Below are 112,768 nucleotides of genomic sequence, written 5' to 3'. Positions count from 1 at the left end.
CCACCGGGCGGAAAGCCCCCGGCTGCGGCATTGCGCTGGTCGTCGGGGCTCGGATAGGAAATGTGCAGGCTGAGATGCGCCATCGACTTCGGATTGCGCCAGTCGATTTCATAACGCCCTTCCGGTGTTTTTTCGTCGCCTTCCCGTTGCTTGGGGCCGGCGTCGGCAGCCTGCCCAAGGGAAATCCGATAGGTCGAGATCGCAACATCCCCTTTGAGAAGCACCATGCGCCGTTCGGATTTATAAACGCGGATGAGGTCGGCCTGTTGCGCGAGCGGGGCGTCCGGAGGCGGTGAGCCCGAGCCGATCCTGGCCATCAATTTGGTATAGGCGAACAGGCTGACGACCACCATAGCCAGGACGATAAGTTTGGTTTTCAACGCGAGCCCCGATCTTCAAACCAGTGGAATGACCATATCGTCTCATCGCGCTTTCATCCAGAAGGTGCGCGCTGGAGATTGAACACAATTTTGCTTTGCCGGCTTTCTCATTAGGAATTTATCAACGTTAACAATATCTTAATTCTAGAAAATTCGTTCCACCGCGGAACATATCGTCAGGTTGCCCGTTACGACCAGGAGTTTCGCGCAGGGACAGCTGCCGGAGCGGATCCCTCTTTCGAAGTATGGCGCAAACAAGGGGACGTATCATGGCCACCAATGTCGTGCGGCGCTGGCAACGAGATGATCTCATGAGACAGAGAGTATTGATCGTCGAAGATGAATTCCTGATCGCCCTGGATCTCGGGGCGACGGTGGAAGGCATGGGCATGCAGGTGGCAGGCCTTGCGAGCGATCGCGAACAGGCGCTGCGGCTGGCGCCGCTTGCCGATATCGCCTTCGTCGACGTCAATCTGGCCGACGGCCCGACCGGGCCCGAGATCGGCCGGCGGCTGGCTAGAGAATACGGCATTGCGGTGGTCTTCATGACCGGCAATCCCGAGGTCGTCGCCGATGGCGTCAAGGGCGCGGTCGGCGTGGTGCAGAAGCCGGTCATGCCGTCTGTCGTCCAGCAACTGGTGAACTATCTTGCCGCGCGCCGCGTCGGCATGTTCGCGGTCGTGCCCTCGCAGATGACGGTCTTTGCCTGATGGGAAGGGCCTGACCGCGACGCTGGTCAGCCTGATATGGCTGCAAGCTGCGGTGCACGGCCGGCACCATCGGCCCCCGGCCTGCCATAAGCCTTGAGAAAGGTGCGGACGGCGTCGCGCGCCGCCTTCTCAAGCTCTTCGTCGGTTGGCGTACCTCCGAAAAGCGTCATCATTTGCAGGTCGGCATTGGCGAGCGCCACGAACTGCCGGGCGGCGACGTCGAAATCGTCGATGACGAGCGCGCCGGTATGAGCAAGCCGCGCGAGAAGCGCGGACAGGGCGGTGGTCAGCTTGCCCGGGCCCTGCTGGCGCCAGCTTTCGAAGAGGTGCGGATAGCGCTCGCCCTCGGTCTGCACCAGCTTGCGCAGGAATTTTCCGTCATGATTGCAGATGCAGTTCTTGTTGAGGCGCACGGCAAAGGCCGTCAGCCCGTCCTCCAGATTGTCGGTCTTCTCGGGGAAGCTAGACAGCACCGAGAAGAGCATGGCATTGGCGCGGTTCATGACGTCCTCGACGACGGCGACGAACAGCGTCTCTTTTTCGCGGTAGTGATTGTAGATCGTCTGACGCGAGACGCAGGCGACCGCGGCGATCTCGTCGATGCTGGCGCCGGCAAAACCCTGGCGGCAGAAGACGTCGGCGGCGGCATCGAGGATCGACATGCGCTTGGCGCATTGCCCACGCTGCGTATGCCCTCCCATCCGGATTGCCGGTGTCATGCGATCTTTCATGGAAACGAGGATAAGGCGTCTTGACGTTTTAGACAATGGCGTCTAATTTTACATCAGTGTCCAAATTTGTTGACACGCCTGGTTCCGCTGAAGATATGAGCTCCCAACTTCGTCTTCGCGCGCGAACAATCATCATCGAACCCTTAAGAGCAATGCGGCGGAACGACGATCCAACGCTTCCGCTCGCGCTTTTGTGAAAGACCACCATTATGACGGCTCCCTTCTTTCGCATCGCCCTCATTCTCGGCCTTCTATCGGCCATCGGGCCTTTCGCCATCGACATGTATCTGCCCGCGCTGCCATCCATCGGCCAGGATCTGCATGCCGATAACAACGTCACCCAGCTGACCCTTCTCGCCTTCTTCATTTCCTTTGCGCTCGCCCAGCTCGTCTACGGGCCGCTGTCGGATATGTGGGGCCGCAAGCTGCCGCTCTATCTCGGCATCGGCGTCTTCGCTGTCGCCTCGATCGGCTGTGCGCTTTCGACCGACATCGAAACGCTGATCGCCTTCCGTTTCGTCCAGGGCATCGGCGGTGCGGCCGGCATGGTCATCCCGCGCGCCATCGTCCGCGACATGCATACCGGCGTGCAGGCCGCGCGCCTGATGTCGCTGCTGATGCTGGTCTTCTCGATCTCGCCGATCCTGGCGCCGCTGACCGGCAGCGCCGTCATCGAATTCTACGGGTGGCGCGGCGTGTTCTGGGCGGTGATGATCGCCGCTTTCATCGGCCTCGTCCTGCTCGCCACCCAGCTCGAGGAAACCCGGCCGGCCAAGGAGCGTAGCGGCAGCGGCCTGAAAAGCGCCATGGCGGCCTACCGGCTGCTGCTTGCCGACCGCAATTTCCTGACACTGACCTTCATCGGCGGTCTCGGCATTTCGAGCTTCCTCGTCTATCTCGCCAACTCGCCCTTCGTGCTGATCCAGCATTACGGGCTGACGCCGACGCAATACAGCTTCGCCTTCTCGATCAATGCCGTCTCCTTCTTCGCGGTGTCGCAGGCGACCGGCTGGCTCGGCGAACGGTTCGGTCTGGTGCGCGTCATGCGCATTGCCGTCAGCGCCTTCGCGCTGGCGATGGTGGCCATGGCGGTGGTGATGGCCTCAGGCTTCAACCAGCTGCCCGTCTTGGCGAGCTTCCTGTTCATCGGCTACGGCTTTCTTGGCCTCGTCATCCCGACGAGCGCGGTGCTCGCCCTTGAGGATCACGGCGCCATCGCCGGCACCGCCTCGTCGCTGATGGGCACGCTGCATTTCGTCATCGCCGCCGTCGCCATGGTGATCTCGAGCCTGTTCTTCGACGGCACCGCCGCTCCGATGGCCGCCGGCATCGCCGTCTGCGCCTTCGCGGCCTTCGTGCTGACCCAGGCAACGATCGGCCGCCGTGCCGCCGTCGCAGCTGCCGAATAGCCAAACACCGGCCGCACCCGAACCCCGGGTGCGGCCACCAATCTGGGTTGCGGCACCAGAGAAAATACCGCGCGCAATTGAATATTGACGGGCGGCGCTATCTACGTTCCGACGTAGCATAGTCATTCCGGAGAATACGCATGGTTGATGAGAAGCGGCTGATCTCGAAAATCACCTGGAAGCTGATGCCGTTTCTCGGCGTCCTTTATCTCATCGCCTATATCGACCGGCAGAATGTCAGCTTCGCCAAGCTGCAGATGGTCGACGCGCTCGGGATGAGCGAATATGCCTATGGCCTTGGCGCCTCGCTGTTCTTCATCGGCTATTTTCTCTTCGAGGTGCCGAGCAACTTGTTCCTCGAAAGACTCGGCGCCCGCGTCTGGTTCGCCCGCATCCTGGTCTCCTGGGGCATCGTCACTGTTGCGCTCGCCTTCACCCAGAACGCCACGATGTTCTATATCCTGCGCTTCCTGCTCGGGGTGTGCGAGGCCGGCTTCTTTCCGGGCGTGCTCTATCTGCTGACGCTGTGGTTTCCCGCCGCCTATCGCGGCAGGATGGTCGGGTTGTTCATGATCTTCAGCGCCATCGCCAATGCCGTCGGCGCGCCGCTCGGCGGTCTGCTGCTCGATCTCGATGGCCTTTACGGTTTTGCCGGCTGGGAATGGGTGTTCCTGGCGACCGGCATTCCGGCCGTCCTCGCCGGTATCGTCACCTTCTTTTATCTTCCCGGCCGGCCGGAGAATGCGAGCTTCCTGAGCGGCGAGGAAAAGGCCTGGCTCGAACGCCGGCTCGCCTCGGAAAATGCCGGCATGGGCGAAAATGCCGGAGATGGTTTCAAGGCGCTCATCGACCCGCGTGTGCTGCTGATGGCGCTTTGCTATGTCGCCTTTCCGCTGTCGGCCTACGGGCTCAGCTACTGGCTGCCGACCATCGTCAAGGCCTTCGGCGTCACCAACACGGTCAATGGATTTCTCAACGTCATTCCCTGGCTGCTCGTGGCGGTGGCGCTTTATGTCGTGCCCGCCATGGCCGACAAGGCGCAATCGAAGACGCCCTATATCGTCATTCCCGCCTTCATCGGCGCCGCCTGCCTGCTGCTTTCGGCGCTGATCCCGAACCACGCCCTGCAATTCGCCTTCCTCTGCGTTGCCGCGGCCGGCATCTTCGCGCCGCAACCGGTGTTCTGGAGCCTGCCTTCGCGTTTCCTGAAGGGCGCGGGGGCGGCCGCCGGCCTTGCCGCCATCAATTCGGTCGGAAATCTCGGCGGCTTCGTTGCTCAGAACGTCGTGCCCTGGATCAAGGATGAGAGCGGCAGCACGATCGCGCCGATGTTCTTCCTGGCCGCCTGCCTTGCCGCCGGCGCCCTCCTGGTCTTCTTCGTCACGCGTCAGCTGTCGAGCCGGGAGCCTCCGGTGGCGCCGAGCCGGGTCTGAGGGCTTCAGCCGGTCAGCGTGAAAGCGTCGCTTTCGCCGGGAACGAGTTCCAGCGGCCAGATGCGGTTGCGGGCGCCCTGCGGATAGTGCTCGGCATAGGCCGGCATGCTGGCGAGCAGGGTTTCGCCGAGCTGGGCGCCGAGATCGCGCAGCGACATGCGGAAGGAGGTCAGCGACGGCTGCAGGAAATGGGTGCGCGGCTCCTCGCGGAAGCCGACGACGGCAAGGTCGCGGCCGGGAACGATGCCGGCTTCGGCCAGCCGGCGGTAAAGCCCGATCGCCATCAGTTCATGGATCAGGATGATCGCGGTCGGCCGCTCTTCGATCATCAGCAGTTCGTGGCCGGCCTGATAGCCGCCCTGTTCGCTCGACTTGACCCGGATGACCAGCGCCGGGTCGAAGGCAAGGCCATGGCGCTGCAGCGCCTGGCGGTAACTGTCGAGGAAGATATAGCCGAGGTTGATGTCGGAGGAGGGGGCGGCCACCGCGATCCGCCGATGGCCCTTGGCGACCAGCCGGTCGACGCCGCGCGCCGCCACGCCTTCGAAATCGAGGTCCATCCAGGTATAGCTGCCGCCCGACGCGCTGCGGCCGAGCGCCACGAAGGGGATGCGGGCCTTTTCCAGAAGCTCGATGCGCCGGTCGGTGCGCCGCGTCGCCGAGATGATCAGCGCGTCGACCAGGCGGCGCGCCACCATGCGCTTCAGATATTCGTGCGGATCCTCGTCGTCGGGGCAGGGCAGCATGACCAGATCGAGCTTGTGGCGGGAAAAAACGCTCTGCAGCCCGTCGGTGACGCCGAGGAAGAAGTCGTCGCTGTTTTCGACCGTCTCGCGGCTCACTTCCAGCATCAGCCCGATGACGTTGGTCATGCCCTGGCGCAGGCTGCGGCCCGACTGGTTGGCGACGTATCCGAGTTCCTCGGCGGCGGCGAGCACGCGCCGGCGCGTTTCGTCATTGACGTCGGGCTTGCCGTTCAGCGCTCGGGACACGGTGCCGATCGAAATGTCGAGATGCTCGGCGAGCTGGCGAATTCCCTTCATCTCTGGCGATCTTCCTCCCTTTGCGGCGCCTGGTGTCATGACCCTTCTTGCCACAGGACGACGCCTGCGAAAAGCCATGGGGGAAGCGGTTACGCGAGGGACGGAGAAGTCCCGGCTTGGTCCCTTCGCCCGGTTTATGGGGAGAAAGGTGGCGGCAGCCGGATGAGGGGCCGCTCTCCTGGTCGGCATGCCGTTGATATGAACTAAAAAAACCGAGGCTGCGCAACGCAGCCTCGGCTGAGGGTCGAGCGGCACTGCCGAATTCAGCACCACTTCAAAACTTCAGGTCTACTCGCAGACCCGCACGGTTTCGGCGTGGTAGCCGCCGTCGTAGCGGTTGCGGACGTCGCGGTCCTCATACCAGCATCTCGGCTGCTCGACATAGCGCGGGCTCTCCACATAACGCGGGCCTTCATCGACGTAACGGGGGCCGCCATTGGCAAGTGCGCCGCCGATCAGGCCGCCGACGACGCCTGCGGCAACGCCGCCGGCGATGATGCGGCCGGTATTGTCGTGATGGCGATGGTGGTCGCGTGCGGCAGCAGGCTGAATGGCCGATCCAACAAGGGCCGTCGCGATCAACAGGCTGCTGATGATTCTTTTCATAATTTTCTCCTCAGTGGCATTCGCACTCCGGATAAAAGAGAAATGCGGCAGCAAATCGTTGGTTCGTTCAATCTTTGCAACATGCGTTAACGCATGTCATCCGGCTTTAGTCTTAGGTCGCCGATTGCGTCGCCGTCGTCTCTTCCAGCACGTCTTCGGGAATATCGTCGAAGGAGGCGTAGTTGAGGTTATAGAGCCTGGAATAGAGCTTGCCGTTCTTCATCAATTGCCGGTGGTCGCCGCTTTCGATGATCTCGCCGTTCTGCAGCACGATGATGCGGTCGGCCTCGCGGATCGTGGCGAGGCGATGGGCGATGACGAGGCCGGTGCGCTTTTCGAGCAGCTTCACCAAAGCCTTCTGGATCAGCATCTCGGTGTAGCTGTCGATATTGGCCGTCGCCTCGTCGAGCACCAGGATCTTCGCATCCGCCACCAGCGCGCGGGCAAAGCTCAAAAGTTGGCGCTGGCCGAGCGAAAGATTGCCGCCGCGCTCGCCGAGAACGCTGTCGTAACCATCGGGCAGGCGCATGACGAATTCATGGGCGCCGACGGCCTTGGCCGCCTCGATCACCTGTTCACGCGTCGCTTCCGCCTTGTGGTAGCGGATGTTTTCGAAGACGGTGCCGGTGAAGAGGAAGGGTTCCTGCAGCACCATGGCGATCTGCGCGCCGAGCGAATCCTGCGTCAGGTCGCGCACGTCGTGGCCACCGACCAGCACTTGGCCCTGCTGCACGTCGTAGAAGCGGTGAATCAGTGACATGCAGCTCGATTTGCCCGAGCCCGTCGGCCCGACGAGCGCCACCGTCTCGCCGGGATTGACCTTGAAGCTCACATGTTTCAGCACCGGATGCTTCGGGTTGTAGCCGAAGACGACGTCCTTGAATTCGACCGAGCCGTCCATGTCGCGCGATAGCGCCTTGGCATTGGGCGCGTCCTTGATGTCGACCGGCACGTCGAGCACCTCGGTCAGCCGCTGGCCCGACGCCATGGCGCGCTGCATCACCGAATATTGCAGCGTCAGTGACCGGATCGGGTCGAAGAAGCGCTGGATATAGAACAGGAAGGCGACGAGCACGCCGACATCGAGCGCCTGGTTGAGAACGCGGGCGCCGCCGACGACGATGACCAGCGCCATGGCGACGCCCGTCAGGCTGTCGACGATCGGCACCATCACCTGTGCATAACGCGCCGCCGTCAGATGCGTTTGCAAGTTGGCATGCGCCTTGTCGTCGTAAAGGGTGAAGTTGACGCCCTGCCGGTCCATGCTCTGGACGGCGCGCACGCCGTGGATGGCTTCGGCAAGGGCGCCGGCTGCAACCGAATTGGTCTCGTGGGCGGCCATGAAGGATTTGCGGGCGAGCGGCAGCCAGAACAGCCGGACGATGAACAGCACCGGCAACACCGAAAGCGTCAGCAGCCCCAGCTTGAAATCGAGATAGAGCATCACGAAAACGATGCCGAAGAGCAGCACGATGTCGCCGACCGAGAGAACCGAGGTTTCGAGGAATTCCTGCATCGAATTGACGTCGCCTTGCAGGCGCGACATCAGGCGCCCCACTTCGGTCTTGTCCATGAAGGAGAGCGAGACACGCTGCAGATGCGAGAACATCGCCCTGCGGATATCGAAGAGCACGTCCTCCGCCACGCCGCCGACCAGCGTCTCCTGCGCGTAGCTTGCCGCAAAGTTGATAAGGATGGCGATGGCGAAGGCGGCGATCGACCAGATCAGCGCCGACTGGCTGCCGCCCGGCGACATGCCGTGGTCGATGGCGTAACGGATGATCAGCGGGATCAGCAATTGCATCATCGTGAAGGTGAGGACGGCGACGACCGACCAGGCGACCTGGCGGCGATAGGGATGAACGAAAGCCCAAATGCGCTTGACGATGTTGCCGTCGAAGGCCTTGCCGAACATCTCCTCCTCGACGCGATGCGAACCGACCACCGCCCGCGGCGGGCGGCGCCCATCCTCGCGAACGTCGGGACGCTCGGTTTCCAGTTCCTCGGCCATCACACTCCTCCTGCGGCCATTGATCCCCTGGCCCGCACATTCATTGCTTGTCTTCTTCTTCCTGGTGGGAAGAGAAGGGAGTTACGCGCTCAACACCTCGTCGCCCGGCCGCACCTGCAGCTCATAGAGCGCCTTGTAGCGTCCGCCGAGTCCCAGCAGCGCCGCATGGGTTCCGCGCTCGACGATCCTTCCGTCTTCGACGAACAGGATCTGGTCGGCATGCATCAGCGAACTCAGGCGATGGGCGACGATGATCGTCACGCGGTCGGCGGCATAGCGGCGCATGGCGCTGCGGATGCGCTGCTCGGTGGCCGCGTCGATCGCCGCGGTGGAATCGTCGAACACCATCACCGCCGGCTTCAGCATCAGTGCGCGGGCGATCGAAAGACGCTGCCGCTGGCCGCCGGACAGCGAAACGCCGCGCTCGCCGACGACGGTGCCGTAGCCGGTGGGCAGGCCGAGCACGTAATTGTGCAGCTGGGCGCTTTCGCTGGCGCGTTCGATGCGGCCTTCCTTCGCCCAGGGGTCGCCATAGGCGATATTGTTTTCGATCGTCGTGGTGAACAGGAAGGAATCCTGCTGGACGACGGCAACGGCCCGGCGCAGCGATTGCAGCGTCGCCTTGCGGATATCCTGGCCGTCGATGGTGATCTTGCCGCCGGTGACGTCGTAGAAGCGCGGGATCAGATGGGCGATGGTCGACTTGCCGCTGCCGGGAGGCCCGACGATGCCGATCGTCTGGCCGCGCCGGGCTTCGAAGGAGACATCGTGGAGCACGGTGCGCTTTTCCGAGCCCGGATAGGCGAAGCTGACATTCTCGAAGCGCAGCACGCCCTCCGTCACCGCCAAGTCCCTGGCATCCGGCGCGTCCTTGATCGATATGTCGAGATCGAGCAGGTTGAAGAGGCGCGAGCCGCAGGTGGAGGCGCGGGCAAAAGCATTGACCATCAGCCCGAGTTGGCGCACCGGCATCTGCAATATGGTCATGAAGGTCAGGAACGAGGCGAGCGTGCCGACAGTGATCTCGCCCGACATCACCTTGCCGCCGCCGACGAAAAGCACCAGGCCCATCGCCGCGAAGAAGGAAAAGGTCATGGCGCTGGTATTGATCACGCGGATGCCGACGCGCTGATGGGCGAGCGCCAATGCGTTTTTCGACGCCGCCTCGAATTTCGACATTTCATGGTCCTGCGCGGCAAAGGCGCGCACGACGCGGATACCGCCGAGATTCTCCTCCATGATGCGGGTCAGCACCGACAGCCGCTCCTGCAGGTCGAGCCAGGTGGCGCGCAGCCTGAGCTGCGTCACCGAGGAGCGCCAGCCGACGAAGGGCACGAAGGAGAGCGCGAGAAGGCCGAGCACCATGTCGGTCGACAGCAGCATATAGGCGCCGATGCCGATCAGCACCGTGAGCAGGATCATCCGGACGAGCGCGGTGGAAAAATACATGCGCACGCCCTCGAGATCGAGCAGGCCGATGGTGATCAGATCGCCGGAGTGTACGGTGTCGTGAAAGCTGAAGGACAGCCGCTGGATCTTTTCATAGCAGGCCAGCCGCAATTCGTAGCCGATGTGGTGGCCGACGGCTTCGCTGTAATAGTTCTGCACCATGGTAAAGAGGCCGCGCAGCACGCTGGCGCCGAGCAGCAGCAGCGCCGTGGTCAGAAGGGCGTCCTGCGCCGCCTGGCCGGCTGCGCCGCCGCTCATCGCCATCTGCGTGTGGTCGACGGCCTGGCCGAGGAGGCGCGGGATCATCAGCTGGAAGGTGGAGGCGACAAGCGTGGCGCCGATCGCAAAGCCCGATTGCCAGGGGTGGCGGAAGGCCATCATGGTGATGCGCACCAATGTGAAGAGGCCTCGGCCCCAGCCTGCCGCAGTTGCAAGCGCCATCGAAGCCGAAGGCTTCGTCGCGCGTATTAACGCATCGCTGCTCACGGTGTTTTTTCCAATAGATGTGTGGTCGGACGCTGGCCCGAAAAGACGGCAAATCCATGAAAGGATTGATAGCCTCGTCACTTTTGCCGATTCCATTTGGGGGTTCAAGTAAAGAATTCACCAACTGGTTATTTTTACGTGAGGTCGCCTCGCATCCTTACGGGAACAATCGGCGCGCGGGTGGGTTGCAGCAGGCAAACCCTGTCAGGCAGCCGTTACCGGGGAGAGATCCATGCCGCTGAAAGCCCTCGCTCTCAATGCAACACTGAAGACCAGCGACGCCAAGGAGCCGTCCTCCACCGACCGGATGATCGGTCTCATCGACAAGGCACTGTCCGAATATGACGTCACGACCGACGTGCTGCGGCTTGCCGATTTCAACGTCAAGCCCGGCGTCACATCCGACGAAGGCGCAGGCGACGACTGGCCCGATATTCGCGCCAAGCTGCTCGCCGCCGACATCCTGATCATGGCGACGCCGATCTGGCTCGGCCAGCCGTCGAGCGTCTGCAAGCGGGCGCTGGAGCGCATGGACGCCTTCCTCGACGAGACCGACGACCAGGGCCGCATGGTCTCCTATGGCAGGGTCGCGGCCGTCGCCGTCGTCGGCAACGAGGACGGCGCCCATCATGTGTCGGCCGAGCTTTTCCAGGCGCTGAACGATGTCGGCTTCACCATTGCGGCCAATGCCGTCGCCTACTGGGTCGGCGAGGCGATGGGTTCCAAGAATTTCGTCGACCTCGACAAGGTGCCGAAGGTCGTGACGACATCAGTCGACATGCTGGCGCGCAACACGGCGCATCTGGCGAGCCTGCTGAAGGCCAAGCCATATCCAGGCGAGGACGGCTGAAGTCGGCACGTCTAAATCGTTGATCTTTCAAAGACTTGAACCCCCGTGGCAACAAAGCTCTTGCCACGGGCGCCATTTGGCGCTTTCATACACGACTAGTTTGATAGACTATAGACGGGCGTGATTGCTCCGCCCGTGCACTTCCGGGGCCTCCGGCTCGGACTTCATCCTGCGGCAGATGTTCGTGAATGGCCGCATGAACCTCATCAACGCATGACCCGCTATCTATGCGTTGAAACCTCGATCGACACACGGTGCGGATGAAGCCGCCAAGGAGTTGCGATGACGGTTCAAGGACTTTTTTCCGCCAGGGCCAATGCGGCGGCGCAGATCTCAGCCGTGCCGCGGATTGCCATCGTCGGGCGCGGTTTTTCCGGGATGATGACGGCGATTGCGCTGATGAAGACGGTGCGTGCGCCCTTCCATCTGCAGCTGTTCGATCCGAATTCCTCGGTCAGCGGCGGGCAGGCGCTGGCCTCGGTGCGCGCCTCGACGATCCTCAACACCCGTGTGCGCGATCTCTCGGTCGCAGTCGGCGACAGCGACGACTTCAACGACTGGCTCTGCAGCAATACGGCCTTCCGCGCCGCCGTGCCGGCCGCCATCCCTGGTTTCCGGCAGATCTTCGTGCCGAAGGAAATCTTCAGCGATTATGTCTATCAGCGTTTCTCCGAAGCACTGGCCGCGCGCCGGGACATCACCGTCCAGGTCTGCAACGATCCGGTGGTGGCGATCCGCAGGAGCCACGGCAACCGCTTCCTGCTCGAAAGCGCCAATCCGGCCAATCCGCTGTTCGATACCGTGATGCTGGCCACCGGCTATGGCCTGAACGGTGAGGGCGCCGGCGGCGAGGAGGCTTCGCCGGTCAGGGCGCAGCGGCTCGTCGCGCGGCCGCATGCGGTGCTGCTCGGCAGCGGCATCCGCGTCGTCGACCAGTTGCTGCAACTGCGCGATGCCGGTTACGCCGGCCAGGTGACGATCATTTCCCGGCGCGGTTTCCTGCCGCAGAGCCATACGCCGAATTCCGCCGATCCGGTCTTTCCGGCCGAAACGTTGCCGCAGAGCCTGCCCGACATCGTGCGCTTCATCCGCCAGGCCTGCCGCGAGGCTGAGGAGGAGGAGGGCCGAAGCTGGCAATCGGTGATGAACGGCCTGAGAAAACACGCCCGCTCACTCTGGCGTTCGCTGCCGGCGCGCCACAAACACCAGTTCAACCGGCATTTGCGGGCAATCTACGACAGCCATCGCAACCGCCTGCCGGAGGCGATGCATCTGCGCCTGAAACGCGAGCTCGCCGAAGGCCGCACCGTTTTGCGCCGCGGCCGGGCCGGCCGCCGGGGCCTCAGCGGCCTGTTCTTCACGCCGGCCGGTTCCATGGTCGAGGAGGTCATCCATGCCGAGCGCGTCATCGATTGCCGTTGTCAGGCGCCGGATCTATCCGCGCCGCTGATCGGGAGCCTGTTTTCCGCCGGTCTCGCCATGCCCGACGAACTCTCGCTCGGGCTGGCGGTCAATGCGCGCGGCGAGCCCTTCCTGGAGGACGGCTCGACCGTCGCCGGCCTTTTTGCCATCGGCCCGCTCGGCCTCGGCAGCCTGCCGGATATCGATCTGGTGCCGGAGATCGTCCAGCAGGCCTATGCCGCTGCCGAGCGGGTCGGCGCGCAGTTCTATCCGCAGGTCAAGGCGGTCTGAAATTTTGAGGCCGCTTCGGAACCATCCGCCCTGCCGCCGCGTTATAAAGCGCTGGTGAGTAAGAGGGGCCGATGGAAGTGCTGAATCGACAAGATACGTCCCTTAACGAAGAGGGGCGCTTTCGCCTTTTAGTCGATGCCATCACCGACTACGCCATCTATATGCTCAGCCCCGAAGGCATCGTCACCAGCTGGAACACCGGTGCTCAGCGGTTCAAAGGTTACAAGCCCTCGGAAATTCTCGGCGAGCATTTTTCCCGCTTCTATCTGGAAGAGGACCGCGCCGCGGGAATTCCGGAGCGCGCGCTCGCAACCGCCAAGGAGCACGGCCGGTTCGAGGGGGAGGGCTGGCGCCAGCGCAAGGACGGAACCCGCTTCTGGGCGCATGTGATCATCGACCCGATCCGCCGTCCCTCCGGCGAACTCATCGGCTATGCCAAGATCACCCGGGACCTGACCGAACGCAGAGAGGCCGAAAAGGCGATCCGCCAGAGCGAGGAGCAATTCCGCCGGCTGGTCCAGGGCGTTTCGGATTATGCGATCTATATGCTCGATCCCGACGGCAATGTCAGCAGCTGGAATTTCGGCGCCGAGCGCATCAAGGGCTATCGGCCCGATGAAATCATCGGCCGGCATTTCTCGACCTTCTATACACCGGAGGACCGCGAAGCCGGCGTGCCGCAGATGGCGCTCGGCATCGCGCGCGCCGAAGGCCGGTTCGAGCGGGAAGGCTGGCGCGTCCGCAAGGACGGCACCCGCTTCTGGGCCAGCGTCGTTATCGACGTCATCCGCGACGATGAAGGCGGTGTGCTGGGGTTTGCCAAGATCACCCGCGATATCACCGAGAAGATGGAGACCCAGCGGGCGCTGGAGCAGGCCCGCGAAGAGCTGTTTCAGTCGCAGAAGATGGAGGCGATCGGCCAATTGACCGGCGGTATCGCCCATGATTTCAACAATCTGCTGATGGCGGTGCTCGGCAGTCTGGAAATCCTGAAGAAACGCATGCCGCAGGATCTGTCGCTGACATCGCTTGTCGACAATGCCATGCAGGGGGCGCAGCGCGGCGCGGCGCTGACGCAGCGTATGCTGGCCTTTTCCCGCCGGCAGGAACTGCATATGGAGCCGATCGACGTCTCCGGCCTGGTGCGCGGCATGATGGACATGCTGAGCCGTTCGCTGGGGCCGCTGACGAGGATCGAGACCTCTTTTCCCGTCCGGCTGCCGACGATCGTCACCGATCCGAACCAGCTGGAGATGGCGATCCTCAACCTCGTGGTCAACGCCCGCGACGCAATGCCTTCCGGCGGCCGGATCGCGCTGCGCGCCTCCGAGGAGACCGTGCCGTCGGGCAAGGGTCCGCTGCCGCATGGCCGCTATGTGAGGATCGCGGTGATCGATGAAGGCGAGGGCATGGATGCAAAGACGATGGAGCAGGCCGTCACGCCGTTCTTCACCACCAAGGGTGTCGGCAAGGGCACCGGTCTCGGCCTTTCCATGGTGCAGGGCCTTGCATCCCAGTCCGGCGGCCGCCTGATGCTGAAGAGCCGCGTCGGCGAAGGCACGACGGCCGAATTGTGGTTCCCGGTCGTCCATGCCGAGCAGGTGACCGAGGTCGCGGCCGAGCCGCCGCAACGCGCGGCAAATGCGCCGCGCCGGCTGCGCATCGTCGCCGTCGATGACGATGGCCTGGTGCTGATGAATACCACGCTGATGCTGGAGGATCTCGGTCATACCGTGTTCGAGGCAATGGCGGGTCCCGAAGCGCTTGAGATCCTGCGCCGGCAGCCGGTCGATCTTGTGATCTGCGATCATGCCATGCCGCGCATGACCGGCGCCGAGCTCGCCGAGGCGATCCGCGGGGAATGGCCGGAGATGCCGATCATTCTCGCAACCGGTTACGCCGAGCTCCCCGAAGGAACGGGCATGGCCAACCTGCCTCGCCTCGGCAAACCCTTCTCGCAGGCGCAGCTCGCCGATGCGATCAGCCGGGTCGCTTCTTAGAGCAATGCCAGGAAAAATGTGACGCGGCTTTCCGTACGGAATTGCGCAAAATTAACAAGCTGGAGCGGCTGTGCTAGAACAGGATTAGGCTCGGTTGGCCTAAAATCTGAATCCTGTTCTCAATTAAAGAGTTAGAGCATGATGTCGTCCGAAAACCGCTCACACTTTTCGGCATCATGCTCTAGGCGCGACGCTTCTCGTCGCCATCATCCTGGATAACATCGCCACCTGTTCCCTCCCGCAGTTCGCCCGCCGTGACTGAAGCTGCGCCGCTCAGGAGGCGCTTTTCGGTCTCCTGCAGGTCAAGGATGGCCCGTTCGACTTGCTCAGCCGGAGTTTTGCGCGCGGTAACGCGCCACCGGTGATGCTGCCAGAAGCCGACGAGCAGGCGTCGGCTCGGGACTTCGATCGTCTCATGCAGGAACCATGCGCCTCCCACCGCAACGAACAGCGCCACCGCGATGAGCGCCGGTTCCGGCATCACAGTCTCAAAACTCCGATGCACCAGGAACATGATGGGGACGTGGAAAAGATAGAGGGAGAAGCTGATCGTCCCGAGGAACCTCACCGGTGCGGCTGCCAGGACATGGGCGGCAATGGGAGGTTGTCGAGCGACGAGCGCCACGATGACGGCTGCGGCAGCCGCGCTTTGCAGGCTCCAGAATTCAGGGGAAAAATCGGGCGCGAGATTCCGGTAGGTGAAGAACACCACCAAAAGGAACAGCGTCAAAATTCCCGTGAGCGCGGATGGCGTCCATCTATCCCAGTAGGAATGCATCCGCCCGGCAAGTGCGCCGAAAAGAAAGTAGGGGAGTTTGGAAACGAGCAATATTCCAGGACCAGGCAATTCCAGCAGACCATCGACGACGACGATGACTGCGAAACCGACGATCACGCCGCTGTAGCGCTGCGGGCGGGCCAGGCAAAGCCATAGGATCGGGAAGAGCAGATAGAATTGAATTTCGGGTGGAATCGACCAGAAGACACCACTCGAGCCGAGAAGAAGGACATGGCGCAGAAAGTCCGTGGCGCCGGTGATGGGCTGGACGAAGTCCAGATTCTGTATGCCGGACAGCATCGCCACGAGCAGAACGGCAGCCAGATAAACCGGATAGATGCGGGCAAAGCGGCTGACCAGAAAATCCAGGACGCTTTCTCTGGTCACCGGCCGCGAACCGTAGAGATGGGCCATCAGAAAACCGCTGAGGGCAAAAAACAAGCCGACGGCTTCGCTGCCCATGGTCGTTACATGCGCCGATGTGCCGGCAAAGATAAGTCCGACATGGGCTTGAACGACCAGCAGCGCGGCGATACCGCGCAGGCCATCGAGACTGGGAATGTAATCCGGCCGGTTCATGTGCAGCTTTATCTATTCTGTTCCGGTCAGAAATATCGGACATCGCTTTACACGATATTAATCCGGTTGCGCTGAAGCCAACCGGCGCAACCAATCGCCGGGCCGAACTACTCCCGGCGGCCTCTTCCGATCTCGCCGCGAAGGATGAACGCCAGCAGGGCGAGCGCCATCGCCGCCAGCCCGTACCAGGTGAGTGCATAGACGAGATGGTTGTTAGGGAAGTGGATGATTGTCAGGCCGCCGACCGGCAGGCCGCCCGGATTGGCGGTCGCATCGGCATCGATGAAATAGGGCGCGACCGCGCCGATGCCGCGCTTTTCAGCGATTGCCGCGATATCGCGCGAATACCAGCGGTCGGCGGCGAGGTCATTGGATTGCAGCAGCGATCCCTTCGGCTCGGTCATCCGCATGAGGCCGGTGATCTCGACCGGGCCCGACAATTCGCCTTCGCGGCGGGTGGCCGGATCGCGTCTGTCGATCGGCACGAAGCCGCGATTGACGAGAATGACAGCGCCGTCGGCAAGGGTCAGCGGCGTCATCACCCAATAACCCGGACCGAGCACCGTGGAGGCATAGACCAGGGTCTCCTTGTCGTTCGCCAGCGTCCCGGTCGCGGTCACCCGGCGATATTCGTCGTCGGCGGCATCGACCTTGCCCCAATCGGCCTGCGCCGGCGCGGGCGCCGGTGCGGCATGCACACGCTGATCGACACGGACGATGAGATCGCGCTTCCAGGCGAGGCGCTGCACCTGCCAGGTGCCGAGCGCCGCAAGGGCTGCGGCAAGCAGCGCCAGGCAGACGCAGAAAATCATGCGTTTTGCCTGATAAGGCCGCCGTTCCGATTTGTCCGGGAAAGACTCGCTCATCGGCTGACCCGATGCCGGCGGCACTGCCGCCGGCGCTCGGTGATGATCACGGCATGTTCTTCATCATCTCGGGGCTCATCGGCATCATGTTGCTGTTGAGATGATGCATGACCCAGAGCGAACCGGAGAGCGCGATGGCGACGATGATGATGGTGAAGATCAGCGCCATCATCGTCCAGCCGCCCTCGCTGCGCGGGTTCATATGCAGGAAGAAGACCATATGGACGACGATCTGGATGGCGCCGATGCCCATTACCAGCACCGCCGTCACCGCCGGGCTGGCGAACACGCCTGCCATGACGAGCCAGAAGGGAATGGCGGTCAGGACGACGGAGAGCGCGAAGCCCATCATGTAGCTGCGGAAGGTGCCGTGGCCGGCCTGATGACCGTGGCTGTGGCCGTGATGGGCCTCGTGGGCATCCTCATGCGCGGGTGCTTGCGAACTCATCCGAGAACTCCCAGGAGATAGACGAAGGAAAAGACGCCGATCCAGACGACGTCGAGGAAGTGCCAGAACATCGACAGGCACATCAGGCGGCGGCGGTTGGCTTCGACCAGCCCGTGCATCGACACCTGCACCATCAGCGTGATCAGCCAGATGATGCCGAAGGTGACGTGCAGACCGTGCGTGCCGACCAGCGTGAAGAAGGAGGAGAGGAAGGCGCTGCGCGTCGGCCCGGCGCCTTCGTGGATCAGATGGATGAACTCGTAGAGCTCGAGCCCGATGAAGGCGGCGCCGAACAGGCCGGTGACGCCGAGCCAGAACAGCGTTTCCGCCTTGGCGTTGCGCTCCATCTGCAGCATCGCGAAGCCGTAGGTGATCGACGAGAACAGCAGCATCGAGGTGTTGAGGGCGACGATCGGCAGATCGAAGAGATCGGCCGGCGACGGACCGGCGGCATAGTTGCGGCCGAGCACGCCGTGGGTGGCAAACAGCACTGCGAAGATCAGGCAGTCGCTCATCAGGTAGAGCCAGAAGCCGAGATTGGTGCTGTTCTCCGGATGATGATCTTCCGTCAGGTAGAATTCAGGCTTTGCGGCCGTGTCGATGGTCTGATCGCTCATGGTTACACCTGCTCGGCAAGCAGCGCGGTGCGCTTGCCTTCCGTTTCGGTCACCTCTTCGGCGGGGATGTGGAAGTCGCGCCGGTAGTTGAAGGTATGGCCGATCGCCACGACCAGCAGGGCGACGAAGGAGACGACGACCAGCCACCACATGTACCAGATCAGGCCGAAGGCCAGCGCGACGCTGATGCCTGAGAGGATGGCCCCGGTGCCGGTGTTCTTCGGCATATGGATCGGCCGGAAGCCCTCCAGCGGACGCGCATAACCACGGTTCTTCATGTCGTACCAGCTGTCATGGTCGTGGACGACGGGCGTGAAGGCGAAGTTGTAGTCCGGCGGCGGCGAGGCGGTCGACCATTCCAGCGTGCGGCCGTCCCACGGATCGCCGCTGTCGTCGCGCAGTTCCTCGCGCTTCATGAAGCTGACGACGATCTGGATCAGGAAGGCGGCAATGCCGAGCGCGATCAGACCGACGCCGAAGGCGGCGATGATGAACCAGATCTGCAGCGACGGGTCCTCGAACTGGCTCATGCGCCGGGTGACGCCCATCAGGCCGAGCACATAGAGCGGCATGAAGGCGAACCAGAAGCCGATCTGCCAGAACCAGAAGCTCAGCTTGCCCCAGAAGGGATCGAGCTTGAAGCCGAAGGCCTTCGGGAACCAGTAGTTCACGCCGGCGAACATGCCGAAGAGAACGCCGCCGATGATGACGTTGTGGAAGTGGGCGATAAGGAACAGCGAATTGTGCAGCACGAAATCGGCCGGCGGCACGGCAAGCATGACGCCGGTCATGCCGCCGATAACAAAGGTCACCATGAAGCCGACCGTCCACAGCATCGGCACCTCAAAGCGGATGCGGCCGCGATACATGGTGAACAGCCAGTTGAAGATCTTCGCCCCAGTCGGGATCGAGATGATCATCGTGGTGATGCCGAAGAAGGAGTTGACGGAAGCACCCGATCCCATCGTGAAGAAGTGGTGCAGCCAGACGATGTAGGACAGGATCATGATCACGCAGGTGGCGTAGACCATCGAGGCGTAGCCGAACAGGCGTTTGCCCGAGAAGGTGGCGACGACTTCCGAGAAGATGCCGAAAGCCGGCAGCACCAGGATGTAGACCTCCGGATGGCCCCAGATCCAGATGAGGTTGATATACATCATCGGGTTGCCGCCGAGGTCGTTGGTGAAGAAGTTGGTGCCGGCATAGCGGTCGAGCGACAGCAGGGCGAGCGTTGCCGTCAGGATCGGGAAGGAGGCGACGATCAAAACGTTGGTGCAGAGCGCCGTCCAGGTGAAGACCGGCATCTTCATGAAGGTCATGCCCGGCGCGCGCATCTTGACGATGGTGGCGATCAGGTTGATGCCCGACAGCGTCGTTCCGACACCGGCCACCTGCAGGCCCCAGATATAATAGTCGACGCCGACGCCCGGACTATAGGCGGCGCCCGACAGCGGCGGATAGGCAAGCCAGCCGGTCTGGGCGAATTCGCCGATGAACAGCGACAGCATGATGATGATCGCGCCGGCGGTGGTCATCCAGAAGGAGAAGTTGTTGAGGAAGGGGAAGGAGACGTCGCGCGCGCCGATCTGCAGCGGCACGACGAAGTTCATCAGGCCGGTGACGAAGGGCATCGCCACGAAGAAGATCATGATGACGCCGTGGGCGGTGAACACCTGGTCGTAATGGTGCGGCGGCAAGTAGCCCTCCGACCCGTTGAAGGCGATCGCCTGCTGGATGCGCATCAGGATGGCGTCGGAGAAGCCGCGCAGGAGCATGATGACGGCGAGGATCACATACATGATGCCGATCTTCTTGTGATCGACGCTGCAGATCCAGTCGTTCCAGAGCGGGCCCCAGAACTTGAAATAGGTGATGAGGCCGAGCACCGCGATGGCGCCGATGACGACGCCGATGAAGGTCACGACCAGGATCGGCTCGTGATAGGGGATGGCATCGAGGGTCAACCGGCCGAAGACGAACTTCAGGAGGTCAGGATTGGAAAACATGGAACAACCCGTTCATTATGTCTTGCGACGCAAAGCGCCAGGTTAATTGTTGTTGTTGAGCTGCGCCGGCGCAGGATCGGCGCCGTTGGTCATGCCGGGCATGGAATGGCCGTCATGCCGCATGTCCGTGCCGGGCGTGCTGTCCATGCCGGGCATGTCGTGCTGCATGCTGCTGCCATTGGTGTTTGCCGGTTCGCTGCGCGCCGGGGCGCCCGTTGCCGGCACGGTGGCGGCAGGCGCCACGATGCCTTCGTCGGCATGGCGGTTGTCATATTGCAGCTTCTCGCGGTTCTCCACGCTCTCCTTGCCGCCGCCGCCCATCATGTCGATGTGCATCATCTCGTTCATGCACATCTTGCCGGGTGTGGCGCACATGTTGAGGATGGCGTTGTAAAGGTCGGCATCGGCACCGGCATAGTAGCGCACCGGCTCCTTCTCGCTCGGCTTTTCGAGCTTCAGATAGGCGTCGCGGTTCAGCATCGTGCCCTGCTGCTTGACCTTGGCCACCCAGGCGTCGAAGCCTTCGCGGGGAAGGCCGTGAAACTTGAAGCGCATATGCGAGAAGCCCGATCCGCTGTAATTGGCGGAGAAGCCCTCATACTCGCCTTCTTTGTTGATGACGGCGTGCAGCTTCGTCTCCATGCCCGGCATGGCGTAGATCTGGCCGGCAAGGGCGGGGATATAGAATGAGTTCATCACCGAGGAGGCGGTGATCTTGAAATTGATCGGCTGGTCCACCGGCGCGGCAAGCTCGTTGACGGTGGCGATGCCGAGTTCGGGATAGAAGAACAGCCACTTCCAGTCGAGCGCCACGACCTCGACGGTCAGCGGCTTGGTATCGGCCGGGATGGCGCGCGCCGCATCGAGGCGGTCGAGCGGCCGGTAGGGATCGAGCTTATGGGTGGAAATCCAGGTCACGGCGCCGAGCGCGATGATGATCGCCAGGGGTGCAGCCCAGATGATGATTTCGAGGCGGGTCGAATGGTGCCATTCCGGCGCATAGGTTGCGGCCGTGTTGGAGTGGCGGTAGCGCCAGGCGAAGAGCAGCGTCAGGAAGATCACCGGGATGATGATCAGAAGCATCAGCACCGTCGAGATGACGATGAGATCGCGCTGTTGCACGGCGATGTCGCCTGAGGGCGCCATGACCACCATGTTGCATCCTGCCAGGAAAAGCAGCGGCAAGACGGATAGAAGGCGGGAAAACTTCATGAGTTTTGGCACGTCTCTAAGCTCTTGTTGTTTCGTTTGTCTCGCGACTAAAGCACTGAACCTGATCGCGACATGAGGCCTTTGGTCGCAGTGCAGCAAGCATGCCGCACTGCGGCGTAAATCATGGTGTGCTATAGCGTTGAAATCCTGATGAAATCCAGAAGGATTTGTCGCCGACGCATGTTTCAGTCCAATATATCCCCAAGAACCGGCCGGGCCAGCATTTGCAGGGGAAAATCACCATTCGGGTCATGCAATTTTTCCTATCTGCGCTTCATTTGCGCCGCGATGATCAACTATTTCAGTCTTACGGACTTGATAAGCCTGCGGGTTTGATCAAGATCACGCTTGGGGCGCCTTGCCGGAAGCGCCTTAACGAGGAGGCGTTTATGGCAACAACATCGCATTACGGGCCGTCATCATCGTCGCTGGAACGCGACGCGCGGCGTATTCACGACGACAAACCGGTTTCGCCTGGCAGCATCGCCGTCGGCGTGGTGATCGGCCGTATGTCGGAATTCTTCGATTTCTTCGTCTATGGCCTCGCCTCGGTCCTGGTCTTTCCACAGCTGGTCTTCCCCTTCGCGCCGGACAGGCTGACGGCGACGCTCTATTCCTTCGCCATCTTCTCGCTGGCCTTCCTTGCCCGCCCGGTCGGCTCCGTCGTCTTCATGACCATCGACCGGATGTATGGGCGCGGCACCAAGCTGACGATCGCACTCTTCCTGCTCGGCGGCTCCACCGCCTCGATCGCCTTCCTGCCGGGTTATGAGGAGATCGGCGTCTGGTCGATCGCGCTGTTGGCGCTCTTCCGTCTGGGCCAGGGCTTTGCCCTCGGCGGCGCCTGGGACGGGCTTGCCTCGCTGCTGGCGCTCAACGCGCCGGCCAATCGCCGCGGCTGGTATGCGATGATCCCGCAGCTCGGCGCGCCGATCGGCTTTGCGCTGGCAAGCACGCTGTTCGGCTATTTCGTCGCCAATCTTTCCAGTGAGGATTTCCTCTCCTGGGGCTGGCGTTATCCCTTCTTCGTCGCTTTCGCGATCAACGTCGTGGCGTTGTTTGCGCGTCTGCGCCTGGTGATGACCAAGGAATTCGGCACGCTGCTCGAGCAGCACGAGCTGGAGGCCGCACCGATCCTCGACGTGCTGCGCGTTCACGGCCGCGACATTCTGATCGGCGCCTTCGTGCCGCTCGCCAGTTTTGCCATGTTCCACCTCGTCACCATCTTCCCGCTCGGCTGGATGAGCCTTTACGGCAACCAGCCGATCGGCGCCTTCATGGTGGTGCAGGTGGTCGGCGCCATGGTCGGCATCGTCGCCATCATCGCCTCGGGCCTGATCGCCGACCGCATCGGCCGGCGCGCCCAGCTTGCGATCTGCGCCGTCCTGATCGCCGTCTTCAGCTTCGTCGGGCCGATCCTGATCGCCTCCGGCAATAACGGCCACGACGCCTTCGTCATCATCGGCTTCGGCGTGCTCGGCCTGTCCTTCGGCCAGGCGACCGGCTCGATCTCGTCGCGCTTCGGCCGCGGCTATCGCTATACCGGGGCTGCCTTCACCTCGGACCTCGCCTGGCTGATCGGCGCCGGCTTCGCGCCGCTGGTGGCGCTCAGCCTCTCCAGCCGCTTCGGCCTGACCTTCGTCGGCTACTACCTGCTCTCCGGCGCCATCTGCACACTGGCGGCGCTCGCCTTCAGCAAGGCACTGGAACAGCGCGAATAGTGTAAACCCGCAGCAGTACGCCGGAAAGTCCGGCGTGCTGCCTCATTCTCTATGGTATCCAGAGCGGCGCCGCCAAATTGATGCAGCACTTGTTGGTCGTGAGCGATATCCACGGCTTTCCCGAAACTTTCGCCGAACTCTTGGATGTTGGGTGCTCTGAGCACCGCTTACTACAGCTGGCCGACCTGAGCGGTCGCCCCGGTCTGCGCGGAGACGAGCTTCACCACCATCTTTTCAACGAAGACGGCATCCTACATGCGGTTCGGGCACTTCGCGAGATGGATGGACGCACGTGCTTGGGGATCGGTTTTAGCGCCGGTGGAACTGCTTTGTGGAATGCGGTCAAAGAGGGGCTGGAGCTTCAGGCCCTGATCTGCGTGTCATCAACCAGATTGCGCTTCGAAACGTCTCCACTGAATATACCCACAATGGTAGTCTGGGGAGAACTCGATCCATATCGCCCGCCTCAAAGCTGGAACAACCTTGTTCCCAAGCGTTGGAAAACCTATGCTGGCAAACAGCACGATTTTTACCGCACCGATGCGCTTGCATCCGAATCGCCATTACGGGCCGATATTACAGCGTTCATTGAAGGCCGTTTCCTCTTCGCATAGCATATATCTGCGTTGCATCGGCTATTCGCCGGGACGCCTGCCCCTCATCCGCCTGCCGGCACCTTCTCCCCGTTTTACGGGGAGAAGGGGATATGCCGCGACCTCTCCGTCCCTCGCTAACGTCTCGTGGGGCAAGTCCCCTCTCCCCGTTTTTTACGGGGAGAGGGTTAGGGTGAGGGGCAGTCGGCCCGGGCTGGAAAGTGGAGGTCTTGGGAAACCACGCAGCCTTTCATCTTCGGCTGCGCAATTCCAATTATTGAACGCATTGCAATCTATAATTAAATGCATATCCTTGTCGGCCTGAAAGAGGATATGCCATGACCGCAGAAACCATCGATCATTCGACCCTTTCCCGCCTTGTCGAAGCAGGCGCGGTCGATGCCGCGCATGTCGTCGGCAAAACCGGCGGCTGGTCCGTCGTCATCCGCTACGGCAAATCAGAGCGTCCGCTCGCCGCCCAGCGCAGCCGGCAGGTGCGTGTGTTCAAGCGCATGGATACGCTGGTGTCCTATCTCAAGGATATCGGCATCTCGCAATTCGACGTCGATGCGGCCGATTACGTTCCCGAGACGGCATCGCGGCCGGATCGGGCCGCCGCTCTGCGTCGGACCCATGAGGCGGCGGAATACGACAAATGGTTCCGCGAACAGGTCGAGGAAGCGATTCGGGAAGCCGATGATCCGAATGCCGTCTGGATCCCGCACGAAGTCGTCAAGGAAGAGATGGCGCGCGAGCGGGCTGAGCTGCTGGCGCGGCTGAAGGGCGAGGCCAAGTGAAGCTCGTCTGGCGTGCGAAAGCTCAATCAGATGGCAAAGAAGCAATTCAGTTTATCGCCGACCAGAATGTCGTCGCCGCGATAAGCCAGCTTGATGAAATCGAGCGTCAGACCGATTTGCTTATCGATCAGCCGGAGATCGGTCGGCCCGGCCGAATCAATGGAACGCGCGAACTGGTCATTTCACGCACATCTTTTGTCGTGATCTATCGTATTCGCCAGAACGTCAGCCAAGTGGAAATACTGCGCCTTCTTCACGGCGCCCGGCAATGGCCGCCGCAACGCTAAATGCGTTTTACTGCGCCATCTGCGGCTGCTTTGCCGCCCGGGCCGCGGTCAGTTCCGCCGTCGTGTGGTTCAGGCGGTCGGCGAGCACGCGCATGATTTCCACGGCCATTTCGGGGAAGTCGCTGAGCAGCTTGAGGAAGTGCTCCTTGCTGATGCGCAGCACTTCGAGCGGCGAGGTGGCGCGCACCGTGGCCGTGCGCGAGACATCGCAGAGGATGGCGATTTCGCCGACGATGGAATTGAGCTCGACATCGGCGACCTTGATCTCGCCGGCCGGCGAGGAGACGATGATGTCGGCGCTGCCGGAGAGGATGACATAGGCGGCGTCGCCGACATCGCCCTGATGGAAGAGATCCTGGCCGGCCTTGTAGGTCATGCGGTCGGAGGTGAAGGCCAAAAGCTTGAGCTTGGCCGGTGCAATCCTCGAAAAGATCGGCACCCGGCGCAGCATTTCGACTTCGTCTCTCAACAGCATGAGCGTTTCAATCCCCTGACGCAGGGTTCTTGGAACCAGGCGCCTTCAATTCCGGGCGTCCCCCCGGGAACGCCTACCATCGCCGCCGCAATAGAATATTACGATAACAGTTCCTTGAACATCCCGTTTTTCTCGGAAAGTTCCGGATAGTTTCCGGCTTCCGCCAGCCCGCCGCGGTCGAAGAGCAGGATCCGGTCGAACATCTCGGCGAGCCGCGCATTGGAGAGCACCCAGATGATCGCCGGCCGCTTGCCTTCTTCGTGCAGGTCTTCGACGATGTTGCGGGCGATCTGATCCTGAACGCGCTGGTCGAGCGCCGACAGCGGCCGGTTGAAGATGAAATAGTCCGAGCGTTTCAACAATGCACGCGCCAGATTCAGCTTCTGCCGCTGCACCATGGTCAGCCGCTTGCCGCCGGAGCCGACGTCGAATTCCAGCCCGATCGACAGGACATCGTCATAAAGATCGAGCGCGTCGAAAAGCTCGCCCATGATGGCGCGGATGCGGTCGGAGGCATCGGCCTGCTGATAGGCGATGCGGCCGAAGAGCACATTGTCCATCAGGCTGGCCGACGGGGTGAAACGCTCGGCGTCATAGCGCTCGATCAACTCGGCGAGATCGGCCGGGATATGCTCGTGGAACTGCTTGCGGGCGCTGACGATCTTGTCCATCAGCTCGTCGGTCAGCAGGCCGAAGCGGTGGCGCGGCTCGATATAGGCGAAGCTCAGCCGGATGATGGCCGAGCGTTCCTCGGGCGTCGCATCCTCGAAGCGGCGGCTTTGCAGCTTCTGCAGCAGCGCCTGGTAGGTGGGAATGTCGTCCGCCGTCATGAAGGTCAGCTGCTGGAAGAACGGATGGTCCGGCGGCAGGTCGTGGAAGAGTTCGACGGCGTTCTCAGCGATCTCGAGGCCCATGGCGTAGAGATCGGTGCTGAGCCCCGTCTCGCGGAACAGCTGCTGGAAATAGGGATGGGCAGCCAGCCGGCGGTTGGTCATCAGCGGCCGCTTCATGGTGCCGAACAGCAGGTTTTCGCCGACCGTCGCCTGGGCGTTATAGGCGTCGAAATCGAAGGGCACGACGATGCCGTCGAGCCCTTCGTCGCGCAGCCGGTCCCGGAGCGAGGCGCGCAGGGCGACGACGTGGTCGCTGACTGCCACATGTACGTCGGTATTGACGTTCGAGCGCAGCGCCAGATCGAGGATGTCCTGCGAGATCAGCACGGCGTCGAGCACCGGGCGGATGGCCTTCAGCAGATCTTCCGGCCCGCTGGCACCGGCCGCCTGGTAGTCCACCCAGTCGCTGTTGAGATCGAGCGTCGGATTGCCGGCCTTCACCGCCTCGACGGAATGCCATTTATATTCGAGCGCTTCCTTCTCGTCGTAGACGGGATCGGTCATCGGCGCGTGTTTGAGGCCGTAGAGCAGATTGCTGGCGAGCGAGCCGTGGAAGAAGAAAGTGTCGGCCGAGGCATAGGAGATGCGCCGGCCGGTGATCGATTCCGGCAGGTCCAGCAGGTCGCGCCCGTCGATGGTGATGCGGCCGGAGTCCGGCCAGACCATACGGCCGAGCGCTTCCGCGAAGGCTTCGGCGCCGCTGCCGTTCGGGCCGACGATCGCCACCGTCTCGTTCGGCTTGATCTCGACGGAGACGTGGTCGACGAGGCGGGCGCCGCTGTCGTCGGAGAGTGAGAGATTGGTGACGACGAGCGCGCTGGTCAGCGCGCCGACGGGTGCGGTCGCCAGTTCCTGGATGCGGCTGTCGATCAGCGGCTCGACATTGAACTGCTCGTAGACCTGCTGGTACTTCACCTGCACGTCCTGGCGCATCTGATCCCAATCGATCAGTTCCTTTAGCGGCCCGGGCAGGTCCTTATAGGCTGATATGACGGCGACGAGCTGACCGATGTCGAGCCGGCCCTGCAGCGCCAGGTAGCCGCCGATCGCATAGAACAGGAAGGGCGTGACCTGGGCAAGGAAGTTGTTGATGAACTTCACCAGGAATTTCCACTGGTAAAGGTCGTAGCGGATCGAAAAGATCCGGCCGAGCCGCGAGGCGATGTCGGCGCGCTCGAGGTTTGATGTGTCGTTGCCGTGGATCGTGCCGATGCCGTCGACGATTTCGCCGACGCGGCCGGAAAGTTCGCGGGCCGTCAGCTGGCGCTGGCGGCCGAGGTCCAGCAGGCGCTTGCGCATGCGGGGGATGACGACGGCCTGGACGCCGACGATGCCGGCTGCGATCATGCCGAGCCAGAAATTCTGGACGATGATGAAGGCGAGGGCGGTGATCGCCTGGCCGCCGAGAAGGGCAGGCGAGACGAAGGCATCGCCGGTGAAGCCGCCCATCGGCTCCACCTCGTCCTTGATCATCGTGGCGATCTCGGCCGATTTCACCCGCTTGAAGTGGATGGGCGGAAAACGTAGGACCCGGTCGATCAGTTCGAAGCGGATACGGCGCAGCATGCGCTCGCCGAGCCGGCCCTTATAGGTGTTGATATAGAACTTGAAGAGGCCGTTCAGCACCACCAGCGCCAGAAACACCAGGCTGAGCGCCATCAGCATCTGGAACCGGTTGAGCTGCAAGCCTTGAAAGAATTCGACATGGCCGATCAGCGGAATGTCGTAGGCGATGTGCATGAAGGTCTGTCTTGCGCCCGGACCTTCGAAACCGTCGCCCTGGATCGGTCCGTTGACGATCTGCTTCGGCAGATCGAAGGACAGGAAATAGGGCACCATCGAGGCGGCGACGACAGCCAGAATCCACAGCTGCTGCAGCCGCGTGTTCTTCCAGATGTAGCGGGCGAGGCTTTTTTCCATGGCTTAACCGTCAGCGTGCTGGGAAATTCCGGGGGCCGGGATGGGGAGGAAGTCTGAGAACAGGACCATGCAGCCGGACCGCCGATATCGCAATGAATACAAGGCGAAGCGACCGGCTGCAGACGTGCCGATTCTCGCCGGAACATTGCTTATATCACAGGATTTTTGGATTACAGCGCCGCGCGTCTGAAAAGACGCGCAAAGGAGGCGGTAAGGCTTGCAATTGCTGGATAATTTTATCCCCGAGCCGGTCCGCAATCTTGCCGGGATCGGCGCTGCGCGCAAAGAAGCCCCCGGAAAAATCCGGGGGCCGGTCATGGGTCCGGGCGGTCGGGTTCACGCCGCGACGTCGCGAAGCATGCTATTCGGATCGGCATGGCTCATCGCTTCCGCGATCATATCGGCATCCTCGTCGCCGATGCCGAACAAACCGAAGCGGAGCTGATAGCCCCAATTGGGGCCGACCCTGGTGAAGGCGAGCCGGCCGAGCAGCGACCGGATCGGGGTTTCCTGCGCAGGCTGCCAATCGACATCCCGCCGCCAGGGCCTGAAACCGCTTTCCATCTCCACCTGGTAAGGCGCGTCGTCGCGGGCCATGCCGATCGCAGTGAAAGCCTGAAGGCGGTCCTTGCCGCCAAAGACCACGGTGGGCGAATAATAGATCACGCGATCCCCGGGCGTGATCCGCCTGAGGGGTGACGCCTTGCCGTGGCAGACCTGCATGAAGCCGGCTTGACGGCCGATGCGCACATGCTCTGCGGAGGCGACGGCGATCCAGGCTTTGGCCATGGCTCAAACCTCCGTCACGGTGTAGACGCGCAGACGATGCCCATCAGGATCGGCGGCGACGAAGCTTCGGCCGAAATCGAGATCGGTCGGGGCCATGACGATATTCGCGCCCTTGGCCTGCCAGTCGGCGTGGGTCGCATCGACCATGTCGGTGGCGGCGACCTTGAACCCAATTTCGGAGCCGCCGCCCGCCGCTGCCGGCGCGGGCTCGACGCCCGCCTTGCCCCAGAGACCGAGCCCCAGGCCGGAGGCCAAGATGAACATGGCGAAGGTCTCGCTCGCTTCCACCGGCTCCTTGCCGAGCAGCTTGGCGTAGAAGCGGGCGCTCGCCGGCGCGTCGGTCACGTAGAGAAGAATGCTGTTGCTGGCGATCATAAGGGTCTCCTTGTTCGTTGGACAGCAGAACCTTATGACCAGACACTGCCAAATTCTGGCAGTATCATACGTCTCGATGCGATATTCCCTGGATCTCCCGCCATTGTTTCAGCAGCGTCTGCCGGCGCTTGGGATAGCGCGCGTCGAGCACTTGCGCATGAACGATCCGATCCGTGCGAAACGAGCGGAAATCCTGACGGAGTTCGCACCAGCCGAGGAGGAGGCGCACCTGGTCGAAAAAGGCAAGCGCGAAGGGCCACACCACACGCTCCGACGCCACGCCGGAGCCGTCGCTATAGGACAGGGAAAGCTTGCGTTCGGTGCGGATCGCCTTGCGCAGCAGGGCCGGATCGACCGAGTCGACAGGGAGTTTGACGCCTGGCCCCACCAGGAGGGCGGAGGCCTCCAATGCGTCGCGCAATTCGGGCGGCAACACGGCGGCGATCCGCGCCAGCGCATTTCGCGCCGCATCGCGTAAGTGATCGTCCCCTCTGTCCGCGACCCATCGGGAGCCGAGCACGAGCGCTTCGATTTCCTCAGGCGGAAACATCAGCGGCGGCAGCAGAAATCCCGGTTTCAGCACATAACCGACGCCGGGTTCGCCCTCGATAGCGGCGCCCTGGGCCTGAAGGCTGGCGATATCCCGATAGAGGGTGCGGATGCTGACGCCGATCTCGTCGGCCAGCACCCCGCCACTGACCGGCCGGCGGTGGCGGCGCAAAACCTGGAGAAGGTCGAGGAGGCGTTCGGAACGAGACATGAGGTAAGCTTATACAGGCTTGCTGCTGCCAGATAGTGGCAGGATGAGATTTGCCGGGCCTTTGCCGAAGCCGTGCGCCCGCTACATTAACCGCGGGCGCCCATCGAAATCCTCAAAGCTTTCAATTGCCGGTCAGCATGGAACGGATGATGCCGGCGGTTTTCTCCGCCCCATCGAGATCGAGTGATACCGCGCCGCGCCCTGGTGCTGCGAGCGCCTTTTCGACGGCTTCCTTGACATGGCCTGATGTCAGTCCCGTTTCCGGCAGGATATCGGCGAGATCAAGCGCCAGCAGCCGTTCGGCGCGCACCGTCTGCTCGGTCTCGCCGCCGGCGACAAAGGGAATGAGGATCGCCCGGCATTGACTGCGCAGGAGGTCGCCGACCGTGTTGTAGCCGGCCTGTGAGATCGAAACCTTCGCGCCGAGCAGCAGCGAGGGAAAATCCTTGCGGAAACGCACCAGCGTCACGTTTGGGGCGACGTCCTGCGACAGCGCGGCGAAATCGGCCTCCGGCAGGTTCGGGCCTGCTATCAGCAGCCAGCGAAGATCGGCCGGCAGCAGGGCTGCCGCCTCTTTCGCCGCGCCGATCAGCGCGGCGCCGACCGCGCCGCCGCCCGCCGATGCGATAATGTCGAAGGTTTCGCTCGGTTCCGGCGCCGGCGGCGCGGCGACGAGGCCGGTGTAGCGCAGCCTGTCGGCAATCTCAGCCGTCAGCGGAAAAGTGTCCTCCAGCCTGATGAAGCCGGGATCGCCGTGGACGAGCACGGCATCGAAATGCGCCCTGACCAGTGCCGCGGTCTCCGCGTCGCGGCCGGCCTTGCGGTTTTCCTGGAGGATGTCGCGCACCGAACTGAGGAGCTTCGGCCGCGGTTCGGCCGTGTCGATCGCCGCCAGCAGCGGCAGCAGTTCGAAGCGCATCTGCCGCCGGCCGAAGGGGAAGGCTTCGATGATGACGACATCGGGCCTGGCGGCATGAAAGGCCTCAAGCAGCAGATCGCGGCGGGCATTGAGGAATTCTTCGCCCGCTGGCCGGCCATCGGCATCGGCGAGGCCGGAAAACCCGGCATTGCTGGCGACGACCGCCGGCAGCGCCACGGTCTTGACGCCGTCGCCGGGAAAACCCGGCACCGGCAGGCCGCCGGTGACCACCGTGACGTCGAAACCATCCTTGACGAGCGCGTTGGCGATGCGGCTGGCGCGGGCGATGTGGCCGATGCCGAGCAGGTGCTGGACGTAGAAGAAGATACGCGGTGCCGTCATGACGCCTTCTGCCATTCGGCCTCGAACAGGCCGCTGAGCTGCCGGATGCTGGAGTGATAGTCGAAATCGTCGCGCACCCGCTTTTCGGCGGCATCGCCGAGGCGCTTGCGCAAGGCCGGGTCGCGGACCGCCGCCGTCAGGGCCTTCGCCAGCAGCGCCGGATCCTCGGGCGGCACGACGAGGCCGTTTTCGCCGTCCTTCAAGAGTTCCGGCACGCCGGATACCGTCGTGGAAACACAGACCAGTCGCTGGCTCGAGGCTTCGACAAGCACATTCGGCAGGCCGTCGCGGTCGCCGTTGGCGGCGATCCGGCAGGCCAGCGCGAAGAGGTCGGCGCGGCGGTAATGATCGAGCACGTCCTCCTGCGCCATGGCGCCCTTCCAGACGATGCGGTGGGAGAGGCCGAGTTCGCTGGCGAGCGCCTTCAGCTTCGCCAGCGCCTCGCCGCCGCCGATATGATCCATGCGCCAGTGCAGATCGGCAGGCAGCAGGGCGAGCGCGCGCAGCAGCACGTCGTAGCCCTTCTTCTCGACGGCGCGGCCGACGCTCAGGATGAGGGCGGGATCGTCCGGGCTGTCGCCGGTCCGTTGCGAACGCTCGCCGGCAAAGTGGCCGAAACGGGCGAGATCGAGACCGTGGTAACTTAAATGCACCGCATCCTTGCGCGACGTCAGCGTGCGCATGTGCTCATAGCCCGTCCTGGTGCAGGTGACGGCCCAGCGGGCGCTGCCGAGCTTTTCCTGCAGCTCCCAATCGGGCGACGTCCAAATGTCCTTGGCATGCGCCGAACAGGTCCAGGGCGTGCCGGTGAGGATGCTGGCATATTCCGTCACCGAAGCCGGCGTATGGATGAAATGGGCATGCAGCCATTCGCCGCCATCAGGCCATTCGCGCCCCAGCACCAGCGCCTGGCCGAGACGGCGGAAGCGGTTGCGGGAGAGGTCGCGCTTGAGATCGGCGAGGAAACGTTTGAACAGCGCCTTGAAGCCGGGTCTGGAGAAACCGGCGACGAGGCCTTTCAGCACCCGGATCGGCTCCTCGTGCAGATATTCCGGCAGGTAGACGACGCGCGCCTTGATCTCGTCATGCACGGGATGGCGCTTCTTGTCGGTCGGCCGGCGCATCGAGATCAGCGTCAGGTCGAAGCCGGCCCTTTCCAGGCCGAGCAACTCCTGGGCGATGAAGGTTTCCGAAAGGCGGGGATAGCCTTTCAGCACGACGAGAATCTTGCGGCGTGGCGGCAAAGGCTGTGCCCTATTCCGCGACGAGGGAAAGGTGGCTGGCGCGGCCGTCGATCCATCGGCCGACCGTCTGCGAGATGTGGTCGAGCCCTTCGAGATGCATATTGCTGCCGCTCTTCGACGGTGGCAGGCGCGAGGGCAGGCGCTTCAGCGCCTCGGCCATGATGGTGGGATCAACCGATTGTTCCGGCAGCAGCATGTCGACGAGGCCGAGCTCGCTGGCGCGCTTGGCGCGCAGCAGCTGTTCCTCGCGCGGCTTGACGCGCGGCACGATGAGGGCCGGTTTGTCGAAGGAAAGGATCTCGCAATAGGTGTTGTAGCCGCCCATGGCGACGACGCCGGTGGCGCCGTCGATCAGCTCTTCCATGTGGTTGTCGAACTCGATCACCTCGATATAGGGAATGGCTTCGCCCTTCTGCACCAGCTTGGCGCGCTCGACGGCCGGCATATAGGGCCCGAGCACGACGAGCGCCTTCTGCGTCAGCGTCGGATCGGCCTCGTAGGCGTTCATCACGTCGTGAACGAGATCGGAGCCGTCGCCGCCGCCGCCGGTGGTGACGAGCAGGTAATTGTCCTTGCGGGCGTTGATCGAGGTCTTGCCCTTGGAGACGCTGCGCTGCAGGAAGCCGACGAAATCCATCTTCCGGCGCAGGCTCGCGGGCACGTCGAGACCGATCAAAGGATCGTAGAAGTCAGGCGGGCCATAGACCCAGACGCTGTCGTAATATTGGTCGATCTTCTGCATGATGCCGTTCCGCTTCCACTCGGCCTCGAGCAGATGCGGCGCGTCCATGACCTCGCGCAGGCCGAGCACCAGCACCGTGCCGCGGGCCTTGAGATAGGCGAGCGTATCCTCGACCTCGCCCTTCAGTCCCATCGGCTCCTTGTCGACGATGAAAATGTCGGGCTGGAAGGTTTCGGCCGTGTGGCGAATGCTCGATTCGCGCATCTTCAGCGTCTCGTGCAGGTCGATATGGCTGGCAAGCGAGGTATATTCGCCGTTGCGCAGCTTGATGACGCTCGGGATCTTCACGAAGTCGACGCGGGCGCGGTAATCGAAGGCGCCGGCGATCGTCGCACCCGAAATGATCAGGATGTTGAGGCCGCGATAATCCTCGACCAGCGCATGGGCAATGGCACGACAGCGCCTGAGATGGCCGAGGCCGAAGGTGTCGTGGCTGTACATGAGGATGCGCGCATCTTCGAGACGTCTGGCCATGGGTGTTCCCTCCGGGGTGAACAACATGCGTTAGTACCCCCACCGTCCGGAGGCCACGTGGCGGGGGCGGTGCCATGAGGCGCCGCCGGGTTTTCTGCTATTTGTAGGGATCTGCCGCATCACGCAAGCCGTCTCCCAGAAAGTTGAACGCCAAAATGACAAGAACAACAGGAATGATCGGATAGAGCAGCCAAGGATAAAAGGCGATGACGCTGACGCTTTTTGCCTCGGTCAGCAGAATGCCCCAGCTGGTGATCGGCGGGCGAAGGCCGAGGCCGAGGAAGGAGAGCGCGGTCTCGCCGAGGATCATGCCGGGGATCGAAATCGTCGCCGAGGCAATGAGATGCGACATGAAGCCCGGCACCAGATGCCGGCCGATGATGCGCGGCGTGCTGGCGCCCATCAGCTGCGCCGCCTGGACGTAATCCTCCTCGCGCAGCGCCAGCAACTTGGAGCGCACGGCACGCGCTAGCCCGGTCCAGTCGATGATGCCGAGAATGACGGTGATGCCGAAATAGATGACGATCGGGCTCCAGGTCACCGGCATGATCGCGGCCAGCGCCATCCAGAGCGGCAGGCTCGGCAGCGATTGCAGCACTTCGATCAGGCGCTGGACGACGAGATCGAAAATGCCGCCCCAATAGCCCGCAAGGCCGCCGATGACGATGCCGAGCAGGAAGCTGATCGAAATGCCGATCAGGCCGATCGTCAGCGATATGCGCGCGCCGTAAAGAATGCGCGACAGCACGTCGCGGCCGAGCCGGTCGGTCCCGAGCAGGAACATCTGGCCGCCGATCGCCGGGCAGACCAGATGATAGTTCGAGGCGGCAAGGCCCCAGAATTTATAGGCATCGCCGCGGCAGAAGAAACGGATCGGCTGCACGTCGTTCGGCCTGTCGGTATAGACGCGATGCAGCGTGTCGAGATCGAGCGTCATGCTGCGGCCGTAGACGAAGGGACCGACGAAATTGCCCTTGTCGAAGAAATGGATTTGTTGCGGCGGCGCATGGATGAAGTCGACATTGCGCGTGTGCAGGCCGTAGGGCGCCAGGAATTCGACGATCAGGATCATCAGGTAGACGGCGGCAAGAAAGATGCCGGAAATCAAGGCCAGCCGGTGCTGCTTGAACTTCCACCACATCAGCTGCTTCTGCGAGGCGAGATGGATGCGCGATTGCGCCGCCGTCATGGTCTCGGTCGCCAGGGGGTCGAAGGGCGCGGTCGAGACGTAGTGCGGAAGCGGCGCGCCGGGTGCGGGAAGGGGCGACATTATTTGGTGCTCCTGCCTTGCAGACGGATGCGGGGATCGAGGAAGCCGAGCGCGATGTCGGAGATCAAAACGCCGATGACGTTGAGGAAGGCCAAAAACATCAGGAAGGAGCCGGCGAGATACATGTCCTGGCTTTGCAGCGCCTTGATCAGCATCGGCCCGGTCGTCTCCAGCGACAGCACGATCGCGACGATCTCGGCGCCTGAAATGATCGACGGCAGGATCGAGCCGATATCGGCGACGAAGAAGTTGAGCGCCATGCGCAGCGGATATTTGAGCAGCGCCCGCATCGGATGCAGGCCCTTGGCGCGCGCCGTCGTCACATATTGCTTCTGCATCTCGTCGAGCAGGTTGGCGCGCAGCCGCCGGATCATGCCGGCGGTGCCCGCCGTGCCGACGATGATGACGGGAATCCACAGGTGGGAGAGGATCGAGCGCGCCTTCTCCCAGCTCATCGGCGCCGAGATATATTGCTGGTCCATCAGATGGCCGATCGAGATGCCGAACCAGATATTGGCGAAATACATCAGGATCAGCGCCAGCATGAAGTTCGGGACGGCGATGCCGAGCAGGCCGAGGAAGGTCAGCCCGTAATCGCTCCAGCTATACTGATGCGTGGCCGAATAGATGCCGATCGGAAAGGCGATCAGCCAGGTGAGCAAAATGGTCGTGAAAGAGACGAGGATCGTCAGCCACAGCCGCTCGCCGACCACGTCGGAAACCGGCATCTGGTATTCGAAGGAATAGCCGAAATCGCCGTGCAGCATGCCGCCGACCCAGTAGAAATAGCGCACGATCTCCGGCTTGTCGAAGCCGTATTGCTGGCGCATCTCCTCGATTTCCTGGAGATTGGCGGTCTCGCCGGAGGCGCGCAGCTCGGCGATCTGACTTTCGAAGAAATCGCCCGGCGGCAGCTCGATGATGGTGAAAACCAGCGCCGAAATGACGAAGAGCGTCGGCACCATGGCGGCGATGCGCCAGAGAATATATCTGAGCACGCCTCAGGCCTCCTTGTACCAGAATGCATCCGGCATGTAGATGCCGAGATAGGAGGTGGGATCGAAGCCGTAGAGGGCTTTCTCCGGCAGGTTCTGCAGCTTGGCGGCGCGAAGGATCGGCTGCAGTGTGCTGTTGATCAGGCCGATCGAGAACACCTGCTGGGTATAGAGCGACAGCATCTTGTGCCAGATCACCTGACGCTCCTCGAATTTTGCCGTCGAGCCCCATTGTTTGAGCAGGTCTACCAATTCGGCGGCCTCAGGCAAGTCCGGTGCGGTGCCCTCCTGGCCGGCGGAGAGGTAATGCATGCCCCAGAGCGGCCATTGCAGCTGATCGTCGAGGGTCGGCGCCAGCCCCGAGGGCGACATGTCGGCCGTCGGCACGCCATTGTCGAGGCCGTACCAGATCGACATCATGATCGAGCCGCTCATGGCGCGGTTGCGGAAGACGTCGCGCTGCGAGGTGCGGGTATAGAGCGCCAGGCCGATATTGGCCCAGTGATCGTGCACCAGCTCCAGCACGTCGGTATCGAGATTGCTCTCGCCGGCGGTCTCGACGGTGATCTCGGCGCGCCGCCCGTCCGGCAGCAGCCGGATCCCGTCACTGCCGCGCTTGGTCAGGCCGATTTCGTCGAGCAGCCGGTTGGCCTCGTCGGCATCGAATTTCACGAAGGCATCGGCATATTCCTGCTTGAACAGCGGGCTGTCGGGCAGGACGGTGTCGGCGCTCGGCGTGCCCAAGCCGTAGAAGGCGACCATGTTGATCTCATGCCGGTCGATCGCCAGCGACAAGGCGCGGCGCAGGCGCACATCGCGGAAGAGGCCGCGCCACACCTCGTCGGCGCAGTTGAGGTTCGGCAGCAGCGTGATGCGCGAGCCGCGCGCCACCTTCCAGAGATTGACCTTCACCGGGAAGCGCTTCTCGGCTTCTTTCAGAAAGGTATAGTCGTTGAAGTCGATGCCGGTCGCCTGCAGGTCGGCTTCGCCTGCGCCCGCCTTGGCGGCGATAATCGACGACGAGGAGACGTTGAGGATGAACCGGTCGAGATAGGGAAGCTGCCGGCCGGTCTCGTCGACGCGGTGGAAGAACGGATTGCGCTCGAAGACGAACTGCTCGGCCGGCAGCGCCGTCGTGTTGCGCCAGGGATCGAGCGTCGGCAGGTTGGGATTCTCAGGCCGGTAGGATCGGGCCATCTTGATGTGCAGGTCCTGCCATTTCTTGACGCGGTTGGCCTGCATCATCTGTTCCATCTTCGCCTGGTCGGGCTGGAACTTCTTATGGAACTGCTTGAGATAATGCGCCGGACCGACGATGACGAGCGGGATGGGGCCGGCCAGCGTCGGCAGGAACATCGGGTTGGGCTTGTCCCAGGTATAGCGCACCGTCAGCGGATCGAGCATCTCGAAGCGCGGCAGGCTGCCATGCGGGCGAAGCTCCAGCGCGCCGCCGCCCGGCGTCAGCTTGTCGTTGAGGATGACGTCTTCCCACCAGTAGCGGAAATCGTCGGCCGTGAACGGCTCTCCGTCGGACCATTTATGGCCCTCGCGCAGCGTGAAGGTGAAGACCGTGTCGTCTTCCGAGCTGAAACCGGCGAGGATATCCGGCTGGAACTGCAGGTGCTTGTCGTAGCCGATCAGGCGGGCATAGCCGTAAATCGTCATGAAGCGGATGTCGCGCTGGCTGCCGATGATGGTGCGCACCGTGCCGCCGTAGCTGCCGGGTTCGAGCCCCATCTCCTTCAGGTTGACGATGCGCGGGCGGGCGGGAATGCGCTCGGCCATACCAGGCAGACTGCCGGCAGCCAGGCGCTCCTTGAGAAACTCAGGCTCGACGGCCTGCTCGGCCCGAAGCACGGCGGGCGCGATCGCCGCGCCGACGAGGCCGCCGAGAAAAGTGCGACGCGTCACCATCAGCGCAACTCCTTGGCATCGGCGCCTTTGCGGGCGCGCACCAGATGGCCGTCGCCGAGATCGGCATAGGCAAGCTCGGAGGCGTCGTCATGCTCGGCGGTGAAGGTTACGCCCCAATTCTGCTTGTCGGCGGCGCCGTTTTCCCGGAGCGCCTTGAAATCGAGCGGCCGGTCGAGATCGGGGAAGGGGACGGCGGCGAGCAGCGATTTCGTATAGGGATGCACCGGATCGCGCAGGATGATCTCGCGCGGCGCGATTTCGACGATGCGGCCCTTGCACATGACGGCGATGCGGTCGGCCATATAATCGACGACGGCGAGATTGTGCGAAATGAACAGATAGGTCAGCCCCAGTTCCTTTTGCAGATCCTTCAATAGGTTGAGGATCTGCGCCTGGACGGAGACGTCGAGCGCCGAGACCGGCTCGTCGAGGATGACGAGCTTCGGGCCGAGCGCAAGCGCGCGCGCAATGCCGATGCGCTGGCGCTGGCCGCCGGAAAAACTGTGCGGGTAACGGCTGAGGTAACGCTTGTCGAGGCCGATCGCCGCCATCAAGCCTTCGACCTTGCGCTTGCGCTCGTCACTGTCGCCGCGGTCGTGAATTTCAAGCGGTTCGCTGAGGATGTTGCGCACCGTCATGCGCGGGGAGAGCGAGGAGACCGGATCCTGAAACACCATCTGGATCTTGGTGCGCATGTCCTGCAGTGCCTCGCCGCGCACCGAAAGCACGTCGATCACGTCCTTGCCGTCGTTGAACACCACCGAGCCGCTGTCGGGTGTGACGGCGCGCATCAGGATCTTGCTGAGCGTCGTCTTGCCGCAGCCGGATTCGCCGACCAGGCCGAGGCATTCACCGCGGCGGATGTCGAAGCTGACATCGTCGACGGCATGGACGACGGCGGCTTCCTGCTTGCCGAGCAGGCTGCGCTTGCGGGTCTTGTAGGTCTTCGAAAGATTGGCGACCGAAAGCAGTGTGCCCGGGGCTTCGGCCTGCAGCGGCTTCTTCTTGCCGACGAGGGTCTCGAGATTGACCGGCACGTCGCGCAGCGCCTTCAGCCGCTCGCCGGGTTTCATGTCGAAATGCGGAACGGCGGCCATCAGCGCCTTGAGGTAGGGATGCTGCGGATTGCGGAAGATCGCCTCGACCGGCCCGGCTTCCATGATCTCGCCGTGATAGATGACGACCACCTCGTCGGCCATGTTGGCGACGATGCCGAGATCGTGGGTGATGAGCAGCATCGCCATGCCGAGCTTGGCTTGCAGGTCACGCAGCAATTCGAGGATCTGCGCCTGGATCGTCACGTCGAGTGCCGTCGTCGGCTCGTCGGCGATCAGCAGCGCCGGCTTGCAGATCAGCGCCATGGCGATCATCGCGCGCTGGCGCATGCCGCCGGACAATTCGAACGGATACATGTCGTAGGTGCGGTGCGGATTGGTAAAGCCGACGAGGCCGAGCATCTCCTCGGTCTTCTCCCGCGCTTCCTGCTTGTCGATCTCGGTATGGATCAAAAGCACTTCGCTGATCTGGTTGCCGACGGTGTGCAGCGGCGAGAGCGAGGTCATCGGCTCCTGGAAGATCGTCGCCATGCGCCGGCCGCGCAGATCGCGCATTTCCTCGCTGTCGCGCGAAAGCGACAGAATATCGGTCGTGCTGCCGTCCAGCGGATCGGTGAAAAGGATGCGGCCGGAGGCTCTGGCCGGATTGGGCAGGATGCCCATCACCGACTGGCTGATCACCGATTTGCCGGAGCCGGATTCGCCAACGAGAGCGGTGACCTTGCCCGGAAGAATGCGAAGATTGGCTTCCTTTACGACACGCAGCCGGTCGCCGAAAACCGAGAAGGAGACGTCGAGATTTTCAATACGCAACAAATCGGCTGCAGACGCCATACCAATGAAATTCCCCAGTCTTCTGTGTTCCCGTTAAGGCACACTATCGTACCGCAAACGGGGTGTCTAGCAGATGACAATCCAGGGAAAACCGTAGCATCCCGCCGAAGTTCCCCAGGCGAGACGCGTAAAATTTTGGCAGAGGTTCGCGCTTTTACTGGATAAACTTCTCCACGGTTGTCCGCTCGACGTGCTTCTTCGCGTCACGGTGCAGAAGAATGACCTGTTCGGCCTCGGAAAGCCCGTTCTGAACAGCCTCGCGGAAGCCATCTTCGACGTTGATCGCGGGGGCCGGCGCCCGCGGCTGCAGCACCGTCACCTTCTGGCGGATGCCGCGCAGTTTCTCTTCGCCGAGCGTCGTCCATTCGCCGCCGCAATAACCGGCGAATGCCTGGCTGGCAACGACCTCGCGGCCGTATTTCTTGGTCAGGACCTGCAGCCGCTGCACTTCGTTGACCGCCGAGCCGAAGGCGGAGAAGGTCAGGCGGTCCTTGAGGCCGACATTGCCGAACATGACGTTGCCGACATGCAGGCCGATGCCGTATCCGACCTTGCTCAGGCCTTTTGACTCGCGGTCCCGGTTGAGCTCGGCGACCCGCGCCTGCGCCTGATGGACGGCGGAAAGGGCTGCCTCGCAGGCGATTTTCGACGGGTCCTTGTGGCGCCCGCAGGGATAGACGGCGAGGAAGCCGTCGCCGAGGAAGCTCAGGATCTCGCCGCCATTGCGGTTGAAGGGGGCGGCGATCGCGTCGAAGAACTGGTTCAGCGTGTCGATATAGGCCTGGCGGCCTTCCTTTTCGGCATACATGGTGGATTCGCGCATGTCGCCCATGACGAGTGCGGCACGGATCGTCTCGCCGTCGCCGCGGCGGATCTGGCCGTTCAGCACCCGCTTGCCGGCATCGCCGCCGAGATAGGTGGTCAGCATGTTGTTGGCGAGCTTGCCGAGCACGGCCATCTTGGCGGCGACCGCCAGATGGTTCTGCATCTTCAGCAGTGCTTCGATCATGTCGTCGGAAAAGCCGTTATGGTGGTCGGTCGACCAGGACCCCATCATGCCCTGCACCGAGCCGTCGCGAAAAGGCTGCACGAAGGCGAGGTAGTCGGTGATGGCGTCCTTGCGCAGGTCCTCGAAGATCGGGAATTCGACCGGTCCTTCCTGCATCAGCCGGCGGCGGATGTGCTGCAAATTGTTGTCGAGCAGGTAATAATAAGGGCTCTGCAGAAAGCGGTCCGGCTTCTGCCCGGCCGGCATGCGGAAGCCCTCGATGGTGACGCCGCTGGCGCGCCGCCAGGTGAAGCTCAAAGCGTCATAGAGCGGATGCAGCATCGAAAAAGTCAGATGCACGCGGGCAATCGGCAGACCGGCGGAGGCAAGCCGTTCGCAGAAGCCGCGCACGATATTTTCTAACTCGTCCCCGGCCAGCGAAGAGTTCGTCAGCCATTCAGCGACCCGGTCCAACAGGATGGAGGAGACGCTGGATTCGATCGTGCTCATTCTCGGTATGATCCTCATAAGCCACGCCATCCCAGAGAAAAAATTCCCTCGGCCGGCACATTTTCATGCGCAGGTCACAAGGAATTCAGGATGTACGAGCGGTATTATTTGTCAACGATCTGCCGAGAGCCCGACAGCGGCACCCCTCTGCTCCCCGTATCGGAGGACCGGACGGGTTGTCCTTTCACGGTGGTTCATTATCAAAAGTCAAAATAGGGATGCTGCAAGTGCGAAACAATGGGATCGGGATTTTTTTGTGCGCTCAAGTTGCAACAAAGGATTGTGCCGGGGCATTTCGGCCACACCTGGGTAGGGATCTTTGAGAGCCCAAGGCCCCTCCCCAACCCCTCCCCACAAGGGGGAGGGGCTTAACCTGCCGCATCGTTCGCAAAAAAATCAACGCCGAGAACGCTTAGGTTGAAAGAGGGTAGATCGCTGCCGCAGGTTAGCCCCGCCCCCTTGTGGGGGGGTGGGGAGGGGTCTTGGTCGCCAACCGACACTATAGCCGCCGGGGAGAAGAGGCCCCGGGTTTAATTCACCGCGATCATGCATTAGATCAGCTTCCTCTTCCCCGTTTGAAAGATCCCGCTTTGTCCACCTCCACCTTCGACACGCTTTTGCAGAAGATCGAAACCCGCGCGGCGCGCGCCGGCGTCATCGGGCTCGGCTATGTCGGCCTGCCGCTGGCAATCGCGGTGGCGCGCAGCGGTTTTGCGGTCACCGGCTTCGACATCGACCCTTCCAAGATGGTGGCGCTTGATGCCCGCCGCTCCTATATCGACGCGGTCAGCGACGCAGCCCTTGCCGCCGAGATCGAGGCGGGACGCTTCCAGGCGACCACTGATTTCGCCGGTCTTGCCGCCTGCGACGTCATCATCATCTGCGTGCCGACGCCGCTCACCAAACACCGCGATCCCGACCTCTCCTTCGTCGAGGCGACGTCACGGTCGATCGCCGCGCACTTGCGCCCGGGCCAGCTTGTGGCGCTGGAATCGACCACCTATCCCGGCACCACCGACGATATCGTCAAGGTCATTCTCGAAGGCACCGGGCTGAAATCCGGTTCGGATTTCTTCGTCGGCTTCTCGCCGGAGCGCGAGGATCCCGGCAACCAGCATTACAACACCGCCACCATCCCTAAGGTCGTCGCCGGCGACGGGCCTGAGGCGCTGGCGCTGATGAAGGCCTTTTACGGTGCGGCGGTGTCAACCGTCGTGCCCGTCTCCTCGAATGCGACGGCCGAGGCGGTGAAGCTCACCGAAAACATCTTCCGCTCGGTCAACATCGCCCTCGTCAATGAGCTGAAGACCGTCTATGCGGCGATGGGCATCGACGTCTGGGAAGTGATCGATGCGGCCAAGACCAAACCCTTCGGCTACATGCCCTTCTATCCCGGGCCCGGCCTCGGTGGTCATTGCATCCCGATCGACCCCTTCTACCTCACCTGGAAATCGCGCGAATACGAGCTGCCGACCCGCTTCATCGAGCTTGCCGGCGAGATCAATTCGGCGATGCCGCGTTATGTCGTCGGCAAGCTTGCCGAAGCCCTCGACATCCGCGCCGGCAAGGCGCTGAGCCGCAGCAAGGTGCTGGTGATCGGGCTCGCCTACAAGAAGAACGTCGCGGATATAAGAGAGAGCCCGTCGCTGCGGCTGATCGAGATCATCGAGGAACGCGGCGGACGGGCCGATTATCACGACCCCTTCGTCGCCGAGATCCCGCCGACACGTGAATACCAGGCGCTGAAGGGCCGCCGGTCGGTGGCGCTGACGCCTGATACTATCGCCGGCTACGACGCGCTGCTGGTCGCCACCGACCATGACAGTGTCGATTATGCGGCGCTGGCAAAAGGCGCTGCGCTGATCATCGACACCCGCAACGTTTTCAACCGGCTCGGCCTTTCGGCTGATCACGTCATCAAGGCGTGACGGCAACGCCGGAAAGCGATTTGCCGGTCATCCGGCTGGCGGCCACCGCATAGCCGCCTGACGCGCCGTCGATGAAATGCATGTGGTCGCGCGAGATAGGCGTCGGCACGAAGCAGGTCATCAGCGCCGAGGCCTGCCGATGCAGGCCGTAGCGGGCGACGCCCTTGGCCCGCGCCGCTTCCAGCAGCGTCTCGATGCGTTTCAGGTGTTCGGCGTCGACATCGACCGTCATCTTCAGCCCGTCGTCGAATTTGCGGAAATCGGAATTGCCGGCGACGTCGCGCTTGTAGCGGCGCGCATCGAAGCGGCCGAGCGGAATGCCGAGCTGGTGGAAGACGACGGTGATGGCGAGTTGCAGGACGATGATGAGTTTCTGCCGCAACCGCCGGCCGGCGGGCGCAGTCGCCTTGGCCTCGCGATTGATGCCGTGCAACGAGAAGGCGAAATTCGGGCCCTCGGCCGGCACCGGATGGCTGCCGCGGTTCTGCTCGCCGGTGATGGCGACGATGCCGTTGACGAGGTCGCGGAATTCTTCCCCCGGCCGGCCTTCGCCGGGAACCGCGATGATCGAGACGATCTCGCCGTTCTGCGCATCGATCGGGCTCCAGCGGCAGGAGAGGCCGGTGAGATCGGGGCGTGTACCGGCCGCCGCGCGCGCGACGGCGTAATGGCCGAGCTTCATCTGTCTCTCCGCCCAGCTGGTGCCGCCGCCCCAGAACATCGCATAGGTGACATGCGGACTTGCCGAGTATCGTGCGACGCGCACGTCAAAACCCTCGGCGCGGGTCTCAGTGACCGGAACGATGGCGACGCGCAGCATCAGGCCGAGATCTTCCTCGACCCAGACCTGCACGGCGGCAAGGGCCTCGCGCGCCGCCTGCTCCAGCGAGCCGGGAAGCGCGATCAGCGCGCCGTCGCCGCCGAAGACGAAGGGATAATCGCCCTTGCCGACGGCATTGAGGACAGCCGAAATGACGCTGGCGCCCGCCATGTTGACGTCCTTGTACCGGCCGCCGGCGATCGCCTGCGTCGATCCGACGATATCGGCAAGCGCCAGCACCCACCCATCCGGCAGCGGCCGGTAATTGGCGGCGTCAGTCACGCCCTCGAAGGCGCTGAACAGCGGCACGGCGGCAAAGAATTCTTCGTCGGTCACGGTTTTCATGTCATCCAGCTTAGCACAGACCCATGTTGCCACTGCAACGCCATTTCCCATTTACGGCAATCGACTTGGCAAGGTTTCATGTGTTAGCACGCGCTCACGATTTTTCATGACGGATATGGATTAGATGAGTCGCCTCGACAGCTTCATTCGCCGGTTGACGGCGCAGCGCGACATTTTGAACGCGATCATCGATCTGGTCGGCGAAATCGAAGGCCCGGTGCTGGAATTCGGTCTCGGCAACGGCCGCACCTATGATCATCTGCGCGAAAATTTCCCCGGCCGCCGCATTATCGCCTTCGACTGGGAGGTCCGCTCCTATTCGGCCTCGACGCCAGCGGCGCAAGACATGGTGACCGGTAATATCCGCGAGTCCGGCCAGGCCTTCCTCGGCATCGGCGCAGCGCTCGCCCATGCCGATATCGGCACCGGCCATGACGAGATCGACGCCGTGACGCTCACCTGGCTGCCGCAGCTGATGGCCGGCGTGCTGGCCCCAAACGGCATCGCCGTCAGCGGCTTGCCGCTGGAGCATGAGGAACTGGTGGCGTTGCCGCTGCCGGAGGGGATCAAGGAAGGGCGGTATTTTCTTTATCGGAGGACGTAGGTGTTGTTGGGTAGCGACTGCGGTACCTTAAGCCTGAACGTCAAGACCGTATAACCGCAGGTGTGCCTTGTTGACGTTGCTCTCGAGTTGGCATTTTCGTCCGATACCTGTGCTTTTTGCACTTGGCAGTCTTTGGATCATGTTTCGCGAAAACCCAAGGACTTGGTTTTCCGCGGTCACGAGCGTCCCTATTTTGGCGTATCTCTATGCCAACATTTCTGTGATCTATTTCAGCAGGACGCCAATTTCGATATTGGCTGCGGTATTGGCAACAATAGTCCCATGTTTATGTTTTTCGCTGTTTTTAATGCGGAGGCTCGGCATCAAGTCCATCGGTAACCCGGAATTCTCTCGGGCGAAGGCGATGCTGTTTGCCATCTGCGGGCTCGCTGCAGCATCGCTAGCCATTTATGGCGCGGCATATGTTCCCTCACAGTGTACGAATCAAAAGTGCGAAGTTGGCGTCAGTCTGTTCGGTCCCGTCGAGTACATCGCTATCTGGTTTGCTTGCACGTGGAGCGGATTTATGGGCTCCTTGTCTCTCCTGATGCTATATGGCGTCGTCAGTGGGCGGTGGGGCTTGCCCGAAGACATTGAGCAACGTTAGGGAAGACCGTTATTTCCTTGCTTTGAGGAGTTATCCCCTCACAAAGCACAGAAATAAGCCGTAGCCGATCGCGCTACTCGCCTCCGCCTCGGGCGTGCTGGCCGGCGTTCATTGCCATCAATCGCTGGTAAAGTGGTTGGCGCCATAGGCACACTGCGAACTGGCCAGTGGGTGTGATCGGGTATATCATTGTCGATCACCGTATTGGCCGGGGGAGAGCCAGATGCGTGAGCTGATCGGAAGCCTTCTCATCTATTTGAGTGCTGTTGTAACCGCCCAAGGCGGTCCGCTTCACGAGGCGGTCAAGAGCGGCGACCTGACCGCGATCGCGGCGGCACTCGATGCCGGCGCCGACATCGAGGAGCAGGACAAAGGCGCCACGCCTCTCTTCCTGGCAATTCGTAGTGGCCATTCCGAAGTCGTGGAATTGCTGATCGAGCGCGGGGCGGGTGTGAACAATCCGTCGGCGATGGGCCTGCCGCTGACCGGCGCTGTCCTGACGAACGCCGTCGACCTCGTGCGGCTGTTGTTGGCGCATGGCGCTGACCCGAATGCCGCAGCAAGGGGCGAGCGCATGCTGCACTTCGCGGTCGCGAACGGCTGTCTGGATTGTGTCAAGCTGCTCGTGGAAGCCGGGGCAGACGTCAATGCCGTCTGGATCCGGGGCGACCCCGCCCGTCTGCCGGCCATTGTCACGGCCTACCACCTCGCCAAACACGACGATCATGCCGATATCGCCGCCTATCTGCTGGCGCACGGCGTCACCATTCTGAAACCCGCGCCGATTTCCACGAAGCTGGCGAACGGCGACCCGGCAAGGGGCGCGGCGTTCTTTGCGCCCAACTGCTCCTCCTGTCATGCCACCCGTGCGCAAGGTGGACCGACCAGGGGACCGAGCCTGTGGAATGTCGTCGGGCGCGACAAGGCCTCGACCAAGTTCGACGGCTACTCCAAAACGCTGTCGGCTTGGGAGGGGTCCTGGACGTATGAGGACCTCAACATATTTCTCGCGGGTCCCACTTTGACAACGCCTGGCGTCGACATGGAAATCCGTGGCGCGCCTGAGGAAGCCGATCGGCTTGATGTAATCGCCTATCTCAGAACACTCGCCGACACGCCGGTTCCGCTGCCGTGAATAGCGCACGCAGCGCCCATGCCCCGTGAGGATGTCGCCGCGTCGTTGCCATGCCTGCCGATGCGGCGAAGCGAGCACGTCGACCTTCCGGCCCTCGCCGATATCGTTGATCTACTCGGACAAACGGGGCGGGTCGGCATGAGGCTTCTTTTTGAACGCGCTCTTCAGCGCGTCCAGGACGACACGAACAGACGGAAGGTCCTTGATCTCGGAGTGCACGACCAACCATAGTTCCCGTACGAGAGCATGTTCGCCTTCGATCCGCTGAAGATCGAAAGGGACCGCGAAATCGGGCAGCATGACGACACCCCCGTCAAGCCTTGCGGCGGCAACCTGGAACTCCAGAACGGATGATCTCAACGCAATTTGGCGGCCGGCGGCCACCTCGTTGAGACGCAATTGCTGCGGCGAGGAATTCATCGCTTCATCATAGCCGATAAACGTCCATTCGGACGGCGCAACGGTTTCGAGGTAACGCTTCGAAGCGAAGAGGTCGAACGTCAGCTCCTGGAGCTTGGTGATCGAATAGTCGCCATCTTCCGGTCTTGACAATCGTATCGCGATGTCCGCCTCGCGCCTGTTCAACGACGTAAATCGCTTCTCGCCAACAAGCGTAATCTGCACACCCGGATGATCTCTCCGCATCGCCACGATCGGCTTTGCCAGAAGCACGCTCGAAAGAGCGGGCGGGGCACTGATCCTTACATGGCCGCGCACTTCCGTCGCGCTGCTGCGACCGATCTGCTCGACCACGGCAGTCTGCAAGGCAATGACAGCTGCATGCTTGGCAACCTTCTCGCCTTCCAGAGTGAGAATGATGCGCCGCCCGCGACGGTCGATGAGCTTGCGTTCGAGCGTTGCTTCAAGCGATGAGACGCGCCGGCTTATCGTCGCGTGCTCGACGCCGAGCTGCTTCGCCGCGCCGAGAAACGTCCCCGATTGCGCCAGCGCCAGAAAATGCCGCAGGTCGTCCCAATCGAGTTTTGTGAATTTTCTCCCATTCATTGTGAATCAATAGGGAATTTTCACGCGCTTGGCCAGCCGCTAGCCTATGCGCATCAAGGAGATCGAACGATGACAGATCAGATCATAATGTTGAACGCCCCAGGCGACGTCAGCCGGTTTCAGGTACAGGATCATCGTTCCGCTCCTCCCGGTCGCGGCGAGGTAAAAATTCGTCATGAAGCGATCGGCACCAATTTCCTGGACGTCTATCATCGCAAGGGCATCTATCCGATGCCCTCCTATCCGGCCGTGATCGGTGCCGAGGCCGCGGGTGTCGTGGAAGCGGTCGGTCCTGACGTGACGGAGTTGAAGGAGGGCGACCGGGTGGCATATGCGGGACCGCCGGTCGGAGCCTATTGCACGGACCATTGCCGCTGAAAGAGTGATCAGGCTTCCCGACTCGGTTTCGGTGAAAACGGCTGCGAGCTCGCTGCTCAAAGGCATGACGACCTACATGCTGCTGAAGAAGACGTGCGATATTCGCGCCGGAAGTCGTATTTTGATCCATGCGGCCGCTGGTGGGCTTGGGAGCATCCTCGTTCGCTGGGCCAGGTCGCTCGATGCCACGGTGATCGGCACCGTCAGTACGCCCGAAAAGGCAGTGCTCGCCAAGTCCTTCGGCGCGGATCATCTCATCGTCGGGCGAGGGGCCGATATCGTCGCCGAGGTCCAACGGCTCACGAATGGCAACGGCGTTGACGTCGCCTTTGACGGCATAGGCGGCGATATGCTGGTCAAAAGTCTTCGTTCGGTCCGGGCTTTCGGGATGGCTGTTACCATCGGGCAAGCCGCCGGGCCGGTTCCGCCGGTTCCGGTCGAGGAGCTTCGGCCTGGCAAGTCGCTCTCTCACCCGAGCATCATGGCCTGGTGCGCCGATGTCGCAAGATACCGCGAGGCGGCGCAGGCGGCAGTTCAGGCCATGGAGGCAGGGATCGTCTGCCAGATCGCTGCCGAATTCAGCCTGGCAGATGTTGCAACAGCGCATATCGAATTGGAGTCGGGGCGGGCCGCAGGCAGTATTTTGCTGATACGTTAGCGCATGGGGCGCAGGCGGGAGGCTCCGAAGCCGCCTCTACGGCAGAAACAGCACGTTATATTGATCAAATTCCCCCGGCAGATCCCGCACTTTCATCTCCTCCTCGCGGTCTTCGAAGAGCACGAGGCAATCCTCATAGTAGCCGGCGAGCATGGAGATGAAGGCTCTCGTGCCCTCCGTAGAACAGCGACGTCAACTCCATGTGGAGCGGCACGCGCCGGGAAAGCAGGGGCAGCATCGAGCGGCAGGCGATCGGCTCGTAGCCTTCGATATCCATCCAGACGAGACCGATTGCGGCCGGGTCGCTCACGGTTCGGCAGAATGTTGCCTTTCAGTATTTTCTATAAGGGATTGCAAGGCAACGTACCCGCGGGCTCTTGATTCCGATAATATTATCGCGGTCTCTTTCAAGGAAACCCTTCCGCCTTGTTGAAGATAAGCGAGAGCTATCGTTTGATCGATCACGGGATCTGCCCCACAGGTTTTGTCGAAAATGTACCCAACCATAACGGCGTCGGGAATTTCTCCAACTTCGATAACTGGCCCGCCGGTCGCAGACTTTAGTGCTCCGTTGTCAGCAATGATGCATTTTGGGTATTCTGCAGTCCTATGATAAAGGTAAGCTTTAAAAAAATATCCTGCGAACGCTCCAACAATAATTGCTGAGGTGATCTTGAGTAAATTCGCAATTATCATTGTCAAAACCTAGATTCTCCCCAGTTGTAGTAACGATCTTGAGGAGGTTAAATCATTTATATTGTGTCTATCCCCGGTTTGATGATTTAATGCCGTAATCGCTTGCGTATTCGGATCTTGTTATGGTGCCAGCAGCATCTACATCTGTAACAATTGCGGAATGTCCGGATGCCCATAACGCTTACCCCAATCTGGGCCGCTCTTCATCAATACGTTGCGGCCTGTTCAAAATTCGCTCTACGGCAAAAACAACACATTATACTGGTCAAACTGGCCCGGCAGATCCCGCACCTTCATCTCCTCCTCGCGGTCCTCGAAGAGGACGAGGCAATCCTCGTAATAGCCGGCGAGCATGGAGATGAAGGCTCTCGTGCCCTCGGCTCCGTAGAACAGCGGCGTGAACTCCATATGGAGCGGCACGCGGCGGGAAAGCAGGGGCTGCATCGAGCGGCAGGCGATCGGCTCGTAGCCTTCGATATCCATCCAGACGAGACCGATTGCTTCAGGGTCGATCGAGAGGTCGGCTAGAATTGCGGACACCGGCTTCACCGGCACGCTGATCTTCTTGTCGGTCGGGCTCTGGCGGATGGCGCTGCTCTTGCCGTGATTGTTGCGGTTGAGGAAGAAGTCGATCTCGCCTTCGCGCTCGCCGGCGGCGCAGTTGACGAGGCGGACCTTTTCCTCCAGCCGGTTCTGGCTGATGTTGAGGGTAAGCAGCGGGAAGTTGCGCGGGTCCGGCTCGATGCTGACGATCCCGGCATAGGTGCCGCTCAAGGCGAAATAGACGGTCTGGGTGCCGATATTGCCGCCGATCTCCAGCAGCGTCGCATCCTTTCGGAGCAGACCGCGTTCGCGCAGGATGGCGATCAGCCGGTCGACGGCGTCGCGTTCGAAATGGCCCTTCCGGAAGACCTTGCGGCCGATATAGTCCGAAGGCGAAAAGGTCATCAGATGGTCGCCGGCATCGACCGTCATCGAGACGACGCGCGGGCCGATATTTTCGATCAGCAGCCGGCGGCCGAAGCGGGTGTCGAAGAAGCGCGAGGCCGCGGCATTGCGCGCTTTGCGCAGCCGGCGGCTCCAATATTTGGCGGTCAGCCAGGGTGTGCCGGGCATCAGTCTTTTCCTTCGAGCGGTTCTGCCGCTTTCTCTTTCGGAATGACGTAGACTTTCAAGGGTAGCGCCCGGCCGCGCACGCTGATGTCACGGCTTTCGATGCCGGAAAGATCGGCGCCGGAAAGCGTCGCCACCGGCTCGGAGATAACGATCGCCGCTTCGAATTCCTTGGCCGCGCTTTCCAGCCGGCTTGCGACATTCACCGTATCGCCGATCGCCGTCATGCTGCGCACCCGGCCGTAGCCCATCGTGCCGACGACGGCCGGACCGGTATGAATGCCGATCGCGATGCGCAGCGGCAGCGCCAGTTCCTCGGCGAGTTCGGCGGCGAGCTTCTCGATCTCGGCGACGATCGCCGCAGCCGCTTTGAGCGCCTGGCGGCAGGCTTCCTCCGGCGCGGTGTTGAGGCCGAACAGCGCCATGGCGCCGTCGCCGATGAACTTGTCCAGCCGCCCGCCCGCCTGCTCCACCGCCTTGCCGATGATGGCGAAATAGCGGTTCAGCAGGAAGACGACGTCGAAGGGCAGGCGTGTTTCCGTCAGCGTGGTGAAATGGCGGATATCGACGAAGAGCACGGCGATCTCGCGCTCGCGGCCGGGGCTGGTCTCCTGGCTGTTGACGGGGAGGGCGGCCTCCAGCGCCGGCACCAGCAGCGGCGCCACCGCGACATCGCGGTTCGGGCGCAGCTGGCAGGCGAGCCGCACATCCGGGCCGGCATTGATGCGCCTCAGCGTCGTCTGTTCCATCTTGTCGGGGGTCGGCAGGCTCTCGTAATCGCCGAGGATCTGCACACGGCAGGTGGAGCACTGGCCCTTGCCGCCACAGACGGAATAATGCGGCAGACCGCCGAGCCGGCTTGCCTCAAGCACCGAGAAGCCGCGCGGCACGCGGATCACCTCGCCGCCCGGATAATGCACGGCGACCTGATCGAGGCGCTCCTTCAGCTTGCGCCGGGCGCGGGCGGCGACGACGATCAGCAACGAAGCCGAGAAAGCCCCGTAGAGCCCGGCGCGGATCGTCGAGACCTCATGGTGCACTTCCGGGTTCGAGGCGTAACGGGCGTTGACCGTTGCCTTATAGGGACTGTTGGCGATTGCCTGCTGGTAGGAAGGGTCGGCCAGCGTCCGGCCCATTTCGACGAAGCCGAGCAGCGAGAGCACCGGCACGAGGATCGCCAGCGCCAGCAGCAGCGGCGCCAGGCCGGGATACCAGGGGCGGTAGCGCAGCCAGAAATGCAGGCCGATGCAGCCGTGGATCCAGACGGCGACGAGACCGGCGGCCTGCCGCAATCCGTTGGCCGGCGCCCTGATCCACAGCGTTCCGACGACAGTCTCGTAGTCGTCGATATAGCCGTAGAGTTCATGGGCGATACGCGTGCCGATGACATGATCGATGAGCAGAAGCGGGATCAGCAGGCCGAGCACGATCTGCGCCATTTCGCCCTTTGGCATGACCAGACTGCGGCGCATATAGATGGCGCGCAGCACCAGCGCCATGTGGATCAGAACCGACGAATAGAAAATGGCGGTGCCCACAGGATTGCGCCAGATCGCCATGAACAGCCGGGCGGCCTTATCGGCGGCGGAGACTGAAATCAGGCCGATCGCATGGTTCGACAAATGCAGCAGGACGAAGATGAAAATGACGAGGCCGGAACCGAGCCTTGCCCTTCTGATCGTACGCTCCGAAAAAATCCCTGTGGCCGAGACCGTCGTCATTCATTCCCGTTCTTGTCGATGCAACCGCAGGCTCATAGAAATTGAGAAAGAGGCGGAATTGCTTCCATCGCGATCACATTCCATATGCTTATGCGCAAGTTTTAGGGAAATGGACAATAGCGGAGTTTCGCCGCCGGCCATGCCGGTTGGAAACACTGTGTCTTCATATGAGGGTTATGCATGCGGGTGGCTTTCTACGCGCCGATGAAATCGCCGAACCATCCGGTGCCGTCAGGCGACCGGCTGATGGCGCGGCTGTTGATCAAGGCGCTGGAGCTTGCCGGGCATCAGGTCGAGGTCGCCTCCGAATTCCGCACCTATGCCGCGACACCGGAAGCGGCAGCCGCGCTCGAACCGGCGATCGATGCCGAGCTGCAGCGGCTGCGGGAAAAATGGGCATCAGCGCCGCGGCCTCATCTCTGGTTTTGCTACCACCCCTATTACAAATCGCCCGATCCGCTCGGGCCGGTGATTTCCGCCGAATTCGCCATTCCCTATGTCACCGCCGAAGCCTCCTATGCGGCCAAACGTGACAGCACCGGCTGGGCAGGCGTGCAGAAACGCGTGGGCGAGGCGATCCTGCAGGCGGCGGTCAATATCAGCTTCACCGAGCGCGACCAGGCGGGCCTTTCGGCCGCCTTTCCGCAGGCGCGGCTTGCCGGCCTCAAACCGTTCATCGGCACGGCGCTGTTCGAGGCGGTGTCGCCAGCGCCCGATCCGCAGCGTTTGATGGTGGTGGCGATGATGCGGGCCGGCGACAAGATGGAGAGTTATGCGATGCTCGCAAAAGCGCTGCGGCTGATCGAAGACCGGCCCTGGACGCTTGCCATCATCGGCGATGGCCCGATGCGGCACGAGGTGGAGGCGCTGTTTTCCGCCTTTCCCGCCGGCCGCATCGAATGGCTGGGCGAGCGGGATGCGGCCGAAATCGCCGGCCTGCTCGGGCGTGGCGGCATCTATGTCTGGCCGGGCTGCGGCGAGGCTTACGGCCTTGCCTATCTCGAAGCCCAGGCCGCCGGCCTGCCTGTCGTCGCGCAGGAAACGGCAGGGGTCCCTGCGGTGGTCGAGGCCGGGGTGACCGGCCTGCTGACTGGGGATGGCGATGTCGCCGCCTATGCAGCGGCCGTGGCTGCCCTGCTGGACGATGGGGACAGGCGCGACGCCATGGGCCAGGCGGCGCGCCGCTTCGTGCTCGGCGAGCGCTCGCTGGCGATGGCGGCCGAGCGGCTGGACGGAATTTTGCGAGCCAATGCGGCAACAGGAGTAAGGCGATGACCGACATGACGAGCTGGGAGCCGCTGCGCCGTGAGCTCGACCGCTGGCAGGCCGCCGGCCGTGTGGCCCGCTTGTGGCTGCGCGACGACGATGCGATCGAGCCGACGGCTGATCTGGAGCGGCTGCTGGCGTTAAGCGGCGAAAACAAGGTGCCCCTGACGCTGGCCGTCATTCCCGGCCTGACGGGCGAGGCATTGGCGGCTCGGCTGGCGGCAGAGGCCGGCGTCACGGTTGCCGTGCATGGCTGGTCGCATAGCAACCATGCGGGGCCGGAGCGCAAGAAGCAGGAGCTCGGCAGTGACCGGCCGGCGGAGATCGTGCTCGGCGAGCTGGGTGACGGGTTCCGGCTGCTGCAGCGGCTCCATCCGGCCCGTTTCCTGCCGGTGCTGGTGCCGCCGTGGAACCGGATCGACGCCACCCTCATCCCGGCGCTGCCGGATCTCGGCTTCGCAGCGCTTTCGGTCTATGGGCGGGCAAGGCAGGGCGGGCCGATACCGCTTCTCAACACCCATGTCGACATCATCGACTGGCACGGCACCCGTGGCGGACGGAGCGAGGCGGAGCTGGTGGCCGAGTTGGTGGCGGAATTGCGCGACCGGTTTGCCGGCAGCGACGAGCCGATCGGCGTGCTCGCCCACCATCTGGTGCACGACGCCGCCGCCTGGGATTTCCTGTCGGCCTTGTTTGCCGCAACGGGACGGCATCCCGCCGTCCACTGGTCGGCGGCATCGGCACTTCTCAAGCCGTGAGGCTTGCCGGTCGATGGCCGATCAACTGGGATGAACGCGCCCGAGGAAATCTCGCATCAGTGCGGTGACCTCATCGAGATGCGTCTCGAGCAGCCAGTGGCCGCCGCCGAGCAGATGCAGTTCGGCATCCGGCACATCGTGGAGATAGGCGCGCGCCGATTGTTCCGGCATGTAGTGGTCGTTGGGACCCCAGACGATCAAGGCCGGAGGCCGGTTTTCCCGGAGGTATGTCCGATGCTGCGGAAACCACGCCCGGTTCTCTTTCAGCCCGGCGATCAGATCGATGGCGATTTCCTGGCGCCGCGGCGTCATCAGCGACCAGTGCAGCGTCCAGAGATCCGGCGGGATGGCGGCGGCCAGAGGCGGCGGCAGGTCGTTGAGGAATTCCTCCTTGAAGGTCTCCTTGCTGATCGCCTCGGCCAGCACCTTCCTCATCTCCGATCGCGGCAGCGACCACGTCGCCTCGATATCCGCATATTTCGGCCCGAGCGCATCCTCGTAGGGAATATCGCCGTTCTGGATGATCAGCGCCACGATGCGACTGGGATCTTTGATGGCCAGTCGCGCACCGATGGGCGAGCCGAAATCGTGGAGGTAAAGGGCGAAGCGGTCGATCTCCAGCACGTCGACGAAAGCCTCCAGCCAGGCGGCGTAGCCATCGAAGCTGTAGTCGAAATCGTCGGGCGTGCCGCTATAGCCGGCACCGGAGAAGTCCGGCGCAATCAACCGCCAGCGGTCAGCCAGGCGCGGCATGAGATTGCGGAATTCATAGGAGGAGCAGGGATATCCATGCGGCAGCAGCAAGACAGGCGCATCGCGCCTTCCGGCTTCGCGATAAAACGTCTCGACGCCGGCAACGGTGATCCGGCGATGCTGGACGAGGGCCGCCGTCGGAGCGTCTCCGGCGGCGCCGCTCATCGTCGGTCTTCCTCAAACTGCTCGGCGCCCTCGACCGGCCGCAGCCACGGCTCGCGCCGCTTGATCCAGAGTTCGTAGCCTGGAACAAGCAGCGTCGGCGCCTCGGAGAGAATGCCAAGCTTGATTTCCGCCTCTTCGTCATCGACGGAAAACAACCGCGAACCGCAGCCGGTGCAGAAATGCCGGCCTTGGAACGCGCCGGTTTCCCCCGCATGTTCGAATTGGCCGGCGGGCCAGATCCCATAGAAGGTGAAGGCCGAACCGCTTTCCTTCCTGCAGTCCATGCAATGGCAGATCCCAACGCGGCTGGGCTCGCCGCGAACAGAGAGACGCACCTGCCCGCAAAGGCATTGTCCGGAAAACACGGTCATGGCTGATACCCATTTCGACGATCTTGCGATACGGAGAAAACGGTCCGGCGCGGGATCGGTTCCCCGCTGCAGGCGGCAAAAGCGGCCTGCAGCTGTCAGATCACCACGGTCTGATTGTCGCGGGCAGCAAAGGATTCGGGGAAGGCGGCCTGCGCCTGCACTTCCATCTGCGCCAGTTGCTCATCGGTGCGCGAGGGGGCGTGGTGGAAGAGGGCGAAGCGTTTGGCGCCGGCAATCTTCGCCAGCTCGGTGCCGTGCTCCCAGGTCGAATGGCCGAAGCCCTTGAAACGCTGCATCTCGTCTTCATTGTAGGTGCAGTCGTAGACGACGAGATCGGCGTCCTTCATCATCTCCAGCGAGACCGGATCGTGGCTGCCGGGGATATGCTCGATGTCGTAGATCAGAGCGACCGACCGGCCCTGCCATTCGATGCGGTAGCCGATGGCGCCGCCCGGATGGTTGAGCATGAAGGTCTTGATCTCGATGCCCTTGTGTGGCGTCAGCACCTGGCCGGGATGGAAATCGCTGAAATTCATCGTCGCCTGGCAGATGTCGGTTTTAACCGGGAACCAGGGCGGCCTGATGAACTGCTCGACCATTTCGCGTGTGCTCATCTTGCCGTCGAGATGGCCGGACCAGATGTTGACGTTGATCGAGGGATAATAGATCGCCTTGAAGAAGGGCAGGCCGATGATGTGGTCGTAGTGGCAGTGGCTGAAGAACAGGTCGACGTCGCTGACACCGTCGGCGAGCAACGACAGGCCTGCCTCGCGCAGGCCGGAGCCCGCATCGAAGATCAACCTGTGTTCTCCGCAGCGAATTTCGATGCAGGAAGTGTTACCGCCGTAGCGGTCGAACTCGGGCCCCGAGACGGGAATACTGCCGCGGACACCCCAAAATTTTACCTGAAACAGTTCTGTCGTCATCTTTCTTCAAACCGGCCTTCCCGCATCGCCATCGTAAACATAGTTTATCCCGATGCGAAGCAGCAGAATTCCACGGGTTTGCCTGTACCCCTTTCATTCTCCTAACCGCTAGCGGAAGAAGAAGTAGATTTTCCTAAGCAATCGGCTTTCGCGTCGGAAAGCAACCCGGTATGGTTGGTTTTCGGTAAACGGGCTGCTGGGGCGGGACATTTTCCCGTAAGTCATGCCTATTAGATGGTTGCGCGCGATTGAAAAAACAATTGCCGTCCGTCCGACCCCCGAATTCAGTGACAAGCCATGCGCGCTGAAAGTTTTTGCGGCAGACTTAACACAGCTGCATATGCCGATGCGGCATGAGCGAATTTCTCATCCGCATTTCCATTTCTGGAGAAAACAGCATCCTCTGAGAAAATTGTGCTCGCTTTCCGCGCGAATGTTTCCTTGATTGGACTCGCCGAAAAGCGATATATCCGATGATAGTGAAAATATAAGAGACTCGGAATGCTGCAGCCTGTCGTAAACGAGACCATTGCAGAGAGCAGCTACCGGCGCATTCGGGCCGACATCATTTTCGGGCGGCTGGCGCCTGCCCAAAAGCTGAAGCTGGAAAGCCTGAAAGAGTCCTACGAGACCAGCATCAGCACGCTGCGGGAGGTGCTGAACCGGCTCTCCTCCGAGGGGCTTGTCGTCGCCGAGGGACAGAAGGGGTTCGAAGTGTCTCCGGTGTCGGTTTCCGACCTCAGGGAGACGGCGGCCATGCGGCTGCTCCTGGAGAGTCATGCCCTGGAGCAGTCATTTGCGCATGGTGACGTGGAATGGGAGGCGCCGCTGGTCGCGGCTCATTATAAACTGGCGCGGATGGAGCAGGTCATGGCAACCGGCGACACCAGCAGGGCCGAGGACTGGAAGCGCTACGACTGGGAATTCCACCAGGCGCTGATTTCCGCCTGCGGATCGAAACTGCTGATGCAGACCCACTCGGTGATCTTCGACAAATATCTGCGGTATCAGATGGTCGCCCTGTCCTACCGAGGCGATGTCGCCGCTGAAGAACATCAGCAGCTCTTGGATGCGGCCCTGCGGCGGGACGCGGAGACGGCCAAGCGGGTGCTTGCGTTCCATATCGAAGGCGGAGTGGAGCATGCGCTGGCCAAAGGAACGCTGAAATAGCAACGGACGCCTCTTCGAAGGTCAGGACCATCACACATCTCGGCAAACCAGGAAAAGCCATGCTCAAGCACGTCCACGACCCGGCCGAAACCGTAAGCGATGTCGTTTTCCGGCAGATCCGCGAGGATATCATATCGGGGGTTTTGCCGCCGGGAGCCAAGATCAAGCTGGAGCAGGCCAAGGAGCGCTACTCCATCGGCATTTCGTCGCTGCGCGAAATTCTGAGCCGCCTGACCACGGAGAACCTCGTCGTCGCCGAAGGGCAGCGTGGTTTCGAAGTCAGCCCGGCTTCGCGGCGGGAACTGCTGGAGCTCGCCGACCTGAGGATCGTTCTTGAAACGCATGCGATCGGCCTCGCATTCGCTGCGGGAAATCTCGAATGGGAGGGGCGCATCGTCGCCGCCCATCATCGGCTGGCCGCCGCCGAGCGCAAGCTGCTGGCCGGCGATATGTCGCGCACGGTCGACTGGGTGCGCTACGATTGGGAGTTCCATCAGGCGATCGTCTCTGCCTGCAATTCGCAGACGCTGATGGCAACCTTGTCGTCGGTCTTCGACCGCTTCCTCCGTTACCATATGCTGGCCGAAAGCTTCCGCGGAAAGCCTGTCGTCGACGACCACCGGCTGTTGTTCGAACTGTCCATTCAACGCGACGTCGCCGGCGCAACCGAGGTGGTCAGGCGGCATGTTCAAAGCGGCGTCGAGCACGTGCTGAAGAGCGGCCGTATTCTCTGAATTAAAGCATGTCGCGCAAAAGTGTGCAGCGGTTTTGCGGCAACGACATGCGCAAAAACAAAGAGCTAAAGCGCGAGGAGCGTATCTGAAAGATCGCGCCGCGCTTTAGTAGGCGTCTTTCGGAATTCCTTCCGGGCGCATCTGTCTTTTCAGCGCGGCGATGCGGAAAATTGCGTTCGGGGCGCCATAGCCGCGATAGTCGCGGCGCTCGACGATCTCGAAAAAGAAACCCTCGCCATAAGTGCCGCTGTAGAGCTGGAAATATTCGCCGTGCTCGTCGCGGTCATAGAGGATGTTCTCCGCTTTCAGCCGCTCGGTGATGACGGGATCGAGCCCGAAGCGGGCTTCGACGTCGTCGTAGTAATTCGGCGAAATATGCAGGGATCTGAAACCGCAGCTGCGAAGTTTTTCGGCGGTTGCAAAGATGTCGTCGGTCGAAAACGCCAGGTGCTGGATGCCGGAACCGAACTTTTCGGCAATGAAATGTCCGGCCAGGGTGCGGCGGTTTTCGGCTCCGTTCATAGTGATGCGCAGCGCCCCCGACTGGTTTTCAACGACCTGGCTGCGCACCACTCCGGCCGGATCGATGATGTCGACCATCGGGGTCTTATGGGTCTCGAAGATCGACGTGTAGAACAGAAGCCAGGTGAGCATTTCATCATAGCCGACCGTCTGGGCGACGTGATCGATGCGGAGAAGGCCGGCAGACGCCGTGCCGGTGTCGTCGGCGACCGGGTGAAAGTCGATTTCGGAAAAGCGGCCCAAGGCGCTCTTGTCGTCGATCAGATAGACGATGCCGCCGCCGACGCCCCGAATGGCCGGCAATTCGAGTTCGCCGGCCGCGACAGGCTGGGCGAAAGGCTCGGCATCGAGCGCAAGGGCACGCGCATATGCCTTTGCGGCATCGTCGACGACCAGGGCCATGGCATAGGCAAACGTCCCATGCACGGCATAGGCCGCATTGGCGAAACCCGCCTGATCGACATTGACGAGGATGCGGATCTCGCCCTGCTCGAAGAGGGAGACCTTCTTGGTGCGGTGGACGGCGGTCTGTTTGAAGCCGAGGGTGCGCAGCAAGGCCACCAGTTCGACCTCATCCTGTTCGTCCGTGGCAAACTCCACGAAGCCGACCCCCTTGACGGCAGCCCTTTCCGGCATCGCTACCCCGGTCATGCTGCCGGTGCCGAGATCGCGGCGCACCTGATCGCCGAGATAGATCAGCGAGCGGTGGCCATCGGCGGCGATCGGCCGCGACAGGCCGCCTCGAAACTGATCGTTGAAAATCTCCAGCGAGAAATAACCGTCATAACCCGTGGCAGCGACGGCTTCGGTAAAGGCCGTGACGGGAAGGTCGCCTTCTCCAGGCATGTTGCGGAAATGGCGGCTCCAATAGAGCAGGTCCATGTCGATCAGCGGCGCATCGGCGAGCTGAACGATGAAGATCTTCTCTTTGGGAATGGAGCGGATCGAATTGACGTCGATCTTGCGCGACAAGGTGTGAAAGCTGTCGAGGATGAGGCCGACATTCGAATGATCGGCGCGCCGCACGATCTCCCAGGCGTCGCGGTGGTCGCTGATATGGCGACCCCAGGCAAGCGCCTCGTAGCCCACCCGCAGTCCACGCCGGGCGGCACGTTCGCCGAGTTCCCGGAAATCCTCCGCCGCCCGGTCGATGCCGCCGATGGCGGCCGGCGAAACGTTGGAGCAGACCAGCACCAGGTTCGTTCCAAGCTGCTGCATCACGTCGAACTTCCGTTCGGCGCGATCGAAAGTGCGGCTTCTAAGCGGCTCCGGCATGCCCTCGAAGTCGCGAAACGGTTGGAACAGCGTGATCTCCAGGCCATGGTCGCGCACCAGTTTTCCAACATCGGCCGGGCTTCCGTCGAAGGCCAGGAAATCGTTTTCGAAGATTTCGACGCCGTCGAAGCCCGCTCGGGCGATCGCCTCGAGCTTCTCCGGCAGTTCGCCGCTGATCGTCACAGTCGCAATCGAGGTCTTCATGTCAAAGCCCTTTCGGCATTCACCGCCAGCTGCGAAAAATCGCTCTCACCTATTATCGCTAATCTCTTGAGGAATTCAAATAGATTGATGCATTATAAAATCTCATATGATTTTCAAAAACTCTGTTGATTTACGCGTTCGTCTCTGGCAATCATTCTTCCCACAGTCAAAAGGTGAGGTGGCTGTCCGGTCGAACGACCGCCAAAGAGGAGGAAACATAATGTTCAAATCTATGCTGACGCGCCGCAACGCGATGCTCGGAGCCGCGGCCCTGGTGGCTGCCGTTACCTTGGCGCAGCCGGCCGCGGCCATCACGCCTGACGAAATCAAGGCTCGCGGTAAGATCATCGTCGGAATTCAGGGCGACAACCCGCCCTGGGGCTTTGTGACCAGCGGCGGCAAGCAGGACGGCCTCGACGCCGACATCGCCACGCTGTTCGCCAAGGAACTGGGCGTTTCCGTCGAGTTCGTGCCGCTCGAAGTCAACAACCGCATTCCGGCGCTGACGGCTGGGCGCGTCGACGTCCTGTTCGCGACGATGGCAATGCTGCCGGATCGCGCCAAGGCCGTGCAGTTCAGCAAGCCCTATGTGGCCAATGCCATTGTCCTGATCGGTCCCAAATCGGCGGAGATCAAGACGAATGCCGACATGGCCAAGTTCAGCGTCGGCGTCGCCAAGGGTGCGGCGCAGGATACGCAGGTGACGAAGAACGCGCCTGAAGGAACGACGATCCGGCGCTATGATGGAGACGCTGCGAGCGTCCAGGCCCTAGTTTCCGGCCAGGTCGATACGCTGGGCGGCAACATCTTCTACATGGACCGGGTGAACAAGGCGCGCCCGGGCGAATTCGAAAACAAGCTTGAATTCCAGAAGCTGTATAACGGCGCATGCACGCGTCTCGGCGAGAAGGAAATCAATGCGGCGCTGAATAGCTTCATCGACAAGATCAAGACAAACGGCGATCTCAAGGCTGTCTATGACAAGTGGATGAAGGTGCCGGTCCCGGAATTCCCGGAAAAGCTGGAAGGCATTCCCTTCGCGGCGAACTGAGCAAGCGTTGGTTCGCGTCGGTGGCTGCCGATTGCCCCTCACCCTAACCCTCTCCCCGTAAGGATGGGGAGAGGGGACGTGCCCCACGAGATGTTGGCGAGGGACGGAGAGGTTGCCGCATATCCCCTTCGCCCCGTTTACGGGGTCCGCAGGACGGGTCGAGACCCGTGGCTCGACCCCGGTCGGTGGCGGCAGCCGGATGAGGGGCAGGCGGCCATCTCCAGACGAACCTTATTCATGAAGGCGGGCAGCTATGCCCGTCAACGCAACCGCCATGCCCAAGGCCCTGAGGTGCGCGACATGACCAGAACCATTTTTGTGCTCAACGGACCGAACCTCAACCTGCTGGGGGAGCGTGAGCCGGCCATCTACGGCTCGACGACGCTTGCCGATATAAGGGAGAAGTGCCTGGCGAGGGCTGAGAGCCTCGGCTTTGCCGTCGATTTCCGCCAGACCAATTTCGAGGGCGAGCTTGTGGAAAGCGTGCATCAGGCCCGCAAACAGGCCTGCGGCATCATCATCAATCCCGCCGGCTATACCTTCACCTCGATCGCCCTTCTCGATGCGCTGAAGATGTTCGACCCGCCGAAGATCGAGCTGCATATCTCGAATGTTCATGCGCGCGAAAGCATCTACCACAATTCGCTGATCTCGCGCGTCGCCACCGCCATCATGATCGGTTTCGGCGCCCGCGGTTATGAGCTTGCCATCGAAGCAATGGCCGACATGGCGGGAGCAGCGAAGGCATGAATTACAAGCTGGATTTCACCCCTGTCATCGACGGGCTGCCGAGCCTTCTGCTCGGCTGCCTCGGGACCTTCCTGCTGGCCATTTGCGGGATGCTGCTGGCGATCGTCATCGGGATCGGCGGCGTTGCCCTGCGCGACTCCGCGCTCAAACCCCTGCGGTGGCTGGTCATCGCCTTCGTCGAGCTGATCCGCAACACGCCGTTCCTGGTGCAGATCTTCTTCATCTATTTCGCGCTTCCGCTCGCCGGCATCCGGCTGGATCCGACGCCGACGGCGGTCATCGCGCTCGGCATCAACGGCGGCGCCTACGCGATCGAGATCATTCGCGGCGGCGTCCAGTCGATCCCGAAGGGGCAGATGGAAGCCGGCCTGGCGCTTGGCCTGCACAAGGCCCAGGTCTTCCGGCTGATCATCCTCAAGCCGGCGCTGCGGGCGATCTATCCGTCCCTCACCAGCCAGTTCGTGCTGCTGACGCTGACCACCAGCATTGCCTCGGCGATCTCAGCCTATGAGCTGACCTCCGTTTCGCAGCGCATCGAATCGGAGAGCTTCCGCAGTTTCGAGGTCTACTTCACGGTCACGCTTTTCTATTTCGTGATTTCCTGGGTGATGATGCGCCTGTTTGCGGCGTTTTCCGCCCGCTATTTCAAATATCCGGTCAAGTAGGAGGAATTCCATGGGTCACGACGAGTTCGTCTTCCTCCTGATCGGCCTGAAATGGACCGTGGTCCTGTCCGCCGTCGGCTTCGTCTGCGGCTGCATTGCCGGGCTCGGCGTCGCTCTCGCCCGCGTCTCGGGCAACCCGCTCTTGGAACGGCTGACCGCCGGTTACATCGCTGTCTTCCAGGGAACGCCGCTTCTGATGCAGCTTTTCGTGGTCTATTACGGCCTGGCCCTGCTCGGGCTGATGCTCGATGCCTGGGTGGCCGTCGCCATTGGCCTGACGCTGCATGCCAGCGCCTATCTCGGCGAGATCTGGCGCGGATCGATCGAAGCGGTCCCGCGCGGCCAGACGGAAGCGGCAAAGGCGCTCAGCCTCAGATACGTCTCCCGCATGAGAGATGTCATCCTGCCGCAGGCGCTGCGCATCTCGCTGCCTGCGACGATCGGCTTCCTCGTGCAGCTGATCAAAGGCACCTCGCTTGCCTCGATCGTCGGCTTCACCGAGCTGACGCGCGCCGGCAACATCATCTCCAACCAGATCTTCCAGCCGCTGACGGTCTTCGGCGTCGTCGGCATCCTGTACTTCCTGATGTGCTGCCCGCTGACGATCCTCGGCGCGCGCCTTGAGCGAAAGTTTGCCGCTTCCGCGCGCTGACCGCATCCCTTGTTCGTCGATGCGGCCCTGCCCGCCAATATTGGAGCTCTACCGATGACCAGTCCCATTCCCGCCCAGGCCGCGGAAATCATGATCACCATGGCGCAGGTGGAAAAGTGGTACGGCTCGTTTCAAGCCCTTCACGACATAAACATGACGGTGCGCAGCGGTGAGAGGATCGTCCTGTGCGGGCCTTCCGGCAGCGGAAAATCGACGCTCATTCGCTGCATCAACCATCTCGAGACCTACGAGAAAGGCGAAATCCGGGTTGGCGGCATCGTTCTCAGCGATCAGGCCAAGACCATCGATGCCATCCGCCGTGAGGTCGGCATGGTCTTCCAACAGTTCAATCTGTTTCCGCATCTGACCGTGCTGCAGAACTGCATGCTGGCGCCGATGAAGGCGATCGGCGTCGGCAGGGCGGAGGCCGAGGACCGGGCGCGCGGGCTGCTCGAGCGGGTCAAGATCCTGGAACAGGCCGACAAATATCCGGTCCAGCTATCGGGCGGCCAGCAGCAGCGCGTCGCCATTGCGCGGGCGCTCTGCATGCGGCCGAAAGTGATGCTGTTCGACGAGCCGACCTCGGCACTCGACCCGGAGATGGTGAAGGAGGTGCTGGATACGATGATCGCGCTGGCCGACGAGGGCATGACGATGATCTGCGTCACCCACGAGATGGGCTTTGCCCGTCAGGTCGCCGATCGGGTGATTTTCATGGCCAGCGGCGCGATCGTCGAGGAAGCCCCGCCCGCCGAATTCTTCACCAACCCGCGGCACGAGCGCACCAGAAAGTTTCTCGGAGAAATCCTGCGGAAATAGGCGGTCTCAGGGCCGATGCCTCGTCCAATTGCGGAGCCGAATATGAAGCCATTGAAGATTGCAGTCATGGGAGCCGGCCTGATCGGCAGACGCCATGCCGAGCGCATCATATCCGAGCCCGGAACCGTTCTCTCCGCCGTGATCGATCCGTCTGCGGCCGGCCGCGACTTTGCCTGCAATGCCGGCATCCGATGCTACGCCTCGTTCCGGGACATCCCTGGCGAGGACCGGCCGGACGGCGTCATCGTGGCAACGCCGAACCAGCTGCACGTCGAGAATGCCATGGAGATTATCGCCGCCGGCATTCCCGTTCTCATCGAAAAACCGATCGCCGATGACGTCGACGCTGCCGCAACGCTGGTGACAGCCGGCGAGAGGGCGGGGATACCGCTCCTCGTCGGCCATCACCGCCGCCACAACCCGATGATCCAGGCGGCCAAACAGATCGTCGACGGCGGCAGGCTCGGCCGGATCGTGGCGGTGCACGGCACCTTCTGGGTCGCCAAGCCCGAAAGCTATTTCGACATCCCCTGGCGGCGGGAAGCGGGCGCCGGCCCGATCTTCGTCAACCTGATCCATGATGTCGACCTGTTCCGATTTCTGTTCGGCGAGGTCGAGGCCGTGCATGCGATGGAATCGCACGCCGTGCGCCACCACGCCGTCGAGGATAGTTCAGTCGTCTCGTTGCGGTTCGCAAACGGCGTTCTCGCGACGCTGACCGGCAGCGATGCGGTGGCCGCACCCTGGAGCTGGGAGGCGACCACCGGCGAGAACCCGGCATATCCCCGCTATCCCAAACATTGCTATCAGATCGGCGGCACGAAGGGCTCGCTCGGCATTCCCGATCTGACGCTTTGGACGAGCACCGCCGAGCCGGATTGGCTGGCGCCGCTTGCCGAGGAAAGCGTGGCTTACGAAGCCGCCGATCCGCTTTGCCGTCAGCTCAGCCACTTTTGCGATGTCATTCGCGGCGAAGCCATGCCGCTCGTGAGCGGGCGGGAGGGGCTCGCCACCCTCAGGGTTGTCGAAGCGATCAAGAGATCGGCGCGCTCGGGGCAGATGATCCACCTCTCTGACGCCGGCGCCTCTGCCGATCCTGAGAAAGTCTAGCCACATGATCACCGGGACGACCAAACTCATCGCGCACCTCGGTTATCCCACCGAGTCCTTCAAGGCGCCTCTGATCTACAATCCGTATTTCGAGAAGAACGGCATCGATGCGGTCGTCGTGCCGATGGGCTGCATGCCGGAGGATTATCCGGCATTCCTGAAGCTCGTCTTCCGGCTCTCCAATATTCACGGCGCGCTCATCACCATGCCGCACAAGATTGCGACGATGGCACTGCTCGACGAAACCTCGACCAACGCCAAAGTCGCGGGCTCGTGCAATGCGGTGCGTCTTGCTTCGAACGGCAGGCTGATCGGCGACATGTTCGATGGCGAAGGCTTTGTGCGGGGCGTTCTGCGCAAGGGCAAAAAGGTCGAGGGCGCAAATGCGCTGGTGGTCGGCGCCGGCGGCGTCGGCTCGGCGATCGCGGCATCCCTCGCGAAGGCGGGTGTTGCCCATCTCGCGCTCTTCGATGCCAACGAGACGACCGCCTCCGCGCTGCTCGACCGATTGAAGACATATTATCCGCATCTGCGGGTGACGGTCGGCTCGCTCGATCCGAAAGGCTTCGACATCGTCGTCAACGCAACACCGCTTGGAATGCGGCGGGGTGACCCTCTGCCGATCGACGTCGACCGCATCTCCCCATCGACCTTCGTCGGCGAGGTGGTGATGAGCAAGGAGATCACCCCTTTCCTGGAGGCGGCCCGGGCGCGCGGCTGCGCCTTTCAGGTCGGCACGGATATGCTGTTCGAACAAATCCCCGCCTATCTCGAATTCTTCGATTTCCCGACAACGACGGCCGACAATCTGCGGGCAATCGCCAAGCTTGGCTGACGCTCGTTTCTTCCGGCTTTAGGCCGCGCCAAGCCGCTTGATATTGCCTGTCAGTTCGCCCGCCAGCCGCAGCGAGGCGGCCGTTGCCATCGCCATTTGCGGCAGCAGCAGCCATTCGAGCGTCCAGGCAGCACCCGAGCGTTCCTGTTCATGGACGAGGGACTGGTGAATGCCGGACAGCGCCGTCGCGTTGAAGCGGGCGAGCGCGACCAGGGTTTCGGCGGCGACCGGGTTCTGCTTGTGGGCCATTGCCGACGAGGTGCCGCCGCCTGCGATTTCGATCTCCTGGCCGGCCTGGGCAAGCAGGGCGATATCCTGGCCGATCTTGCCGAGGCTGCCGGAGATCGAGGCAAACAGGCCGGCGATATCGGCGATCGGCAGACGCCCGCTCTGCCATTGCCGGGTGTCGGTCAGGCCGAGTTCCTGGGCGAGCGCGGCGCGCACGGCTGCAGCCTGCGGCCCGAGCTTGTCGAGCGTACCGGCGGCGCCGCCGAACTGGACGGGAAAACTCTGCTCGGTCAGGCGGTCGCGATAGGTCTCCAACGGCGCGCGCCATGCGTCAAGACGGTCGGAGACGCTGATCGGGATCGCCGCCTGCATGCGGGTGTGGCCCATCAGCCGGCTGCGGCCGAACCGGCGGTCGAGCCCATCGAGCGCTCCGGCAATCGTGGAAAGCCGACCGGTGAACAGGAAGACCACGGCCTTCAGCCGGATCATCAGGCTGGTATCGATGACATCCTGGCTGGTGGCGCCGAGATGCAGGCTTTTTGCCGCCTCCTCGCCGATTTCGGCGCGCAGCTGCTTGATGAGTTCGGGAACGACGACGCCGTCCCGTGCCGTTGCCGATCGAAGACTGGCGAGATCCGGGGAAAAGCCGGCACAGATTTCGGTGATCTTTCTTGCCGCTTCCGCAGGGATCAGGCCATGGGCGGCTTCCGCCCTCGCCAGCGCGGCCTCGAAGGAGAGCATGGCGCGGATATCGGCCTCGGCGGAGAAATAGGGCGCGAATTCATCGTCGCCGACGAGGCCGGAGAGGAAGGGGTGGTCGAAGGGCGATGCGGTCATGGTCTGCTCGTTTGTGGTGGTGGCCCCTCATCCGGCTGCCGCCGGGGTCGAGCCGCCGGTCTCGACCCGTCCTTCGGACCCCCGAGGGGAGAAGGGATTTGGGGCGGTGTCGGCGCTTATAGGCAGCTGCTCTCGTATGGCACTGTTCCCCTCTCCCCTCGGGGAGAGGGCAGGGTGAGGGGGCTCCTTACACTGAACCTCAAGGACAAGCCGCTGGCCAGCCCCTCAAATATCCAAAAACACCGTTTCTTTCGCACCCTGCAGGTGGACATCGAAATGACAGGTGGCACCGTCGCGGGTGGCGACCATGGTTGCGACGCGCTCGCGATGTTCGATGCGCAGAAGCAGCGGGTCGGCGGCGTTGGCTTCCATCTCCTCCGGGAAGTACATCCGCGTGTGCAGGCCGATATTGATGCCGCGGGCGACAATCCAGACGGTGATATGCGGGGCTTGTCTGCGGCCGTCCTTGAAGGGGACGCGGCCGGGCTTGATGGTTTCGAAGCTGTAGACGCCGTCCTCGCTGCGGGTCGGGCAGCGGCCCCAGCCGGTGAAATTCGGATCGGCGGCGCCGCGCATTTCCGAGGGGCTGTTGTAGAGGCCGGCGCTGTCGGCCTGCCAGATTTCGACAACGGCATCGCGCACCAGCGCGCCGGCGCCGTCGAAGATGCGGCCGGTGACGGTGATGCGTTCGCCGAGCGTCTTGTCGTTGACCATCTGGGTGCCGAGGTCTGCAACGTAGACGCCCGTGATGTCGCAGAAATTTGGCGTCAGGCCGATATGGACATAGGGGCCGGCCGTCTGCGACGGGGTTTCCTTGAGATAGCCGAGCTGCTGCATGGTCAATTGCCCTCCAGCCTGTTTTCGAACATCGTCGAGCGGCGGCCGCGCAGCACGATATCGAATTTATAGGCGCGTGAATCCATCGGGATCGTATTGCCCCAGTCGAGCGGCGCGATCAGCTGCTCGATCGCCGCCTTGTCGGGGATGGTGCCGACGATCGGACATTTCCAGATCATCGGGTCGCCCTCGAAATACATCTGGGTGATCAGCCGCTGGGCAAAGCCGTGGCCGAAGATCGAGAAATGGATATGGGCCGGGCGCCAGTCGTTGACGCCGTTCGGCCAGGGATAGGCGCCGGGCCGCACCGTGCGGAAATGGTAGCGGCCGTCCTCGTCGGTGACGGCGCGGCCGCAGCCGCCGAAATTCGGGTCGATCGCCGCCAGATAGCTTTCTTTCTTGTGGCGATAGCGCCCGCCGGCATTGGCTTGCCAGAATTCGACCAGTGCGCCGGCAACCGGTTTTGCCCGTTCGTCGAGCACCCGTCCATGGACGATGATGCGCTCGCCGATGGCGCTTTCGCCGGGCCGCGCATAATTCAGGATCAGGTCGTTGTCGAGCTCACCGATCATCGAATGGCCGAAGACCGGGCCTGTCGTTTCCGAGATCGTGCCGTCGAGCGAGAGCAGGGCGCGCTGCGGCGCGCGCAGCACCGAGGTTTTGTAGCCGGGGGTCAGCGCCGGCGCGTGCCAGGCGCGATCGCGGGCGAAGAAGGCGCCGGCCTCAGGCTTGCGGTTCGGTAATTCGGACATTTTCCTCCCTCAGGCCGCCTTTTCGGCGTCCATTTGTTCAAAGACCTGTTTGGCGATCTTGATCGCATGATTGGCGGCGGGAACGCCGGCATAGATCGCCACATGCAAGAGCGCCTCGCAGACATCCTCGCGGGTCGCACCCGTATTGGCAGTGGCACGCACATGCATGGCGACCTCATCGTCCTGGCCGAGCGCCGCGAGCAGGGCGATGGTGACGATCGAGCGCTCGCGTTTGCTCAGCCCCGGCCGCGACCAGACATGACCCCAGGCGGCTTCGGTGATCAGCTCCTGGAACGGGCGGTCGAACTCGGTTGCGGCCGCCGCAGCGCGGTCGACATGGGCGTCGCCGAGCACGGCGCGCCGGGTCGCCATGCCCTGCCGGTAACGCGCGGAGGAGGCGGGCTCGTTCATCGATTGGTTTCTCCAGCGGGAAGAGACGTCAGGAAGGCGCGGAGGATCGCCGTCAGCGCCTCCGGCTGCTCGACACAAGGGATGTGGGCGCAGTCCGGGATGACCTCGTAACGGGCGCCCGGGATCAGCTTCGCGGTCGCCAGCACGAGATCGGGCGGCGTCGAGCCGTCCTGGTCGCCGACGATGCAGATCGTCGGGACAGCGATGCTCTTCGCCGCTTCGGTGAAATCGGCATCGCGGATCGCTTCGCAGGCGGCGATATAACCCTCGACCGGCTGGCGCGTCAGCATGTTGCAATAGCCTGAATAGGCGGTGTTCTCGGGCCGGCGGAAGGCAGGCGTAAACCAGCGCTCCATGATGGCGTCGACGATGCTGCCGATGCCGTTTTTCTCGACGGCGGCGATGCGGGCATTCCAGCTTTCCGATGTGCCGATCTTATGGGCGGTGTCGCTGAGGATGAGCGCGCCGACGAGATCCGGCCGGCGCTGATAGAGCGACTGGGCGACGAGGCCGCCGACGGAGAGGCCGCAGATGACCGCGTCCTTGACCGACAGCAGATCGAGCAGGCCGGCAAGATCGGTCGCATGATCCTCGATCGACGCGGGGAGCTGGCCGACATCGGAAAGCCCGTGGCCGCGTTTGTCGTAGAGCACGATGGCGTAGTCCCCGGCCAGCCGCACCACGACATCGCGCCAGATGCGGAAATCCGTGCCGAGCGAATTGATGAAAACGATCACCGGCCGGTCGGCAGGCGCGCCGATGACCTGATAATGGATCGTCACGTCGTTTATGCGGGCGAACTGCACGTCAATCTCCTCGGTTCAGCCGGGCGGCGGCCCCTCATCCGGCTGCCGCCACCTTCTCCCCGCCGGCGGGGAGAAGGAGATATGCCGCACCGTCTCCTCAACCTCGACGCCCCGTTTGGGCACGTCCCCTCGCCCCGCCTGCGGGGAGAGGGTTAGGGTGAGGGGCATTGGCGCTTCCGTCATCTCGGCCTTGAGCCGAGTACCCACACCGCATCACCAGCACCCGCGGCATGGATCCTCGGCTCAAGGCCGAGGATGACGGAGAGTGGGGGAGGCTCTTCGCCAAACTCGTCCCGGCATAAAAAGCCCATCCAACGGCACATACTCCTGATGTTAAAACTGACCGGTTGATCCGGTTAAGTAAAATGATATTTATCAGTCTTTCGATAACCTCGGAGTTATGCGAGCGATGATCGACAGCCGGGTCAAGTTTCGTCATCTGCAGACCTTTGTCGAGGTGGCGCGGCAGAAGAGCGTCATGAAGGCGGCGGAATTGCTGCATGTCAGCCAGCCGGCGGTGACGAAGACGATCCGCGAGCTGGAGCAGGCGCTGGGTGTCGACGTCTTCGAGCGCGATGGCCGCGGCATCAAGATCACCCGGTACGGCGAGGTCTTTTTGCGCCATGCCGGGGCGGCGCTGACGGCTTTGCGCCAGGGTCTCGATTCCGTCTCGCAGGAGCAGTTCGCCGATGCGCCGCCGATCCGCATCGGCGCCCTGCCGACGGTGTCGTCGCGCATCATGCCGCGGGCGATGGAGCTCTTTCTCAAAGAACAGACCTGGAGCCGGGTGAAGATCGTCACCGGCGAGAACGCCGTGCTGCTGGAGCAGCTTCGCGTCGGCGATCTCGACATCGTCGTCGGCCGTCTGGCGGGGGCCGAGAAGATGGCGGGCTTTTCCTTCGAGCATCTTTATTCCGAGCAGGTGGTGTTTGCCGTGCGCGCCGGCCATCCGCTTGTCAAGGGCGGCCAATCGCCTTTCTCGGGTTTCGGTGATTACACGGTGCTGATGCCGACGCGGGGTTCGATCATCCGGCCGATGGTCGAAAATTTCCTCATCGCCAACGGTGTCTCCAGCCTGCCGAACCAGATCGAGACGGTCTCGGATTCCTTCGGCCGCGCCTTCCTGCGCTCGAGCGACGCGATCTGGATCATTTCCAACGGCGTAGTGGCCGGCGACGTCGCCGACGGGCGGCTGGCGCTGCTGCCGGTCGATACCGGCGAGACCAGGGGGCCGGTCGGCCTGACGATGCGCGCCGATGCCGTGCCGTCGGTGCCGCAATCGATCCTGATGCAGACGATCCGCGAGGCAGCCAGGGAAGTTTCCTAACGGCTCAGCTCTTTAAATCTGCTTGTCGCCTGCCCAGATTTGGACTATGTCTATTTCAAGACGGGAGGCTGTTATGCAGCATGCACGACGCAGGGAGCGGGAAAGCCAGGGGCCGCAGCGGCTTGAGACCGACAGGTTTGCGCCGGCAAATCGCAAAAGGCTGAGTGCACCGGCTTTGCGAACCTTCCTGGCGATCGCCGATCTCTGGGGTTTAAGCGAAGAGCAGCGGCTGCTGGTGCTCGGTTACCCCTCGCGCTCAACCTATCACAGTTGGGCCAAGCAGGCGCGCGAGCACGGGGCCTTCACGCTTGATGTCGATACGCTGACCCGGATTTCCGCCGTGCTCGGCATCCATCAGGCACTCGGCGTGCTGTTTGCCGACGATCGCGCCGGCGTCGCCTGGCTGCGCGTGCCGCATCAGGCGCCGGTGTTCGGCGGCCATCCGCCGCTTGATATCGTCACCAACGGAACCCAGGACGGGCTGATGACCGTGCGCCGTTTCCTCGATGGCGCCCGCGGCGGTGTCTACATGCCGCCGAACAGGCTCGATGAGGCATTCACGCCTTACGAAGATGCGGACATCGTCTTCCGGTGAGTGAACGCTTTGCCGAGGCGCCGCGTCCCTCCTACCGGCTGATACCGTCGCAATTTCCGCCGATCGGGCTTTTCGACACGGTCGCGCGGGCGGCCGACCTCGAAGCCGTGATGGAACTCGTCGGCTGGACCAACGACCGTCTCGTCGCCGACCGCATCCACCGGCTTCCCGAGGATGAATGGGTCTACGGGAGTGCGAACGCCAGCATCGTCATGGCGGCCTTCCTGCATGTGGCGCCGGGCGGCATGCGCTTCAACGGCCCCGATCTCGGTGCCTGGTATGCCGCCGACAATCTCAAGACCGCCGCCGCCGAGGTCGGCCATCATCTCCGGCGCGAGGCTGTCGCCCGCGGTGTGGCGACGATGGCGCGCACCTATCGAAGCTACGCGGCCACTCTGATCGGGGACTATCTCGATATTCGCGGCGAACAGACGCTGCTGCCCGATGTCTATGACGGTGCGAGCTATGCGGCGTCGCAGCTGTTGGGCGAAGAGGTGCGTTCGAGCGGCGCCGCCGGGATCCTTTATGACAGCGTCCGGCTGAGAGGCGGCGTCAACATCGCGGCGCACCGGCCGCGCAACATTCGCGACGTGGTTCAGGCCGATCACTTCGAAATCACCGTTTTCGCTGCCGACCGTCGCATCGATGTCAGGAGACTGGCCGCCTAAAGGCGCACGGCCCAAGCCTTGACGGCTTTCGCCATCGTGGCGAGATGATCGGCAGCGGAGAAGCCGGAGATTGTCTTGCGCGGCTTGAGATCATGGTCGCCGTCCTCGAGCCAGAGGATTTCGATCCGGTCAGAGAGATCGTAGCCCGGCACCTCGTCGCGCGTGCCGAATTCGTCGCGGGTTCCCTGGCAGATCAGCGCGGGCGTTGTCAGCCGCTTGAGGTGAGCGGTGCGCAGTTTCGTCGGCTGGCCGGGCGGATGGAAGGGATAGCCGAGGCAGAGCAGGCCGGCGATCTTTCCCCTGGCGTGAAGATCGTCGGCGATCATGCTGGCGACACGGCCGCCCATCGACTTGCCGCCGATGATCAAGGGACCGTCAACGCCGAGTTCGGCAATCGCTGCTTCATACTCGGGATTGAGCGTTTCGGCTCGCGGCGGCGGCTTGCGGTCTCCGCTGCGGCGGGCAGCCATATAGGTGAATTCGAAACGGGCCACACGGAAACCGACCGTGGCGAGCGCCTCCGCCGCCGATGTCATCGATGCCGAATCCATCGGCGCGCCGGCGCCATGCGCCAGCAGAATGGTGAAGCGGGCATCACGGGGGCCTTGAAGCAGAAACCTGTCAGACATCGGCAAAACTGTCCCTTGAAAGTCAGGCCTGAAGGGTCCATATACGGCTCCTGCCTGAAAAATGGATGCGCGCGGTATCGACGTCGTCGAACTGTTCGCTGTCCGACAGGATAAGGGCGCTCCCCGCAAGGGTCGAGCGCCCTTTTTGCTTTTCGGATACCGGCTGGACTAGAGCCTTTCCTGGTTAGATTGCAGCATTCTGTTGGCTCAAACGGAGTCGGATGGTCGACCGGCCGGCGCGCGTCGTAGCCCAGCTCTACGGCCAAGCCGGCCGGTCGAGCAGCCGGCCCGTTTCAGCCAACCCGAAGGGCCGGGCATTTTTCCGCCAGGATCAAAGGCGATCGGCTCGGACGTACCAAGAGGTATGTCCTTCGCCAATCGCCTTTGATCCTGGCGGAAACCTGCTCCGGCAGAATGCTTCAATCTAACCAGGAAAGGCTCTAACGGCCTTGGGTTCATGCTGGTGCGATGGGGATCAACTCCCACCATACTCTATATAGCACTTCGGAATCCCGAAATTGGCTGCGCCGTTGAAATCGCTGTATATTTTCTTGCGGCGACGGCGCTGAAAACGCGTCGGATTTCGGAATCCCGAAGCGGGGGATTTCGGGATTCCGAAGTGGGATTTTTTTCGTCCCGCCGTTTTCTCGCTGAGCAGGATTATCCCATCTCCCGGGTGCTCGCCGTCAGAAAGTCGATGAAGGTGCGGACCTTGGCGGAGAGATATTTGCGGCTCGGATAGACGGCGTAAAGTGTGCTGTTGAAACCGAGCGTGATGGCCGGAAGCACGATTTCCAGGCGGCCGGCTTCGATATCCTGCTCGGCCATCCATGCCGGCAGGAAGGCGAGGCCCATGCCGCGCAGGGCCGCGAGATGCATAATTGTCTCATTATCGCTGAGCATCACGGTGCGGAAGGTGATCTTGTGTGGTCCGTCAGGACCTTCCAGCGACATGCTTTCCCCGAGGTTGACGCCGGAGTAGCGAAGCAGGGCATGGCCGGTGAGTTCGGCGACGTTTTGAGGCCGCCCGGTTCGCGCGAGGTAATCCGGCGAGGCCATGAGACGAAACTGCACATTCGTCAGCGGGCGGGCGACGAGACCCGGATCGAGCCGGTCCTGCGACGTTGCCCGCAGCGCAAGATCGAAACCTTCGTCAACCAGGTTCACCAGCCGGCCGCTAAGATCCAAGTCAAGGCAGACATCGGGGTAGCGCCGGTTATAGGCTGCCAGCATGTCTGTAAAATAGCCGGTTGCCGCCCAAACCGGCGCACTCAATTTCAGGGTACCGCGGGGCGCCACCGTCACATTGCCGATGGCGTCTTCCACCTCGTCCAGCCGTTCGAGCATCTCCCTGGTCTGGTTGAAATAAAGCCGCCCGGTCTCCGTCAGGCTGACATGGCGGCTGGTTCGGTTGAGCAGCCGCGTCCCCAGCCGGTTCTCGAGCTGCATCACATGCTTGCTCGCCATTGCCGGTGAGACGCCAAGGCGATCGGCGGCAGCGGTGAAGCTTTTCAGTTCGGCGACGGTGCAGAACACCCGCAGGCTCGTCAACGTATCCATTGATCATCAACATCCAGGAAATGGTTCTTCAATATCCGCCACATTGATCAATAACAGAGAAAAAATCAAAATCTTCCCATCGAAGTGCCGCCCCCATGCTCGTGGCAATGATGCGAAGGACAATTCCGGTGACAAATTCCAGACTCCCGACCTATTTCGTCAGCCATGGCGGCGGCCCCTGGCCCTATATGACGGGCGATTTCCGCCGCAACTTCGATGTGCTCGAACAGTCGCTGGTCGACATGCGCGCCGAACTCGGTGATGCGCCGAAGGCGATCCTCGTGGTCTCGGGTCACTGGGAAGAGGATGGTTTTGCCATATCGTCGGGCGTCAAGCCGGGCATGGTCTACGATTATTACGGCTTTCCCGAACACCTCTATCACATTACCTACAATGCCCCCGGTTCGCCCGATCTCGCAAACCGCGTGCAGCATCTGCTGCGGGCGAGCGGCATCGAAGCGGTGCTCGATCCGACCCGCGGTTACGATCACGGCACTTTCAGCATCATGAAGCCGCTCTATCCGGAAGAGAGCATCCCCGTCGTGCAGCTTTCGCTGGATGCGGGTTACGATCCGGCGCTGCACATCAGCGTCGGCCGGGCACTGGCGCCGTTGCGTGACGAGGGCGTCCTGATCATCGGCAGCGGTCTCAGCTATCACAACCTTTCGGCCATGCGCGGCACGGGCGGATATGAGCCGTCCCGCCGCTTCGACGCCTGGCTTCAGGAAACGCTGGTTCACACGGCCTGCGACAAGCGCACCGAGCGGCTGATCGAATGGCAGCAGGCGCCGGCTGCGCGGGCGGCGCATCCGCGCGAAGACCATCTCATCCCGCTGATGGTGGTGGTCGGCGCCGCCGAGAACGAAGCCGGCGCCACCACCTATCACCAGAAGGACTTCGCCGGCGGGCTCACCGCATCGAGCTTCCGTTTCGGCCGCGTGCCCTCGACCCCTCAATTACATGGAGATGCGCAATGACCAGCGAAACCTTCAAGCCGATCGTCTACCTCAAGGAAAACTGCCCCTTCTGCCTCAAGGTTCGCCTCTTCCTTCTGGAATCGGGTCTGGCATCGGACGTGGAAAGCCGCGACTTCGTTCCTGGAACCGAGCAGGAAGAGAAGATCCGGGCGGAGCTGTCGCCGCATCTCGACAGAGTGAGCTTTCCTTCGGCGCAGCTCGAGCCCGGCCGCTATGTCACCGAATCCGACGATATCATTGCATTTTTCGCAGCGAAGGCCGGCCGTGATCCGGCGGGCATGACGGTTTACCGGAACTATGTCGATGGGGTCTTCGCCATGTCGATGAAGCTCTGGAAAGAAAACCAGGAACTGAAGAAGGCGGCCTCCGCCGCCTGACCTCCCATCAACCTCTTTGGAGAAACTCGATGATCAATACCGGCAAATGGACGCCATACGTCCTCGCACTTCTGCGCATCATGGCGGCCCTGCTCTTCCTCGAACATGCCACCATGAAGTTTCTGCAGTTTCCGGGTCCGATTCAAGGCGTACCCTATCCGCTGCCCGCCCTCCTGCTGGTTGCAGGCGCAATCGAGGTGATCACCTCTGCTCTGATGCTCGTCGGATTTCAAACGCGCATCGCAGCATTCATCGCTTCGGGCGAAATGGCTGCCGCCTATTTCATGGGCCACATGCCGTATGGCTTCTGGCCGGCGCTGAACATGGGTGAAGGCGCCATCCTGTTCTGCTTCATCTTCCTTTACATCGCCTTTGCCGGCGGCGGAGCCTGGACGCTCGACAACACGCGTCGTCCCGCCACGGCCTGAGATGGCGCCATCCGGAAATCGCCTATGCCCGGCTGCCGGGCGGCAGTTGGGCATAGGCGCAACGCAACGCTGAAATTCTGGAGACGCCATGAAAGCGGCACTTCTCAAATCCTACGGTGATGTCGACCAGTTCGAAATCGCGGACCTTCCGGTGCCGAAGCCCGGACCGGGCGAAGTCCTGATCAAGATCGAGGCATCCGCCGTCAATCCTTTCGATCTCATTCTCCGCCAGGGCTTCATGGCCCAGTATATCCCGCTTCCGCTGCCGGCCGTGCTCGGCGGTGACGCCGCCGGCACCATCGCGGCCCTCGGCGAAGGCGTGACCGGTTTTGCGGTCGGCGAGCGGGTCGTCGCCGATTTTGCCGCAAACGGCAAAGGCGCCCATGCAGAGTATGGTGTCGTTCCCTCGACATCCGTCGCAAGGCTGCCCGCCGCACTCGGCTTCGAGCAGGGCGCCTCGCTGGTCAAGGCAGGTCTTACCGGCCGGCAGACCGTGGAAGCGCTCGGCGTCAAGGCCGGCGACCAGGTTCTGGTTTCCGGCGGCCTCGGCACGGTCGGACGGTCCGCCATCCAATACCTCAAGCAGATCGGCGCCCAGCCGGTTGCCGGCGTCCGGCCCGAGCGGCTGAACGAAGGCCGGGCGCTGGCTGGCGAAGCGCTCGACATCACGGTTCCTGCCGCAAGCTGGAGCTTCGACTATGCGATCAGCACGGCCGGCCCGGTGGCCGGCAACCTCATCGGTCATGTCCGCGACGGTGGCACCATTGCGAGCATCGTTCCGGTGCCGGAAGGCGCCAATGCCGCAGGCCGCGTTATCGTCCGTGAACTCTACCACCGCACCGACGCGGCCATGCTCGACGCTATTCTGGCGTCCGCCGCCACCGGTGAGCTGGTGATCCCGATTTCCCACACCTTCACCCTGGAGCAGATCGGCCTTGCCCAGAATGCGGTTGCGGCAGGTGCTCCCGGGAAGGTCGTACTCAAACACTGAAAGACAGAGACGCAGCCCCGCGCCGCGTAAACCCCAACGACCGGCATGAGGTTCTTCATGCCGGCCGTTTCGGCCGCTTGTGCAGTATTTCTGTTCCGCTGCTCCTCAAAGGCGGATTTTTCCCGTCGCCCTTGTCGATTTTCGCATCCTCCGATCGTCATGCCAACGATGTGCTAGAATTCCCTTTGCGGCTTCAGCGCGTCCTTGGGCGCGTCAGAGAGACGCGCGGCAACAGAAGGAGGACATGTCATGGATAACCAGCATCTGATCCCTGCAGCCGTGCTTGCGGCAAAGAATGGCATCCGGTTTCCCAATGAGACCGAGGAATATCGTAGCGCCCGCGACGCGCTGCTCGCCGAAGAGATCGAGTTGCGCCGGCACATCGAGCGTGTCGCGAGGCAGCGCCGGGCGCTGCCGCCAGGCGGCGAAGTCAAGAAGGATTATCGCTTCGAAGGCGCCGGCGGGCCGATCTCGCTCAGCGAGCTCTTCGCGGATAAGCAGACGCTGATCGTCTACAGCTACATGTTCGGCCCCGAGCGGGAGCGCCCGTGCCCGATGTGCACCTCGCTGCTGTCGGCCTGGGAGGGCGAGGTGCCTGACATCCAGCAGCGCGCCGCCCTTGCGGTCGTTGCCCGCTCGCCGATCGGAAAGCTGCTCGCCTTCAAGAAGGAGCGCGGCTGGCATCACCTGCCGCTTTATTCCGACACGACGGACGAATACAGCCGCGACTATCACGCCATCGGCAAAGACGGCAGCGACGACGCGGCTTTCAACGTCTTCACGCGGCGCGACGGCACCATCCGCCATTTCTGGAGCGGAGAGATGGGCGGGGTGACGGCCGATCCCGGCGAGGATCCGCGCGGCGCGCCCGATCTGATGCCGCTCTGGACCGTGTTCGATTGCACGCCCGAAGGCCGGGCGCCGGATTGGTATCCGAAGCTGTCCTATTGAGGTCGTGGGCCGTCAGCCGGTGGAACGGTTTCTCGACGTTTCGATCCAGTCGAGATTGGCGACCGAAGCCTCCGGCAGTGGTGACGGATCGACGTCGTAGACATAGCCGGCGAGCATGTCGGCGGCGCGTTCGGCTGCCTTGATCTTCGCCTCGGTTTCCGCGACCGCCTTGCCGATCGCTTCGATGCGGGCGCGGAACATGTGAGCGAGCACATCGCGGCCGGACTGTTTTTCGAGCCGTTCCAGATGCAGGCCGATGCGCGAGGCGTGGCGTTCCAGCTCGCTCTTGCTGAACCGTGCCCTGCGCAGTTCTTCGGAAAGGCTTTCCTGCATGACGGCGACGGGATCGAAACTTCCGGGCACGCGCTCGTCGAGCACTGCGTCGGTGACGAGCTTCTCGATCATGACGAGCGCCTGCAACTCGGCGGCGTCGGCGAGTTCGACGTCATAGCCGGTATCGTCATAAACCTTGCGGCGGACGGGATCGAGAAGCAGCCCATAGGCTTTCTGCAACTTGTCGAAAGCGTCTGTATCTCCGCCCGAATCGGGGTGGGCGACCTTGGCCAGACGCCGATAGGCGGCCTTCAGCTGCGCCTCATTCGCATCGCGTTCAACGCCGAGAATATCGTATGGATCCGTCACGCCTGCTCCCTTGCTACCCAACGTGGTGGGCAGTCTAGGTCTTCTTCTGCATCAGAAAGGCGAAGTTTAGACCGAAAGCAGGAATGACGTCCATGGCCCGAAATAGCAACGGTTCATGCGAATGCCCGGGCCGTTTTTCGATTGTCCAATTTTTTCAAGCTGTTGAACAAGATCAGCTGGCGGCGATCGAAGCAAGATAACACCTTGCCTTGCCATCGATTTTGAGCTCGCTTCCGGCCGCATCCGCCATCAGCAGCGCATCGCCTGATGCAAGCGTGCCGGTCTCGTCGCCCTGCCGGAACGACAGGGTGCCTCGGTGGCAGAGCAGCAGGCCTGTCGACGACGTCAGCGGCACGATCCTGCCGCCATCGATTTCGATGCGGACCAGCCTGTGCGCAAGCCCCGCGCGGCGGGTCATGACATTGAGATCGGTGATTGCACCGTCCTGGAGTCTGGCCGCGACCGGGATATCGGCCGGGAAGGCCAGAGGATCGCTCGCCGTCGTCAGCAGCACCGGCGTTTTGCCTTCGATGTCGAGCACTATGCCGTTGCCGTCGAGAATCACCAGCGTGCGGTCGATGCCGGGAAAGATCGAGAAGGGCCCGTCGGCTGCGACGGTCGCCATGCTGACGCGCCAGTCGAAGCCGGCAAGGCCGGCCTCTTCGGGCGAAACGGCGATCTCAACCGTTTCGCCGCCGCCGTTTTTCCACGGCATGCGCTTGTGATCGCCGGCGCGCAGGATTCGCATGGGGCTCAGTTCCCGAGAATGCCGGGCAGGCGCAGGCCCTTGTCCCTCGCGCAATCGAGGGCGATGTCGTAGCCGGCATCGGCGTGGCGCATGACGCCGGTCGCCGGATCGTTCCAGAGCACCCGCTCAAGGCGCTTGGCCGCATCATCGGTGCCATCGGCGCAGATGACGACGCCGGAGTGCTGGGAGAAGCCCATGCCGACGCCGCCGCCATGATGCAGCGATACCCAGGTGGCGCCCGAGGCGGTGTTGAGCAACGCGTTCAACAGCGGCCAGTCGGAAACGGCGTCGGAGCCGTCCTTCATGGCTTCGGTTTCGCGGTTCGGCGAGGCGACCGAACCGGAATCCAGATGATCGCGGCCGATGACGATCGGGGCGGAAAGCTCGCCGTTCCTGACCATTTCATTGAAGGCCAGAGCCAGGCGGTGACGGTCGCCGAGGCCGACCCAGCAGATGCGCGCCGGCAGGCCCTGGAAGGCGATGCGCTCCCTCGCCATGTCGAGCCAGTTGTGCAGGTGGGTATTGCCGGGGGTCAGCTCCCTCACCTTGGCATCCGTCTTGTAGATATCCTCCGGGTCGCCTGACAGGGCGGCCCAGCGGAAGGGACCGATGCCGCGGCAGAACAGCGGTCTTATATAGGCCGGCACGAAGCCGGGGAAGGCGAAGGCGTTTTCCAAGCCTTCTTCCTTGGCGACCTGGCGGATGTTGTTGCCGTAGTCGAGGGTCGGGATGCCGGCATTCCAGAAGGCGATCATCGCTTCGACATGTTCGCGCATCGAGGCGCGCGCCGCTTTTTCCACCGCCTTCGGATCGCTCTCGCGCTTGGCCTTCCATTCGGCCATCGTCCAGCCCTTCGGCAGGTAGCCGTTGATCGGGTCGTGCGCCGAGGTCTGGTCGGTGACCATGTCGGGGCGGATGCCGCGGCGGACCATCTTCGGCAGGATTTCGGCGGCATTGCCGAGCAGGCCGACGGATTTGGCTTCGCCGGCCTTGGTCCAGCGGTCGATCATCTCGAGCGCTTCGTCGAGGGTCTCGGCCTTGGCGTCGAGATAGCGGGTGCGCAGGCGGAAATCGATCGAGTCAGGATTGCATTCGACGGCGAGGCAGCAGGCGCCGGCCATGACGGCGGCGAGCGGCTGGGCACCACCCATGCCGCCGAGGCCGCCGGTCAGGATCCATTTGCCCTTGAGATTGCCGCCATAATGCTGGCGGCCGGCCTCGACGAAGGTCTCGTAGGTGCCCTGCACGATGCCCTGCGTGCCGATATAGATCCACGAGCCGGCCGTCATCTGGCCGTACATGGCAAGGCCCTTCTTATCCAGCTCGTTGAAATGATCCCAGGTCGCCCAATGCGGCACGAGGTTGGAATTGGCGATCAGTACCCGCGGCGCATCCTTGTGGGTGCGGAAGACGCCGACCGGCTTGCCGGACTGGACGAGCAGCGTTTCCTCTTCCGTCAGCGTCTTCAGTGTGGCGACGATGCGGTCGAAATCCTCCCAGGTGCGGGCGGCGCGGCCGATGCCGCCATAAACGACGAGCTCGTTCGGATTTTCCGCGACATCGGGATCGAGATTGTTCATCAGCATGCGCAGCGGCGCTTCGGTCATCCAGCTCTTGGCATTGAGCTCGTTGCCGCGGGGCGCGCGGATTTCGCGGATGTTATGGCGTGGATTGGTCATGACGGTTCCCCTGTTCTCAGGTTTCTATCTTCAGCGTTTCAGGCCCGGTGCGATCTGTTCGATGCGCACCAGAATGTCTTTGAGATGGATGCGAAGCCGGTCCGCCTTAGCGGTGTCATAGGCAAAGGGCGGCGTCTCGGTCTGGAGATGCGTCGATTGCGCAAGCTCCATCTGGATGGCATGCACGCCGATCGCGGGCCGGCCATAGTGGCGGGTCGTCCAGCCGCCCTTGAAGCGGCCGTTGAGCACGCTGTCATACCCTTCGGCGGCCTCGACGACGGTGAGCGTCGCCTGCTCGATAGCGCCGTCGCATGTCCTGCCCATATCGGTGCCGATGTTGAAATCCGCCAGCTTGCCTTCGAAGAGGAAGGGAATGTGCGAGCGGATCGAGTGGCAGTCATAGAGGATGGCGACGCCATGGATTGCTCTGACGCGCTCGATCTCGGCGGCAAGGGCGGCATGATAGGGCGCATGGAAGTCCCGCAGCCGCGCCGCGATATCGGCCTCGTCGGGCGCCTGCCCATCCTTCCAGATCGCCTTGCCGTCGAAGTCGGTTTCCGGAACGAGGCCGGTGGTGTTCTGGCCGGGATAGAGGCTGACACCCGCTGGATCGCGATTGGCGTCGATCACGCAGCGATGGAAGGTGGCGCGCACGGTCGTCGCGTCGGACAGCAGGCTGTCATAGAGTGCGTGGATGTGCCAGTCGGTATCGGCGAGGATCCGGCCATTGTCGTTGAGGCGGTCGTAAATCGCCGGCGGCACGTCGGTGCCGGTGTGGGGGAAGGCGAGGATGACGGGGGAGGTGCCCCGACGGATTTCGAAGACGGGGGTGTTCATGGCAAAAACCCCTCCCCAACCCCTCCCCACAAGGGGGAGGGACTTACCTCGCGGCTCCCGCTGCATTCAGTCTTGAACGCAGAGCATGAGGCTAGTTTTAGCCCCTCCCCCTTGTGGGGAGGGGTTGGGGAGGGGACTTTTTCTTTCCCGATCATTTCAGCTCTCCAAAACCGGCAAGATGCCGGATGAAACCGAAGCATTCAGCGCGCCCGTCGCCACCAGCTCGGCCGCGGCGGCGAGATCGCCCGCCATGTAGCGGTCGCTATCAAGGCTCGGTACCTTGCCGCGGATTGCGGCGATTGCCTTCGAAAGCTCCGGGCTCGTCGAAAGCGGCGCGCGCAATTCGACCCCTTGCGCGGCTGTCAGCGCCTCGATGCCGATGATGCCGAACAGGTTCTCGGTCATGCCGAGCAGGCGCCGGGCGCCGTGGCAGGCCATGGAGACATGGTCTTCCTGGTTGGCCGAGGTCGGGGTCGAATCGACCGAGGCCGGGTGCGACATCTGCTTATTCTCGGACATCAGCGCCGCCGAGGTGACTTCGGCGATCATAAGGCCGGAGTTGAGACCTGGCTTCTTGGCGAGGAAGGCCGGCAGGCCGTAGGAAAGCACCGGATCGACCAGCAGCGCGATGCGCCGCTGCGAGATGGCGCCGATCTCGCAGACGGCAAGCGCGACCTGGTCGGCGGCGAAGGCGACGGGTTCGGCGTGGAAATTGCCGCCGGAGACGACCGAATTGTCCCACAGCACCAGCGGATTGTCGGTGACGGCATTGGCCTCGATTTCGAGGGTGCGGGCGACCGAACGCAAGAGGTCGAGGCAGGCGCCGTCGACCTGCGGCTGGCAGCGGATGCAATAGGGATCCTGTACGCGCTCGTCGCCCTCGATATGGCTCTGGCGGATGACGGAGTTTTCGAGCAGGCCGCGAAGCGCGGCTGCGGTATCGATCTGGCCCTTATGGCCGCGCAACGTGTGGATATCGGCGTGGAAGGGCGCCGAGGAACCCATCGCCGCATCGGTCGACATGGCGCCGGTGATCAAGGCGGATTGCGCGGCGCGATGGGCGCGGAAGAGGCCGGCGAGCGCCAACGCCGTCGAGGTCTGCGTGCCGTTGATGAGCGCCAGGCCCTCCTTGGCGGCGAGAACGACTGGCTTCAGCCCGGCCCTTGCGAGGGCCTCGGCGCCGGAAAGACGTTCGCCGGCGAAGAAGGCTTCGGCCTCGCCCATCATCACCGCGGCCATATGGGCGAGCGGGGCAAGATCGCCGGAGGCGCCGACCGAGCCCTTTTCCGGGATCAGCGGGATGACGCCCTTATCGAGCATGCCTTCGATCAGCCGCACCAGTTCCAGCCGTACGCCGGAGGCGCCGCGGCCGAGCGAGACCAGCTTCAGCGCCATGATCAGCCGGACGATATTTTCCGGCAGCGGCGCGCCGATGCCGCAGCAATGCGACAGGATGAGATTGCGCTGCAGCGTGGCGACGTCGGCGCTGTCGATCTTGATCGAGGCAAGTTTGCCGAAGCCGGTATTGATGCCGTAAACCGGCGCATTGCCGGCGGCGATCTCGGCAATGCGGGCGGCGGCCTTGGCGATACCGGCATCGAAGGCGGGATCGAGCCTTGCCGGCTCACCGGTCCAATAGATGATTTCCAGATCCTTGAGCGAGACGGAGCCCGGGTGGAGCGTAATGGTCATCGACCGTTCCTTTCGCCTTTGAAGACGCGTGTATGAAGCGGGTTGAAGCCGATGCGGTAGACGAGCTCGGCAAGGCTCTCGATATTCCAGACGGCGAGATCGGCGGATTTGCCGGCTTCGAGCGTTCCGGTCTCGCCGATAAGGCCGAGCGCCCGGGCGCCTTCGCGGGTGGCGCCGGCGATGCATTCCTCGACGGTGAGGCCGAACAGCGTCGCCGACATGTTCATGGTGAGCAGCATCGAGGTGAGCGGCGAGGTGCCCGGATTGCAATCGGTGGCGATCGCGATCGGCACGCCGGCCCGGCGCAGTGCCTCCACCGGCGGCTTCTGCTTTTCATGGATGGCGTAGAAGGCCCCGGGCAGCAGCACGGCGACGGTGCCGGCGGCGGCCATCGCGGCGACGCCTTCCTCGTCGAGATATTCGAGATGATCGGCGGAAAGCGCGCCATAGGCGGCCGCCAGCTTGGCGCCGCCGAGATTGGAGAGCTGCTCGGCATGCAGCTTGACCGGCAGGCCGAGCGTTTTGGCCTTGTCGAAGACGCGGGCGATCTCGGCTGTCGAAAAGGCGATGCCTTCGCAGAAGCCGTCGACGGCATCGGCAAGGCCGAGATTATACATGTCGTCGAGGCCGGGCAGCACGACATCGTCGAGATAGTCGCCGTTGCGGCCCTTATATTCCACCGGCGTCGCATGGGCGCCGAGATAGCTGGTGGCGACGCGCACCGGCCTGATGTGGCCGAGCAGGCGGGCGCTCTGCAGCATCTTCACTTCACCGCTGCGGTTGAGGCCATAACCGGATTTGATCTCGATCGTCGTAACGCCTTCGGCAAGCAGTGTATCGAGCCGCGGCAGCGCCGTGGCGACAAGTTCCTCGACCGACAGGGCATTGGTTGCCTGAACGGAGGAGACGATGCCGCCGCCGGCCCGCGCAATCTCCTCATAGGTCGCGCCCTCAAGGCGCATCTCGAACTCGCGGGCGCGATTGCCGCCGTGAACGATATGGGTGTGGCAGTCGACGAGGCCGGGGGTCACCCAGCGGCCTTCAAGATCGACGATGTCGGAATGTTCGATGGCCGATGCCGGCAGTTCGCTTTCGGCGCCTGAAAAGGCGATGCGGCCGTTTTCGATCAGAACGGCGCCCTTTTCGATGATGCCGAGCCCGGCTCTGTCAGGCGCGAGCGTCGCCAGGCGCGCATTGCGCCACAGCGCCGGCCGGACGTCGGCAGATGGGGCTTCGTCTGAAAAATTGTTCCCGGTCATCAGCTTTGCGCCTTTCCTTATGCTGAAACATGTATATACATAATAAGCAGGTGACAAGAGAAATTTTGCGCGCTCTTCTGGAAAAGAAAGATCGGCGGCGCGGCGGAAGGGGAGAAAAGGCCATGACCATACTTCACGCGAGGACTGCTCTGACGCCGCAAGGCTGGCAGAAGGACGTGCGGCTGACGCTCGAGGCCGGGCGTCTCGCCCGGATCGAGGTGGGCGTTACCGCCGCGCCCGGCGATGAGCGCCATGCTGTGATCATCCCGGCCATGGGCAACCTGCACAGCCACGCCTTCCAGCGGGCGATGGCCGGTCTTGCCGAGGTGCGCGGCCCGGCAAACGACAGCTTCTGGAGCTGGCGCACGGTCATGTACAAATTCGCTTTGGCGATGACGCCTGGACATGTCGAGGCGGTCGCGGCCAAGCTCTATGCGGAAATGCTGGAGGCAGGCTTTTCCCGCGTCGGTGAGTTCCATTATCTCCATCACGACGGGGATGGCGGCGCCTATGCCAATGTCGCCGAGCTGGCCGAACGTATCGGTGCTGCGAGCCAGGAGACCGGCATCGGCCTGACGCTTCTACCGGTCTTCTATGCCCATTCCGGCTTCGGCGGCGCTCAGCCGATCGACGGCCAGCGGCGTTTCATCAATTCGCTCGAAAGCTTCGAAAGGCTGATGGAGGGATGCCGAGCGGTGACCGGCCGGCTCGACGGCGCCGAACTCGGACTGGCGCCGCACAGCCTGCGCGCCACCACACCCGAGCAATTGGCGAAGCTCGTGCCGATGGCGGGCGACGGCCCGATCCATATTCATGTCGCCGAGCAGGTGAAAGAGGTCGAAGACTGCGTCGCCTGGTCGGGCGCGCGGCCGGTGCAATGGCTGCTCGATCATATGCCGGTGGATGAGCGCTGGTGCCTGATCCATGCGACGCACATGACCGAGGACGAGACGCGGCGGATGGCGAAAAGCGGCGCGATCGCCGGCCTCTGCCCGATCACCGAAGCCAATCTCGGCGACGGCGCCTTTGCCGCGCCGCTCTTCCTCGAAGAGGGCGGGCGCTACGGCATCGGCTCGGATTCCAACGTGCGGATCTCCCTGCCGGAGGAACTGCGCCAGCTCGAATATTCGCAGCGTCTGGCGCTGCGCGCCCGCAACGTCGTGGCCGCACCCGGCGGTTCGACGGCGCTTTGCCTGTTCAACCAGGCGCTTGCCGGCGGCGGTGCGGCGCTCAAAGCCCCGGCCGGTCTCGTCGAGGGCCATCACGCCGATCTCGTTTCGCTCGATATGTCAGCGGTTCCCTATCTCTCCGGCGACCAGATCCTCGATCACTGGCTGTTCGCCGGCGGGATTTCCGTCGATTGCGTCTGGGCACGCGGCCGCAAGCAGGTGGAGGGTGGTCGCCATCGCAAGCGTGACGCCATCGACCGTCGCTTCCTTGCCGCGATGGCTGAGTTGCTGGCTGCCTGAAAAAGAGCTTTTCATGAGCGGGGCATTCGGACTAGATCGGGAAACCAATCGGAACGTGGCGATGAATCAAAGCAGGGATACCACCTTGCATCAGCGCATCCTAGGCGACATCGAAGGCCGTATCGTCTCGGGCGAATGGCCGCCGGGGCATCGCATTCCCTTCGAGGTCGATCTCGCCACGCAGTATGACGTCTCACGGATGACGGTGAACAAGGTGCTGACCCAGCTCGCCAAGGCTGGCCTCATCGAGCGCCGGAAGAAATCCGGCAGCTTCGTCACCCAGCCGCAGGCGCAATCGGCGGTTCTCGAAATCCACGACATCAAGGCCGAGGTGCAGTCGCTGAACCTGCCCTATTCCTACGCAGTGTCGAAGAAGGTGAGCCGCAAGGCCAAGGCTGAGGACAGCCGCCGGCTGGAGCTGCCTCAGGCGTCCTCGGTCATCGAGGTGGTCTGCATCCACAATGCCGGCGCGCGGCCTTTCTGCTTGGAGGAGCGGCTGATCAGCCTTGCGACCGTGCCGGAGGCGGCCGATGCCGATTTCCTCACGGTGGCGCCGGGGCCGTGGCTGCTCAACCAGGTGCCGTGGAGCACCGCCGAACACCGGATACACGCCGTCTCCGCCAGCGCTGAGGTGGCGGCCGCTCTCGACATCGACCGCAACACCGCCTGCCTGGTCGTGGAGCGCCGCACCTGGAGTGGCGCTGGCCCGGTGACCCATGTGCGCTTCACCTATCCCGGCGATCGTCACGCGCTGGTGGCGCGCTTCACCCCCGCGTCGCAATAACCGTAAGTTCCATATACAACTTCGCGGGTGTTTTAGTCTTCGAACATCTTGCCGCTGCGCGCCTCGAGCCGGTAGCGATAGCCGGGATAGACGAGGCGGGCTGTGGAGACCACCTGTTTCGCCGACCATGTGCGCCGGCGGATCGTCAGGCACGGCTCGCTCTTGAGGATCGTCAGGAGCTTGCATTCCCAGGCCTGCGGCATCGCCGCCTCGACGACGTGCTCGGAGCCGCTGAGCGGGGCGGCGGCGGTCAGATAGGCGTTCGGCGTCAGGCTCGTGAAATCCTGCTCGAGATATTCGGGCGCGGCCTCGGGATGGACGAAACGGTCCTCGATCTGCACCGGAACGCCGTTTTCGCTGTGGACGATCAGCGAGTGGAAAACAGCGGCGCCGATTGCCAGCTCCAGGGCGTCGGCGATCTCGGGAGAGGCGGTTTCCCGGGCCAGAACGACGACGGAGGCCTCGTGGATATGGCCGCGTTCGGCGATCTCCTCGGCGATGTTGCGCACCTCGAACAGCGCCGAATAACCCTTGCGCTCGGCGACGAAGGAGCCGACACCCTGGATGCGAACGAGTTCGCCTTCACTGGCAAGTTCGCGCAACGCCCGATTGGCTGTCATCTTGCTGACGCCGAGTTCGACGACCAGCTCGTTTTCCGACGGCACGCGGTATTTCGGCGGCCATTCGCCGCTGTGGATGCGGTCGAGGATCACCTGCTTGACGCCGGCATAAAGCGGCGTGCTGTCATTTCCCGCCAGGTCGCGCTTCATCTCGCCGGAACGCTTCATTGCCTATTCCTTTTGCACGGATGCAATTTGCCACATAATCGACTTTCCTCTTGCATATCACAAAATATCTCATATGGTACCATATACAACCTCCCAATCGGTCCTTGAGGCAAAAACAGGACGGAAAGGGCAAGCCGGCGGAGATCGGCGGTGCCGTAAGGTCTGTTTCAACTCCAGAGGAGAATTCATCAATGAAATTTAGCGCCATCCTGTTTTGCGGCGTCGCCGCCCTTTCCACCTTTGCCGCCCCTGCCTTTGCCAAGGACTGGACGAAGGCGACCATCACGCTCGAAGGCGCTTATGCGCCGTGGAACCTCACCAATGCCGACGGCACGCTCGGCGGCTTCGAGCCGGAGCTTGCCAAGGTGCTGTGCGAGCGCGCCAAGATCGAATGCACGCTTGTCGCCTCCGACTGGGACGGCATGATCCCGGCGCTGAATGCCGGCAAGTTCGACGTCATCATGGATGCGCTGTCGATCACCGAGGAGCGCAAGCAGGTCATCGACTTCACCGTTCCCTATGCCGCCACGCCCGCCGCCTTCGCCACCGCCAAGGACAGCCCGCTGGCGAAAGCCGCCGGCACCGGCGCCACGATCAAGATGACGCCCGGCCAGACCGGCGTGAAGGAGATCGATGCGCTGAAGGAGGCCTTCAAGGGCAAGACGATCGGCATCCAGGCGGCAACCGTCTACGCCAAGTTCGTCTATGACAATTTCGGCGATATTGCCGAGATCCGCGAATACAAGACCGGCGCCGACCGCGACCTCGACCTGCAGAACGGCCGTATCGACCTCGGCTTCGACGACGCCGTCTATTTCGCCAATGCCTTCAAGAGCGCCAACGGCACGCTCGATTTCACCGGCCCGGAAATCGTCGGCTCGATCTGGGGCGAGGGCGAAGGTCTTGGCGTCCGCAAGGCCGATACCGACCTGCGCGACAAGTTCAACGTGGCGATCAAGTCGGCGCTCGCCGACGGCACGGTCAAGAACCTTTCGATGAAGTGGTTCCAGGTCGACGTCAGCCCGCAGCAGTAAGCGCTTCGGCCCTTTGGCCGCAGGCGCCGGTCTCCGGCTTTGTCGCCGGAGACCGCGTGTTATTCTCGATCCAGAAAATACTGCCACGGACGGGGAACGGACGATATGGCAAGCTTGGAACTGCTTGGCTTCGGCTCGACGGGATGGGGCGCGCTGCTCATTCTCGCCGCCTTGATGACGCTGGCCGTCACCGCGACGGCGCTGGCGATCGGCGCGGTGCTCGGTGCGCTCGTCGCGGGGGCGAAGCTCTCCGGCAATCCTCTCCTCGTCGCGCTCGGGAACGTCTATACGACCGTGTTTCGCGGCGTGCCGGAACTGCTGATCATCTATCTCATCTATTTCGGCGGCTCCTCCGCCGTCACTTCGATCGGCAAGGCGATGGGCTACGAGGGTTTTCTCGGCCTGCCTTCCTTTGCCGCCGGTGCGCTTGCCGTCGGCATCATCTCCGGCTCCTATCAGGCTGAGGTGTTCCGCGGCGCTTACCTGGCGATCTCCAAAGGTGAGCTCGAAGCGGCTTCGGCGATCGGCATGCATCGCGGCATGCGTTTCCGCCGCATCATCATGCCGCAGGTGCTCCGCTTCGCCATTCCCGGCCTCGGCAATGTCTGGCAGCTCAGCCTCAAGGATTCGGCGCTGATTTCGGTCACCGGTCTTGCCGAGTTGATGCGCACCAGCCAAGTCGCGGCGGGTTCGACCCGGCAATATTTCCTGTTCTTCATCGCCGGCGGCTGCCTCTATCTGATCCTGACCAGCCTTTCCGACCGCATCTTCAACGGCGCGGAACGCCGCGCCAATCGCAGCATGCCGGCCTCCGCCATGGGCCAGGCGTAAGGGGGCGACAATGGATTTCACCTTTCTCGTCTCGACCATGGTGACGCTGCTGAAGGCGGTGCCGACGACGCTGATCCTGTTTTCGCTGTCGATCTTCTTCGGCGGCCTGCTGGCGCTGGTCATCGTCACGATGCGGGTCGGCGGCAACCGCTATCTGTCGGGTTTCGCCAAGGGTTATATCTTCGTCTTCCGCGGCTCGCCGCTGTTGATCCAGATGTTCCTGGTGTTCTACGGCCTCGGCCAGTTCGGCGTCATCCGCTATTCCTTCCTCTGGCCGTTCCTGCGCGAGCCGATGGTCTGCGCCGTGCTGTCGCTGGCGCTCTGCACCGCCGGCTACACGGCGGAAATCTTCCGTGGCGGCATCCGCGCCGTTTCGCCGAAGGAAATCGAGGCGGCCCGCTCGATCGGCATGTCCGGTTTCCTGATGGTGCGCCGCATCCTGGCGCCGATCGCCTTCCGCCACGCGCTGCCGGCCTATTCCACCGAGATCGTGCTGATGATGAAATCGACGGCGCTTGCCAGCCTCGTTACCGTCTGGGAGGTCACCGGTGTCGCCCAGCGGCTGATCTCGCAGACCTACCGCACGATGGAAGTCTTCCTCTGCGCCGCGATCATCTATCTGGTGCTGAACTTCATCATCCTGCAGGGCATGGCCCTGCTCGAATATTCGCTGTCCCGACACCGCCGCGCGGCCCCGCAGCCGCTGAAGGCCTAGAACAGGATGATTTTAGGCCGGGTCGGCCTAAAATCTGAATCCTGTTCTAAATTAAACGGTTAGAGCATGATGTCGTCCGAAAACCGCTCATACTTTTCGGCATCATGCGCTAGGTCGAACCTGAACCGATTGGAGCAAATATGCCAGGCGTAACCCGACTTTCGGTCCGCAATATCCGCAAGAGCTTCGGCACGCATGAGGTGCTGCGCGGCATTTCCCTCGATGCCGAGGACGGCGATGTGATTTCGCTGCTCGGCGCCTCCGGCTCCGGCAAATCGACCTTTCTGCGCTGCATCAACATGCTCGAAACCGCAAGCGACGGCGAGATCTGGGTCGATGGCGAGCACATCGAGATGGTGCACAAGAACGGGCGCAGCAGACCGGCGAGCCAGAAGCAGGTCGACCATATCCGCTCCGAACTCGGCATGGTGTTCCAGTCCTTCAATCTCTGGTCCCATATGACGATCCTGCAGAACGTCATTGAAGGGCCGATCCATGTGCTGAAGCGACCGCGTGCCGACTGCATCGCCGAGGCCGAGGCGCTGCTCGAAAAGGTCGGCATCGCAGACAAGCGCCATGCCTATCCCGCCCATCTCTCCGGCGGCCAGCAGCAGCGCGCCGCAATCGCCCGCGCTTTGGCGATGAAGCCGAAGGTCATGCTCTTCGACGAGCCGACCTCGGCGCTCGATCCGGAACTCGTCGGCGAGGTGCTGCGCGTCATGCGCGCGCTTGCCGAGGAAGGCATGACCATGCTCGTCGTCACCCATGAGATGAGCTTTGCCCGCAATGTCTCCAACCGCGTTGTCTTCATGCGCGAGGGGCTGATCGAAAGCAGCGGCAAGCCGGACGAGATGTTCACAACAGGCGCGACCCCCGCCTTCCGCCAGTTCATCGGCCATTTCGGAAGCGGCCAATGACGATCACGATCGATAAAGTCCTGACCTGGCGCGATGTCGCGCGCGTCGGGGCAGGGGAGGCGCTTGCGCTGTCGCCGGCCGCCTGGGCGCGGGTCGAGCAGGCAAGCCGCATCGTCGCCAGCATCGTCGAGACGGGCGTGCGCGCCTATGGCGTCAATACCGGCGTCGGGGCGCTCGCCGATACGGTCGTCGATCGGGCTTCGCAGAGCCTGTTGTCGCGCAGCATCGTGCTCAGCCATGCCTGCGGCGTCGGCGCGCTGTTGGCCGGGCGCGAAGTGCGCGCCATCATCGCCGCCCAGATCGCCAATTTCGCCCATGGCCATTCCGGCGTGCGGCGCGAGATCGTCCAGCATCTCGCAGCCTTGCTGGAGCATGACTGCATTCCCGACGTGCCGTCGAAAGGCTCGGCCGGTTATCTCACCCACAATGCTCATACCGCGCTCGTCCTGATCGGCGAAGGCAGCGCCACGCTCGCCGGTCGGCGCATGAGCGGCCGCGAGGCGCTGGCGGCTATCGGCCTGCAGCCGTTGGTGCTCGGCGCCAAGGAGGGACTGAGCCTTGTCAACGGCACGGCCTGCGCCACCGGGCTCACCGCCGCAGCACTTTTGCGCGCCGAACGGCTGCTCGACTGGGCCGACGCCATCGCGGCGCTGACGCTTGAGGCGGCAGGCTGCCAGATCGCCGCCTTCGACGCGGCGGTGCTGGCGCTGCGCCCGTCTGCCGGGATCGAAAAGGTCGGAGCCAGCTTGCGCGCCCGCCTGCAGGGCAGCGGCCTCGTGGCCGCCGCCTTCGGCCGGCGCACGCAGGATGCGCTGAGCCTTCGCTCGGTGCCGCACGCCCATGGCGCCGCCCGCGACGTTTTCGACAATTCCGCCCGCATCGCCGATCAGGAACTTGCTTCGGTGACGGACAATCCGGCTGTGTCGGGCACGCCGGAGCAACCCATCGTTTCCTCCGAGGCGCATGCCGTCGCCCCGGCGCTCGGGCAGGCGGCCGACAGCCTCGCCATTGCGCTGGCGCAGATCGGCGCAATCAGCGAACGGCGCATGGACCGGCTGGTCAACCCGCTGGTCAGCGGCCTGCCGCCTTTTCTGGCGAGCGATGCCGGCAGCCATTCCGGCTTCATGATCGCCCAATACACCGCAGCCGCGCTCAGCAACGACAACCGCCGGCTTGCCGCGCCCGCCGCCATGGACGGCGGCCTGACCTCCGGCCTGCAGGAAGATTTCCTCGCCCATCCGACAGCGGCCGCCGGCAAGCTGCTCGCCGTCATCGACAATGCCGAATATATTCTGGCGATCGAGCTGATGGCCGCGGCCCAGGCGCATGATTTCCTGGCGGCGACGGCGCCGCGGGCGGCGGGCACGGATGTCGTCTACCAGGCCGTGCGGCAGCGTGTCTCTCATTACGGCGACGAGCGGCCGCTCAACGGCGATATCGAGGCCGTACGCAGTCTGATCCGCGAGACTGCGCCGCCACCGGTCAGCTGAACAGGACAGGTGGTCAGAACGGTTTACTGGTCGCCGAATCCTGCTTGGCCGGCTCGCTGGCCTCGAGCCGTTTGAGGCACTGGGCGAAGGTCGGATAGAGCTGGTCCACCCGCGAAAGCGGCAGCGTCCAGTCGCCTTCGTCGCCGGCAAAGGTCAATTGCACGTCAGGCGTTCCAGCAAAGGAATTCTTGATGATCTTCTTCAGCCCGGCGCTGCCCTTGCTGCCTTTGGGCCAGAGACGGAGCGTATTCTTGTCGAAGAATTCGGCGGCGACCACCTTCGGTCCCGCCCGATCGGTCAGCGTCACCTCGGTCTTGGTGTCGGCCGGAATGTCCCATGTGTTCTTCGAGACCAGCCAGAAGGTTTCGGTGCCGCTCTGGCGGAACTCCATGGTCTTGCCCAGCTCGCTATCCCACAGCAGCCGGCAGTAGGCAGGGTGTTCGCTGGCAAAGCCGACCGACCATTGCCTTGCGCCGCCCATCCATTCGGTCTCGCCGAAGGCCGAGACCGGCGGCAGGACGGCTGCCATCAGAACCATCGCGGTCAGAATTTTCATCGCCGAAACCTCTCCAGGTCAATCGCTCCAGCGATAGCAAAAGAAGGTTGAGCTTTTGCTACCGAGCCGGCGGGAGGAGCGGTAGCTGCGCTCGGGACTGTCTCCGAATGCCGCACGGTCTTGAATTTGCGGCTGATGTTGCCGATCTGGCGGGGGACGGACATGATGTGAAAGGAGCTCGACGGCAGGCATGAGCGAGGTTCAACAACGCGGATTTTGGGCGAGACTCGGCGCATATGAGCCGCTGACATTGATCACCATGGCATCGATCGCCGGCGGGCTGTTCGTGCTGCAGCGGCTGACGAGCGAGGTGCTCGAAGGCGAAACCTTTCGTTTCGACGAGACGATCCTGCTGGCGCTGCGGCGAGCGAACGATCTCTCCGTGCCGATCGGTCCCACCTGGCTGACGCATGCCGTCGACGACATCACCAGTCTCGGTGGCATCACCGTTCTCTCGCTGATGACCGTTCTCGTCACCGTCTATCTCTTGCTCGACCGGCGCTGGCCGATCGCGCTCTTCGTCTTTTCCTCGGTACTATCAGGCTGGCTGGCAAGCACACTGCTGAAGATTCTCGTCGCCCGGCCGCGCCCAGACATCGTGCCGCATCTCGTCGAGGTCAGCGATCTCAGCTTTCCCTCTGGCCACGCCATGGTCTCGGCCGTGACCTATCTGACGCTGGGCGCGCTTTTAGCCCGCACGCAGCGTTACCGTTCGACGCGGATCTTCGTCATGGCCGCCGGCGTCTTCCTGGCCGTCATCATCGGCCTGAGCCGGATCTATCTCGGCGTCCATTACCCGACTGATGTCTTCGCCGGATGGTGCGCCGGGGCGCTCTGGGCGCTCTGCTGCTGGCTGATCTCGAAACGCTTCGTCCCGAGCAGAGCTCCGGGCGATGGCCTCGAAAACGGCAATGGCGACGGTGACTAGAGCATGATGCCGAAAAGTGTAAGCGGTTTTCGGACGACATCATGCTCTAACTCTTTAATGTAGAACAGGATTCAGATTTTAGGCCGACCCGGCCTAAAATCATCCTGTTCTAGAACATAGGCTTAGAACGACTGTGGCGCCCGCATGGGGCGCCACAAGGATTTCAGCGCTTAAGTGCGCGGCTTCAGATTTTCCGGGTCGTAGATCGGCTTGTAGCCGACGCCGACGACTTCCACCGGATAGGTCTCGGCAAAGTATTCGACGTTCAGCTTGCGTCCGACCTGGCAATGCGACCAGGGCAAATAGGCCAGAGCGATGTTCTTTCCCACAGTCGGGCCGTAGGCGATCGAGGTCGTGTAGGAGCGGCGGCCGAGTTCGTCGACCAGAACTTCGCCGGTGGCGGGATCGACGACCGGCAGGTTGCCGAGCGGATAACGCTTGACGCCCGACTTGTCGGTATTCTCGGTCATCACAAGCGTGCAGAGCATGGCCGGCTGATGCTCACGCGCCTTGTATTCCAGATGCTTCGCCTTGCCGCGGAAATCGGCTTCCTTGACCTTCGGACGGGCGAGATCGGCTTCGATCAGGTTGTACTGGGTCAGCAGGTCGGCGTTCTGCAGGCGCAGGCTCTTTTCCATGCGGCGCGAGTTCGCATAGGTTTCCACGCCGAAGGCCATCACGCCGGTCGAGCGCAGCGCATCCCAGACGGCGAGGCCGTCTTCGTATTTCATGTGCAGTTCCCAGCCCTGCTCGCCGACATAGGAGATGCGGAAGGCAGTGACCGTCTTGCCGGCGATTTCGATCGGCTTGATCGCTGCGAAAGCGAAGTTTTCCTGATCGAGCCCGGCCGGATCGGCCACGACCTTCTTCAGCGTGTCGCGGGCGTTCGGACCCCAGATGCCGACCGTCACGAATTTTTCCGAGACGTCGGTGATGGTGACGTCGAGGCCGCGGTCTTCGGCGACGCGCTTCATATAGTGCAGGTCGCGCGGGCCCGCATCGGCGCCGTTGACGAGACGGCAGCGGTCGGCCATGCGGAAGACGGTGAAGTCGGCGCGGACCATGCCTTCGTCGTCGAGGAAGTGGGTGTAGACGCCCTTGCCGATGTTGGCATCGCCGCCGACCTTGGCAGCGCACAGCCATTCCATCAGCTCGACATGGTCAGGGCCCTCGATATCGACCATGTGGAAGTGGCTGAGATTGACGATGCCGCAATCCTCGCTCATCGCCAGATGCTCGGCATTCGAGACGCGCCAGAAATGGCGGTTGTCCCATTCGTTCTCGCGAACCGGTACGCGATCGGCGTATTTCTCCAGCAGGTGCTCGTTGGCGGCGTAGCCGTGCGCACGCTCCCAGCCACCCAGTTCCATGAAGTAGCCGCCCAGCTCCTTTTCGCGCTCGTAGAAGGGCGAGCGCTTGGCGTTGCGGCCGGACAGATAGGGTTCGCGGGTGTGGACGGCCGGGAAATAGATCTTCTGAGCGGCTTCGTAGCAGCGGCCTTCGATGAACTCTTCGGTCAGCTGATGCGGATAGAAGCGGGCATAGTCGATGCTGTTGTGATCGATTTCGGTGCGGCCGTCGGTCATCCAGTCGGCGATCAGCTTGCCGTAGCCCGGGCCGTCCTTGACCCAGATGGCAACGCAATACCAGAGACCGCGCACCTTCTGGCTCTCGCCGCAGGATGCGCCGCCGCCGGCGGAAACCTGCAGCAGGCCGTTGAAGGAGTGGCCTTCGTTATAACCGAGTTCGCCGAGGATCGGCGTCAGTTCCATGGCGCGCTCGAGCGGCTCGATGATCTGTTCCATCTCGAGGTCGCGCTGCGAAGGCGAAAGGCGGGCTTCGTGTTTTTCGAGCAGCTCGCGCGGATGGCACATGCGCGGATTGTTGGCTTCGTAGTAGCCCCACTCGATCTGGCCGCCCTCGGTCGTCGACGGGTCGCCGGTATCGCGCATATAGGCGGAGTTGCCCTGGTCGCGCAGCAGCGGGAAGCCGATCTCCTTGCCGGTGCCTTCAAACTCGTTGTAGGGACCGAAGAAGGTGAGCGGGTGATCGACCGGCATGACCGGCAGGTCTTCGCCGACCATCTCGGCGATCAGGCGGCCCCAGAGGCCGGCGCAGACGATGACGTGGTCGGCCATGATCGTGCCGCGATGGGTGACGACGCCCTTGATGCGGCCGCCTTCAACGATCAGCGACTTGGCCGGCGTGTTGCCGAACACCTGCAGCTTGCCGGCCTTTTCGGCGGCATCGACCAGCTTGCCGGCAACGGTCTGCGAGCGCGGAATGACAAGGCCGGCATCCGGATCGTAAAGGCCGCCCATCACCTGATCTTCCTCGATCAGCGGGAACTTTTCCTTGATCTCGGACGGGCTGACATAATGGGCGCGGGTGCCGAACGCGCGGGCCGAGGACAGCTTGCGCTTGATTTCTTCCATCCAGGCATCGTCGCCGGTGCGCGCCACTTCGAGACCGCCGATGCGGGCGTAGTGGCCCATCTTCTCGTAGAAATCGATCGAATATTGCGTCGTCCAGACCGAGAGATAGTCGTGGCTGGTGGTGTAACAGAAGTCCGAGGCATGGGCCGTCGAGCCGATATCGGTCGGGATGCCCGACTTGTCGATGCCGACGATATCGTCCCATCCGCGCTCGACGAGATGATGCGCGATGGAGGCGCCGACGATACCGCCGAGGCCGATGATGACGACCTTTGCCTTTTCCGGAAATGCTGCCACGTGCTGTTCCTTTTACTGATCGGACGAACTAAAATTTGCCAGCCGCCCTCGACTTGCGACGCGGATATTATGCATCAGCCTCGTGAGCGTCATTAGTCCTACGCCGCCGAGGACCGGCGTGATTGCGCCAGCGGGGCTCGCCAGGTGCGCCGGGATCACGGCGCTGAAATCGCCTTCAGCCGGTCGATATCCACGAGCACGATGTCGTCGGAAACAGGCTCGCGATTGTGCAGACGGAACCATTCCACGGCTTCGCGCACGCGGTCTCCATGCGGGCCTGGATAGGCGCCAAGGCCGAGGACCCATTCGCGCACGGTCTCGCGTTCCATTCGCCCGGCCCGATATCGGTCGCAGACGGTTTTCGCCGAGGCGACGAGATCATTGATGCTTTTCACGACGATTCCTCAGTGAACGGACGGTTCTTCATCGTCGAGAAAGGATCGAATGCCATCGCGGGCGACAGTGGCGAGGAATTCGTCGAACGCTTCCCGGTCGGTGGCAAACGGTTCGTCCCAGCGGATCAGATCCTCGGCCTGGGTGACGACTTCCATCGTCCAGTCTTCATTGCTGCCGGATGTGCGGAAGATATCGACGAGCACGGTGATCCCGTCATCGGTGAATTCTCCGGCCAGTTCCGAGTGTTCTAGCTTTTCTTTCTTCGTCATCAGTCAGCCACCCGCGCCCGGCGGCGCATCGTTTTCGAGATATTCTTCATATTGAACCGTTTCGGTCTCGTTGGTGTCGATCGAATTTGTCCGTTTGGCAAGGCGCACACCGGCCCCTCCACCGTTTTCCGGGATGAAAACGACGCCGCCTGCTTCGAGCGCCTGCTTCATATCCTGAAGGGTTCGGTCATAGGGCGAGCGTTTGCCCGCCTCGAAATTGGCGATCGTCGCCTTGGCGACGTTGGCGGCCGACGAGAGGTCGTCCTGCGACCAGGCCAGCAGGGCGCGCGCGGCGCGGCATTGGGCGGAAGACAGGTCCGTCATGATAGCCTTGCGTCGAAAGTGTGTGGGACGGATTATATAAAAAATGCAATCTTGCACAAGCGATGATGAGGGCATGGACGGGGAGGATGGCTGTCAGGTTCACGATCGGCCAAGACCCCTCCCCAACCCCTCCCCACAAGGGGGGAGGGGCTTATATGCCGCTCCCGACGCTTTCACTTCAACGTTTCATCTGCAGAAAGGCTGATGTTTTTTTGCAGGCGGATGCTGCGAGTTAGCCCCTCCCCCTTGTGGGGAGGGGTTGGGGAGGGGTTTTGCAAACCCGCCTGCACAGCTCTCCGATTTGGCCTGACAGCTGCCACCGCGTGTTACTCCACCCCCGCATTCTTTCGACCCTTAATACTTCGGATTCATCCCCTGAAAGGCAAGGTTGATTGACTGCATATTATTAAAGCCTAATTTTGCAGTCCCTTAATCACGCGCGCGGGAGGACACAATGCGTGAGCCGGATATGCAGAAACTCGATGCACTGGTCGGCCGGCTGGTCGGCGATGTCGGCGCCGCCATGTCGGGCGCCTTGGTCGTGCTGGGCGACAAGGTCGGAATTTTCAAGGCGATGGCCGATGGCACGCCGATGAACGTCCAGCAGCTTTCGCAAAAAACCGGGGTGAAGGAGCGTTACCTCCGGGAGTGGCTCAGCGCCCAGGCGGCGGCTGATTATATCGTCTATGACGAAAAGACCGATCGTTTCAGCCTGACGCCGGAGCAGGCGATGGTCTTTGCCGAGGAAAACAGCCCGGCCTTCTTTGTCGGCGCCTTCGAGGTCGTGCAATCCATGTGGATGGACGAGCCAAAGGTCACTGATGCCTTCCGCACCGGCGAGGGGCTCGGCTGGCATGAGCACAGCACCTGCCTGTTCCGGGGCACCGAGCGCTTCTTCCGTCCGGGCTATAACAGCCATCTCGTCGCCGAATGGATCCCGGCGCTGGCCGGGGTGGAAGACAAGCTCAAGGCCGGCGCCAAAGTCGCCGATGTCGGCTGCGGCCATGGCGCCTCGACCATCCTGATGGCGCAGGCCTATCCCGCCTCCCACTTTACCGGCTTCGACTATCACGGCCCGTCGATCGAAAAAGCCAAGGCGGCTGCGAAAGAGGCAGGTGTCGGCGACCGTGTGACCTTCGAGCAGAGCCGGGCGGCGGAATTTCCAGGCCGCGGCTATGACATGGTCGCCATGTTCGACTGCCTGCACGATATGGGCGACCCGGTCGGCGCCGGCCAGCATGTCAAGGAAACGCTTGGGCCGAACGGCACCTGGCTGATCGTCGAGCCCTTTGCCCACGACCATCTCAAGGACAATCTCAACCCCGTCGGCCGCGTCTATTACGGCGCCTCGACGATGATCTGCACGCCGGCATCGCTCTCCCAGGAGGTGGGGCTCGGGCTCGGCGCCCAGGCGGGCGAAATGAAGCTTCGCAAGGTGGCGCTCGACGCCGGCTTCACCCATTTCCGCCGCGCCACGGAAACCCCGTTCAACATGGTGTTCGAGGTGCGGGCCTGAGATAACCCCGACCGGTGGTTATCTCAGCTTGCCGATGCTGGCATACATGCCGGTGGTGCGGAATTCCGTCGGGTTGGTGCCGTAGACCCGGCGGAAGACTTTGGAGAAATAGTTCGGATCCTCGAAGCCGCACATGATGGCGACTTCCTTGACCGGCAGGAAATCCGCCTTGGTCAGCAGCTTGACGGCGCGCTGCAGCCGCTGCTGCAGCACGAACTCGGCCGGCGGCATGCCCTCGCTCTCGGCGAAGCTGCGGGAGAAATGCGCACGGCTGAGGCCGACGATGCCGGCGAGTTCGCCGACCGGCAGCGGCTTTTCGAGATTGGCGTTGATATGGTCGATCACCGGCTGCATCGGGCTGAGCTCGGCGGCGAAGGCCGACGAGCCGAAGACGTCGTCATAAAGCGCCATCGCCGCTTCATATGCAATCGCCGAGGCCGCTCCCGGCGAGGTCGCGCCGGTGACGAGGCGCAGACTGCAATCGGCGAGATGATCGATGGTCGAGGGCTGCAGCTTCAGCACCGGGCCGGCCGTCGACAGCACCAGCTGGTGGATGCGCAGCGTCTCCTCGCCATTCATCGAAATCCAGAAATATTCCCAGCGCTCGCCCTTCTCCAGCCAGTAGCGATGATTGTGCGGCACGAGCACCAGCAGCGTGTCGCCGCCCTGAAGCCGATAATTGCGGTTCTGATAGCGCAGCCGGCCGCTGCCGCTGATCGTGTGCTGCAGCACGGTGAAGGGGGTCTGGCCGCGCCTTCTTCCGTCCCAGTCATAGGGCTCGTTCTCGCGCACTTCATAGCCGGAGCTGGTCGGCATGGCATGCAATCGCTGCCGGCCGCGGGGCAGCGAAACCGTTCTCATCGACTGTCCGTTGGCAATCAAATTCTGCAGCACAAAATTACCCCTGAAAGCATAATCCTTCTCTGGTCGGCCTGCCGATTTCGGGCATAATCCCGCTCGACAAACAGGGAAGAGACCACGGCCGATCGAGCGGCCGGGAGGAAAACAGGCAGTTTTTCGGCTTTTTCAACCACATGTTCCGGCATGCGGGCCGATCCTCCATATCCGTCTTTCCTGTAGCATTCGAATAGGCCGAGGTGAAGATCATGAGTTTCAAAATCGCTATCATCGGTGCGGGCAGCGTTGGGTTCACCAAGAAGCTGTTCACCGATATTCTGTGTGTTCCGGAGTTTCGCGACGTCGAATTCGCGCTGACCGATCTCAGCGAGCATAATCTCGAGATGATCAAGGCGATCCTCGACCGGATCGTCGAGGCCAACGGACTGCCGACCAAGGTGACGGCGACGACCGACCGGCGCCAGGCGCTTTCCGGCGCGCGCTACATCATCAGCTGCGTGCGCGTTGGCGGCCTCGAGGCCTATGCCGACGATATCAGGATCCCGCTGAAATACGGCATCGACCAGTGCGTCGGCGATACGATCTGCGCGGGCGGCATTCTCTACGGCCAGCGCAACATCCCCGTCATTCTCGACTTCTGCAAGGATATCAGAGAGGTCGCCGAGCCGGGTGCGAAATTCCTCAACTATGCCAACCCGATGGCGATGAACACCTGGGCGGCGATCGAATATGGCAAGGTCGATACCGTCGGCCTCTGCCACGGCGTCCAGCACGGCGCCGAACAGATCGCCGAGGTGCTCGGCGCCAAATCGCTTGGTGAGCTCGACTATATCTGCTCCGGCATCAACCATCAGACCTGGTTCATCGACCTGCGCCTCAACGGCCGCAGGATCGGCAAGGACGAGCTGGTGGCGGCCTTCGAGGCGCATCCGGTCTATTCGCAGCAGGAAAAATTGCGCATCGACGTGCTGAAGCGTTTCGGCGTCTATTCCACCGAGAGCAACGGCCATCTTTCGGAATACCTGCCCTGGTACCGCAAGCGGCCGGAGGAAATCACCCGCTGGATCGACATGTCCGACTGGATCCACGGCGAGACCGGCGGCTACCTCCGCCACTCCACCGAGACCCGCAACTGGTTCGAGACCGAATTCCCGCAATTCCTGGAATCCGCCTCCAAGCCGATCGATCCCGCCAAGCGCTCGAACGAACATGCCAGCCATATTCTGGAAGGGCTTGAGACGAACCGGGTCTATCGCGGCCATTTCAACGTCAAGAACAACGGCGTCATCACCAACCTGCCGGCCGATGCGATCATCGAATCGCCGGGCTTCGTCGACCGCTTCGGCATCAACATGGTTTCCGGCGTCACCCTGCCGGAAGCCTGTGCGGCCACCTGCATCGCCTCGATCAATGTCCAGCGCATGTCGGTGCATGCGGCGGTCACAGGCGACATCGACCTTCTGAAGCTCGCCGTGCTGCACGATCCGCTGGTCGGCGCCGTCTCGACGCCCGAGGAGGTCTGGCAGATGGTCGACGAGATGGTCGTTGCCCAGGCCCGCTGGCTGCCGCAATATGCCGATGCCGTGCCGGCCGCCAAGGAGCGGCTGTCGAAATCCAAGGTGCAGACCCGCGACTGGGCGGGCGCCGCACGCCGCAGCGTCCGCTCGATCGAAGAGCTGCGCGCGGAAAAGGCGGCGCTGAAACAGGCCGTCTGACATTTCGTGAAGGCTGGTCGTCATGGTTTCCGGGAGGGAAATCCATGACACCGGGCCCGCCTTCATATCGTTCGAGGAGAAGAGAGCCGCGTGACCCGCGCTCCGGAACAAAAGGGAGAAACGATCATGAATTTCCGCAACGCAAGCATTCTGGCCGGACTGGCGCTCGGCGTCTCGGTTCTGGCGGTGAATGCCTATGCCGCCGAGGCAACCGTGCCGCCGGTGCCGCCGGATTTCCCGGCCGAAGGCAAGATCAACTATGTCGCGCGCGACTCCATCCTGGAGTTCAAGGCGCTGCCCGAATATCACGAGCCCGACTGGGTCACGAAGAATTTCGTTTCTTCCGGCAAGCTTCCCCCCGTGAAGGATCGTCTGCCGAAGGAGCCGATGGTCTTCAAAACCGGCAACATGCCCGACGGCGTCGGCGTCTACGGCGATACGATGCGCCACGTCATCGGCGGCCGGCCGGAAGGCTGGAACTACGGCGCCGGCCAGACGCAGGGCTGGGGCGGCATCGACATCGGCCTTTCCGAATGCCTGACGCGCACCGCGCCGCTGTTCCAGGTGAAGGCCCAGGACACCGAGCCGCTGCCGAACCTCGCCAAGAGCTGGGATTGGTCCGCAGACGGCCACAAGCTGACCATGCACCTGGTCGAGGGCGCCAAATGGTCTGACGGTGCGCCGTTCAATGCCGACGACATCATGTTCTACTGGGACGACGAAGTCGTCGATCCGAACGTCTCGCCGCTCGGCGGCGGCGCCTCGCCGGAGGCTTTCGGCGTCGGCACGACGCTGAAGAAGATCGACGATTACACCGTCGAATGGACCTTCAAGGAGGCCTTCCCGAAGCAATATCTCTATACGATGTCCTACCCGAACTTCTGCCCGGGTCCATCGCATATCCTCAAACCCCAGCATCCGAAATATTCGAAGAACACCTACGACCAGTTCAAGAACGCCTTCCCGCCGGAATACATGAACATGCCGGTGATGGGCGCCTGGGTGCCGGTGGAATATCGTTCCGACGATATCATCGTGCTCCGCCGCAACCCCTATTACTGGAAGGTCGACGAGAAGGGCAATCAGCTGCCTTATCTGAACGAACTGCATTACAAGCTCTCGACCTGGGCCGACCGCGACGTGCAGGCGGTGGCGGGCTCCGCCGATATTTCCAACCTCGAGCAGCCGGAAAACTTCGTGGCGTCGCTGAAGCGCGCTGCCGAGAAGACGGCGCCGGCACGTCTGGCCTTCGGCCCGCGCCTCATCGGCTATAACCTGCGCATGAACTTCTCCGCCAACGGCTGGGGCAGCCCGGACGAGCGCGGCCAGGCGATCCGCGAGCTGAACCGCAACGAGGACTTCCGCAAGGCCGTCACCATGGCGCTCGACCGCAAGGCGATCGGCGACTCGCTGGTCAAGGGGCCGTTCACGGCGATCTATCCGGGCGGGCTTTCCTCCGGCACCAGCTTCTACGACCGCAACTCCACCGTCTACTATCCCTTCGATCTCAAGGGCGCCAAGGCGGAACTCGCCAAGGCCGGGCTGAAGGATACCGACGGCGACGGCATCGTGAACTTCCCGGCCGGCACGGCGGGCGGCAAGAATGTCGAAATCGTCATGCTGATCAACAATCAGTACACGACCGACAAGAGCCTTGCCGAAGGTGTCGTCGGCCAGATGGAGAAGCTCGGGCTGAAGATCGTCCTCAATGCGCTCGACGGCGCCAAGCGTGACGATGCCCATTATGCCGGCCGCTTCGACTGGCTGATCCAACGCAACACGACGGAACTGTCGTCGGTGGTGCAGAACACCGAGCAGCTTGCCCCGGTCGGCCCGCGCACCAGCTGGCAGCATCGCGCCGGCAAGGACGACAAGCTCGATCTGATGCCCTTCGAAAACGAGCTTGTCGACGTCGTCAACAAGTTCACGACCAGCCAGAGCAACGACGAGCGCGTCGATCTGATGAAGCAGTATCAGAAGATCTCGACCGAGCACGTCAACACGGTGGGCCTAACCGAATATCCGGGCGCGCTGATCATCAACAAGCGGTTCTCCAACGTGCCGCAGGGCACGCCGATCTTCATGTTCAACTGGGCTGAAGATTCGGTCATCCGCGAGCGCCTGTGGGTGGCGGCCGACAAGCAGGGCAAATACGAGCTGTTCCCCGAGCAGCTGCCCGGCAAGCCCGGCGACAAGGGCCCGATCAACTGATCGGTGTCACCAGGACAAAGAGCTGAGCGCGTCGCATCCTATGCGGCGCGCCGGAGAACTCCCTCCCAGCTGAAATGAGCTTCCGGCCGCGCGTGGCGCGCGGCCGGATATGACCAACAAGCCGGCCGCGCCGACAAGGAGCGACTGGCGGCAAGGAAAAGCGGACCGTCCGATGTTACGATTCCTGCTCGTGCGCATAGCCTCCGCGATCCCCGTCCTCTTCATCCTGAGCGTGGTGACCTTCGCGATCATCCAGGCCCCGCCCGGCGACTACGCCGATTATATAAGATCGCAGCTGATCAACCAGGGCGGCGCCTCCTACGCCCAGGCCGACGCCCAGGCCCAGGCCTACCGGGTCGAGCACGGCCTCGACAAGCCGATGGTCGTGCAATACGTCAACTGGATCGGCGGCATCGTCACCCGCGGCGATTTCGGCTACAGCATGTTCTACAACAAGCCGGTCGCCGATGTCGTCGCCGAACGGCTGCCGCGCACGCTGCTCTTGGCGCTCGTCTGCCACATCTTCGCCTCGGTGCTCGGCATCGGCTTCGGCATCTGGGCGGCGACGCGCCAGTATAGCTGGATCGACAGCACGCTTTCGGCGGTGTCCTTCCTCGGCATGACGGTGCCGCGCTTCCTGATGGCGCTGATCATCGTCTATCTCCTGGTCTTCCAGTTCAACGTGTCGGAGATCGGCAGCTTCTTCTCGCCGCAATATGGCGGGGCGCCCTGGTCGTGGGCGAAATTCGTCGACCTCGTCCACCATGTCTGGCCGGTCGTGGCGATCGCCACTTTCGGCGGGCTCGCCTACAATATGCGGGTGATGCGCGGCAACCTGCTCGATACGCTGAATGCCCAATATGTCGAGACGGCCAAGGCCAAGGGGCTTTCCGGCGGCGCGGTGGTGATGCGCCACGCGGTGCCGAATGCGCTGCATCCGCTGGTGATGTATCAGGGCGTCGTGCTGCCCTACATGCTGACCGGCGAGATTGAAACCGCCATCATCTTCGCGCTGCCGACCGTCGGCCCGGCGATCGTCGGCTCGATGGCGATCGGCGACGTCTATGTCACCGCCACCTTCATGTTGGTGCTGTCGGCGACGCTGATCGTCGGCAACATCATCGCCGACATGCTGCTGGCGCTGCTCGATCCGCGTGTCCGCCAATATGAAGGAGCCTGAGATGCTGGCTTTCGACTCCTCGCCGCCACCGCCGACGACGACCGAAGCTTCGGTCGGCAAGCCATCGCGCGGGCATGAGAGCTATATCGCCCTGGTCTGGCGCCGGCTCAGGCGCTCCTGGACCGGCATGGCCGGGCTCATCCTCGTCGGGCTGCTGCTCCTCATGGCGATCTTTGCCGATTTCGTCGCGCCGATGGACCCGAAGGCGACCGATGTCGGCTTCGCCCCGCCGCAGGTGATGAGCTTCCACGATAAGGACGGCAATTTCGTCTTCCAGCCGCGCGTCTATGCGCTGTCGGATTCCGAGGAGCTCGACCCGGTCACCTTCCAGCCGATCGTCGGCATGGATTACGACAATCCGCGGCTGCTCGGCTTCTTCGTCAAGGGCGCCGAATACCGGCTGTTCGGCCTGATCCCGGCCGAGCGCCACCTCTTCGGCTCGACCGACGGCCAGCCGGTGCATTTCCTCGGCACCGACAAGTTCGGCCGCGACGTGCTGTCGCGCGCCATCATCGGTTCGCGCATCTCGCTGATGATCGCGCTCACTGTCGTCTTCATCGTCACGCTGATCGGCACGACGGTCGGCATGGTCTCCGGCTATTTCGGCGGCACTTTCGATGTCTGGCTGCAGCGCTTCGTCGAGCTGGTGCTCGCCTTTCCGCAGCTGCCGCTCTATCTGGCGCTGACCTCGCTGATCCCGGTGACGGCGCCGACCAATGTCTTCCTCGCCTTCGTCATCATCGTCATGTCGGCGCTCGGCTGGGCGCAGATGTCGCGCGAGGTGCGCGGCAAGACCCTGGCGCTCGCCCGCATCGATTACGTCCGGGCGGCGATGGCCGTCGGCGCCACCGACCGGCGCATCATCATCCAGCACATCTTCCCGAATGTGATGAGCCATGTCATCGTCGCGGTGACGCTCGCCATACCGAGCGTCGTGCTGCTCGAATCCTTCCTCGGTTTCTTGGGCTTTGCCGTCAAGCCGCCGCTGATCTCCTGGGGGCTGATGCTGCAGGATACCGCGACCTATTCGGTCATCGGCTCCTATCCCTGGATTCTCTCTCCCGTCGGCTTCGTGCTCGTCACCGTCTTCGCCTTCAATGCGTTGGGCGACGGACTGCGCGACGCGGTCGATCCTTATTGAGGTGATTGATATGGCGCTTTCCCTGGTCAATTCCTTCGCCCCGCTTGTCCGCCACGATCATGACGGCCGCGCGGAAACCCCGATCATCGATGCCCGCAATGTCGCGGTGAATTTCAAGGTCGAGGACGGCATGGTCGAAGCCGTCAAGGACGTCTCCTTCCAGCTCTATCGCGGCGAGACCATCGCCATCGTCGGCGAATCCGGCTCCGGCAAATCGGTGACCGCAAGAACGGTGATGGGGCTCTTGTCGAAGCGTGCCGTCATCTCCGGCAAATCGACGGTTTCCTATGACGGCAGCAATATCCTGAAATTTTCCGAGCGGGAGCGCCGCAAGCTGCGCGGCGACCGCATCTCGATGATCTTCCAGGAGCCGATGAGCTCGCTGAACCCGATCTATACGATCGGGAGCCAGATCGTCGAGGCGATCCGCGTGCATCGCCGGATGAGCCGCAGGCAAGCGGAACAGCGGGCACTGGAACTGCTCGAACATGTGCAGATCCCCGATCCCGCCGCGCGCATCCGCCAATATCCGCATCAGCTTTCCGGCGGTCAGCGCCAGCGGGTGATGATCGCCATGGCGCTCGCCAACGATCCCGACGTCTTGATCGCCGACGAGCCGACGACGGCGCTCGACGTCACCGTGCAGGCGCAGATCCTCAACCTGATCCGCAATCTGCAGAAGGAAATGGGGATGGCCGTCATCCTCATCACCCACGATCTGACGGTGGTGCGGCAGTTTTCCGATTACGTCTATGTGATGCAGCATGGCGAGGTGCGCGAGCACAACACCACCGAGGCGCTGTTTGCCAATCCGCAGCACGCCTATACCAGGCATCTGCTGGCCTCTGAGCCGCGCGGCGAGGCCAATCCGCTGCCGGAGGGATCGGATGTCATCCTCGATGCCAAGGGCGTGCGCGTCGCCTTCATGCTGCGCCACGGCACCTTCCTGAAGCCGGCGATGCGCGAGCTTGTCGCCGTCGACAGCCTCGACCTGACGCTGCGCCGGCACGAGACGCTCGGCCTCGTCGGCGAATCCGGCTCCGGCAAGACGACCTTCGGCCAGGCGATCCTGCGGCTGAACACGCCTGATAGCGGCGAAATCCATTTCGACCATCAGCCGATCCACGGGCTTTCCCGCGCCGAGATGCGGCCGCTGCGGGCCCGCATGCAGGTGGTGTTCCAGGATCCGTTCTCCTCGCTCAACCCGCGCATGACGATCGGCCAGATCATCGAGGAAGGTCTCGTCGTCAACCGGCTGGGCGCCACCAAGGGCGAACGGCAGGACCGGGTGCGCGAGGCGCTGATATCAGCCGGCATGCCCGGCAATATCCTGTCGCGTTTCCCGCATGAATTTTCCGGCGGCCAGCGCCAGCGCATCGCCATTGCCCGCGCCATCGCGCTGGAGCCGGAATTCATCCTGCTCGACGAGCCGACATCGGCGCTCGACCTCTCCGTCCAGGCGCAGATCATCGAACTCTTGCGCAAGCTGCAGGACGAGCGGGGTCTCAGCTACCTCTTCATCTCCCACGACCTCAAAGTCGTCCGGGCGCTCTGCCATCGCGTCATCGTCATGCAGCATGGCAAGATCGTCGAAGAGGGGCCCGTCAACGAAGTTCTCACCCATCCCAAGACCGCCTACACCGAACGGCTCGTCAAAGCCGCTTTCGAGGTAGCATGACTATCGAATGCCGGAGGTTATAATGGCAGCAAATCCCAAAATCACATTCATCGGAGCAGGCTCCACCGTCTTCATGAAAAACATCATCGGTGACGTGCTGCAGCGCCCGGCGCTGTCGGGCGCGACGATCGCCCTGATGGACCTCAACCCGCAGCGGCTCGAGGAAAGCGCCATCGTCGTCAACAAGCTGATCTCGACGCTTGGCGTCAAGGCCAAGGCCGAGACCTATTCCGATCAGCGCAAGGCGCTTGCCGGCGCCGATTTCGTCGTCGTCGCCTTCCAGATCGGTGGCTACGAGCCCTGCACCGTCACCGATTTCGAGGTGCCGAAGAAATACGGGCTGCGCCAGACGATCGCCGATACGCTCGGCGTCGGCGGCATCATGCGCGGCTTGCGCACCGTGCCGCATCTCTGGAAGGTCTGCGAGGACATGCTCGCCGTCTGCCCCGAGGCGATCATGCTGCAATATGTCAACCCGATGGCGATCAACACCTGGGCGATCGCGGAGAAATACCCCACGATTCGCCAGGTCGGCCTCTGCCACTCGGTGCAGGGCACGGCGATGGAGCTGGCCCACGACCTCGACATTCCCTACGAGGAAATTCGCTACCGCGCCGCCGGCATCAACCACATGGCCTTCTATCTCAAATTCGAGCATCGCCAGGCCGACGGCTCCTATCGCAACCTCTATCCGGATCTGGTGCGCGGCTACCGCGAGGGCAGGGCGCCGAAGCCCGGCTGGAACCCGCGCTGCCCGAACAAGGTGCGCTACGAGATGCTGACGCGGCTCGGCTATTTCGTCACCGAAAGCTCGGAGCATTTCGCCGAATACACGCCCTATTTCATCAAGGAGGGCCGCGACGACCTGATCGAGAAATTCGGCATTCCGCTCGATGAATATCCCAAACGCTGCATCGAGCAGATCGAGCGCTGGAAGGGCCAGGCGGAGGCCTATCGCAGCGCCGACAAGATCGAGGTGACGCCCTCGAAGGAATATGCCTCCTCGATCATTAACTCGGTCTGGACCGGCGAACCCTCCGTCATTTACGGCAATGTCCGCAACAATGGCTGCATCACCTCGCTGCCGGAGAATTGCGCCGCCGAAGTGCCCTGCCTGGTCGACGCCTCCGGCATCCAGCCGACCTTCATCGGCGCCCTGCCGCCGCAGCTGACCGCGCTGATCCGCACCAATATCAACGTCCAGGAGCTGACGGTGCAGGCGCTGATGACTGAGAATCGCGAGCACATCTACCACGCCGCGATGATGGACCCGCATACGGCGGCCGAACTCGACCTCGACCAGATCTGGTCGCTGGTCGACGACCTGCTCGCCACCCACGGCGACTGGCTGCCGGAATGGGCCCGCACCAGCCGTAAAGTTCAAGCCGCCTGACCTTTTTCTCCCGGGTTAGGCGTCAAAGAGCCCCGCGGTGTGGCAACGACCGCGGGGCTTTTCACGTGTGTGGGGATGGGGCGCTTTGCGATTAACGGGCCGCTCGTTTTTCAGCCTTCCGTTTCATCCCGGCTCGCACCATCCCGAATGTCATGAGCCCGAATTGCACGCAGCACATGACCATCACGTTATATACCAGCCTCGGAGGATCAAAGACGTAGATAAGTCCCCAGCCCGCCGCAACGAATGCGAGATAAAGGTACATCGGCCTGAAAGCCGAACTGCGCAACCTTGCTATTCTGACGGGGAGTTGCTGCGCCGGCTGCGGCATACTTCTTGAAGGCGGATCTGCCCCCATTAGGCTTGCTGGAATTGGTTCGGAACCTGTCCCGAGCCCGGCAACGAGCTTTCGGAGTTCTTCCGATTTAAGGGGATCTTCTTCATCTGAGATGCGAACTGCGCGGTGTCCGAACGGCGGAACCAGCGCCTCAGGTAAAGTCCAGGGAAGATTGGAAGCCCCATGGGCGCGGGCGAACTCTCGCAGGTCTTCGGCTTCTGCAACTGTCCAACTGCACACCTCTTGGCCTTCCCACAGCTCTTGGCCCCCATAGTAAATTTCCGATCGGCTATAAAAACCCGCATTGACGCGGTCTACCAGCCTCTTGAGCGTCAAATTGTCTTCTTCGAAGGTATCGGGATGTTCGAGACGCTCCAAAGGTCCTGCTCGCCAAAAGTAGCTTGCGACAGTTGCCAGATCGCAGTCCGGCTGCGTCAGAATCCACTCGAACACATCTTCAGCGATTTTCTGCAATGGCGTGGCGAGCATCAGGAGAACGGCCGGTCAACCAATCGATCATGGCCCGTTGTTCGGCATCGTAATTGTCAAATTTGCCGTCCATCGCTCTCCCTCGGAATGGTCGATCGCCTATTACCCTTCAAAGTAATTCTAGCAATCGCGGACCGTGGGATCGCATCTCGACATTCAATCGCCGGAATGATTGTTGGTTGGCGAGCCCTTAAATCCCGGACCCATCGAGCTGCTCGTCGTCATCGCCTTCCCAGGTGAAGGCATCGAGGTGCGATTGGCCGAGGGCGTCGGCATCCAACACTTCAACTCCGATTCGGCATATTCGATGATGTGCCCGGGCGAGGAATCCGAGGCGCCAGCCTTCTCCCGCGAATTGATCGCCATGCGACCAATAGGCGAGATCAACTTCCACCGGCCCTGCTCCGACGCCCGGATCGTCACCAGGATCTATCCTTCCAGCTTGCCACTGAGGCGTGCTATTGCGAAGGTCATAAACACAAGCTTATTCCCCGGAAATTTCGATGCTTTGCGATCTCGCCCATAACTTTCCGCCCAAGGTCGCACAGTTTTTGGAACGCGATCGGGGCCTGAAGCGCAATTTTCGCGAGGAAAGCGTCACCGACATGCTGATGTTCAGCCTTGTCGGCCTTCGGCCTTTTGGCGTCAGCGTCGACTTTCCAGACGAGCCGACGACCGGCGGCGATATGGAATGGGTGTTTGCAGCGCCCCGCGACATCAACGGCGGGCGGTATCTGCGGATCATCCTGCAAGCCAAACGCGCCCAATTTGCGAACACGAAGGGCGGATACTGGTACTATCAGCATCTCGACCACGAGAAAGGCAAGCAGGCCAACACGCTGGTGAGCCATGCATCGGGCCGGCCCGGCGGCATGTCGACGCTGCCACTCTACATCTTCTACCACCCGAACTCGGCGCTTTCGCCGAAGACGGCGTCGTCGTTACCCGCGGTTGATGGCGTCAATCTGGTGTTCGCCCATCAGGTCGCGCCTGTGGTGGCGGGCGGTTGCGCTCGTAAAGACAAGACAGTTGAGGCTTGGCGCGGTTCGTTCATGCGGCTCTCGGATATCCTATGCTGGCCATTCGTGTCTGTGCCGCCCCCGCCAGGACCGGCCGGCTCCATCGGGTTTCAGATCATTGGAGGCCCGGCGCGGACACTTCCTTTCACGCCGAGTTTTCATCCCGATGTCGTCGCGGCTCGGCTGCAACGGCGGCTTGAGACCGCGGGTGGAAAATTCCCCCTACCGGCCGATCTGATCCGGCGCGTCTCGGCGGCCGAAGGGATCCCGGCCGATCTACAGCGCGCGATCGATGGCAACGTGACACTTGCGGACCGTAAGGAGCTCGTCCGCCCTCGCGTGATCTTCACGACGCAGATGTCGCGCGAGCATCCTTCGTATGTCCGCGCCGTGCGCCACGGCTAGATGTGGAGCCTCAACAGGTTGTCCTTGATCAGGCCGAGTCTACTGACGGGCGGTTTGGATTGTAGGCTGCCGTGCGGGCGATGCCAATTGTAACGGTGGAGCCAGAGCGGCAGGTCGGCGGCG

At 62.6% G+C, this 112,768-nt stretch carries 105 protein-coding genes and 4 pseudogenes (1 of these 109 cut by a window edge); 49 read left to right on the top strand and 60 right to left on the bottom strand.

Features of this window, described 5'->3' with window-relative positions; all coding sequences use genetic code 11:
• Positions 1-380 carry the 5' portion of a L,D-transpeptidase family protein gene (locus ATY75_RS33130; protein WP_088940719.1) on the bottom strand. 160 nt of this gene lie to the left of the window's left edge, so 380 of the gene's 540 nt are visible here — the first part of the coding sequence; it begins with the start codon at positions 378-380; its stop codon lies off the left edge, out of view.
• A gap of 269 nt (positions 381-649) precedes the next feature.
• On the opposite strand from ATY75_RS33130, the gene ATY75_RS33125 reads away from it, so the two are divergent.
• Positions 650-1,090 (top strand): response regulator, encoded by a 441-nt coding sequence (locus tag ATY75_RS33125; RefSeq protein WP_088940718.1) that lies wholly within the window; start codon positions 650-652, stop codon positions 1,088-1,090.
• A gap of 26 nt (positions 1,091-1,116) precedes the next feature.
• Here the strand turns inward: ATY75_RS33125 and ATY75_RS33120 are convergent, their stop codons facing one another.
• Positions 1,117-1,857 carry a TetR/AcrR family transcriptional regulator gene (locus ATY75_RS33120; protein WP_088940717.1) on the bottom strand — a complete coding sequence of 247 codons (741 nt, stop codon included), beginning with the start codon at positions 1,855-1,857 and terminating at the stop codon, positions 1,117-1,119.
• 173 nt (positions 1,858-2,030) lie between these two features.
• Between ATY75_RS33120 and ATY75_RS33115 the strand changes: the two genes are divergently transcribed.
• Together ATY75_RS33115 and ATY75_RS33110 are read left to right on the top strand one after the other, a co-directional pair.
• Positions 2,031-3,230, top strand: coding sequence for a multidrug effflux MFS transporter (locus ATY75_RS33115; protein WP_064842913.1), 1,200 nt, complete (start codon positions 2,031-2,033; stop codon positions 3,228-3,230).
• Positions 3,231-3,370: 140 nt separating this feature from the next.
• Positions 3,371-4,663 carry an MFS transporter gene (locus tag ATY75_RS33110; protein ID WP_064842916.1) on the top strand — a complete coding sequence of 431 codons (1,293 nt, stop codon included), beginning with the start codon at positions 3,371-3,373 and terminating at the stop codon, positions 4,661-4,663.
• A gap of 5 nt (positions 4,664-4,668) precedes the next feature.
• On the opposite strand, the gene ATY75_RS33105 is transcribed toward ATY75_RS33110, so the two are convergent.
• From ATY75_RS33105 to ATY75_RS33090, 4 genes are all read right to left on the bottom strand, one after another.
• On the bottom strand, positions 4,669-5,706 hold the full coding sequence (locus tag ATY75_RS33105) for a LacI family DNA-binding transcriptional regulator (protein ID WP_088940716.1): 1,038 nt from the start codon (positions 5,704-5,706) through the stop codon (positions 4,669-4,671).
• A 288-nt stretch (positions 5,707-5,994) separates the two neighbouring features.
• Positions 5,995-6,312: a hypothetical protein gene (locus tag ATY75_RS33100; protein WP_088940715.1), complete on the bottom strand. Its 318-nt coding sequence runs from the start codon at positions 6,310-6,312 to the stop codon at positions 5,995-5,997.
• A gap of 112 nt (positions 6,313-6,424) precedes the next feature.
• Entirely contained in the window at positions 6,425-8,323 is a 1,899-nt protein-coding gene (locus ATY75_RS33095; protein WP_088940714.1) for an ABC transporter ATP-binding protein, read from the bottom strand.
• 81 nt (positions 8,324-8,404) lie between these two features.
• Complete coding sequence (locus tag ATY75_RS33090) at positions 8,405-10,366, bottom strand: ABC transporter ATP-binding protein (protein ID WP_190241471.1); 1,962 nt, start codon at positions 10,364-10,366, stop codon at positions 8,405-8,407.
• A gap of 124 nt (positions 10,367-10,490) precedes the next feature.
• Between ATY75_RS33090 and ATY75_RS33085 the strand changes: the two genes are divergently transcribed.
• From ATY75_RS33085 to ATY75_RS33075, 3 genes are all read left to right on the top strand, one after another.
• Positions 10,491-11,108, top strand: coding sequence for an NAD(P)H-dependent oxidoreductase (locus ATY75_RS33085; RefSeq protein ID WP_088940713.1), 618 nt, complete (start codon positions 10,491-10,493; stop codon positions 11,106-11,108).
• Positions 11,109-11,390: 282 nt separating this feature from the next.
• The gene (locus ATY75_RS33080; RefSeq protein ID WP_088940712.1) at positions 11,391-12,800 is read left to right on the top strand and encodes an FAD/NAD(P)-binding protein; all 1,410 of its coding nucleotides are present in this window, start codon (positions 11,391-11,393) and stop codon (positions 12,798-12,800) included.
• 71 nt (positions 12,801-12,871) lie between these two features.
• On the top strand, positions 12,872-14,800 hold the full coding sequence (locus tag ATY75_RS33075) for a PAS domain-containing sensor histidine kinase (protein WP_088940711.1): 1,929 nt from the start codon (positions 12,872-12,874) through the stop codon (positions 14,798-14,800).
• A gap of 181 nt (positions 14,801-14,981) precedes the next feature.
• Here ATY75_RS33075 and ATY75_RS33070 read toward each other — a convergent pair whose 3' ends face one another.
• The 6 genes from ATY75_RS33070 to cyoA all read right to left on the bottom strand — a co-directional run bounded on the left by ATY75_RS33070 (position 14,982) and on the right by cyoA (position 21,318).
• Positions 14,982-16,157: an acyltransferase gene (locus tag ATY75_RS33070; RefSeq protein ID WP_088940710.1), complete on the bottom strand. Its 1,176-nt coding sequence runs from the start codon at positions 16,155-16,157 to the stop codon at positions 14,982-14,984.
• Between the two features lie 107 nt (positions 16,158-16,264).
• Positions 16,265-17,023, bottom strand: coding sequence for an SURF1 family protein (locus ATY75_RS33065; RefSeq protein ID WP_088940815.1), 759 nt, complete (start codon positions 17,021-17,023; stop codon positions 16,265-16,267).
• A gap of 46 nt (positions 17,024-17,069) precedes the next feature.
• Positions 17,070-17,471 carry a cytochrome o ubiquinol oxidase subunit IV gene (gene cyoD, locus ATY75_RS33060; RefSeq protein ID WP_064842940.1) on the bottom strand — a complete coding sequence of 134 codons (402 nt, stop codon included), beginning with the start codon at positions 17,469-17,471 and terminating at the stop codon, positions 17,070-17,072.
• The gene (cyoC, locus tag ATY75_RS33055; RefSeq protein ID WP_064842943.1) at positions 17,468-18,088 is read right to left on the bottom strand and encodes a cytochrome o ubiquinol oxidase subunit III; all 621 of its coding nucleotides are present in this window, start codon (positions 18,086-18,088) and stop codon (positions 17,468-17,470) included. The genes cyoD and cyoC overlap by 4 nt, the downstream gene beginning before the upstream one ends.
• Before the next feature lie 2 nt (positions 18,089-18,090).
• Positions 18,091-20,094, bottom strand: a complete 2,004-nt coding sequence (cyoB, locus tag ATY75_RS33050; RefSeq protein ID WP_088940709.1) for a cytochrome o ubiquinol oxidase subunit I — start codon at positions 20,092-20,094, stop codon at positions 18,091-18,093.
• 42 nt (positions 20,095-20,136) lie between these two features.
• Positions 20,137-21,318, bottom strand: a complete 1,182-nt coding sequence (cyoA, locus tag ATY75_RS33045) for a ubiquinol oxidase subunit II (protein WP_088940708.1) — start codon at positions 21,316-21,318, stop codon at positions 20,137-20,139.
• A gap of 377 nt (positions 21,319-21,695) precedes the next feature.
• Between cyoA and ATY75_RS33040 the strand changes: the two genes are divergently transcribed.
• The 4 genes from ATY75_RS33040 (at position 21,696) to ATY75_RS33025 (ending at position 24,704) form a co-directional block, all read left to right on the top strand.
• The gene (locus ATY75_RS33040) at positions 21,696-23,027 is read left to right on the top strand and encodes an MFS transporter (RefSeq protein ID WP_088940707.1); all 1,332 of its coding nucleotides are present in this window, start codon (positions 21,696-21,698) and stop codon (positions 23,025-23,027) included.
• 98 nt (positions 23,028-23,125) lie between these two features.
• Positions 23,126-23,641 (top strand): alpha/beta hydrolase, encoded by a 516-nt coding sequence (locus ATY75_RS33035; RefSeq protein ID WP_245317677.1) that lies wholly within the window; start codon positions 23,126-23,128, stop codon positions 23,639-23,641.
• A 317-nt stretch (positions 23,642-23,958) separates the two neighbouring features.
• Positions 23,959-24,417 carry a hypothetical protein gene (locus tag ATY75_RS33030; RefSeq protein ID WP_088940705.1) on the top strand — a complete coding sequence of 153 codons (459 nt, stop codon included), beginning with the start codon at positions 23,959-23,961 and terminating at the stop codon, positions 24,415-24,417.
• Complete coding sequence (locus ATY75_RS33025; protein WP_088940704.1) at positions 24,414-24,704, top strand: type II toxin-antitoxin system RelE/ParE family toxin; 291 nt, start codon at positions 24,414-24,416, stop codon at positions 24,702-24,704. Before ATY75_RS33030 ends, ATY75_RS33025 begins: the two co-directional genes overlap by 4 nt.
• A 7-nt stretch (positions 24,705-24,711) precedes the next feature.
• Here the strand turns inward: ATY75_RS33025 and ATY75_RS33020 are convergent, their stop codons facing one another.
• The 14 genes from ATY75_RS33020 to ATY75_RS32960 form a co-directional block, all read right to left on the bottom strand.
• Positions 24,712-25,179 (bottom strand): cyclic nucleotide-binding domain-containing protein, encoded by a 468-nt coding sequence (locus ATY75_RS33020; protein ID WP_004679746.1) that lies wholly within the window; start codon positions 25,177-25,179, stop codon positions 24,712-24,714.
• 98 nt (positions 25,180-25,277) lie between these two features.
• Complete coding sequence (locus tag ATY75_RS33015) at positions 25,278-27,992, bottom strand: ABC transporter ATP-binding protein (RefSeq protein ID WP_064842954.1); 2,715 nt, start codon at positions 27,990-27,992, stop codon at positions 25,278-25,280.
• Between the two features lie 154 nt (positions 27,993-28,146).
• Positions 28,147-28,332 carry a hypothetical protein gene (locus ATY75_RS34435; protein WP_143535392.1) on the bottom strand — a complete coding sequence of 62 codons (186 nt, stop codon included), beginning with the start codon at positions 28,330-28,332 and terminating at the stop codon, positions 28,147-28,149.
• Positions 28,329-28,781 carry an EVE domain-containing protein gene (locus ATY75_RS33010; RefSeq protein WP_088940703.1) on the bottom strand — a complete coding sequence of 151 codons (453 nt, stop codon included), beginning with the start codon at positions 28,779-28,781 and terminating at the stop codon, positions 28,329-28,331. The genes ATY75_RS34435 and ATY75_RS33010 overlap by 4 nt, the downstream gene beginning before the upstream one ends.
• A 3-nt stretch (positions 28,782-28,784) precedes the next feature.
• Positions 28,785-29,156 carry a VOC family protein gene (locus ATY75_RS33005; RefSeq protein ID WP_088940702.1) on the bottom strand — a complete coding sequence of 124 codons (372 nt, stop codon included), beginning with the start codon at positions 29,154-29,156 and terminating at the stop codon, positions 28,785-28,787.
• A gap of 64 nt (positions 29,157-29,220) precedes the next feature.
• Positions 29,221-29,916, bottom strand: a complete 696-nt coding sequence (locus tag ATY75_RS33000; RefSeq protein WP_088940701.1) for a YafY family protein — start codon at positions 29,914-29,916, stop codon at positions 29,221-29,223.
• Between the two features lie 121 nt (positions 29,917-30,037).
• Positions 30,038-31,177: a glycosyltransferase gene (locus ATY75_RS32995; RefSeq protein WP_088940814.1), complete on the bottom strand. Its 1,140-nt coding sequence runs from the start codon at positions 31,175-31,177 to the stop codon at positions 30,038-30,040.
• Positions 31,174-32,421: a glycosyltransferase gene (locus ATY75_RS32990; protein WP_088940700.1), complete on the bottom strand. Its 1,248-nt coding sequence runs from the start codon at positions 32,419-32,421 to the stop codon at positions 31,174-31,176. Before ATY75_RS32990 ends, ATY75_RS32995 begins: the two co-directional genes overlap by 4 nt.
• Before the next feature lie 10 nt (positions 32,422-32,431).
• A complete protein-coding gene (locus tag ATY75_RS32985) occupies positions 32,432-33,637 on the bottom strand; it encodes a glycosyltransferase family protein (RefSeq protein WP_088940699.1) in 1,206 nt (401 codons plus the stop codon).
• A gap of 97 nt (positions 33,638-33,734) precedes the next feature.
• Positions 33,735-34,907, bottom strand: coding sequence for an ABC transporter permease (locus tag ATY75_RS32980; RefSeq protein WP_172599313.1), 1,173 nt, complete (start codon positions 34,905-34,907; stop codon positions 33,735-33,737).
• The gene (locus tag ATY75_RS32975) at positions 34,907-35,905 is read right to left on the bottom strand and encodes an ABC transporter permease (protein ID WP_088940698.1); all 999 of its coding nucleotides are present in this window, start codon (positions 35,903-35,905) and stop codon (positions 34,907-34,909) included. The genes ATY75_RS32980 and ATY75_RS32975 overlap by 1 nt, the downstream gene beginning before the upstream one ends.
• A gap of 3 nt (positions 35,906-35,908) precedes the next feature.
• Positions 35,909-37,816 carry an ABC transporter substrate-binding protein gene (locus ATY75_RS32970; RefSeq protein ID WP_088940697.1) on the bottom strand — a complete coding sequence of 636 codons (1,908 nt, stop codon included), beginning with the start codon at positions 37,814-37,816 and terminating at the stop codon, positions 35,909-35,911.
• Positions 37,816-39,705 carry an ABC transporter ATP-binding protein gene (locus ATY75_RS32965; RefSeq protein ID WP_088940696.1) on the bottom strand — a complete coding sequence of 630 codons (1,890 nt, stop codon included), beginning with the start codon at positions 39,703-39,705 and terminating at the stop codon, positions 37,816-37,818. The genes ATY75_RS32970 and ATY75_RS32965 overlap by 1 nt, the downstream gene beginning before the upstream one ends.
• A gap of 154 nt (positions 39,706-39,859) precedes the next feature.
• The gene (locus ATY75_RS32960) at positions 39,860-41,203 is read right to left on the bottom strand and encodes an adenylate/guanylate cyclase domain-containing protein (RefSeq protein ID WP_088940695.1); all 1,344 of its coding nucleotides are present in this window, start codon (positions 41,201-41,203) and stop codon (positions 39,860-39,862) included.
• Positions 41,204-41,793: 590 nt separating this feature from the next.
• Here ATY75_RS32960 and ATY75_RS32955 point away from each other — a divergent pair.
• Entirely contained in the window at positions 41,794-43,131 is a 1,338-nt protein-coding gene (locus ATY75_RS32955) for a nucleotide sugar dehydrogenase (RefSeq protein WP_088940694.1), read from the top strand.
• On the opposite strand, the gene ATY75_RS32950 is transcribed toward ATY75_RS32955, so the two are convergent.
• Positions 43,121-44,296 (bottom strand): DUF3095 domain-containing protein, encoded by a 1,176-nt coding sequence (locus ATY75_RS32950; protein ID WP_088940693.1) that lies wholly within the window; start codon positions 44,294-44,296, stop codon positions 43,121-43,123. The two genes, ATY75_RS32955 and ATY75_RS32950, sit on opposite strands and share 11 nt — an antisense overlap.
• 124 nt (positions 44,297-44,420) lie before the next feature.
• Here ATY75_RS32950 and ATY75_RS32945 point away from each other — a divergent pair, with 124 nt between their 5' ends.
• Positions 44,421-44,900, top strand: coding sequence for a class I SAM-dependent methyltransferase (locus ATY75_RS32945; RefSeq protein WP_088940692.1), 480 nt, complete (start codon positions 44,421-44,423; stop codon positions 44,898-44,900).
• Positions 44,901-45,125: 225 nt separating this feature from the next.
• On the opposite strand, the gene ATY75_RS34865 is transcribed toward ATY75_RS32945, so the two are convergent.
• The gene (locus ATY75_RS34865; protein WP_190241470.1) at positions 45,126-45,278 is read right to left on the bottom strand and encodes a hypothetical protein; all 153 of its coding nucleotides are present in this window, start codon (positions 45,276-45,278) and stop codon (positions 45,126-45,128) included.
• 452 nt (positions 45,279-45,730) lie between these two features.
• Between ATY75_RS34865 and ATY75_RS32935 the strand changes: the two genes are divergently transcribed.
• On the top strand, positions 45,731-46,642 hold the full coding sequence (locus ATY75_RS32935) for an ankyrin repeat domain-containing protein (RefSeq protein WP_088940690.1): 912 nt from the start codon (positions 45,731-45,733) through the stop codon (positions 46,640-46,642).
• Positions 46,643-46,753: 111 nt separating this feature from the next.
• Here ATY75_RS32935 and ATY75_RS32930 read toward each other — a convergent pair whose 3' ends face one another.
• Positions 46,754-47,647 (bottom strand): LysR family transcriptional regulator, encoded by an 894-nt coding sequence (locus ATY75_RS32930; protein ID WP_088940689.1) that lies wholly within the window; start codon positions 47,645-47,647, stop codon positions 46,754-46,756.
• Between the two features lie 69 nt (positions 47,648-47,716).
• Between ATY75_RS32930 and ATY75_RS32925 the strand changes: the two are divergent.
• A pseudogene (locus tag ATY75_RS32925) lies at positions 47,717-48,683 on the top strand (quinone oxidoreductase).
• 36 nt (positions 48,684-48,719) lie between these two features.
• On the opposite strand, the pseudogene ATY75_RS32920 reads toward ATY75_RS32925, so the two are convergent.
• The 4 genes and pseudogenes from ATY75_RS32920 to ATY75_RS32905 form a co-directional block, all read right to left on the bottom strand.
• Positions 48,720-48,996: pseudogene (locus ATY75_RS32920) on the bottom strand (FkbM family methyltransferase); the annotation flags it as partial.
• A complete protein-coding gene (locus ATY75_RS32915) occupies positions 48,990-49,385 on the bottom strand; it encodes a hypothetical protein (protein WP_143535391.1) in 396 nt (131 codons plus the stop codon). The pseudogene ATY75_RS32920 and the gene ATY75_RS32915, both read right to left, overlap by 7 nt.
• Before the next feature lie 231 nt (positions 49,386-49,616).
• Positions 49,617-50,495, bottom strand: coding sequence for an FkbM family methyltransferase (locus tag ATY75_RS32910; RefSeq protein ID WP_088940687.1), 879 nt, complete (start codon positions 50,493-50,495; stop codon positions 49,617-49,619).
• The gene (locus tag ATY75_RS32905; RefSeq protein WP_088940686.1) at positions 50,495-52,213 is read right to left on the bottom strand and encodes an adenylate/guanylate cyclase domain-containing protein; all 1,719 of its coding nucleotides are present in this window, start codon (positions 52,211-52,213) and stop codon (positions 50,495-50,497) included. Before ATY75_RS32905 ends, ATY75_RS32910 begins: the two co-directional genes overlap by 1 nt.
• A gap of 180 nt (positions 52,214-52,393) precedes the next feature.
• Between ATY75_RS32905 and ATY75_RS32900 the strand changes: the two genes are divergently transcribed.
• On the top strand, positions 52,394-53,488 hold the full coding sequence (locus tag ATY75_RS32900; RefSeq protein ID WP_088940685.1) for a glycosyltransferase: 1,095 nt from the start codon (positions 52,394-52,396) through the stop codon (positions 53,486-53,488).
• On the top strand, positions 53,485-54,237 hold the full coding sequence (locus ATY75_RS32895; RefSeq protein ID WP_088940684.1) for a polysaccharide deacetylase family protein: 753 nt from the start codon (positions 53,485-53,487) through the stop codon (positions 54,235-54,237). Before ATY75_RS32900 ends, ATY75_RS32895 begins: the two co-directional genes overlap by 4 nt.
• A 21-nt stretch (positions 54,238-54,258) precedes the next feature.
• Here ATY75_RS32895 and ATY75_RS32890 read toward each other — a convergent pair whose 3' ends face one another.
• From ATY75_RS32890 to ATY75_RS32880, 3 genes are all read right to left on the bottom strand, one after another.
• Positions 54,259-55,155, bottom strand: a complete 897-nt coding sequence (locus ATY75_RS32890) for an alpha/beta hydrolase (RefSeq protein ID WP_088940683.1) — start codon at positions 55,153-55,155, stop codon at positions 54,259-54,261.
• Complete coding sequence (locus ATY75_RS32885) at positions 55,152-55,526, bottom strand: GFA family protein (protein WP_088940682.1); 375 nt, start codon at positions 55,524-55,526, stop codon at positions 55,152-55,154. The genes ATY75_RS32890 and ATY75_RS32885 overlap by 4 nt, the downstream gene beginning before the upstream one ends.
• Before the next feature lie 95 nt (positions 55,527-55,621).
• Positions 55,622-56,452, bottom strand: coding sequence for an MBL fold metallo-hydrolase (locus ATY75_RS32880; RefSeq protein ID WP_088940681.1), 831 nt, complete (start codon positions 56,450-56,452; stop codon positions 55,622-55,624).
• Between the two features lie 501 nt (positions 56,453-56,953).
• Between ATY75_RS32880 and ATY75_RS32875 the strand changes: the two genes are divergently transcribed.
• Together ATY75_RS32875 and ATY75_RS32870 are read left to right on the top strand one after the other, a co-directional pair.
• Positions 56,954-57,622, top strand: coding sequence for a GntR family transcriptional regulator (locus ATY75_RS32875; RefSeq protein ID WP_088940680.1), 669 nt, complete (start codon positions 56,954-56,956; stop codon positions 57,620-57,622).
• A gap of 59 nt (positions 57,623-57,681) precedes the next feature.
• Entirely contained in the window at positions 57,682-58,356 is a 675-nt protein-coding gene (locus ATY75_RS32870) for a GntR family transcriptional regulator (protein WP_088940679.1), read from the top strand.
• Positions 58,357-58,461: 105 nt separating this feature from the next.
• Here the strand turns inward: ATY75_RS32870 and ATY75_RS32865 are convergent, their stop codons facing one another.
• Positions 58,462-60,357 (bottom strand): sugar phosphate isomerase/epimerase and 4-hydroxyphenylpyruvate domain-containing protein, encoded by a 1,896-nt coding sequence (locus ATY75_RS32865; protein WP_088940678.1) that lies wholly within the window; start codon positions 60,355-60,357, stop codon positions 58,462-58,464.
• A gap of 220 nt (positions 60,358-60,577) precedes the next feature.
• On the opposite strand from ATY75_RS32865, the gene ATY75_RS32860 reads away from it, so the two are divergent.
• The 7 genes from ATY75_RS32860 to ATY75_RS32830 all read left to right on the top strand — a co-directional run bounded on the left by ATY75_RS32860 (position 60,578) and on the right by ATY75_RS32830 (position 66,239).
• Complete coding sequence (locus ATY75_RS32860) at positions 60,578-61,408, top strand: transporter substrate-binding domain-containing protein (RefSeq protein ID WP_088940677.1); 831 nt, start codon at positions 60,578-60,580, stop codon at positions 61,406-61,408.
• A gap of 300 nt (positions 61,409-61,708) precedes the next feature.
• Positions 61,709-62,158: a type II 3-dehydroquinate dehydratase gene (gene aroQ / locus ATY75_RS32855; protein WP_088940812.1), complete on the top strand. Its 450-nt coding sequence runs from the start codon at positions 61,709-61,711 to the stop codon at positions 62,156-62,158.
• Positions 62,155-62,823, top strand: coding sequence for an amino acid ABC transporter permease (locus ATY75_RS32850; protein ID WP_088940676.1), 669 nt, complete (start codon positions 62,155-62,157; stop codon positions 62,821-62,823). Before aroQ ends, ATY75_RS32850 begins: the two co-directional genes overlap by 4 nt.
• 10 nt (positions 62,824-62,833) lie before the next feature.
• Positions 62,834-63,475, top strand: coding sequence for an amino acid ABC transporter permease (locus tag ATY75_RS32845; RefSeq protein ID WP_071087128.1), 642 nt, complete (start codon positions 62,834-62,836; stop codon positions 63,473-63,475).
• Between the two features lie 54 nt (positions 63,476-63,529).
• Positions 63,530-64,294 carry an amino acid ABC transporter ATP-binding protein gene (locus ATY75_RS32840; RefSeq protein WP_088940675.1) on the top strand — a complete coding sequence of 255 codons (765 nt, stop codon included), beginning with the start codon at positions 63,530-63,532 and terminating at the stop codon, positions 64,292-64,294.
• Positions 64,295-64,336: 42 nt separating this feature from the next.
• Positions 64,337-65,404, top strand: coding sequence for a Gfo/Idh/MocA family oxidoreductase (locus tag ATY75_RS32835; protein ID WP_088940674.1), 1,068 nt, complete (start codon positions 64,337-64,339; stop codon positions 65,402-65,404).
• A 4-nt stretch (positions 65,405-65,408) separates the two neighbouring features.
• Positions 65,409-66,239, top strand: a complete 831-nt coding sequence (locus ATY75_RS32830; RefSeq protein ID WP_088940673.1) for a shikimate dehydrogenase — start codon at positions 65,409-65,411, stop codon at positions 66,237-66,239.
• Between the two features lie 18 nt (positions 66,240-66,257).
• Here the strand turns inward: ATY75_RS32830 and ATY75_RS32825 are convergent, their stop codons facing one another.
• The 5 genes from ATY75_RS32825 to pcaD form a co-directional block, all read right to left on the bottom strand.
• Complete coding sequence (locus tag ATY75_RS32825; protein ID WP_088940672.1) at positions 66,258-67,304, bottom strand: 3-carboxy-cis,cis-muconate cycloisomerase; 1,047 nt, start codon at positions 67,302-67,304, stop codon at positions 66,258-66,260.
• Between the two features lie 225 nt (positions 67,305-67,529).
• The gene (gene pcaG, locus ATY75_RS32820) at positions 67,530-68,141 is read right to left on the bottom strand and encodes a protocatechuate 3,4-dioxygenase subunit alpha (protein ID WP_088940671.1); all 612 of its coding nucleotides are present in this window, start codon (positions 68,139-68,141) and stop codon (positions 67,530-67,532) included.
• Positions 68,142-68,143: 2 nt separating this feature from the next.
• The gene (gene pcaH / locus ATY75_RS32815; RefSeq protein WP_088940670.1) at positions 68,144-68,893 is read right to left on the bottom strand and encodes a protocatechuate 3,4-dioxygenase subunit beta; all 750 of its coding nucleotides are present in this window, start codon (positions 68,891-68,893) and stop codon (positions 68,144-68,146) included.
• A gap of 9 nt (positions 68,894-68,902) precedes the next feature.
• A complete protein-coding gene (gene pcaC, locus ATY75_RS32810) occupies positions 68,903-69,304 on the bottom strand; it encodes a 4-carboxymuconolactone decarboxylase (RefSeq protein WP_088940669.1) in 402 nt (133 codons plus the stop codon).
• Positions 69,301-70,110: a 3-oxoadipate enol-lactonase gene (gene pcaD / locus ATY75_RS32805; protein ID WP_088940668.1), complete on the bottom strand. Its 810-nt coding sequence runs from the start codon at positions 70,108-70,110 to the stop codon at positions 69,301-69,303. Before pcaD ends, pcaC begins: the two co-directional genes overlap by 4 nt.
• 409 nt (positions 70,111-70,519) lie before the next feature.
• Between pcaD and pcaQ the strand changes: the two genes are divergently transcribed.
• The 3 genes from pcaQ (at position 70,520) to ATY75_RS32785 (ending at position 72,700) form a co-directional block, all read left to right on the top strand.
• Positions 70,520-71,437 carry a pca operon transcription factor PcaQ gene (pcaQ, locus tag ATY75_RS32795; RefSeq protein WP_088940666.1) on the top strand — a complete coding sequence of 306 codons (918 nt, stop codon included), beginning with the start codon at positions 70,520-70,522 and terminating at the stop codon, positions 71,435-71,437.
• Between the two features lie 73 nt (positions 71,438-71,510).
• Positions 71,511-72,032, top strand: coding sequence for an MbcA/ParS/Xre antitoxin family protein (locus ATY75_RS32790; protein WP_088940665.1), 522 nt, complete (start codon positions 71,511-71,513; stop codon positions 72,030-72,032).
• Positions 72,029-72,700, top strand: coding sequence for an RES family NAD+ phosphorylase (locus ATY75_RS32785; RefSeq protein WP_088940664.1), 672 nt, complete (start codon positions 72,029-72,031; stop codon positions 72,698-72,700). Before ATY75_RS32790 ends, ATY75_RS32785 begins: the two co-directional genes overlap by 4 nt.
• Here ATY75_RS32785 and ATY75_RS32780 read toward each other — a convergent pair.
• On the bottom strand, positions 72,697-73,329 hold the full coding sequence (locus tag ATY75_RS32780; RefSeq protein ID WP_088940663.1) for an alpha/beta family hydrolase: 633 nt from the start codon (positions 73,327-73,329) through the stop codon (positions 72,697-72,699). The two genes, ATY75_RS32785 and ATY75_RS32780, sit on opposite strands and share 4 nt — an antisense overlap.
• Before the next feature lie 660 nt (positions 73,330-73,989).
• The gene (locus tag ATY75_RS32765) at positions 73,990-74,889 is read right to left on the bottom strand and encodes a LysR family transcriptional regulator (protein ID WP_088940662.1); all 900 of its coding nucleotides are present in this window, start codon (positions 74,887-74,889) and stop codon (positions 73,990-73,992) included.
• A gap of 128 nt (positions 74,890-75,017) precedes the next feature.
• Here ATY75_RS32765 and ATY75_RS32760 point away from each other — a divergent pair, with 128 nt between their 5' ends.
• From ATY75_RS32760 to ATY75_RS32740, 5 genes are all read left to right on the top strand, one after another.
• Positions 75,018-75,866 (top strand): class III extradiol ring-cleavage dioxygenase, encoded by an 849-nt coding sequence (locus ATY75_RS32760; RefSeq protein ID WP_088940811.1) that lies wholly within the window; start codon positions 75,018-75,020, stop codon positions 75,864-75,866.
• Positions 75,863-76,243, top strand: a complete 381-nt coding sequence (locus ATY75_RS32755) for a glutathione S-transferase N-terminal domain-containing protein (RefSeq protein ID WP_088940661.1) — start codon at positions 75,863-75,865, stop codon at positions 76,241-76,243. Before ATY75_RS32760 ends, ATY75_RS32755 begins: the two co-directional genes overlap by 4 nt.
• Positions 76,244-76,272: 29 nt before the next feature.
• Positions 76,273-76,671, top strand: coding sequence for a DoxX family protein (locus ATY75_RS32750; RefSeq protein WP_049733018.1), 399 nt, complete (start codon positions 76,273-76,275; stop codon positions 76,669-76,671).
• An 88-nt stretch (positions 76,672-76,759) separates the two neighbouring features.
• Entirely contained in the window at positions 76,760-77,662 is a 903-nt protein-coding gene (locus tag ATY75_RS32745) for an NADP-dependent oxidoreductase (RefSeq protein WP_088940660.1), read from the top strand.
• A 249-nt stretch (positions 77,663-77,911) separates the two neighbouring features.
• Positions 77,912-78,613, top strand: coding sequence for a DUF899 family protein (locus tag ATY75_RS32740; protein ID WP_088940659.1), 702 nt, complete (start codon positions 77,912-77,914; stop codon positions 78,611-78,613).
• Positions 78,614-78,625: 12 nt separating this feature from the next.
• Here ATY75_RS32740 and ATY75_RS32735 read toward each other — a convergent pair whose 3' ends face one another.
• The 6 genes from ATY75_RS32735 to hutI form a co-directional block, all read right to left on the bottom strand.
• Complete coding sequence (locus tag ATY75_RS32735) at positions 78,626-79,255, bottom strand: J domain-containing protein (protein WP_088940658.1); 630 nt, start codon at positions 79,253-79,255, stop codon at positions 78,626-78,628.
• A 172-nt stretch (positions 79,256-79,427) separates the two neighbouring features.
• A complete protein-coding gene (locus ATY75_RS32730; RefSeq protein WP_088940657.1) occupies positions 79,428-80,003 on the bottom strand; it encodes a HutD family protein in 576 nt (191 codons plus the stop codon).
• A gap of 5 nt (positions 80,004-80,008) precedes the next feature.
• Entirely contained in the window at positions 80,009-81,682 is a 1,674-nt protein-coding gene (gene hutU / locus ATY75_RS32725) for a urocanate hydratase (RefSeq protein WP_088940656.1), read from the bottom strand.
• A gap of 30 nt (positions 81,683-81,712) precedes the next feature.
• Positions 81,713-82,519: an N-formylglutamate deformylase gene (hutG, locus tag ATY75_RS32720; RefSeq protein ID WP_088940655.1), complete on the bottom strand. Its 807-nt coding sequence runs from the start codon at positions 82,517-82,519 to the stop codon at positions 81,713-81,715.
• A 156-nt stretch (positions 82,520-82,675) separates the two neighbouring features.
• Positions 82,676-84,211, bottom strand: coding sequence for a histidine ammonia-lyase (gene hutH / locus ATY75_RS32715; RefSeq protein WP_088940654.1), 1,536 nt, complete (start codon positions 84,209-84,211; stop codon positions 82,676-82,678).
• Entirely contained in the window at positions 84,208-85,470 is a 1,263-nt protein-coding gene (hutI, locus tag ATY75_RS32710) for an imidazolonepropionase (protein WP_088940653.1), read from the bottom strand. The genes hutH (ATY75_RS32715) and hutI overlap by 4 nt, the downstream gene beginning before the upstream one ends.
• Positions 85,471-85,592: 122 nt before the next feature.
• Between hutI and ATY75_RS32705 the strand changes: the two genes are divergently transcribed.
• Together ATY75_RS32705 and hutC (ATY75_RS32700) are read left to right on the top strand one after the other, a co-directional pair.
• Positions 85,593-86,939, top strand: a complete 1,347-nt coding sequence (locus tag ATY75_RS32705) for a formimidoylglutamate deiminase (protein ID WP_088940652.1) — start codon at positions 85,593-85,595, stop codon at positions 86,937-86,939.
• Between the two features lie 61 nt (positions 86,940-87,000).
• A complete protein-coding gene (hutC, locus tag ATY75_RS32700) occupies positions 87,001-87,723 on the top strand; it encodes a histidine utilization repressor (protein WP_088940651.1) in 723 nt (240 codons plus the stop codon).
• Between the two features lie 32 nt (positions 87,724-87,755).
• Here hutC (ATY75_RS32700) and hutC (ATY75_RS32695) read toward each other — a convergent pair whose 3' ends face one another.
• On the bottom strand, positions 87,756-88,511 hold the full coding sequence (gene hutC, locus ATY75_RS32695) for a histidine utilization repressor (protein WP_088940650.1): 756 nt from the start codon (positions 88,509-88,511) through the stop codon (positions 87,756-87,758).
• Between the two features lie 191 nt (positions 88,512-88,702).
• Between hutC (ATY75_RS32695) and ATY75_RS32690 the strand changes: the two genes are divergently transcribed.
• The 5 genes from ATY75_RS32690 to hutH (ATY75_RS32665) all read left to right on the top strand — a co-directional run bounded on the left by ATY75_RS32690 (position 88,703) and on the right by hutH (ATY75_RS32665) (position 93,498).
• Positions 88,703-89,545 (top strand): transporter substrate-binding domain-containing protein, encoded by an 843-nt coding sequence (locus tag ATY75_RS32690; RefSeq protein ID WP_064843110.1) that lies wholly within the window; start codon positions 88,703-88,705, stop codon positions 89,543-89,545.
• Between the two features lie 105 nt (positions 89,546-89,650).
• On the top strand, positions 89,651-90,376 hold the full coding sequence (locus ATY75_RS32685) for an ABC transporter permease subunit (protein ID WP_064843112.1): 726 nt from the start codon (positions 89,651-89,653) through the stop codon (positions 90,374-90,376).
• 10 nt (positions 90,377-90,386) lie between these two features.
• Positions 90,387-91,091, top strand: a complete 705-nt coding sequence (locus ATY75_RS32680) for an ABC transporter permease subunit (RefSeq protein ID WP_088940649.1) — start codon at positions 90,387-90,389, stop codon at positions 91,089-91,091.
• A gap of 140 nt (positions 91,092-91,231) precedes the next feature.
• Positions 91,232-92,008, top strand: coding sequence for an ATP-binding cassette domain-containing protein (locus tag ATY75_RS32670; protein ID WP_088940648.1), 777 nt, complete (start codon positions 91,232-91,234; stop codon positions 92,006-92,008).
• A complete protein-coding gene (hutH, locus tag ATY75_RS32665; RefSeq protein WP_088940647.1) occupies positions 92,005-93,498 on the top strand; it encodes a histidine ammonia-lyase in 1,494 nt (497 codons plus the stop codon). Before ATY75_RS32670 ends, hutH (ATY75_RS32665) begins: the two co-directional genes overlap by 4 nt.
• A 13-nt stretch (positions 93,499-93,511) precedes the next feature.
• Here hutH (ATY75_RS32665) and ATY75_RS32660 read toward each other — a convergent pair whose 3' ends face one another.
• Positions 93,512-94,054: a hypothetical protein gene (locus ATY75_RS32660; protein WP_088940646.1), complete on the bottom strand. Its 543-nt coding sequence runs from the start codon at positions 94,052-94,054 to the stop codon at positions 93,512-93,514.
• 190 nt (positions 94,055-94,244) lie between these two features.
• On the opposite strand from ATY75_RS32660, the gene ATY75_RS32655 reads away from it, so the two are divergent.
• Positions 94,245-94,982, top strand: coding sequence for a phosphatase PAP2 family protein (locus ATY75_RS32655; protein WP_088940645.1), 738 nt, complete (start codon positions 94,245-94,247; stop codon positions 94,980-94,982).
• 170 nt (positions 94,983-95,152) lie between these two features.
• Here the strand turns inward: ATY75_RS32655 and ATY75_RS32650 are convergent, their stop codons facing one another.
• From ATY75_RS32650 to ATY75_RS32635, 4 genes are all read right to left on the bottom strand, one after another.
• Entirely contained in the window at positions 95,153-97,714 is a 2,562-nt protein-coding gene (locus tag ATY75_RS32650) for an FAD-dependent oxidoreductase (protein WP_088940644.1), read from the bottom strand.
• Between the two features lie 155 nt (positions 97,715-97,869).
• Positions 97,870-98,109, bottom strand: a complete 240-nt coding sequence (locus ATY75_RS32645; protein WP_064843127.1) for a hypothetical protein — start codon at positions 98,107-98,109, stop codon at positions 97,870-97,872.
• Positions 98,110-98,118: 9 nt separating this feature from the next.
• Positions 98,119-98,379: a hypothetical protein gene (locus tag ATY75_RS32640; protein ID WP_088940643.1), complete on the bottom strand. Its 261-nt coding sequence runs from the start codon at positions 98,377-98,379 to the stop codon at positions 98,119-98,121.
• A 3-nt stretch (positions 98,380-98,382) separates the two neighbouring features.
• Positions 98,383-98,703 carry a helix-turn-helix transcriptional regulator gene (locus ATY75_RS32635; protein WP_071088677.1) on the bottom strand — a complete coding sequence of 107 codons (321 nt, stop codon included), beginning with the start codon at positions 98,701-98,703 and terminating at the stop codon, positions 98,383-98,385.
• Positions 98,704-99,157: 454 nt separating this feature from the next.
• On the opposite strand from ATY75_RS32635, the gene ATY75_RS32630 reads away from it, so the two are divergent.
• Positions 99,158-100,219: a class I SAM-dependent methyltransferase gene (locus ATY75_RS32630; RefSeq protein WP_088940642.1), complete on the top strand. Its 1,062-nt coding sequence runs from the start codon at positions 99,158-99,160 to the stop codon at positions 100,217-100,219.
• Positions 100,220-100,237: 18 nt separating this feature from the next.
• Here ATY75_RS32630 and ATY75_RS32625 read toward each other — a convergent pair whose 3' ends face one another.
• Positions 100,238-101,080 carry an AraC family transcriptional regulator gene (locus tag ATY75_RS32625; protein ID WP_088940810.1) on the bottom strand — a complete coding sequence of 281 codons (843 nt, stop codon included), beginning with the start codon at positions 101,078-101,080 and terminating at the stop codon, positions 100,238-100,240.
• 245 nt (positions 101,081-101,325) lie between these two features.
• Here ATY75_RS32625 and ATY75_RS32620 point away from each other — a divergent pair, with 245 nt between their 5' ends.
• The 6 genes from ATY75_RS32620 (at position 101,326) to ATY75_RS32595 (ending at position 110,395) form a co-directional block, all read left to right on the top strand.
• Positions 101,326-102,792: an alpha-glucosidase/alpha-galactosidase gene (locus tag ATY75_RS32620; RefSeq protein ID WP_088940641.1), complete on the top strand. Its 1,467-nt coding sequence runs from the start codon at positions 101,326-101,328 to the stop codon at positions 102,790-102,792.
• Between the two features lie 123 nt (positions 102,793-102,915).
• Complete coding sequence (locus ATY75_RS32615; protein WP_088940809.1) at positions 102,916-105,003, top strand: ABC transporter substrate-binding protein; 2,088 nt, start codon at positions 102,916-102,918, stop codon at positions 105,001-105,003.
• A gap of 172 nt (positions 105,004-105,175) precedes the next feature.
• Positions 105,176-106,183, top strand: a complete 1,008-nt coding sequence (locus ATY75_RS32610; RefSeq protein WP_088940808.1) for an ABC transporter permease — start codon at positions 105,176-105,178, stop codon at positions 106,181-106,183.
• Between the two features lies 1 nt (position 106,184).
• Complete coding sequence (locus ATY75_RS32605) at positions 106,185-107,324, top strand: ABC transporter permease (RefSeq protein WP_088940640.1); 1,140 nt, start codon at positions 106,185-106,187, stop codon at positions 107,322-107,324.
• Positions 107,325-107,334: 10 nt separating this feature from the next.
• Positions 107,335-109,002 (top strand): ABC transporter ATP-binding protein, encoded by a 1,668-nt coding sequence (locus ATY75_RS32600; RefSeq protein ID WP_088940639.1) that lies wholly within the window; start codon positions 107,335-107,337, stop codon positions 109,000-109,002.
• Between the two features lie 22 nt (positions 109,003-109,024).
• A complete protein-coding gene (locus ATY75_RS32595) occupies positions 109,025-110,395 on the top strand; it encodes an alpha-glucosidase/alpha-galactosidase (RefSeq protein WP_088940638.1) in 1,371 nt (456 codons plus the stop codon).
• A gap of 91 nt (positions 110,396-110,486) precedes the next feature.
• Here ATY75_RS32595 and ATY75_RS34420 read toward each other — a convergent pair whose 3' ends face one another.
• Entirely contained in the window at positions 110,487-111,221 is a 735-nt protein-coding gene (locus tag ATY75_RS34420) for a DUF4274 domain-containing protein (RefSeq protein ID WP_143535388.1), read from the bottom strand.
• Between the two features lie 190 nt (positions 111,222-111,411).
• Positions 111,412-111,621 (bottom strand): annotated as a pseudogene (locus tag ATY75_RS32580) (hypothetical protein); the annotation flags it as partial.
• Between the two features lie 103 nt (positions 111,622-111,724).
• Here ATY75_RS32580 and ATY75_RS32575 point away from each other — a divergent pair.
• Positions 111,725-112,645 carry a DUF6615 family protein gene (locus ATY75_RS32575; RefSeq protein ID WP_088940635.1) on the top strand — a complete coding sequence of 307 codons (921 nt, stop codon included), beginning with the start codon at positions 111,725-111,727 and terminating at the stop codon, positions 112,643-112,645.
• Here the strand turns inward: ATY75_RS32575 and ATY75_RS34415 are convergent.
• A pseudogene (locus ATY75_RS34415) lies at positions 112,642-112,768 on the bottom strand (IS481 family transposase); the annotation flags it as partial. The gene ATY75_RS32575 and the pseudogene ATY75_RS34415 sit on opposite strands and share 4 nt — an antisense overlap.

Origin of the sequence: Rhizobium sp. N122, assembly GCF_002211295.1 — a bacterium.
Taxonomy (GTDB): Bacteria; Pseudomonadota; Alphaproteobacteria; order Rhizobiales; family Rhizobiaceae; genus Rhizobium.
This window is presented reverse-complemented; position numbering and strand designations above follow the sequence as displayed.

Excerpts from the sequence above, each read along its gene's own strand:
- ATY75_RS33125 (WP_088940718.1), top strand. The coding sequence starts at position 650 with ATGGCCACCAATGTCGTGCGGCGCTGGCAACGAGATGATCTCATGAGA.
- ATY75_RS33115 (WP_064842913.1), top strand. The coding sequence starts at position 2,031 with ATGACGGCTCCCTTCTTTCGCATCGCCCTCATTCTCGGCCTTCTATCG.
- ATY75_RS33110 (WP_064842916.1), top strand. The coding sequence starts at position 3,371 with ATGGTTGATGAGAAGCGGCTGATCTCGAAAATCACCTGGAAGCTGATG.
- ATY75_RS33105 (WP_088940716.1), bottom strand. The coding sequence starts at position 5,706 with ATGAAGGGAATTCGCCAGCTCGCCGAGCATCTCGACATTTCGATCGGC.
- ATY75_RS33100 (WP_088940715.1), bottom strand. The coding sequence starts at position 6,312 with ATGAAAAGAATCATCAGCAGCCTGTTGATCGCGACGGCCCTTGTTGGA.
- ATY75_RS33095 (WP_088940714.1), bottom strand. The coding sequence starts at position 8,323 with ATGGCCGAGGAACTGGAAACCGAGCGTCCCGACGTTCGCGAGGATGGG.
- ATY75_RS33085 (WP_088940713.1), top strand. The coding sequence starts at position 10,491 with ATGCCGCTGAAAGCCCTCGCTCTCAATGCAACACTGAAGACCAGCGAC.
- ATY75_RS33080 (WP_088940712.1), top strand. The coding sequence starts at position 11,391 with ATGACGGTTCAAGGACTTTTTTCCGCCAGGGCCAATGCGGCGGCGCAG.
- ATY75_RS33075 (WP_088940711.1), top strand. The coding sequence starts at position 12,872 with ATGGAAGTGCTGAATCGACAAGATACGTCCCTTAACGAAGAGGGGCGC.
- ATY75_RS33070 (WP_088940710.1), bottom strand. The coding sequence starts at position 16,157 with ATGAACCGGCCGGATTACATTCCCAGTCTCGATGGCCTGCGCGGTATC.
- ATY75_RS33065 (WP_088940815.1), bottom strand. The coding sequence starts at position 17,023 with ATGAGCGAGTCTTTCCCGGACAAATCGGAACGGCGGCCTTATCAGGCA.
- cyoD (WP_064842940.1), bottom strand. The coding sequence starts at position 17,471 with ATGAGTTCGCAAGCACCCGCGCATGAGGATGCCCACGAGGCCCATCAC.
- cyoC (WP_064842943.1), bottom strand. The coding sequence starts at position 18,088 with ATGAGCGATCAGACCATCGACACGGCCGCAAAGCCTGAATTCTACCTG.
- cyoB (WP_088940709.1), bottom strand. The coding sequence starts at position 20,094 with ATGTTTTCCAATCCTGACCTCCTGAAGTTCGTCTTCGGCCGGTTGACC.
- ATY75_RS33040 (WP_088940707.1), top strand. The coding sequence starts at position 21,696 with ATGGCAACAACATCGCATTACGGGCCGTCATCATCGTCGCTGGAACGC.
- ATY75_RS33030 (WP_088940705.1), top strand. The coding sequence starts at position 23,959 with ATGACCGCAGAAACCATCGATCATTCGACCCTTTCCCGCCTTGTCGAA.
- ATY75_RS33020 (WP_004679746.1), bottom strand. The coding sequence starts at position 25,179 with ATGCTGTTGAGAGACGAAGTCGAAATGCTGCGCCGGGTGCCGATCTTT.
- ATY75_RS33015 (WP_064842954.1), bottom strand. The coding sequence starts at position 27,992 with ATGGAAAAAAGCCTCGCCCGCTACATCTGGAAGAACACGCGGCTGCAG.
- ATY75_RS33010 (WP_088940703.1), bottom strand. The coding sequence starts at position 28,781 with ATGGCCAAAGCCTGGATCGCCGTCGCCTCCGCAGAGCATGTGCGCATC.
- ATY75_RS33005 (WP_088940702.1), bottom strand. The coding sequence starts at position 29,156 with ATGATCGCCAGCAACAGCATTCTTCTCTACGTGACCGACGCGCCGGCG.
- ATY75_RS33000 (WP_088940701.1), bottom strand. The coding sequence starts at position 29,916 with ATGTCTCGTTCCGAACGCCTCCTCGACCTTCTCCAGGTTTTGCGCCGC.
- ATY75_RS32995 (WP_088940814.1), bottom strand. The coding sequence starts at position 31,177 with ATGACGGCACCGCGTATCTTCTTCTACGTCCAGCACCTGCTCGGCATC.
- ATY75_RS32985 (WP_088940699.1), bottom strand. The coding sequence starts at position 33,637 with ATGGCCAGACGTCTCGAAGATGCGCGCATCCTCATGTACAGCCACGAC.
- ATY75_RS32980 (WP_172599313.1), bottom strand. The coding sequence starts at position 34,907 with ATGTCGCCCCTTCCCGCACCCGGCGCGCCGCTTCCGCACTACGTCTCG.
- ATY75_RS32970 (WP_088940697.1), bottom strand. The coding sequence starts at position 37,816 with ATGGTGACGCGTCGCACTTTTCTCGGCGGCCTCGTCGGCGCGGCGATC.
- ATY75_RS32965 (WP_088940696.1), bottom strand. The coding sequence starts at position 39,705 with ATGGCGTCTGCAGCCGATTTGTTGCGTATTGAAAATCTCGACGTCTCC.
- ATY75_RS32960 (WP_088940695.1), bottom strand. The coding sequence starts at position 41,203 with ATGAGCACGATCGAATCCAGCGTCTCCTCCATCCTGTTGGACCGGGTC.
- ATY75_RS32950 (WP_088940693.1), bottom strand. The coding sequence starts at position 44,296 with ATGAAAACCGTGACCGACGAAGAATTCTTTGCCGCCGTGCCGCTGTTC.
- ATY75_RS32945 (WP_088940692.1), top strand. The coding sequence starts at position 44,421 with ATGAGTCGCCTCGACAGCTTCATTCGCCGGTTGACGGCGCAGCGCGAC.
- ATY75_RS34865 (WP_190241470.1), bottom strand. The coding sequence starts at position 45,278 with ATGGCAAACAGCATCGCCTTCGCCCGAGAGAATTCCGGGTTACCGATG.
- ATY75_RS32935 (WP_088940690.1), top strand. The coding sequence starts at position 45,731 with ATGCGTGAGCTGATCGGAAGCCTTCTCATCTATTTGAGTGCTGTTGTA.
- ATY75_RS32930 (WP_088940689.1), bottom strand. The coding sequence starts at position 47,647 with ATGAATGGGAGAAAATTCACAAAACTCGATTGGGACGACCTGCGGCAT.
- ATY75_RS32910 (WP_088940687.1), bottom strand. The coding sequence starts at position 50,495 with ATGCCCGGCACACCCTGGCTGACCGCCAAATATTGGAGCCGCCGGCTG.
- ATY75_RS32905 (WP_088940686.1), bottom strand. The coding sequence starts at position 52,213 with ATGACGACGGTCTCGGCCACAGGGATTTTTTCGGAGCGTACGATCAGA.
- ATY75_RS32900 (WP_088940685.1), top strand. The coding sequence starts at position 52,394 with ATGCGGGTGGCTTTCTACGCGCCGATGAAATCGCCGAACCATCCGGTG.
- ATY75_RS32895 (WP_088940684.1), top strand. The coding sequence starts at position 53,485 with ATGACCGACATGACGAGCTGGGAGCCGCTGCGCCGTGAGCTCGACCGC.
- ATY75_RS32890 (WP_088940683.1), bottom strand. The coding sequence starts at position 55,155 with ATGAGCGGCGCCGCCGGAGACGCTCCGACGGCGGCCCTCGTCCAGCAT.
- ATY75_RS32885 (WP_088940682.1), bottom strand. The coding sequence starts at position 55,526 with ATGACCGTGTTTTCCGGACAATGCCTTTGCGGGCAGGTGCGTCTCTCT.
- ATY75_RS32880 (WP_088940681.1), bottom strand. The coding sequence starts at position 56,452 with ATGACGACAGAACTGTTTCAGGTAAAATTTTGGGGTGTCCGCGGCAGT.
- ATY75_RS32875 (WP_088940680.1), top strand. The coding sequence starts at position 56,954 with ATGCTGCAGCCTGTCGTAAACGAGACCATTGCAGAGAGCAGCTACCGG.
- ATY75_RS32870 (WP_088940679.1), top strand. The coding sequence starts at position 57,682 with ATGCTCAAGCACGTCCACGACCCGGCCGAAACCGTAAGCGATGTCGTT.
- ATY75_RS32865 (WP_088940678.1), bottom strand. The coding sequence starts at position 60,357 with ATGAAGACCTCGATTGCGACTGTGACGATCAGCGGCGAACTGCCGGAG.
- ATY75_RS32860 (WP_088940677.1), top strand. The coding sequence starts at position 60,578 with ATGTTCAAATCTATGCTGACGCGCCGCAACGCGATGCTCGGAGCCGCG.
- aroQ (WP_088940812.1), top strand. The coding sequence starts at position 61,709 with ATGACCAGAACCATTTTTGTGCTCAACGGACCGAACCTCAACCTGCTG.
- ATY75_RS32850 (WP_088940676.1), top strand. The coding sequence starts at position 62,155 with ATGAATTACAAGCTGGATTTCACCCCTGTCATCGACGGGCTGCCGAGC.
- ATY75_RS32845 (WP_071087128.1), top strand. The coding sequence starts at position 62,834 with ATGGGTCACGACGAGTTCGTCTTCCTCCTGATCGGCCTGAAATGGACC.
- ATY75_RS32840 (WP_088940675.1), top strand. The coding sequence starts at position 63,530 with ATGACCAGTCCCATTCCCGCCCAGGCCGCGGAAATCATGATCACCATG.
- ATY75_RS32835 (WP_088940674.1), top strand. The coding sequence starts at position 64,337 with ATGAAGCCATTGAAGATTGCAGTCATGGGAGCCGGCCTGATCGGCAGA.
- ATY75_RS32830 (WP_088940673.1), top strand. The coding sequence starts at position 65,409 with ATGATCACCGGGACGACCAAACTCATCGCGCACCTCGGTTATCCCACC.
- ATY75_RS32825 (WP_088940672.1), bottom strand. The coding sequence starts at position 67,304 with ATGACCGCATCGCCCTTCGACCACCCCTTCCTCTCCGGCCTCGTCGGC.
- pcaG (WP_088940671.1), bottom strand. The coding sequence starts at position 68,141 with ATGCAGCAGCTCGGCTATCTCAAGGAAACCCCGTCGCAGACGGCCGGC.
- pcaH (WP_088940670.1), bottom strand. The coding sequence starts at position 68,893 with ATGTCCGAATTACCGAACCGCAAGCCTGAGGCCGGCGCCTTCTTCGCC.
- pcaC (WP_088940669.1), bottom strand. The coding sequence starts at position 69,304 with ATGAACGAGCCCGCCTCCTCCGCGCGTTACCGGCAGGGCATGGCGACC.
- pcaQ (WP_088940666.1), top strand. The coding sequence starts at position 70,520 with ATGATCGACAGCCGGGTCAAGTTTCGTCATCTGCAGACCTTTGTCGAG.
- ATY75_RS32790 (WP_088940665.1), top strand. The coding sequence starts at position 71,511 with ATGCAGCATGCACGACGCAGGGAGCGGGAAAGCCAGGGGCCGCAGCGG.
- ATY75_RS32780 (WP_088940663.1), bottom strand. The coding sequence starts at position 73,329 with ATGTCTGACAGGTTTCTGCTTCAAGGCCCCCGTGATGCCCGCTTCACC.
- ATY75_RS32765 (WP_088940662.1), bottom strand. The coding sequence starts at position 74,889 with ATGGATACGTTGACGAGCCTGCGGGTGTTCTGCACCGTCGCCGAACTG.
- ATY75_RS32755 (WP_088940661.1), top strand. The coding sequence starts at position 75,863 with ATGACCAGCGAAACCTTCAAGCCGATCGTCTACCTCAAGGAAAACTGC.
- ATY75_RS32750 (WP_049733018.1), top strand. The coding sequence starts at position 76,273 with ATGATCAATACCGGCAAATGGACGCCATACGTCCTCGCACTTCTGCGC.
- ATY75_RS32745 (WP_088940660.1), top strand. The coding sequence starts at position 76,760 with ATGAAAGCGGCACTTCTCAAATCCTACGGTGATGTCGACCAGTTCGAA.
- ATY75_RS32740 (WP_088940659.1), top strand. The coding sequence starts at position 77,912 with ATGGATAACCAGCATCTGATCCCTGCAGCCGTGCTTGCGGCAAAGAAT.
- ATY75_RS32730 (WP_088940657.1), bottom strand. The coding sequence starts at position 80,003 with ATGCGAATCCTGCGCGCCGGCGATCACAAGCGCATGCCGTGGAAAAAC.
- hutU (WP_088940656.1), bottom strand. The coding sequence starts at position 81,682 with ATGACCAATCCACGCCATAACATCCGCGAAATCCGCGCGCCCCGCGGC.
- hutG (WP_088940655.1), bottom strand. The coding sequence starts at position 82,519 with ATGAACACCCCCGTCTTCGAAATCCGTCGGGGCACCTCCCCCGTCATC.
- hutH (WP_088940654.1), bottom strand. The coding sequence starts at position 84,211 with ATGACCATTACGCTCCACCCGGGCTCCGTCTCGCTCAAGGATCTGGAA.
- hutI (WP_088940653.1), bottom strand. The coding sequence starts at position 85,470 with ATGACCGGGAACAATTTTTCAGACGAAGCCCCATCTGCCGACGTCCGG.
- ATY75_RS32705 (WP_088940652.1), top strand. The coding sequence starts at position 85,593 with ATGACCATACTTCACGCGAGGACTGCTCTGACGCCGCAAGGCTGGCAG.
- hutC (WP_088940651.1), top strand. The coding sequence starts at position 87,001 with ATGAATCAAAGCAGGGATACCACCTTGCATCAGCGCATCCTAGGCGAC.
- hutC (WP_088940650.1), bottom strand. The coding sequence starts at position 88,511 with ATGAAGCGTTCCGGCGAGATGAAGCGCGACCTGGCGGGAAATGACAGC.
- ATY75_RS32690 (WP_064843110.1), top strand. The coding sequence starts at position 88,703 with ATGAAATTTAGCGCCATCCTGTTTTGCGGCGTCGCCGCCCTTTCCACC.
- ATY75_RS32685 (WP_064843112.1), top strand. The coding sequence starts at position 89,651 with ATGGCAAGCTTGGAACTGCTTGGCTTCGGCTCGACGGGATGGGGCGCG.
- ATY75_RS32680 (WP_088940649.1), top strand. The coding sequence starts at position 90,387 with ATGGATTTCACCTTTCTCGTCTCGACCATGGTGACGCTGCTGAAGGCG.
- ATY75_RS32670 (WP_088940648.1), top strand. The coding sequence starts at position 91,232 with ATGCCAGGCGTAACCCGACTTTCGGTCCGCAATATCCGCAAGAGCTTC.
- hutH (WP_088940647.1), top strand. The coding sequence starts at position 92,005 with ATGACGATCACGATCGATAAAGTCCTGACCTGGCGCGATGTCGCGCGC.
- ATY75_RS32660 (WP_088940646.1), bottom strand. The coding sequence starts at position 94,054 with ATGAAAATTCTGACCGCGATGGTTCTGATGGCAGCCGTCCTGCCGCCG.
- ATY75_RS32655 (WP_088940645.1), top strand. The coding sequence starts at position 94,245 with ATGAGCGAGGTTCAACAACGCGGATTTTGGGCGAGACTCGGCGCATAT.
- ATY75_RS32640 (WP_088940643.1), bottom strand. The coding sequence starts at position 98,379 with ATGACGAAGAAAGAAAAGCTAGAACACTCGGAACTGGCCGGAGAATTC.
- ATY75_RS32635 (WP_071088677.1), bottom strand. The coding sequence starts at position 98,703 with ATGACGGACCTGTCTTCCGCCCAATGCCGCGCCGCGCGCGCCCTGCTG.
- ATY75_RS32630 (WP_088940642.1), top strand. The coding sequence starts at position 99,158 with ATGCGTGAGCCGGATATGCAGAAACTCGATGCACTGGTCGGCCGGCTG.
- ATY75_RS32625 (WP_088940810.1), bottom strand. The coding sequence starts at position 101,080 with ATGAGAACGGTTTCGCTGCCCCGCGGCCGGCAGCGATTGCATGCCATG.
- ATY75_RS32620 (WP_088940641.1), top strand. The coding sequence starts at position 101,326 with ATGAGTTTCAAAATCGCTATCATCGGTGCGGGCAGCGTTGGGTTCACC.
- ATY75_RS32610 (WP_088940808.1), top strand. The coding sequence starts at position 105,176 with ATGTTACGATTCCTGCTCGTGCGCATAGCCTCCGCGATCCCCGTCCTC.
- ATY75_RS32605 (WP_088940640.1), top strand. The coding sequence starts at position 106,185 with ATGCTGGCTTTCGACTCCTCGCCGCCACCGCCGACGACGACCGAAGCT.
- ATY75_RS32600 (WP_088940639.1), top strand. The coding sequence starts at position 107,335 with ATGGCGCTTTCCCTGGTCAATTCCTTCGCCCCGCTTGTCCGCCACGAT.
- ATY75_RS32595 (WP_088940638.1), top strand. The coding sequence starts at position 109,025 with ATGGCAGCAAATCCCAAAATCACATTCATCGGAGCAGGCTCCACCGTC.
- ATY75_RS34420 (WP_143535388.1), bottom strand. The coding sequence starts at position 111,221 with ATGCTCGCCACGCCATTGCAGAAAATCGCTGAAGATGTGTTCGAGTGG.
- ATY75_RS32575 (WP_088940635.1), top strand. The coding sequence starts at position 111,725 with ATGCTTTGCGATCTCGCCCATAACTTTCCGCCCAAGGTCGCACAGTTT.